Consider the following 115,343-nt stretch of genomic DNA (forward strand, 5'->3'; position numbering starts at 1 on the left):
ATAATAGCCTCCATATCTAGCTTTAAAACAAAATACCAGCTCAACTACAGCCTCTCAGCGGTATAGCATATTAACAAACGCGATTCAATTTTAAAACATAAAAAAAGAGGATGCCGTAATTTTGGACACCCTCTTTCTTTATATCTCAGAATTGTTAATTACTGAACAATAGACTTGAAAGTTGCGTCTTCGAAGAATTTAGCAAATTCCATATCTGAAGTAGCTGCAGCTTTGAATTTAGCATCAAGCTCACAAGCTTTACGTAAGCTGTCGAACATCATGTCATTTTCAGCAGTTCTTGCACCAATAATCGCTTTTAAGTAGTATTTAAATCCTACTTCCATAGTGTTAGCGTTAATAGTTGAAAGAGCAGCATCGTATTTAGTAGCTAAAATTTTAGCTAAAGCAGCGTTGCAATTTGTGCTGTTACCAAAGTAACGGATAGCTGCATCATAGTCTCCTTTGTGAATAGAAACAATACCTAAGTTATTGTCAAGCTCAGCACCAGCACCAGCAGCAGAACCGAAGAATTCTTCAGCTTTAGCTACATCACCTTCGCGAAGAGCAATAACACCTAAGTTGTTGTTTACTTCAGCAACACCAGCTTTGATTGAGTTAGCTTTTTCAAAAGCAGTTTTTGCACCAGCAATATCACCTTTAGCATAAAGAACACAACCTACGTTGTTCTGAGCTCTCCAGCACTGAGGAACATTAACAGTAGCAGCTTTGTAAATTGCTAATTGCTCGTCTAAATCTTCAGTTAAAGTAGCAGCATAAAGAATTTCTTCAATATTTAACTCGCTAGGGTTGTTAGCTGCTAGTTCTTTGATTTCCTCATCAGTCTTACCAATCACTTCAGCGTTGATAGACATTTGAGAACGACGTAATTTAGGAAGAATCTCGTCAGCAATTACGCTGAAAGTTTCAGAAATATTTCTGATTTCACGCTCACGTACTTCAGGATCGCTATACATTGAAAGAACACGTAAAATTAGTTCTTTATCCTGTACGTCAGAGTTAGCCATTAATTCTTGGAAACCTTCCCAGTCTTCAGGAGTGTTTTTCAAAGTATACATAGCATCGTCATTACCACCTTCAACTTTTGCTTTTTTCATTTCGCGAGATAAATAGTCTTTTGCTACTTTTTCACGACGAGTTGCTAATTTGCTATTCAAGTCAGCTGGCCCGTCTGGAGAAGCATAAGCAGTAATGTCAACACCTTTGAAGTTAATGTTGTCAGCATCCTGAATGTCTTTCATGAAAGCTTTAAGAGCTGCGATATCTTCTTTTTTCAATTCAGTACCACGGATGTTAGTCTGCTGAATAAGGAAGAATAAATCTGCAGTTTTAGCCTCAGCAATAATTCTTTGGAAAGCATCATCGCCAATAGTCGACTGAGCACCTTGGTCAGCAACTAATTCTGAAGTTGAGATAACACCATCAGCAATTTTGTAATCGTCAAATTCGATTGTTTTTTCACCTTTGGTTGCTTTAATACGAACAACAAGGTCAGAAACTCTCATGTTTTCATTATACGCTACAGAGTTACTGTAAGTAAATGAACCACCTGTTGCATTTGAAATTACTTTGTCGTTACCATCTACGCTCTCACCTTGTACGCGGTATGATGGGAAAGCAGTTTCTCCTCCTTCATACACTAAAACAGGTGTTGCTTCAATGCTAGTGTTTTTATCAAAGTATTTTTCAGGGAACTGAACAGTCACATCAAGATCTACTTGGCCAGCATGCGCTTCCAAAACAGGAGGATTGACTGAATAACTAACGTCTTTAGCACCTTTGTTCATTTTGTCTAAACCTGAACAGCTAGCTAACAACGCTGCTACAGCTAGAGATGCAATTAGAGAAATTCTAATTCTTTTCATAATGTTTACCCAATTATTTGTTTTTTACTTAATCTACAGTGTTTCGTGCAAAATTAAAAATGTTTTTAAAAAATTAAACAGAGTTACGTCATTAAATGACGAAAACCATCATTAAAGATAATTAAATAACACAAAAATTTCTGTTTAATCACAAAAAACCTGTTTTAATCTTCTATTTCGAGCTTTCTTATCAGTTACAATTATAACTTTTTATAAACATAACTGCCTCGATGTGTTAATTATATTTTTGTTTGTAATTGATTTATTACTTAATAAATTGGTTCAATACCCATTTGTTTAAAAGTAAAAGAATATAAATCGGTCCATTCTTCAATTGTTTTCGAAGTTGGCGTTCCTGCACCATGACCAGCATCTGTTTCTATTCGAATAAGCATTGGTTGCTGCCCCTTATATGTATTTTGCAAAGTAGCAATGTATTTAAATGAATGTGCTGGTACCACTCGATCATCATGATCGGCTGTTGTTACCATTACGGCAGGATAGTTTAAATGTTTCTTAATATTGTGTATTGGCGAGTATTTATACAGATACTGAAACATTTCAGGGCTATCTTCGCTTGTGCCATAGTCTGTAGCCCAATATCTACCGATGGTAAAGTGTTGATACCTTAACATATCCATTACACCTACTTGAGGAATGGCAACTTTGAATAGATCAGGTGTCTGGTTAATAACAGCTCCAACTAATAATCCACCGTTCGAACCTCCTTGTATGGCAAGGTATTTAGGCTTAGTATATCCATTGTCGATTAAATAGTGTCCTGCTGAAATAAAATCATCAAATACATTTTGCTTGTTGGTTAAAGTACCTGCTTTATGCCATTCTTCGCCGTACTCTCCGCCACCTCTAATGTTTGCTACGGCAAATACGCCACCATTTTCAAGCCACAATAAGCGTCGGATATCAAAACGCGGATTTAAACTTATATTAAAACCACCATAACCGTATAGCCAGGTTGGGTTTTTACCGTTAAGCTCTATACCTTTTTTGTGCACGATAAACATGGGTACCTCTGTGCCATCTTTACTTTTGTACTTAATTTGTTTGGTTTCATACTGGTCAATTGCAAAGTCAATATCCGTTTGACTGAATACAGTTGATTTATTGTCGGCTATGTTATAGCGGAAGACTACAGATGGGTATGTGTATGATGAAAATGTAAAGAATGTTTCTTTAGCGTCTGATTTGCCATAGAAGCCACTAACTGTACCTACAGATGGTAATTCAACATCGTATAAGGATTCTCCAGTCATTGAAAAGACCTTAATTGCTGAATGGGCATCCTGTTGATAGTTTGCAAAAACTTTATGGCCAACAATCGATGTGTTTACCAAAACATTACTAGCGTGCTCTGGAATAATAGTGGTCCAGTTATCTCTATCAGGACTCGCAGGATCTATGGCTAAAACCTGATATTTTGGCGCCATATCGTTGGTGTATATCCATAGTTTTCCATTCACATGATCGATAATTGAATAATCTTTATTAAAGCTTTTAATCACCTTTACTATTTCTGAATCGTCTTCCAGATTTTTAAAATAAAGTGCATTGCCCGAAGTTGATTCAGTGACACTAATAATCAAAAACTTTTCATCTTCTGTTACATTGGCACTAAAGCTCCATTCTGGATTTTGTGTGTCTTCATAAATTAAAACATCTTTATCTTGAGAGGTGCCAACTTTGTGGTAGTAGAGTTTGCTGTTAGTATTCTCGCCTTTAAGTTCATCGCCTTTAAGCGGAGTAGGGTAGCGATTGTAAAAGAATCCATCTTTGTACCAGGCAATACCCGAAAATTTGATCCACTGAAGATGATCTTTTAATAACTCTCCGCTTTTAATGTCTTTAATAAAGAATTCACGCCAGTCTGAACCGCCTCGTGAAATGCCATAACCCAAATATTTTCCGTCGTTGGAAACAGAGAAATTCGTTAGCGACACAGTGCCATCTTCAGATAGCGTATTCGGATCGAGAAATACTTGTGCTTCACTTTCTAATGACTCCTGGATGTAATATACACTTTGGTTTTGTAATCCGTCGTTCTTAGAAAAGAAATAGTTGTCTCCTGCCTTAAAGGGGGCCGACGTACGTGGATAGTTCCATATTTCAGTTAGTCGATTTTTAATTTTATCCCTGAAAGGAATACTAGCCAAGTGCGAGTTGGTAAGCTTATTTTGTTGTTTTACCCAAAGAGCAGTTTCTTCTGATCTGTCATCTTCGAGCCAGCGGTATGGATCTTCTACCTGAGTGCCAAAATAAGTGTCAACTACTTCACCTTTTTTCGTTTCGGGGTAATCGAAAGTTGATTTATTGCAATTACAGGCAGTCATAATAAGGAGTAGGATGAGAAGTACTGATAAATGAGTTTTCATAATAAAGAAATTAATAGAGTTGATTATTTTTCGCTAGTCTTTGTTCCTTAATTTTACCGCTTAAGTATCCAATTAACATTCCGCAAGTCCAACCAATACTGATGCCTCCAATGCTTGTTTCACCTCCTGTGATATAAATATAGGCAAACGCAATAAGTGTGCCTATGGCCATTCCATAAGTGGCATAAGCCGATGTAATTCTTCCTTTTACATATTGATTGTGCTCTGCTTTTAAGTGTTTTTGCGATGATTCAACCCATTGCTCAAAATGCTTGTTAACACTCATGTCCTGTTCAAAAAGGGGACGTATATTGTGGACGTAGCGACTTCCATCTTTGCTCATTTTTTGACAGTATGGACAGTTGGTGTGATTATGATCTAGTACATCCATTAAACGGGGTAGAACCGATAAACTCATTGAGCGAATTTGCGCCTTGGGAATGTCCTTTAATTGCTCGTTGAGTAAATCAAATGCTTCTTGGTACTTCATGTTAATTCTATGTGCTATGAAATTGTAAAATACGAAAAGAAAATTGGACAACAAAAAAAGGCCAGCTAAGTCGCTGGCCTTTTATATATATGATTAATTACTTAATCTTTCTTAGGTTTTTCTTTACGCTCTGGTCTTGGCAATAAAACTTTACGAGAAAGCTTTAATTTACCTGAGCGTTGGTCGATTTCAATTAACTTGACTTCAACTTCTTCTCCTTCTTTAAGAGCATCTTCAACTTTCTCAAGTCGCTTCCACTCAATTTCAGAAATATGAAGAAGACCATCTTTACCCGGAAGTACTTCAACAAAAGCTCCGAATGGTACAATCGACTTCACTTTTCCTTTGTAGATTGTACCAACCTCAGGTACTGCTACAATGGCTTTTACTTTTGCAAGGGCAGCGTCAATTGACTCTTTGTTAGAGGCCGAGATAGCTACATGTCCTACATCACCATCTTCTTCAATTGTAATTACTGTCTCTGTTGTTGCTTGAATCTCCTGAATGATTTTTCCACCAGGTCCGATTACTGAACCAATCATATCTTTAGGGATATCGATGCTCACGATACGTGGAGCATGTGGTTTGTAATCTTCACGAGGCTCAGTAATGGTCTCATCCAGTTTGTCAAGGATGTGCATTCTACCAGCTTTTGCCTGGTTTAATGCCTGCTCTAAAACTTCGTATGATAAACCATCAACCTTAATATCCATTTGAGTAGCTGTAATACCATCGCGTGTACCAGTTACTTTAAAGTCCATGTCACCCAAGTGGTCTTCGTCACCAAGGATATCTGAAAGAACGGCAAATTTACCTGATTCTGTATCAGTGATTAATCCCATAGCAATACCAGAAACTGGCTTTTTAACAGGAACACCTGCATCCATAAGTGCTAAAGTACCAGCACAAACAGTTGCCATTGATGATGAACCATTTGATTCAAGGATATCCGATACAATACGTACTGTATAAGGATACTCTTCTGGCATCATGCGTTTTAATGCACGGTAAGCCAGGTTACCATGGCCAATCTCACGACGGCTGATTCCACGTGCTGGGCGAGCGTCGCCAGTTGAGAAAGGAGGGAAGTTGTAATGTAAAAGGAAACGATCGTAACTCTTATTCATTACATCATCAACTAATTTCTCATCCATTTTGGTACCCAATGTCACAGTTGTTAATGACTGAGTTTCACCACGTGTAAATACGGCAGATCCATGAGGTCCTGGTAAATAGTCGATTTCACTCCAGATAGGTCTGATTTCATCAGTCTTACGACCATCTAAACGAACCTTTTCATCTAATACAACTTTACGAACAGCTTCTTTCTCTACGTCGTGGTAGTATTTTTTTATTAATCCTGTTGGGATTTCATCGTCTTCTCCATAGTTATCTGCAATAAACTCTTCACAGATAGCACCGAATCCATCAATGCGTTCGTGCTTGTTTGGGTTAGCAGACTTGGCTACATCGTAGGCCTTGTCATAAGTTGCTTTCCAAACTTTCTCACGTAACTCTTCATCGTTATCTTCATGACAGTATTCGCGCTTCTCAGTTTTACCAAGAGCTTCCATCATTTCGATTTGTGCCTGACACTGAGCCTTAATAGCCTCGTGCGCCACTTTCATACCTTCAAGTAAGTCAGCTTCTGATACCTCAGACATCTCACCTTCTACCATCATGATGTTATCAAGAGTAGCGGCAACAATAATGTCCATATCGGCGTCAGCCATTTCAGAAATACTTGGGTTTACTTTCATCTCTCCGTTGATGCGTGCAACACGACACTCGGAGATAGGACCGTTAAACGGAATGTCCGACACAGCTAAAGCAGCTGAAGCAGCTAAACCTGCAAGTGCATCTGGCGAAACTTCACTGTCAGCAGAAATTAAGTTAACCGTTACGAATGTATCAGCGTGGTAATCCTCTGGAAAAAGAGGACGAAGTGCGCGGTCAATTAAACGCGACACTAATATTTCATAATCTGATGGACGAGCTTCTCTCTTTTGGAAACCTCCAGGGAAACGTCCTACAGCAGCATATTTTTCTTTGTATTCAACAGTTAGCGGCATAAAATCTACATCAGGCTTTGCATCCTTTGCAGAAGTAACTGCTGCTAATAAATAGGTATCACCCATTTTTACGACTACCGAGCCGTCAGCTTGTTTAGCTAATTTACCAGTTTCAATGGTAATTGTTCTGCCATCACCGAGATCAATAACTTTTTCTAATGGTTTAATCATGACAATTTTCTTATCTTTTTTTATCCTTCTATTATCGCGCCAAAGATATGTATTAAACTTTGATTACGATAATTATAAGCCATTAGTTTTTAGATACAAAAAGCTGTTTTGCTAAAGAATTGCCTTAGCCATTGTGGGTAGAGTTCTTTTGGTTCTTGTAATTTAGTAATTATTAGTAGTTTGAAATGGGGGGTGTCGTGCAGTGAGAAAGTACCGAACGATGTGTGATTGCTTTTGGAGGAGAGTTTATCGGACAAAAAAAAAGAGCAACCATAAAAATGATTGCTCTTGAAATGTTTTTCAAATTGCTTACTTACGAATTCCTAAGTCGGCAATTAGCTCACGATATCTGATGATATCTTTTTTCTTTAAGTAGTCAAGTAAGCTACGACGCTTACCTACCAACTTAATTAATGCGTGTTGCGTGCTATAATCTTTACGATTTGACTTTAAGTGTTCAGTCAAATGAGCAATACGGTATGAAAATAATGCAATCTGGCCCTCAGTTGAACCAGTATCAGAATTCGACTTTCCGTACTTCTCGAAGATTTCTTGCTTTTTTTCTGCTGTTAAGTACATAATACTTTATTTAAATATATTTTGCGGGTGCAAAGATAAGTATTAATTTGATTGAGGCAAGCGAATGAATACTAGTTTTTTACAAAAAAGGACAGATTAAGAAGTCTTAACCTGTCCTTTCATCTTTTTTCTACTAATGCTTAGTAACCACGTTCTTCGGCCATTTTCTCCATTTCCTGATTGAAAATTTCTTCGAATTTAGCTTTGTCGTAATCAACCTGAAGCTTTTGATTGTTTGAAAGTTTGTTTTCAATGCCGTTTAAGATGTCTTCTTTACTAACTTCAACAGCTACAAAACCACGGTATTTACCATTAGCAAGTACGCTTTTTTTCTGACAGGCAACTACTACATTAGAAATGGTTTCGTCAGCTACCTCGCGTGTTAGGTTCTCAAATTTAGCTTCAAATTCCGATGCATCACCAAATTCGCGCTCATTTACATAGCGATCAGTTACTGATTTAGTATTAGAGCTAATTAAGGTTACTAATCTTTGTTTGGCATTTAATAATGCTTTTTCTTCAGCCAAACTTAGATCTGAACTAGTAGCCATGGCGCTTGCACGAAAATAGTTTTTGTCTGATCTACCTTTGTCCTCACAAGGCATATCTTCCAAAATTTGACCTACTTCATTATTAGTAGCAACTTTTTCTTTCGATTTACAGCTGTTTAAACCACCAACTAAGGCAAGAGTTAAAACAAGGGCTCCAAAAAAATTCTTTGTATTCATAACTTATAAGTATTTGGGTTTTCAATTAAAATTACGTTTGACAACTATCAAAAAGCGAACCAAAATTAACAGAGGTTAACATTTTTTGTTGAGTGATATAAGAATTAGTATACTCTAAACTGCTTGAAAGGTTATAGAAACTCTATAATAATCTTTTGTGTAATGAAGAGTATTTGTCTTTTAAACTACAGTTGTTGAGTTGCTTATTGTTTCTTGTGGACTTGTTAATATTGTTTCGAATTGTTCAATTTGAGTAGGAGAACCAAGTACAAATAATTTATCAGCAGGCGTAATTTCTATGTCGGGAGATGGATTAAATAAGTATGCTCCTTCGGCTGTTTTTATACCCACTAAATTAGCACCTGATTTTTCTCTTAGACGCAATTCTCTAATTGTTTTTTTATAGTTGCTTACTGCAAGCTTGTTACAGTCAATTTCCATTAATTGTACATCTTTCGACTGTTGTAATAGAATGTATTCGATAAATTCAACTACATCGGGTTGCGTCACAAGCTTCGCCATTCGCTGACCGCCAATCCTATCTGGCATAATTACGTTGGTAGCTCCTGCACGCCTTAGTTTTGTGTCTGATCTAAAGTCACTTGCCCTACTGATTATTTTTAACGAGGGGTTCATTTCAGCCGCTGTTAACACCACAAACATGTTGTCCGCATCATTTGGTAGAGCAGTTATAAGTGCTCTTGCATTTCTAATTTGAGCGGCATCCAGTACTTCTTCGGAGCTAGCATCGCCCTGTACGTATAGTAGTTCAGGATCTTCCAGAATCCTTGATACCACATGGTCGCGTTTTTCAACAATTACAAATTTTTCCCCATGCTCAGCTAGTTCAACACATGCCTGGTATCCATTGCGACCAAAGCCACAAACAATCACATGGTCTTCTAATTTTACAATTTTCTTTCTCAACTGGTATGCTTTATAGGATTGATGTAATACGCCTTCGAAAATAATACGTGTTACCTGCGTAATAACGTAACCGAAAATTCCTAAGCTAAAAATAATAAGAAAAACGGTAAAAATCTTACCTGGGTCAGTTAAAGGAACCACTTCGCGAAAGCCAACAGTAGCCATCGTGATAACCGTCATATAAACTGCGTCGACAAAACGATAGCCTTCAATTAGCATAAAGCCAGAAGAGCCAATGGCAATAGTTAGAACCAATAGTCCACCTGCGGTCAATAATGCCTTAATCGTATCGTGATATACTGTGTTGTTTTCTATGTTTTGCATAAAACCTTATGTCCAATTTGGCAGTTTAAGCATTTCTTGCTGTCGCAATAATTCTTTTTTAAGAAGAGTAATGCTTGCGCCTGTGCTTCATTTTCTGATTTAACACCTAATTCATTCCACTTATTAAGCGTAGCATTCTTCTCATTTACTTGCTGATAAAGATAGTCAATGATTTTTTCTTTTTGTTCTTGATTGTTGTGTTTTGCCGCATAAATAAACAGATAGGGAAGAATAGTGTTGTAAACAATGCGTTGTTGCGATGCTTTCCCGAGTTGCTTCTTGGATATTTTCTTACTTGTACTGCCAAACTTGTAGTGTGTAGTCCAGTAGTCCGATGTTTCAATGTTTAAGGATTCGAATTGCTGCATGCTTTTGTCTATTGAAAGGAGGGGCTCAAACTGACCATGTGTTTTATGAATGAGCATTGCCAATTGAGCCAGGCGTATAGTCGGAAAGTTGCCAGGTCTTAGCCTTAGAAATTTCCATAAATGTGCCTTAATAGGATTTAAGCCATACTTTAGCTTAAGGAATTTGTACTCTTTTCTAAGTGAGTAGATGTATTCATCGTTGAGTTCACTTTTACTTAAAAAGCCTGCTTGACCATATAGAATGGCTTCTATCTGAAATAAGTTATCAGCATGTTTTAATAGGGTGGTAAGTGGTGTTTGTCGCGCCATCATTTCAAATGGTTGGCCGTTAATGCCAAAGCCAAAACTACGCGATAGTAAAATGAAGAGTACCTGATCCCAGTTGTTTTGGTGGGCTTGAAGTAAGCCCTTGATTAACTCGTTTTTCTGTTCAAGCCGCTCAATTAATAGTCTGTCAATCCATTGTTGCAGAATAAATTTATCAACTTTGCTAATGTGATTGGCACAAGGAACCCATAGGGCATTATGATACAACTGTTGATATTTCGATTGCAAATCATTGGACACCTGCATTTGAAAGGTGGGTATTGTTCTGTTTTGCGAGTTAACAGTTTTCTCACCCTTTTTCTCAATCACATGAAGAATTACATTGTCGTAGGTTGAGTCGTGATGATGCTGGTGCGCATACCATTCTTTTTCATCTTGATGAATTTCAACATTGCCAGCCCAAAGCGTGTTGTCTATCTTAATTTTTGCGTTGAAGAAATCGGGGCCGCCATCGGTATTTTTGGTGCCTGGATGAATGACCTCAATGCTTTGTTTGTCGGTGGTTGATAATTGAGGTGTGTAAAGGCGATACTGCCATATGAAATGTAAAAAATCTTCATTCATAGAGGTTTGGTTTAAACACTCAAATTAAATTATTTTGAGTTGAGGTGCAAGTGTTTAAGCCAACAATAAAAAAGCCCGTAACATTTCTGTAACGGGCTTTCAAATATTTTTAATTCAGCTATTAAACTAAACCGTGTTCTTTTAATAACTTCTCCATGTCTTGCTGCACAGCAATGGCATTTTCACGTGCTTTTGTAGCAAAGTCTTCTGCATCGCTGGCGTAGATAATGCCACGACTAGAATTTACTAATAAACCACATTTGCTGTTCATACCATTTTTGGCCACTTCTTCCAAGCTTCCGCCTTGGGCACCAACTCCTGGTACTAATAAAAAGTGGTTAGGAATAATTTTACGAATGTCAGCTAACATCTCTGCTTTAGTAGCACCAACTACGTACATCAGGTTCTCTTCAGTTCCCCATGTAGCACTTGTTTTAATTACCTTTTCGTAAAGCTTCTCGTCATTCTCCTCCATAAACTGGAAGTCGAATGCACCTTTGTTTGATGTAAGAGCCAAAAGGATTACCCACTTATCAACATGTGTTAAGAAAGGCTTTACTGAATCTTCACCCATATAAGGAGCAACGGTTACTGAGTCAAACTCCATGTGATCGAAAAACGCCTTGGCATACATAGCAGAGGTGTTTCCGATATCACCGCGTTTGGCATCCGCAATAATAAAAATATCAGGATGATTGTATTTGATGTAGTTAACGGTTTTCTCCAATGAGTTCCAACCATTAACACCCAAGCTTTCGTAAAACGCTAGGTTTGGTTTATAGGCTACTGTTACATCGTGAGTTGCATCAATAATCTGCTTGTTGAAAGCAAAAATAGGATCAGTTGTATCTAATAAGTGACGAGGAATTTTGTTGATGTCGGTATCTAATCCCACACATAAAAAACTCTTCTTCTTTTTAATGTTTTCAAAAAGCTCTTGTGATGTCATATTTTCTAAGTGTCAATGTGTTAAATGTCAAGATTTAAGCTGTAGTACCGTGTCCGATCTTATTTCTTATATCTATAATCTTTTATCTAAAAATTACATTTCGTTAGCTTTCAATCGTTCAGCATTTTCCTCAACAATTAGCTTGTCAATAATTTGCTGAATATCACCATCCATAACTGCAGGTAGGTTGTAAAGTGTTAGGTTGATACGATGATCAGTAACACGACCCTGCGGATAGTTGTATGTTCTAATTTTTGCCGAACGGTCACCCGACGATACTAAAGTTTTACGTTGAGACGAAATCTCATCCAAATGTTTTTGGTATTCCAGGTTATATAGGCGTGTACGTAATTCGGTCATCGCCTTATCCAGGTTTTTCAACTGTGATTTCTGATCCTGACAAGTAACTACAATGCCTGATGGCGTGTGCGTTAATCGAATGGCTGAGTAAGTTGTGTTAACCGACTGTCCACCGGGTCCTGATGCACAGTATGTATCTTTACGAATGTCTTCGGTACGTAGTTCGATGTCAAATTCTTCCGCTTCTGGCAGTGCAGCTACTGTAGCAGCAGAGGTGTGAACACGACCTTGTGTTTCGGTTTGTGGCACACGCTGAACGCGGTGTACGCCAGATTCATATTTTAAAATACCATATACGCCATTACCTGTAACATTCATTACAATCTCTTTGAATCCACCCGAAGTACCCTCATTACTATTGGTTACTTCAACACGCCATCCTTTATCCTGGCAATATTTAGTGTACATACGTGCTAGCTCACCAGCAAAAATACTGGCTTCGTCACCACCTGTACCAGCTCTAATTTCAAGCACAGCATTTTTAGCATCTTGCGGGTCGGCAGGAATCAACAGAACCTTGATCTCCTCTTCCATTACAGGCAATTTAGCCTCTAATTCGTCCAGCTCCATCTTAGCCATTTCTTTCATCTCTGGATCAGTCTCTTCTTTGAGCATCTCCTTGGTTGAATCGATATTCTTTAAGGTGTTTTCAAAATCATCACGAACCGCAACAACTTTTTCAAGCTCAGAATATTCCTTATTCAACTTTATGTATCTTTTTGTATCTGTAATAACTTCTGGGTTGGTAATCTGTTCAGATACCTCCAGAAAGCGCAGTCGCAAACCTTCTAGTTTTTCTAGTAAATCGTGTTTTGCCATATTTTAGTTGTTGACAAGCATTAAACAATTGACAGCAGCTTTAAACTCTGTCATTTTCAAAGTCATCAACGATGACTAGTATTCAAAAGTGCCAAACTCACTTTCAATGGTCAGCTTTTTGCCGTCGTGAGTTTCCACGCGACCAACGATTTGAGCATCGATATTAAATGACTTGGCAATTTCGATTACCTTATCTGCTTTTTCAGGAGATAGGTATATTTCGTAGCGATGTCCCATGTTAAATACTTTGTACATCTCTTTCCAGTCTGTTCCTGATTCTTCATGAATTGTTTTGAAAAGAGGAGGTACATCAAACATGTTATCCTTGATGATGTGCACATTTTCTACAAAGTGTAATACTTTGGTTTGAGCACCACCAGAACAATGCACCATGCCATGGATGTCGCTTCGCATTTCGTCAAGTACTTTTTTCACCACAGGCGCATAAGTACGCGTTGGCGAAAGAACTAATTTACCTGCGTCAATTGGCGACTCCTTAACCGAATCGGTAAGTTGATAATTCCCTGAATAAACTAATTCTGCAGGAACAGAGCCATCAAAGCTTTCTGGGTATTTTTCAGCCAAATACTTTGCAAATACATCGTGGCGGGCAGATGTTAATCCGTTACTTCCCATGCCTCCGTTGTATTCTGTTTCGTAGGTTGCTTGACCCGATGATGAAAGACCAACAATTACATCACCATCCTGAATGGTGTCGTTGGAAATCACCTCGCTACGTTTCATACGACAGGTAACCGTGCTATCCACAATTATTGTTCTCACCAAATCACCCACATCGGCAGTCTCTCCGCCAGTAGGGAAAATGCTGATGCCCATTTCGCGTAATTCTGCTAAAAGTTCATCAGTACCATTGATGATCGCTGAAAGTACTTCGCCAGGAATCAGGTTCTTGTTACGCCCAATGGTTGATGAAACCAAAATATTCTCAGTAGCACCTACACATAATAAATCATCCACATTCATGATAATGGCATCTTGAGCAATACCTTTCCATACGGAAACATCACCCGTTTCTTTCCAGTACATATAAGCCAATGACGACTTTGTACCTGCACCATCGGCATGCATAATGTTACAATATTCATCATCGCCACCTAGTATGTCAGGAACGATTTTGCAAAATGCCTGCGGAAATACGCCTTTATCAATGTTTTTGATTGCGTTGTGTACGTCTTCTTTGGAGGCTGAAACGCCTCTTAGGTTGTATCTCGAATCTGAGCTCACAAGTATTAATTTATCAGTTTTTTAACCTATTTCGGAGTGCAAAAATAGTACAATCTTTCGGCATCATCAAAAAAGAAGCAAATATGTTGGTAGATATGCTCAGATGTATAAAATTTAAGGTGTCATTTTGCAAAGCTTATTTCATTATTTTTACCATCTAATAAAAATGATGATGCTCAAGAAAATTGATGGTTTTATAATTGGACTTTTGCTGATGCTTCTTGCTGCATGGCTGTTTCCGCAAGGAGGTACATACAGTGGTCATGCTAATTTGAAGCAGTTAACAGATGTAGGAATCACACTCATCTTCTTTTTTTATGGCTTAAAGTTGAGTCCTAAACAAATGAGAGAGGGCTTGAGTAATTATAAACTTCATTTGGTTATTCAGTTATCGACGTTTGTATTATTTCCTCTACTAGTAATTGCTTTTTTGCCTCTGTTAAAAACGGAAGAACAGCACCAGATTTGGTTAGCCATGTTTTTCTTAGCAGCCTTGCCTTCTACAGTATCTTCATCGGTGGTAATGGTGGTAATGGCCAAAGGCAACATGGCTGGGGCCATATTTAATGCCAGTATATCGGGTTTGATAGGCATTGTTGTTACACCTTTATGGATGGGCTTGTTTTGGCAAGCTAACGGAGAGGTGTTTGACTTTTCATCTGTCGTATCGAGTTTAATCCTGCAGATTTTATTGCCAGTTATTGCTGGATTATTTTTAAATAAATATTTGGGTTCTTGGGTTAAAAAACATTTGAAAAAACTGGCCCTTTTCGATAAAAGCGTGATACTGTTGATTGTGTATAAAAGTTTTAGTCAGTCCTTTTCAGCAGGTCTGTTCGATGCCATTAGTTTGTTCGATATTTTACTGATTAGCATTGCTACTTTAGCGCTGTTTTTTGTGGTATACCTATTAATAAGTATAGTGTCGCGTTGGCTGGGCTTTAGTCGTGAAGATAAAATTACAGCTGTTTTTTGCGGTTCTAAAAAATCATTGGTACATGGTACTGTCTTTTCAAAAGTACTGTTCGAAAACGCCGCTGGGCAAGGCTTGTTTTTAATGCCCATAATGCTTTATCATTCATTTCAACTGATTATTGTAAGTGTGATTGCGCAGCGGATGGGGCACAAGGGAAAGGCGCAGGAGCAAGGTGGAATTATCAATTTTAAATAAAAGTTTTGTTTAAAGTGCCTAATGTTACGTATGAGTTTGCTACGAAATAAGTAGGGGTTTTTATTGGTTCAAGCTCGCTAGGAGCGAGGTTAACCCGACGCAGATACGATGCAGGTACGAAGCGTATACGAAGCAGAGCCAATAAAGAACCGAAGAGAAGTATGCTATTTGTTGTTTTTATAGAGCTGTTGATTGCAATTTATTGATTAGTTTTGCAGCCTTTTTGAAATAATACCGATTACTATTCAAAATGCGCCTTCAGTTTGTTTCACTTATAAAAGCACTTTGAATATGTATCGGCATTATACCAGCGCATTTTAATATTTAATTGGTATAATATGGAGGAAATAGGGAAGTATATAGCGGTTTATTTGGCAGGGGCTACTGGTATTTATAAAGGTATTCCTGTGGGGATAGCATTGGGGGTAAAACCCTTGTTAATTGCTTCTTTGGTTTCATTGGGTGCTATCTCGTCAGCTTTATTAGTTTATTTTTCGGGCGAGCCATTTCGTAAGTGGTTAATGGATAAGTATGGCAGTAAGACCTTTGAGCAAAAAAAAGCTAAGTTCTCCTTGTGGATGGAGAAGTATGGGGTACACGGGCTTGGCTTGATGGTAACTGGCTTGCTTGGACCTTTTATCGCTTTAATTATCGGGATGACGATATTAAACGACACACGAAAATTTCTGTATTATTTATTGTTGGGTATCGTTCTTTGGTCCTTTGGAATTACTTATCTCTCAGAACCATTGGTTCTGTTGTTTAAATCTACTTTCAAGAACTAAATATCTTTTCTTCCCTTGGTGTTATTCGGGGTTTTGCTCAGCACTATTTTAAAAGTAACTACTCTTTAATACGAAACTCAATGCGCCTGTTTATGTTGTGTGCAGCCTCTTTGTTTGAATTACTCCTTATTTGTTTGATAAAACGTTGAGATAAAACATCTCCTTCATCCAGGAATTTATATTTCTTTGCTTGTCGTTTGTTAACAGTCATTGGTTCGGTATCGCCAATGCCTTTGGCCGATAAGCGTTCTGTTTTAATGCCTTTTGCCATTAAATATTCCATTACTGCCTGCGCTCTCTTCTGTGATAAAACAACAGCTTTTGCTCCTGCGCCTTCGCCAGAGGCATGCGCCACTATTTCTAACACAATTTCTTGATTCATGCCGAGGATAGCTGTCAAACGATCTAGTTCTTGTTGAGCATCAATATTTAATGTTGCATCTTCTTTGCCGAAGTTGATGTTTTTTAAGATGATAGCATCTTCCATAGGCATCATGCCTACTTCAAAGTCAAACTCTTTATTGTTGCCAAGACCTACTGTTGAAAGTTTATGCTTGTAGTTGAAGAATCCTTTGGAAGCGACCATGAACACATATTCAGTTTGGGGCGATAACTTGGCTCCAAAAGTACCATCGTTTCTAATGTTGAGTTTTACGTTTGCTCCATCCGTTCCAATCAATCGGAGGTAAGCTTCTGAAATAGGTTCTTCGTCTTTCTGACTATAAACAAGCCCTTTCATGCTAAATTCGAGCTTAGGAAGACTGAATTCATAAATGTTATCAACACCTTTGGAACTACCACGTGAGGAACTGAATAGGCCAGCTTCTTCAATGCCTTTAAAGGCAATGCCAAAATCATCGGCATCACTATTAATGGGGCGTCCAAGGTTATGTACCACCCAATCTTGTTTGTCCTCATCAAAGGCAGCTCTATAAATGTCTAAGCCACCATAGCCCACATGCGCATTGGAACTGAAATATAAAGAACCATCCATGCGTGTTGATGGGAACATTTCGTCACCTGCTGTATTAATAACACTGCCCATGTTAACGGGTTCTCCCCAGCCACTATCGCCACCTTTTTTCGATTTCCAAATATCTTTGCCTCCTTTGCCACCTGGCATATCGCTAACGAAGTAAAGTGTTTCGCCATCGAAAGAAATAGCAGGATGAGCAACCAATAAGCTATCGCCACCAATGGTTATTAAACTGGGTTCTCCCCATTTGCCACCAGAGCGGCTGGTTGAATACATTTCGGCACTTCTGGCCTGTTCGTTATCATAGCTGCAACGCGTGAAATACATGCTTTTGCCATCGGCCGACATTGTGGCGCTACCTTCGTCAAATTCCGAATTAATAATCTCATCCAGTATTTCAGGATCAGTCCATTCTCCTTTGGCATCTATTTTAGCCATGTAAATGTTCGATCCGCCCTGGCCAGTAATTCTACTCTTCTTGCGTTTCTTTTTTTCGGTGCGCATCGATGAGAAGTAGACCTGATCATAATCACTACTTGAATAGCCTGGCGAAAAATCACTGTATCGGGTGTTGCTTAATTTTTTTACTTTGTTTACGGTATATCGTGTAACAATCGAGTCGTTCTGAGCTAACTTGCACGATGCAATGCCGTTATGAGCACGTTTGTCTAAGGGTTCTTTTTGCAGATAGGCCTCGTAGGCTGCAATGGCCTCTTCGTATTTTTGCGATGCTAGCAGGCAATCACCCAGATATAAGCCAGCATCTGCTCTTTCATATTTATATCGTACGGCACGTTTGTATTGCGAATGAGCTTTTTTTGGTCGATTGGTTAATCTGTAACACTCACCCAAATAATAGGAAATTTCACCTTGCGTGTATTTATTCTTTTCTTTTCGGTATGCTTTTTTAAACTGAACAGCCGCTCTGTCATATTCACCAATCAAGTAGGCTTTGTTGGCATTGCCGAGTTTGCTGCCTCCAATGCACCCTGTGAGCATGATCGCTGATAAGAGTAGAAAAGTATAGAGTTTGAAATATCCTTTGAATATGGGCATTAGGTTCTTTTTATATTGATGAACCAAAAATAAATAATAATTAGACACATAAAAAACGATAATGGAAAGCTTTTATTGTTAAGCCTATCAAATATGCAATTATGCAACATTAAGTGGGATCAGTTGTTTTGCATATGCGCTCATTTACTTTTGTTCGTTTAGCTAATCAACTCTTAGTGGTTTTACTCAAGCAATGGTACAATTAGCTCAATGTTACAGTTTTTATGATAGGGGTGTAAGGGGTAAAGTGATTTTAATCGTTGAAACACATCAGCTAGTCAAGTTAAATTGGAGTACTAAGAAAGAAATAATATTTTTAGGGGTGTTTATAACCTAAACCAAAGCATATGAATGTATTCAATAAAATTATAGTGGGGCTACTTTGTGCCTTATTATTAGCATGCAATAGTAAGAGTGATCAATCAGTAGCGACTAAAAAGAAGCAGGAAAAACCAGCTGTACAAGTTGATATTACAGGTTCTCAATTTTCATTTGAGCGCGATTGGGACGATATAAAAGATGATGGTGTTCTAAAAGTGTTGACTACCTATAGCGGTACTAGTTATTTTTTATACAAAGGTAGGCCCATGGGTTTTGAATATGAGCTTTTAGAGAAGTTTGCCGAATCGCAAGATTTAAAAGTTGATTTACGGATTGTAGATAGTATTGATAGCATGTTCTTCTATTTAAATAGAGGAGATGTTGACTTAATAGCACATGGCTTAACTGAAACGAGTAAGAGAAAATCCTTTGTAAGTTTTACCAAACCTTTATACAGTAGCAAACAAGTTTTGGTGCAAAAGATGCCCGACAACTGGTATGAACTACATTGGAAGAAAATAGAAGAATCGTTACTGCATGATGCCATTGAATTAATGGGAGATACAGTGTCGGTTAGAGCTCACTCATCGTACCATATGCGTTTGGAAAACCTGGCAGAGGAAATAGGTGGAGAAATATTTATTGATACCCTACCAGGAGATTATACTACAGAAGAAATTATAGAAAAGGTGGCTGAGGGGCAAATCAAACAAACCGTAGCGGACTTAAATATTGCCAATTTAATGGCTTCATATTTTCCTGTTTTAAATGTGGATGTATCGTTAAGTATGACTCAAAATATGGCTTGGGTCGTTCGTCAATCATCACCACAGTTACGTGATAAAATCAACGAGTGGCTTGTGCCCTATAAAAAGAAAAGTGAATACTACGTTATTTACAACAAGTATTACAAAAGCAAAAAAGACTACCGCCGCCGCGTGAATAGCGATTTTTACAGTTTAAAGCAGAATCAAATCAGTAAGTATGATGAATTGTTTAAAAAGGAAGCGGAAAAAATAGGTTGGGACTGGCGTTTGTTGGCTTCTCAGGTGTATCAGGAATCTAAATTTAATTCATCGGCCGTATCCTGGGCAGGGGCAGTTGGTTTAATGCAAATTATGCCTGCTACCGCTAAAGACCTTGGTTTGCAATGGCGCAGTAATCCAGAACTTAGTATGGATGCAGGTGTCCGTTATTTGGGGCAGCTTTTGAAGCGTTACGAGGCTGTGGAGGATTCTGTTCAGCAGATAAAGTTTACGTTTGCCGCTTATAATTGTGGTTTTGGCCATGTTGCCGATGCACGTCGATTGGCCAAAAAGTACCAATTGGATCCTGATGTTTGGGATGATAATGTGGAGAAGATGATTTTGGCATTGCGCTACCCTAAGAATTTTAACGATTCGGCGGTTAAGTTCGGTTACCTTAGAGGCACTGAGCCTTATACCTACGTTCGTCAAATATTTGAACGGTATGAGCATTACAAAACCTTTATAAAGGAATAGGTAAATGCTCTTTACCGAAAAATATTTTTAAGAGAAGGGCGTTATCCGCCAATCATGGCTTCCACACCATAGGATTCAAATATGGAAATGATGGTTTTGAGTCTTTCTGGACTAGGCTCTGCCATTTCTCCCTTGGAATAGGCTTCGCCCAGTTTTTCATATTTCTTTTCGGCAATATTATGAAACGGAAGCAGGTTGATAAGTGGTTTTTTACCATCCAGATTCGCTATGAATTGTGCTGAGGAATGGATGTTCTCATCATCATCGTTAACACCTTTTATTAGTGGGATGCGTATGTTCATGTCAACACCTGTGGCTGCGAGGTTTTTGAGATTGCTTAATATCTTTTCATTGGGCATACCTGTCCATTCTCGGTGTTTATCCGAGTCCATCATCTTAAGGTCGTAGAGGAAATGATTGGTTCGTTTCGCTACCTCCATCAATACCTCAGGCTTGGCATAACCTGTTGTGTCAACACAGGTGTGAATTTCTTCTCTGGCACATGCATCAAGTAAGGGAATGAGAAATTCGTGGTGCAAGAGTGGCTCGCCTCCCGAAAATGTAACGCCGCCTTCAGACTGATCCATTAGGGTGACTTCTTTTTTTATCTGTGTTAACACTTCATCAACACTCATGACTTGCCCTGTCATTTCAATGGCCTTGGTTGGACAAACATCAGCACAAATACCACAGAGCGTGCAAGCTTCAATGTCGGTTACAATGCCATCCGCAGTTAACTTAAGTGCATTTTCAGGACAATGTTTAACACATTCTTCACAGGCTATACACTTGCTGTCGTTATACATTTTTTGCTGATGCGTTAATTGACTTTCTGGGTTGTGGCACCAGCGACAACGTAAAGGGCAGCCTTTTAGAAATATGGTGATGCGAATGCCTGGTCCGTCATTGATGGCATAGCGTTTTATATCGAATATTAAGCTTGGCACTTCCATGTAGCACGATTGTATTAAACACTGCCGACAAGCTTTCTAAAACTTGCCAGCAGTGTAATTTTGGTGTAGTGTAATGCTATTTAAAATGATTCGTTTTCTGTACGATCAATTACTTCTTGTTGCAGGTCGGCATTCATATCATTAAAGTAATCGCTATAACCAGCCATGCGTACCAAAAGATCTTTGTAATCGTCGGGTGATTCCTGGGCTGCCCTTAAGGTAGCTGTATCCACAATGTTAAACTGAATATGGTGACCTCCTAAGGTAAAGTAACTTCTGATGAGCTTACCTAACTTGGCAATATCTTCATTGCGCTTAAGCAAGCTTGGTAAGAAGCGTTGGTTCAATAAAGTACCACCTGAGCGCGTGTGATCCAGCTTCGTTAGTGATCGTATAACTGCAGATGGACCTTTAATATCACATCCATGCGACGGAGATGTGCCATCGGAAATAGACTTGCCAGCTAAACGACCATTGGGTGTGGCACCCATGACTTTGCCAAAGTAAACATGGCAGGTTGTCGATAACATGTTGAGGTGGTATTTTCCTCCTTTAATATTTGGCTTGCCATCAATGGTTTTCACTAAATCGTCATAGACTTTCAGAGCAATGTCATCGGCATATTGGTCATCGTTACCAAAGAATGGTGTACGGTTAACAATGGTTTGTCGCATTATTTCATCGCCCTCAAAGTTGTTGGCTACCGCTGTAAGAATACGGTCCATATCAAATGTTTTCTTTTCGAAAACATGGTGTTTTATGGTTGATAAACTATCGGTAACAGTACCAAGTCCAGTGCATTGAATGTAATTCGTATTGTAACGAGGACCACTGTTATAGTAATCTTTACCCTTGGAAATACAATCTTCGATTACTACTGAAAGGAAAGGAGCAGGAGCATATTTGGCAAACATCGTATCGATGTAATTGCTCACTTTCATTTTTTGTTCGATAATGTACTCCAGCTGAGTTTTAAATGCGGCATATAAATCTTCGTAAGAAGTAAATGTGCGTGGATCTCCTGATTCACATCCAGCTCTTTTCCCTGTTACAGGGTCGATGCCATTGTTAAGTGTTACCTCTAAAACTTTGGGCACATTCAGGTAGCCAGTTAATACATAGGCCTCTTTACCAAAAGCACCTACTTCAATACATCCGCTACATCCACCTTCGCGAGCATCCGTTAAAGATTTGCCTTGTCCCAGCATTTCAGTAATGTATGTTTCAGGACTAAATACCGACGGGTAGCCATGTCCTTGACGAATTACCTTGCAGGCCGCATTTAGAAATTTATCTGGTGTTTTATGGCTGATGTGTACCGATGAGCCTGGTTGAAGCAGGTGAAGTTCTTCAACTACCTCCAACATGATGTATGAAACTGCACTAACGCCATCGGAGCCATCTGATTTAACTCCACCAATATTGATGTTGGTAAAATCGTTGTAGGTACCACTTTCTTTGGCGGTAATTCCAACTTTAGGAGGTGCTGTTTGGTTATTTACTTTGATCCACATGCAGCTAATGATTTCCTTAGCTTCCTCACGTGTGATAGTGCCTTCTGCAATTTCTTTTTCGTAGAAAGGAGCGAGGTGCTGGTCGAAATGCCCAGGATTCATAGCGTCCCAACCATTTAATTCAGTAATGGTTCCCAAGTGAACAAACCAATACATTTGCACTGCTTCGTGAAAAGTACGAGGTGCGTTGGCTGGCACCCAACGGCATACTTCTGCTACTTTTAAAAGCTCAGCTTTACGTTGTGGATCAGTCTCTGTTTGTGCTTTCTCCTCAGCTAACGCGGCATGTCGCTCAGCAAAAACAATGGCAGCATCACATGAAATATTCATGGCTTTTAGTTGCTCGGCCTTGTTGTTGGCATCAGCATCGTGCAAGTAATCCAATGAGTTAAGGTGCGCTTCAATGTCTTTTTTGAAATCGAGCAAACCCTTTTTGTATATTTTACCATCGAGGCAAGTATGACCAGGTGCTCGTTGCTCCATAAACTCGGTAAATAAACCAGCTTCGTAGGCTCTTTTCCATTCTATGGGAACGTGGTTGAAAATACGTTCGCGCTGTGTGCGCCCTTCCCAATAAGGAATTACCTCTTGTTCGTAAATATCAATATCTTCCTGGTCAATGGTGTATTTTTGTTGGTCGCGTGTATTAAGAACATGAAAATCCTCTACGCTATGGCATGTTAACTCCGGAAACGTTGGTACCGCTTTGGGTTTAGGGCCGCGTTCACCTACAATTAGTTCATCATCACCCAAGTAAAGGGTTTTCTTTTGGCAATGATCTAAGAATGTAAGGGCTCGTAATACTGGAATGGAATGCTTGCCATACTCGGCTTTGTAATAGGCTGTTTGGTGTAGAGCACGTTCGATAGAAATGCTTGGTGCTGCTTCAAAGCTGGCTTTTCGTAGGCGTTGAATACGCTCGTTCATGCCAGGTCCTATTTTATCACCCAGAGGTTGGTAAAAGTTACCTTCGGCAGCGGCGCTGCGTTCAGCCGTTTTAACAGGGTCTTCTTTGCCAAGAATTTCTTTTATAGTTGGTAATCCTGCGCCATTAGGATCTGGCGTACCTTTTATGTTTGATGTTGCCATTTTATTTGTCTTAAGGAATAATTTAATGAGCGTAAACAATAGCAAAATCTATGCTACAAATAGAGCTCAAAATACATGATGGTTAAAAAATAAATGTGATAATAAGAATTGACTGATTCAAGGGATGAACAGTCTTAGACTATTCGCTATCGCTTGTAGAACATCAAGCATTCATACAAGCAGCGGTATCCTTTTATGTTATGAGAATTATTCACTTTTCTGATAAAGTATTGAACTTCAAAGTTGCGTAAAAATATGGATAATGCAAAATGAAGACTTTATTTTCATGTGTCAGATGGAACACTAAAGCAAATTTCATCATCTACCTGTGTGAAAAGCTACTCTCGTAGCTTGTTTCATAGCAAACAGAGCTTATGGTCTAAGGCATATGCTCAGGTTGGTATGAATTTAACTATGATTAAAAGTGTTGCTGAAGTACTTTAATCATTCAAAATAAAGCGATTCTCCGGAATGATCACCTCTATCCTTGGGGCTTTGTCGTTTTTAGGTGCCGGGCGGTTTTGTTGTTTGGCGCGTTGTTTACGCTTTTTGATGACTTCCTTTCGGTAGGCTTTGTATTTTTTGCAGAACTCATCGTACTCAATTGCTGTTTTGTGCTCAAAGGGATGGCGTATAATCCCTGATTCGTCCCCTAACTTAATAGCTTCGGATTGAAACACCAATACATCATCAGTCGACACAAGCTTGAGCATTACACCAGGAAGTCCATGAAATTTCCAAGGAGCTGCTGTAAAAGGTAAATCAGTTGTGTAATAGGCCATGTATTCGCGTCCACGAAATTCGGCAATGGCACTTTTACAAGGATAATTAACAATGGTGTCCTTTTCGCCTGTCAGGCGCCAATCAAATAAATCAAGCTTCTCCTGCATTACTAAATGTTCACGTCCCAACTTTTCTTCATAAACGAAGTATCCCTGTTGGTGGTTTTGATACAATAATGTTGAATCGGTGGTTTGTTTGTAGCTTATGTTTTTACCTGCTCCACTCTTCGTTAATCTGATAGTATAGCTCAATACCTCTTGATCATTGGCCAAAAGTTCCATCATGTAAGTATTGGGTTTGGCGTGGTTAGTATAGTTATATACAACTTTTAGTTCTTGATTTTGACTATTGGCTAAACAGGATGATAAAACGGTTAATAGAGTTAAGACGAACTTCATGCTTGTATAATTGTACTATTTGGCTGTTGTGTGATTTGCATGCATACGCACAGCAGGAAAAATGTTACAAAAAATTTGAATGTGTCTGTGTTAATTTCGCATAAGCAGTGATTGCGCTTGGTGTTTTGAAATTCGGATAGTAATAAAATTATTTAAATCACTCACTTATCTACTCTCATCGCTCTTTTGAAGGATACCTAAGCTGTTTATAGTTGTAGTTCCTGCATAAAAATAAAATATTGTAGTAAGGGGGGATTTTAGTTAAAGTAAAAAAGAACTTAATTGAGGTATGCGGATGGTTATTGTTTTAAAAGAGGCATCTTTTAGCTATCTTGCTTCACGGAAAAGAATCTATAATATCCTTATTGCCATTGATTAAAATTTTGAAATTAAAACAATTGATACTACGCAAGGTGTTTGTAATGCTTGTCGTGGTTTTGTCTCAGCAGTCTGTTTTTGGTCAGTTACTTGTGTGGGATGGTGCGCAAGATAAGGTGTCAATTGGTAATCGAGTGGAGTTGTTGGAGGATGCAACGGGTACTCTTAGTTATGAGCAGGTGGTGTCTCAGGATTTTGATTCGAAATTTTCTTTATCTCAAAGTATTAACCTTAACCTGGGTTATACCGATTCTTTTTATTGGCTTCGATTTACAATTGATAATCAAACAAGCGATGAGGTGATGCTTGAATTAGCTCAAGCGGGTCTGCCTGTAGTTGAACTTTATTATCGAACTAATAAGGGTATAGTTCATCGGCACGTGGCAGGTTATGAACTGGCCATGGAGGATAAAATTATTAAAAGTTCTTATCAGGTTTTTGCTTTGCCAGCCGGTAAGAGTGTTTGTTATCTTAAAGTCAATACCAACTCAGAACCAATACCCCTTAATTTATACCAACCAAAAGCGTTTGAGTTGGCTTCCAATAGACAAAAGCTGGCCTATGGTATTTATCTCGGACTCATGTTTTTTGTTGTTTTAAACAGTTTATTCCTATTTATATCATTGCGCAAGCGCTTATACCTGTTCTACTCACTTATTGTATTTATTTATATTTGTTATTCGGCGATAGTTATCGATGGTTTCATCGTGTACTGGATACCCAACCTGGATCTTAAGCTTTTGTATACAAGTATTCCGGCCATAGGTATTACTCTGCAAACAATTTATTGCCTGGTGTTTTTGGAGGTTAAAAAGTACTCCATAATTACCTTTAAAGTTATTCGGGGCTTTATCGTTTATTTTGGGATTTGGATGATTGCAAAGTTCTTCTTTACATTTCCAGTTGTTCAACCGATTAATACCATTCATGCGCTCATTTCTTTTGGGATTATGGGGTTTGTTGGTCTTAAAGTGAGCCAAAAAGGAAATCGTTTAGGTCGATTATTCGCGTTAGCATATTTTATCTATTTTATTTTGGTGGCTATTCAAGCTCTTTATATTAATACGGGAGATCCACATTATATTGGAGGTTTGAGCTATGTGGCCTATGCCACACTTATTGAAGTCCTATTACTTTCGTTTTTGTTGTCGCGTCGTTTTGAGTGGGAGAAGCGCGAAATTGAAAAAGAAAAACTAGAAGCTCAATATAAGGTTGTTCAAAAGACTTTAGAGAATGAACGAATTGTTGAAGAGCAAAGAAAAATGCTTGAAAAGCAAGTTGAGGCCAGGACTGAGCAGTTGCAAGAGAAGAATGATCGTTTAATTGACTTGAATAAAGAAAAAGATGGGATTGTTCATGTTATAGCTCATGACTTAAAATCGCCACTTTGCACTATTATTGGATATACTGAGTTGATCAAACACGATGCGCAACTTAGTGCCAATCAAATTGAATATTTATCCATTATGGATAAAGTGCTGAGTGAAGGAGTAAGTTTAATAGATGAGGTACTGGATGTGCATGCATACGGCGTAAGTACCTTGGTAGAGTCGCGAGAGGAGATTCATGTTGAGTCCTTTATGCTGGGGTGGTTAAAGACTTTTGAACAGGAATTAAAACGTAAAGAACAGGAGATCATCCTTAAAATAGATGTGCAGAATCCAAAAATGTTGAGTAATCGAATTCAATTAAGTAGGATTCTTAATAATCTTCTGACGAATTCAATTAAGTTTTCGGAGCGCCAAACTCAAATAATCGTATCGGTAACAGAACTGGAGAATACCCTTGATTTTTCTGTTAAAGATTTTGGTCCCGGTATTAGTGTTGAGGATCAGCGTAAGATGTTTAAACAGTTTCAAAAACTATCAGCTAAACCTACCGATGGAGAAAGTTCAAGCGGTTTAGGTTTAGCCATTACCAAAAAACTAACTGAGCAGTTGAATGGAAAGATAAAGGTTAAAAGTAAGCTTGGTATTGGCACCGAGATTATTATTAAGCTCAGCAAATAATACGTTATGTTACTAGCTTCTTATTCTAGATGTTTTCTAATAACTCCTCTTGTTCCAGTTTATTTTTAAGTAGTTGATGATTTTCCCAAAACTGCTTCTCAATACCAACTAAAATGTCCATAAATTCAGCATTGTCCTTTAGTTTATCAATCAAGGGATCCAAGGGTGTAAATAAGGGGACCCATATTTGAATGTGTTCTTCTTTGGCAAAAATTCTCAGATGTTCAATGGCACTCTCCTGATTATTCATATACGCCTCATAGCTGGCAAGCAGTAAATGACGATAGACCGAATTATCCTGATCGGCGTATGTTTTGTATTCCCTTATGAGTTCTTCCGCTTTGAGAAATTGATCCATTTTCTGATAGACATAAGCGATTTCCAGGTTCTTATGACTGTTCATTTCCAGGTTTAAATATTCTTTAATCCTTAGGTACTTTTCAAAATAGGTGTAAGCTTCTTCCCAATTACGTTGGTAGTAACAAACATTTCCTATCTCCAACATAATATCAAAACGGGTACTGTCTTTTGCTAAGGCATTAACAAGCATCTTTTTAGTCTGATCAAGATCTTTGTTTTTGGCATATAGCACATAGGCTTTTACGTACTCCGAAAATAGGTTGTTGGGGTTGTAGCTTAATGAGCTGTTGATGCTTTTAATTGCTTCATCAACAAAGCCATTTTGAATTAACGCATTGCTCAGGTGCAGGTAAATATAACTTGCTGTTAACGAATCGTACGAATTAATATCCAGTCGAATGCCTCGCAAGGCATACTCCAGATATTTTTGCGTATCGGGCAAGTGGTTGGTATATATATCTGAAAGTGTATTAATTACCATGGCCGAATTTGGGTTGTACTCCAATGCTTTTTCGAGGTAATCAATAGCTTGCTGGTGGTTGTTGATACGCAGGTAGTATAGTGCTTTTCCTGTTAATGCTTGTGGTAATTCAGGGTCGTACAGTAAGGCTTTGTCGGCAAAATAAATAAGAGAATCGTTAAACTGTTTATTGGCCATTAGTAGGTCTTGGTAATAATAGGCGATAGATAAAACACCGTAGGCCCGAGCAAATTTATCATCTTCTTGTACCGCTTGTCGTAGTAGGCTAATGCCATTGTTTAAACCTAGCTCTGTTTCTTTATTTAACTGTTCTACACCTTTTAAAAACAGATCGTATGCTTGCATATTATCTGTTGGCTTTTGCTCCAAGCGGTTTTGTTCATCTGGGCCGATGACTATTTCAACGGCACTGGCTATCTTTTGTGCTACTTCTTGCTGAATTTGAAAGATGTCGGCCAACTCGCGGTTGTATTGTTGTGCCCACAAGTGCTTGTCCTTATCGGCTTGTATCAGCTGTACACTCAGCATTATCTGATTACCTATTTTCTGTCCACTGCCCTCAACAATGTAATTAACGTTGAGCTCTTCAGCAATTTCAGGTATGCTTAGTTTCGATTTTCTAAATTTCTCAACCGAGGTGCGGCTTACCACCTTTAGGTTTTTTAATGATTGTAAATTGTTGAGGATAGATTCCATTAAACCATTTACCACATATATGTTGGTAGAGTCGTTGCTATCGTTCACAAATGGTAGTACGGCAATGGATTTTTCGAGAACAGTTGCTTTTTGTTTTTGAGAATATAAGTAGCTTAAAATGCTAATGACAATTAATAGTGCACTTACGGCAAACCACCATGTGTTGATTTTCCTAAGTGGCTTAGGTACGACTATGTGTTCTTCATGCTCTTGTTTTCCTGCCTCTCCAGGAGAATAGCCATATTGCTCTCTAAAGCATTTGATAAAATACGAGGTGCTACCAAAACCAACCAGAAAGGATATTTCTGATACGGTTTTATCCTTCTCTTTTATCAGCAGCATCGCTTCTTCTAATCGAATATTTCGAATAAACTGACTGGCCGAGCAATTTTGTTCTTTCTGAATTCGTCGTAAAAGATTAGAACGACTCATTCCGATGGTTGCAGCTAATTCCGAGACACCAAACTTTTCGTTGGACAGGTTGCGTTTAATGTGTTCTTTCAATTGCTTGATAAATGCCGTATCCATAGACTATTTTGGTGCTTGGTTTTTGAAAGTGGAAAGATACAAATTTATCCATTGTGGCGATTGTACGGAAGCTCTTATTCATAAATAATCAAGCATCTGCCAATTAAAAATAACTGCTTTTTAAAGTCCTCCTGCCAAGCTTATTTTATTGTAAAACCAGCATCAAAACTTATAGTATTAAAGAGAATGCATCATATTTTATACGCTTGCGCCATAATTATTATGCTGTGTTCAAACTTTATACTGATGGCTACTAGTGTTATAACAGGTGCGTCACGATTCGTGGCAACTTTACATCATCAAATTAAAGTATTAATCATTCCCATGTGGATCAAATAAAAAAGTTATGAAACGAGCCATGAGAAGTACTTCTCACACAGGAGTATGATTGATTTTGGCGAGTTCCATGTGGCAATAAAAAACAAAATATAAACACATGAAAACGCTTAAAAAATGTAATTGTAAAATGATGATGGTATTGGTTTCAAGTCTGCTTGTATTGGCTTCTTGTAATAGCATCGGTCAGAAAAACAATGAGACAAAAGTATCAACTAAAAGTGAGCAATTGATGGATATTCATGCCGCTGCATTTATGGGAGATGTCAATACCATTAAAAAGCACGTTGAGGCAGGAACCGATTTAAATAAAAAAGATCAGTATGGATCAACTCCATTGATTGTAGCTGCCACCTTTAACAAAGTGGAAGTTGCCAAAGCCCTGATTGAAGGTAAAGCTGATTTGAACATGAAGAGCAAAGATGGATCGACTCCACTACATGTAGCCTCATTTTTCTGTCGTGCCGAAATTGTAAAGTGTCTTTTAAAACATGGAGCCGATAAAAGTGCTATAGATGCATTTGGTGTCACAGCTTTGCAGTCTGTTTCGGGTTCATTTGCCGATGTGAAACCTATTTACCAACAATTTAACCGTGACCTTGGCGCTTTAGGATTCAAATTGGATTATGACTTTTTGGAAGAGAACAGACCGCTGATTGCTGAGCTTTTGAAGTAATCAGAACGATAAACTACTGAATGATGATAAATACAGAGCGCCGATACGATATTGACTGGCTACGAGTAATAGCCATTGCTTTACTTTTGATATATCATGCCGCCATTGTGTTTCAACCCTGGGGTGTGCTCATAGGCTTTATTCAAAGCCAGAAGTCCATAGAAAGTTTGTGGATTCCAATGTCGATACTTAATGTATGGCGAATACCGCTTTTGTTTTTTGTGTCGGGCATGGGAGTATGTTTTGCCATAAGAAAGCGATCGTGGAAACAATTACTGTTGGAACGTAGTCAGCGTATTCTGCTTCCTTTTATTTTTGGTGTTATAGCTATTGTTCCAGTACATGAGCTTTTATGGAAAGGCTACTATAATCAAGAGTTGACTTATACGATGAGTAGAGGGCATTTATGGTTTCTTGGTAATATTTTTTGCTATGTAGTATTATTGATTCCTGTTTTCTTTTACCTCAAAAGAAAAGCCAATGGCCGCTTAGGTAGTATGTTAGCGAAAGTATTAAGTCATCCATTGGGTATATTTGTGGTGGCTATTCCGTTTACGATGGAAGTCATGCTAGTAAATCCAGAAGCTTTTGAAGTGTATGCTATGACCTGGCATGGGTTCTATCTGGGCTTATTGGCTTTTCTGCTAGGTTTTTTACTGATCTATGTAGGTCAATCTGTTTGGAATAACCTATTCCAATGGCTTTGGATGTATTTATGCCTTGCAACTGTCTTATTCCTTGTTCGTTTATTGGTATTTGACTTGCAAGCACCCAATTATTTGCTGCCTTTGGAATCGATGGCTTGGATTTATGCTGTTTTTGGGTTTGCGTACAAATACTTAAATCGCCCAAGTGGCTTATTGACGTATTTAAGTGGCGCTGCCTATCCTGTTTATATTCTGCACATGATTTTCCTTTATATGGCAGCCATGTGGATTTTACCAATGGGTATTCATGTACAACTACAATTTGTTCTGGTAACCATTTTAAGCCTAATGGCAAGCATGTTGGTGTATGAGATTTTAATACGTCGCATACGATGGGTCGGTTTTCTATTTGGATATAAAATCAATTAAGTTAAACTATTGTTGATACTGCGTTCTAAATGATGTTTCAAAGGTGCAGATTGAGGTTAAAACCCTCCTGCTTGATTAATTTGGTGAACTATTTTTTATGATAAAAGTCAATTAATTGTAATTATTACTTTCTTTGTGGGTAATGCTAATATACTTGGTAGTACTAACTCTTTAAGGTTTTAGTTAGTACTGCATATTACCCAAAGAATTTGATTATGAAAAGGCATAACCTTCTGGTATTGAATAGCGATGATCACATCGATCAGGCGCTTATGCAGATGGATATTAGTTTTAAGAATGTTCAATCTGTAGATGATTTATTGGAAGAGATGCCCGATGTGATTATTGCTGATGGTGAAATGGCTCGAAGAGGAAGATTTCGTTCAACAACTAAAAGCACAAACCGATTTCGCTCATACTCAAATTCTCATCTGCGCCAACAGTATTTCTGATACTTCAAAACTTCAAACATACATTCTTAATCGAGATGTTGATTTTATTTGTAAACCACTTAATTCATCAGAGCTAAAATTACGCTTGCGTTTGGCTTATGAAAAGAGTGATGCGATTAAGCAAAAAAGAACCATTGATGGTGAGATTGCGACCCAAAAGATAGCTGATGCGAAGCCTGAAAAAAGCAAACAGCCAGTTTTTGAGGATGATGTCTTACAAACAATTTTAGGCGAGGATAAGGATAAATACCGTATGATCATTGAAAATGCTGGTGAGAGTATTCTTTTGATTCAACATGGACGTATTATTTTTTCAAATCCAGCAACAACAAAAATGTTGGGATTTTCCTTTGAGGAATTGTCGGGTGCTGAATTTGTATCTTTTTTGCATCCCGATGATAAAACGGAAGTGATTGATAATCATCATCAACGACTGAAAGGAAATACAATTCCATTGTATCAAACTCGCGTAGTGACAAATAAAGGTGAGTATGTTCATGTTGAGGTAAAAGCAGCTCGCTTTGAATACGATGGGCAGCCGGCTGCTGTTGGATTTTTAACAGATGTAAGCGATAAGCTCAAGGTTGAGTCAGCCTTAAAGGAGAATGAAGAGCGGTATCGTTTGTTTTTTGATAAATCAATCGAGCCAATTTGCATTATATCTGCTCAAACATTTCGATTTTTAGATGTTAATGAAGCTTTTACACAATTGTACGGATACAGTAAGGAAGAGTTGCTTCAAAAGAGTGTAAAAGATATTAGTGCCCAAAAAGATTTGAGCGAAAGTGCCATTAAAGAGACAGTTAAATCTGGAAGTATCATCATTCCTTCTCGTAAGCATCGGAAAAAGGACGGTACAGTTATGAATGTGCGTATCTCAGCAGGGCCATTTGTATGGAAAGGCGAAAAGGTGCTTTATGCCATTGTGAGGGATGTAACAGAGCAGCTTTTATTGGAGCAAGAGGTAAAAGATAGTAAAGAATTGTTGCAAAACATGGCAGATAGTATGTCGGCCTATGTGGGTGTTGCTGATGCAGAAACAATAAAATATAAATTCGTTAATCAGCGTTTTGTTGAGGCTTTTCAAAAGAAAAGGAGTGACATAATCGGAGCTTATTATGCCGATGTGATGGGGATAGAAAATGCCAATTTTGCCATGAAATACATTAATAAAGTAAGAGCTGGTAAGGCCGCATCTTATATTAATACATTTGGTTTAGCCAGTGGCAAACGTTGGATTAATGTCAATTTCACACCCTCATTTAATAGTGAGGGAGAAGTTAAAGATATAATAATTCTAAGTCATGATATTACCAAACAAAAGCAAGCAGAGCTGGACCTGCAGCATGCTAAGGAGCAGTTGGAAATTCAGAATGGTGAATTAAGAGAGCTTAATGCGACTAAAAACAAATTCTTCTCAATTATCGCTCATGATTTAAAATCTCCTTTCAATGCGCTTTTAGGTATCGGCAGCTTGTTAAAAGAGAATTTGAAAAATAATGATTTAGACGGTGCCGAAGCAATGGCTGATCTGATGTACGATTCGGCATCCAATAGTTTTGAATTGCTTGAGAACTTACTGAATTGGTCAAGAGTGCAGATCAGTCGGATGAAAATTAATCCAAAGCAGGTAAAGCTTCAAGGGGTTGTTGATGAGGTAATTCAGCTTTATAATGTTAAGGCCGTTCAAAAGAAAATACAACTAAAAGAATGTTCTCAGAATGATATTGAGGCTTATATTGATGAGGATATGATTAGTTCTGTGCTTCGGAATCTGGTGAGTAATGCTATAAAGTATACCAAGCAAAATGGAGTTATTAGTATTGACCTTTCTATCGAAAAAGGAAAAACTCAACTAGTAGTAAGTGATACAGGAGTAGGCATGAATCAACAACGACTGGAAAACTTGTTTAAAGCTGAGAGTTGCTATACCACAGCAGGAACAGATAATGAACAAGGGACTGGATTAGGCTTAATTCTTTGTCATGAGTTTGTGCACCTTAATAAGGGGGAGATCAGCGTTAGTAGTGAACCGGGTATTGGAACAACTTTTAAGGTTGTTTTGCCTTTGTCGAAAACTTAGTTGGTAAATTTGTATCTCTTTTTTCAATTCAAAACAATCTACTAGACGGTTATTGTTAAGGAGTTTATTCTGAAATCCAAGTTTGGCCTTACGTTTTGCTTAAAAAAATCGTAATTTGTTTGATAGGCAAAATGAATGAAGGGAAAACATGTCGGATAAAGATTACCTAAGTAAAGTTAGAGAGGTTGTGCTTAGTAACTTGGGCGATGAGGATTTTGGCGTCAATGAGTTGGCACAAACGATGGGCATAAGTCGCTCACAGTTGTTCAGAAACTTAAAGCGAATTACACATCATTCTGCTAATGTAATAATTCGTGATATTCGATTGGAAGAAGCATTAGCACTAATTAAACAAGAACAATACACTTTTTCCGAAGTAGCTTATAAAGTAGGATTCAGTAGTCCTTCGTATTTTAATAAATGCTTTCACGATAAATACGGGTGTGCGCCTAGTGAGTATCTCAAAATAGCAATAGAAACAATCGAAGATTCTGAAGATAGTTCCAAAAAAGGTTGGAGCAAAAAGTATATATATCCTATGCTTGGAATCATATTATTGGTTTCTATTTTGATTATCATTTCTAAGCATAGAAATAGTGTTGGGTTTGCCAATACCTCCGAAGAAATGGCCATAGCTGTGCTTCCTTTTTTAGATTTATCACAAGAACAGGATCGCCATTATATCGCAGCAGGTATTACGGATGCAATAATTCTCGAATTATCTAAGATTAATAATTTACGAGTGGTGTCTCGGGGATCAGCTGAATATGCTCAAGATTCAATTAAGTTATACCCTAATATTGCTAAAAAGCTAGGCGTGAACCTTATTCTTGAAGGTTCTATCGTTTATAATAATGATAGCTTAAGGGTTAATGTGCAGTTGATACAGCCATTACCACAAGAAAAACACATGTGGGCTAGCATTTATGAACAAGGAACTTTAAACATTATGCACCTGAGCAATAGCATCTCAAAGTCTGTTGCTGACGAAATTCAAATGATTATTATTCCAGAAATTCAAGTGATAACAGCTTCTGACGTTAAGCCAGAAGTTTTCGACAGTTATTTAAAGGCTAAGCACCTATGGCAGCAACAAAGTCCACAATCTCTTCAAACAGCAGTTACGCTTTTGAATCAAACTATAAAAGTGGATCCGAATTATGCCCCTGCTTATAGTTTATTAGCTGAATGTTACATTAGCCTAAACAAGTTTATAAGAAATAATGAAGAGAAGCTTCGTAATAGGCAAGAGGGACGACAAGCAATTGACAGGGCTTTGGAAAGAGCTATTGAATTAGATGGCTCACTCGCCGAAGCCTACATAACAAAAGGCAATATACTTGGTAAGTTTGATTACAATTGGGAGGGAATGAAGTCGATGGTAGAAAAAGGCTTGGAATTGAATTCGAATAATGCAGCGGGTTACATTGCACTTAGCTATTATTATGCTGTACAAGGAGAATTGGAGCAATCAATAAAAATGGCTCTTAAGGCCGAACAATTAGATCCTCTGAATCCTCGAACATGTAGTAATGTAGCAAAATGTTATACTTTGGCAGGTCAATTTAATGAGTCTTTAAAGCATTATACCTATGTGTTAGAGATGTTTCCTAGTTATGGCTTTGCGTGGGATGGTATTGGTTATGCTTATTATATGTTGGGAGAGAAGGATAAAGCTATTGAGTCGTGGACTGAGTTGCATCGATTTATTGGGAATGATGAATTGGTGTCCTATTACGAGAGTGAGTCGTTTGATAATTGTATTGCATACTGGTTGGGTAAAACAACAAGTGGTGAAAAACTCTTCTGTTCTAATCCTGTAATCATAGCAATGGTACACTTGTTTATAAATGATCAGGAAGGCGCATTGGAATATATTGAATTTGCCTATAAGTACAAAGATTTAGATCTACCCTTTACAGTTATACTTCCTAATTTTAGTAGCCTATATGATAACCCACGTTTTATTGCTATTACAGAACAAATTGGTGTGGATATAGCTAAGTACAAGTCTCGTAATCTTTAACTATTCAAAAGTATAATGCGTTGCACTGTTTTTGTAATAGATGAACCATTATTTAAATAGGATGCAACTTTATTAAAAGCCCTTGCAACACAGGATGTATGAACTTTGATTTGAATTTAAAAATCAAAGAGTCATGAAAAAAGTTAATTATTTATTTGTTGTGTTCGTTCTTTTGCTGCTATTTTCATCTTGCCAAAAAGATCGTTTTATGGATTCTGTGCCTGTCGAAACTGAGTTGAAGTCATCTAATGCCGACAAGACCAAATTGACAGGTTTTGATGATTGGGGCTTTAACTTTACAGCTCAAATATTTGAAGGCTATTTAATCAATGCCATGTTCGGCGATCCAGTTTTTAAAGATCAAGAACATTTTAAAGAGATGGTATACCATGGAGAAGGTATAAGTTTTTGGGAAGAGGTATTGGTTAATTATCCGTATTTTCAATACATGATGCCGTCTGGATTGCTCGATTGTAAGCTAAAAATGAAGTGGAATTCAGAGTTATTGTCCAGAGAGGGGATATATCCATCTACCTGGATTGATTCGAATGCATGGATTGTATTTCATTATAAGATGAATACAGATGATCAACAATGGACGCAGATAAGAACTTTGGTTGCACTAAAGAGTAGTTATGTACTTAATAATGGGCTTTGGTATAATGAAAACGGTGATGAAGTTGGGAAACAATCCTATTATTGGCCTGAGTTGATGATCACAAAAGTGATAAATAATGGAGATAACCCTTTTGTGCCGATGGCTATGCCAGCAGATTATCGCAGCCCCAATGGAGCAGGTATGGGAAAGCCATAAATGTGCGTAAAACGTATTTTTCAATTTTAGGATCAGATTTGTAATCACTTTTCCAGGGGGCTGTTCGTTTATGCCCTCTGGTTTTAATGAAAATTGATTAAGCTTTTGCGCCGAACTTTAATTAATTGCTTATTGAAATAAGTTGGGTAAGCTGTTTAAGCAATCGCATGTCGTATGTTTGATTTAAATTTTTTATATAATGAATACTGTTTTTAGCACATTGTTTAGTGATTGTACAACTATATGCAATTCAGAAGCGTTTATAATTAACACTTGTATTGCTAATACAATTATAGTATGGAAGACTTACTACGACAAATGCTCACAAATTTTTCAATGTTAACTCAAGCAGAAATTGAGCTGATTATTGAACAATCAAATATTCAAAGCTTCAGTAAAGGAGCCGTTCTTCTGAAGGAGGGACAGGTTTCAAAAGAATGTTACTCTGTTCTAAAAGGACTTGTTCGTGAGTATTACATAGTTGATGGAGAAGAAAAAACTACGGCTTTTTATACCGAAGGAATGCCAGTTAATGCCTTTAGTAGTTATACTAATGAAACGCCATCTAAGCATTTCCTTGTATGTGCTGAGAAATGTGTTTTGGTTGTTGGTAATCAAAGTTTGGAAGAAGAAATGTGCCAACAAATTCCCAAGCTCGAGTCCATCATAAGAAAAGAAGTAGAACGTTTAACAGGACAAGCCCAAGATGAGTTTGCAGCTTTTGTAAGTTCGTCGCCCGAGCAACGTTATCTAAAACTGCTAGAAACAAAGCCAGACTTATTAAATCGTGTTCCTCAACATCAGATTGCCAGCTTGCTGGGCATTGCCCCTGAATCGTTGAGCAGGATAAGGAAACGGATATTTAGCAAGAAATTGGCTAACTAAACGAATTATGTAAAAGAACAATATTTCCTTTTTTATGACCTGTATCCACGTGTTGATGGGCTTCTTTAGCCTTATCCATTGGATATATTTTTTCAATAACAGTATGGTATTTTCCTGTTTCAGACCATTTAATAAGCTTCTCTAAAAGAGGTGTTAAAACATTGACTGGCTGTAGTCCTGTGGCACAAAACTTAGCTTTCTTCCTTCCTGTAAATGATGTTATTGCCGAATGTGCAAGAAGAGAAAGGGATAGAACTGGAGATAAGTAAGTTCCTTGCGGTTTTAATATGGCTCTGCATTTAGAAAATGAACTCTTACCAATGGTGTCAAAAACAAGGTCATAGCTTTCCATACCCGCAGTAAAATCTTCCTTTGTATAATCAATCACTCTATCTGCCCCTAATGATTTAACTAGTTGAGCATTGGTTCCACTACACACTGCGGTAATTGTCCAATTCATAAGTTGTGCAATTTGTATGGCGGCAGTGCCAATGCTACCCGAAGCACCATTTATTAGTATGTTTCCAACTTGGCTTGTGTCAACCAGATTATGCAGGAAATTTATTGCTGTCACGGCTCCGTCACATAATGTTGCAGCCTCCGTGAACTCCATTAAGTGGGGTTTATGCTTAATTAATCCATTTTCTGCAATTGATATATATTCAGCATTGGTGCCAAAGCCTAAGGTTGTTTCTCCAAATACATTATCACCAATCGAAAATTTGTTAACCTCGTCGCCTACCTCTTCTACAATACCTGCAAAGCCGGTGCCTGTTATTTTGGCTTTAGGTTTTTTGAAACCTAAAAAAAGACGAGCAAACTTGGGTGTACCCTGTCTCATCATGCTTTCAGCCCTTGTTATGCTCGATGCAATTACTTTAACGAGTATTTTGTTGTTTTCAATTTTGGGCTTCGTTACTTCTTGTATTGATAGTACCTCCGGACCTCCATATTGTGTACATATTACCGCTTTCATAATTATATTTTTAAAACTTTAACATGTGTGTAAAGATAAGGCAGGAGTGTAGTTATAATCATTGACTTAAGTTAAGAAATGTGGTGGTAATTATTAGTATAGCTCTTTCAAAGGGCCTGGCTTGCGCTTTTTCAGATGTATTGTTTAAGAATAAAATTATCTTTGAGATTGAATGCATTGCTGAATGCATCACAAAGTTGATTACCCAATGTCTGTGAAGCTTTTTTTAATATATTTTAGTCGACGATTTATAGAACTTTACTTATGAGGCTAATATTTTTGATAGTATCAATTGCTCTTTGCTCACAAGCACTCACGGCAAGTTCTGTGTCAAAACTTCTAAAAAGAGCAGCTCAAATTCAAGAATCAAACCCAGATAGTTGTATTTATATATCGCAAAAGGTATTGACCTTAATTGCCAATGATCAGATAGTGGAGAAAGGGACCAGTTATTGGAACTTGGCTCAGGCCTACTTATATAAACATCAATATCACACCTCACTTTTTTATGCACTTAAGGGAACCGAGCTCTATGCAGCAAAGGATACGGCGTTTATGCATCAACGAATATTGGAAACCATTGGTTGGTTGTATTATGATATTGGTAATTATCAGCAAGCAGCACCTTACCATGGTAAGGCATTGGAAATTGCGCAGTTACGAAATGATTTACCAAGTGAAATAGTTTACACCAATGCTTTGGGGCTTGATGCTTTAAGTGCCAAGCAAAACCAAAAGGCCTTGGGCTACTTTCAAAAAGCTCTTTTTTTGTTGGATACAAGCGATAAGCCACATAAATCTCTGAAATCAACCGTGCAAAACAATATGGGTATTGTGTATACTCGTTATGAAGATTGGACAAAGGCCGAAAGCTTTCTTTTGCAATCCATTGATAACAATAGGGGACATACAGCCGGCCTCTTAGAAACATATTCCTTGTTGGCAAAGGTGTATTTACGTACCTCTCAATACGAAAAGTGCCATTATTATCTATTGGAGGCTGAAGAGCTAAGTTACCTAACAACTTATAGTTTTAGCTTGATGGAGTATTACGAAATACGTTCGGAATACGAAAAAACCATTGGTAATTTTCGTTTGGCTTTTCGCTACCAGAATAAATACCTGCAGTTGTATAACAAGGTTAATAATAAAGGTATTCAGGATGTGATGAACTACCTGTTGGGTACTCAAGAAGAAAAGATTAAACAAGATGAATTATTGATACAGCAGGCCGAGAAGTTGGAAAATAGTCGTTTACTTATTATCGGTATTCTAATTGTTTTTTCAACAGTGGTTCTTCTAATTTCTTACATTGTTTTTAAATCAAAAGTCGAAAAGGCAAGACTGAGACAGCAGTTGTTGCGACAGGAACTGCAAAAGAAAGAAGAGCAGGAAGCTGAGCTTAGTAATAAACTCGCTTTTAAAAATGAGGCCATAGAAACTTTGGCATTGACAATATCTAAGCGTAATGAATTGGTTAAGACGGTCGCTGAAAGTGTTAATAAATCAAATTCGGCAGAGGTTAAGGAAGCGTGGCGCGTTTTTGAACAGGCGCTTAGCCAGGATAGCACCAATCAACTATCAGACGAATTTGTTGAGGATTTTAGGTTTAGACTTAAAAGCAAATATGCTAGCTTAACCGATAAAGAACTGCAATTGATTATTGATATCAGAAATAACCTTACCTCAAAAGAGCTGGCAGATAAATACCACGTGGAAGTGAAATCAATTGAAATGAGTCGTTACCGTTTGCGAAAGAAATTGCACCTCGATAAGGGCATCCAATTGAAAGAATTCATCATGAAACTGTAATTATACGTAGAGGTTAACCTCTACAAATAGTAAATATCCACTTCTACATGTGTTTTTATTTCTACTTTCTAAATATCAGTATTTCAATATTTTGTAAACTTATTTTTCGCCACTCTTCAAATGTATAGATGCCGTATGGGTAAATAATTTTTTCTTTTGACGATTACTATGCTAATTCGTATCATCAAATTGTTTAATCAGTTAGTTGATCCAAGATGTTTAGAAAAATTATTATCAGCTCATTTCTAGTGTTACTTATAGTAGCGTGTCAGACAAAACAAGAGTCCAACCCAATTAATAGGTATAGTTATCCTGATATATTGGATATGAAAGGCTCTATTTCTTTACCTCAACAAGAGGGACCTGCTTCATTTTCTGATTTAGGTACCTGGCATTCTTTTAGTTTAGGCAGAAATAATGACAATCAAACAATTGGTGGATTTGTTGGACCTTACTTGATGCGTCAGCAAAAAAGTTACTGGTTAAGTCCGTCTATTATTGGTTTGCAAATTAAAGATGTGAAGAGTAATAGTTGGTTGGATTTGTCGCTAGCTAAAAATGTGTCAAATATTTTTTACCCTGGCCTTTTAACTCAGACATTTGAGTTAAATGATTTAAAAGTTCAACTTAACTTGTTTAGTATCAATGAGCGTTCTACCATGATTACGGCCGATATAACTAACCTTGGTGCTGAGCGACAATTACAATTTGCGTGGGCAGGCAAGGTCTTTGAGAATGATAAGCAAACAATTGCCAAAATTGATAAGGGTATAATTCTAAACATTACCGATGCAGAAGAGGCTCAGTTGCTTTTTAGTGGAGATGATATTACCGTTAAGGACAGCACTTATACTTATGCAGAAGAACCAATGTTATTGAAAGAGGAGGCTAAAACAAGCTTGTCAGCTACTTTTGCCTATACTTTTAATAAGGATGAATCTGAACAATTTACAGCCATAAATAGAGAGCAATTAAGCAATAGCGTTAAGGCTTTTGCTGATAACGAAGCGCGTTGGAATGGATACATTGCTAAGCTTTCGAAGGGGAGTTCGAAAGCATTGCTCGATGTTAAAAAGTACGATAAGTTGGCCGTTAAATCATTGATCACTTTAATTCATAACTGGCGAAGTGCAGCAGGAGATATTTTTCATCAAGGTATTGTGCCATCTTATTCAGCTACTTATTTTCAAGGTTTGTGGGCTTGGGATTCGTGGAAGCATGCAGTAGCCATTGCTCCATTTGAAGGAGACTTGGCCAAGGATCAAATTCGTGCCATGTACGACTACCAAAATGAAGAGGGCATGATTGCCGATTGTTTTTTTAGGGATTTGAGCATTGAAGGTGTAAACTGGCGAAATACAAAAGCACCATTGTCAGGCTGGTGTATTTACGAAGTTTATCAACAAACGCAAGACCTGGAATTCTTAAAAGAGATGTATCCTAAATTGACCAAATACCATGATTGGTGGTATCTGAATCGCGACCATGATCAGAATGGTTTATGCGAATATGGATCAACTGATGGAACGCGCATTGCAGCAGCTTGGGAGAGTGGTATGGATAATGCTGTTCGTTTTGATCATGCCAAAATTATTGAGAACAATAAAGGGGCCTACTCTTTAGATCAGGAGTCGGTAGACTTGAATGCCTATTTATATAGTGAGAAGCTTTACATCCAAAAGATTGCGAACGTATTAGGAGATGCTGATATGAGTGATAAGATTGGAGAAGAAGAACAGCGACTTAAAAAGCAAATTCAGGATGTAATGTATTGTTCTGAAGATGGCTTCTATTATGATGTTGAAATGACAACGTATAAGAAATTGCGTATTCAAGGGCCTGAAGGATGGGCGCCATTATATAACGAAGTAGCATCTGCAGAGCAAGCTATTGAGATTGTGAAAGTAATTAGCGATCAAAACAAGTTTGATACGCCAATGCCATTTCCAACTCTAAGCGCTGCCCACGAAAAGTTTAATCCTCAAAAAGGCTATTGGCGCGGACCAGTATGGCTCGATCAGGCATATTTCGCAGTCAAAGGTATGCAAAACTACGGCTTTGATACTGAGGCAAAACGCATGGCTCAAAAGTTGGTCGAAAGTGCCGAAGGTCTGGCTTATACACAAGAGCCAATCCGCGAAAACTATCATCCAATGACCAAAGAGGGTTTGAATGCCAAGCATTTTAGCTGGAGCGCAGCACACATATTAATGATGTTTTAATTCTGGCGATAAGCCGTTTAGAAAGAAAAATGAATGTCCGTTTTAGGCATAACTAAAGTAAACACAGAGGCACAAAGTCGCAGAGTTTTTGAGTTTTACTAAAAGGATCTGCAAGTCAGGGTTTAAGTGTTTTGTTAATGTTTTATGCATGATTGGGGATGTTCAAAAAAATAAGATGATGAAACGACCATGTAAATTTGACTATCCAAATTTTCACAACGGGGATGATAAAATTTACTTGCGAGTTCCATCCCGATAAATCGGGACAAGTAGTGGCAACAAAAAACAAAATATAAACACATGAAACGAGCCATGAGAATTGCTTCTCACACAGGAGCATGATTAATTCAGGCGAGTTCCATCTGACAAATGAAAACAAATTAAACAGATGAAATATTTATCAATTATAGTTTTGCTTGGTGTTTTGCAGCTTAGCTGGGGACAGAAGATGGAAGATTGGGAAGACCCAAATGTTTTTGATATTAATATGTTGGCTCCACACGCTATTTTTAACGTGTATGGCAATAAAGAGGCTGCTTTGGATAAAACATGGGAGCAGTCAGATCGTTACCAAGCATTAAATGGGATATGGAAATTCAACTGGTCAGTGGCTCCTACCAAACGACCTAAGAACTTCTTTCAAACAGATTATAATGTCAGCAACTGGGATGAGATAAAAGTGCCAGCTAATATTGAGCTACAAGGATATTCGGCACCTATCTATACCGATGTACCGTATCCCTTTGATCCAAATCCACCATTTGTACCTGTTGATCACAATCCTGTTGGGTCTTACAAGAGAAAATTCACTGTGCCTGCCGATTGGAATGGCCAACAAGTAATCATCCATTTTGGCGCCGTTAATTCAGCCATGTATTTATGGGTTAATGGTAAAAAAGTAGGTTATGGTGAAGGCTCAAAAACGCCTATGGAATTTGATATTACCAACTACTTACAAGCTGGTGAAAATGATTTGGCAGTGGAGTTATATCGTTTCTGTAGCGGTTCCTATCTCGAAGATCAGGACATGTGGAAGATGAGTGGTATAGAGCGTGATGTGTACCTGGTGGCACGCACACCAAATCACATTCGTGACTTTTTTGTTCATGCCTCATTAATAAATAATTATACTGATGGAACTTTAAACGTGGATGTTGAACTACAACGTGCAACTAAGGAGAAGTTATCTGTTGAAATAGAATTGCTTTCTCATAAACAATCCATAGCAAGTGCTACGAAAACGATTAAGGGATCGCAAAAAGACCTCAATATTGCTTTGAATAATGCCATTAGTAAGGTTGATAAATGGACAGCTGAAACGCCTCATTTGTACGACTTACGCATTACCCTTTTCGATGCAAAAAAGAATGTGTTGGAATCAACGGTTCGTAGTATTGGGTTCCGTACTTCAGAAATCAAGAATCGTCAGTTGTTGGTAAATGGTGTACCTGTAACCTTGCGTGGAGTTAACCGTCATGAACATTCAACCATCAATGGTAACATTCTAACTGAAGAGGAAATGATTGAGGACATCCGATTGATGCAAGAGCATAACATCAATGCTGTTCGTGCATCGCACTATCCAAACATGGCGCGTTGGTACGAGTTATGCGATGAGTATGGGATGTATGTGGTGGATGAAGCTAATATTGAATCACACGGTATGGGTTATGGCGATGAGTCATTGGCCAAGGACACTGCTTGGATGGCCACACACATCAACCGTACGCAGCGAATGCTTGAAAGAACAAAAAACCATGCGAGTATCATTGTTTGGTCTTTAGGTAACGAGGCAGGCGACGGTATTAATTTTCAGGAAACCTATGCCTGGATCAAGTCAAGGGATACTTCTCGTCCAGTGCAGTATGAGCAAGCTCGATCGCGCGATCATACCGATATTACAGCACCCATGTATGCTACCATCGATTGGATGCGCGAATACATTGAAGGCGATTACACTAAACCATATATCCTGTGCGAATATGCGCATGCCATGGGTAATTCGGTTGGTAACCTGCAAGGGTATTGGGATTTAATTTATAGCGAGCCAAGTCTGCAAGGTGGATTTATCTGGGATTGGGCCGATCAAACATTCATACAGGAAGACCACGATGGCCAGGCCTATTATGCTTATGGAGGCGATATGGGTTATGTTGGTATCAGCAACGATTCTTCATTTTGTGCCAATGGTCTGGTAACGAGTGATCGTCAGCCTAATCCGCATATTTACGAGGTGAAGAAAGTTTATCAACCTTTCAAGATATTGGAAAAGGATGCCGCTAAAGGTAAATTTAGTTTGTGGAACCGATTCAATTTTATTGGAACTGAGAATTATGAATTGAGCTATAGCATTTCCTATTATGGCGATGAGGTTTATACCGAAACATTGGAAATGCCTGCAGTTAATGCTCACGATACAATTCCTTTTAAAGTGAATTATCCCAAGCTAGCAGCACAAACAGGGGGAGAGTACATTGTTACCTTTACGATTAAGCAGAAAAAGGCTTCGGCACTTGTGAATGCAGGTCATGAAATAGCGTGGGATCAATATGTGATAAAGGCATTTGCTAAAGAGGTTGCAACAACAATTAGAACGAGTTTAAAAGTTAAGGAAACAGCCAAGGAAATCAGCATCTCCAATAAAAATGGGAAAGTGATTTTTAGTCAGGAGAGCGGCGAATTGCTTGCCTGGGAAGTAAACGGAAAACAATTAATTGAAACAGCTTTACAGCCTAATTTTTGGCGAGCGCCAACCGAGAATGATTTGGCTTGGGGAATGAACATCAAGTGTGCATCATGGAAAACAGTTTCGTGGAAAGCAAGTGAGATTGATGTTGAAAAATTAGACGATCGGGTAATTGTTAAAGTCACACAGACTCTAAGTCAAAAAGAATCACGAGTTATTAGTACATATCAGTTATTTGAAAATGCTGATATACAAGTGAAAACTGATTTTGAATTGGCTGAGGATTTACCAGAATTACCTCGCGTGGGAATGGCTTTTAAATTATCTGCTGAATTTGATAACTTGCAATGGTATGGACGTGGCCCATTGGAGAGCTATGCCGATAGAAAATCAGGAATGAAACAAGGGCTATATAGCGGCAAGGTTTGGGATCAGTATTATCCTTATGTACGTCCGCAAGAAACAGGTTTAAAGGAAGATGTGAGTTGGTTGAGCTTAACGAACCAATCGGGTGATGGACTGTTAATTGTGGCGGATGAGCCCTTAGCATTTAATGCACAGCAATTCGATTTTGACTTGCTTGAGCACAAGGGACAAAAGCAAATGGCGCACGGCAGTGATATTAAACCAGGCGATAAAATAAGCGTTTGTCTTGATCACAAACAAATGGGTGTTGGAGGCGACACAACCTGGGGCTGGCGTGCACAAGCACATTCCCAATTCAGGGTTCCTGCAGGAACTTATTCATTCAGTTTTCGATTGAGTCCTGTTTCGTCCGGAGAAGTAATGAATAAGATTAAATACACATATAATCAATAAATTAAAAGCGATAAATGGAAACTTTACTGTTTTTAGGAGGAGGTATATTATTGGGGTTTCTTTTACGGAAGAAAAATAATATGCGTGCAGCTGTTGACAAAAGTATTACAGTAATGATATGGGTTTTGCTGTTGTTCTTAGGCATTTCAATAGGTGCCAACCAGCAAGTGATTGATAACATACATGTTATTGGTGGCAAGGCCTTGGTACTTACCATTGGTGGTATTGCCGGGAGTATTGTTTGTTCATATTTTGTTTATCGTAAATATTTTAAGGCATGAAAGGAACACTAATCACCTTATTGTTTTTTGTGAGCGGATGTTTATTATCCGTTTATGGGTATACACCACAGTTTCTAGTGGAAAATGATTTAAGTACCTATGCTTTATATGCTTTAATGACCCTTGTAGGTGTTAGTTTGGGTATGGATGAATCATCCATTAACATTCTTAAAAAAGCCAACCTGGGTTTAGTATTGGTTCCTATTTCAATTGGGGTAGGGAGCATTGTAGGATCGGGTATAGCTTACTGGATGATTGCAGAATCTTTTACCGAAGGAATGGCAGTTGGTGCTGGGTTTGGTTATTATAGTTTGTCCAGTATCATTATATCCAGTACCTACGATTCCATATTGGGAGTAATTGCTTTGCTTTCCAATATTTCACGTGAATTATTTTCATTATTAATGGCACCTATATTGGTTAAACTATTTGGTAAAATGGCACCCATTGCTAGCTCGGGAGCCACATCAATGGACACAACACTGCCGGTTATTACTCGGTTTTCGGGTAAAGAATATGCTTTAATAGCATTGTTTAGTGGTATTGTGTTAACCATTTTAGTGCCCTTATTAATACCCCTAATTTTATAATTATTAAATAGTTATTAGCTCATTAGATTAGAGATTTTACCAAGTCTGCCCTACTAATCTAAATTATCAATTGAAAAAAGTAATTGGCTGCATGCAAGCTATCCCAAATTGCTAGTGCAAGTCATCGTTCTAATTAAGAGGTGAATAGGTGTTTTATTTTGAAAACATCTTCATCACCTTAATGGGAGGATACTGCACAGTTGGAAGAGTTTTGCGTGGCACATTTTGCTAAATCCATTGTTACACAATTTAATTATTCGGAATGAAAAAGTTTTTGAAGAGGATGACGGGAAGAAGCTTGAAACGCCCCTTGTTAATGACACTTATTATGTGCATAGCAACGTTGGCATACGCTCAGGATACAAGGACCGTAACAGGTGCTGTAATTGACGAAACCGGGTTTGGAACGCCGGGAGTGAACGTAGTGATTAAAGGAACCAGTAATGGTACTGTTACCGATTTTGATGGCAAATTTGCGATCGCAGTAAGCGAAGGTGATGTATTGGAATTTCGTTTTATTGGTTACATCGCTCAGGAGGTGTTAATCGATAATGCAACAAATGTTTATAATATTAATTTACAGCCAAATAACGAGCAGCTAAACGAAGTGGTAGTTGTTGGTTATGGTGTTCAGAAGAAAAGTGACCTGTCAAGTGCTGTGTCAACAATAAAGGCCGAAGAGGCTAATAAAATTGCTGCTGCTTCACCTGGTCAAATGATGCAAGGTCGTTCTGCTGGTGTAACAGTTGTGAATGGCGGAGCACCAGGCGCTGCACCCTATGTGAAAATTCGTGGTATGTCATCGTTTGGAGATGTACAGCCGCTATACGTAATTGATGGAATCCCAGGTGGCGACTTAACAATGATCAACCCTGATGATATCACATCGTTTGAAATATTAAAAGATGGAGCTGCTGCTGCTATTTACGGTTCGTTAGCTGCCAATGGTGTTATTTTGGTAACTACTAAATCGGGTAAAAAGAACCAGCCAGCACAAATCGATTTCAGCATGTATACAGGTGTGCAAAGCGCTACCAATACCTTGCCTATGGCCAATGCCTCGGAATGGTATGCAACCATGGATCAGGCTTATAGCAACTCGGTTAAGGATGGCTCTTTAACAGAGGCTGATAAACCTGCTTATCTACAGCCTGGATCGGGTTTTGATTTGAATAATTATGCCGATACCGATTGGCAGGATGAGACCTTACAAACGGGTATTATTCAAAACTATTCATTGGGTATTAGTGGTGGAGGAGAGTCTTCCAACTACAATTTCTCAACCAACTACTTTAACCAAGAGGGTGTAGTGGTCAATACAGGTACTGAACGCTATAATTTCCGCTTTAAGTCGGCTTTTGAAAAGGGCAACTTAAAAGTGATGCCGAATATTATGTATACGCACACGGTAACCGATAATAATACGATGAGCATGTCCAACATGCAGAAAACATCGCCATTAGTGTCGGTGTATGATGATAGTAAAGAATCGGGATATGGATATATCAATGAATATGGTATTCGTAGTAGTGCTAACCCAATGGGCCAGTCGGAGTTAATCGACTCACAAACAACAAAAGATCAATTACAGGCTAACTTAGGTTTAAACTACCAGTTTACCTCTAATTTCTTTGCCATGGGTAATGTTGGTGTTACTAAAACTTTTTATAAAGATCGAAGACATTCTCCAGCCTACGTATTGGCATCAGATACCCAGCGAGAAGATCCTTACTTGCGCGAGTACCGAGCTGATTGGATGGACTTGAACTATGACTTCACATTAAATTATATGAAAACCTTTGACAAGCATAGTGTAACCGCTATGGCTGGTATCGTGGGTTATAAATACCAATATCAGAATGTGAGCATGGAAGCTACCGGTGGAGCGATGTTCCCCGATTTTGGTGGACTAGAGCCTTCATTTGATGGTATGGCATCGGGCGATTTTATTGGTACAGGTGGCTTTACCACGGTAACACGCTTTAGCTACATGGGACGTTTAAATTATAGCTACGACGATAAATACCTTGTTCAGGCAACTGTGCGTACCGATGGTTCTTCTAAGTTCGGACCAGATAACCGTTGGGGTACTTTTCCATCTGTTTCGGCAGCATGGAAAATCCATAACGAACCTTTCTTCTCGGATTTAACACATATTTTTCCTGAGTTAAAGTTCCGAGCTTCCTATGGTATTTTAGGTCGCGAAACTTCACTGGGAGCCTACTCACGTCAGGCCTTGGTTGATGGAGGATACTGGTATGTATGGAACAACCGACCTGTAGGTGGTAATGGATCATTTGAGATGGCAAACAATCAACTGGCCTGGGAAGAGTCTAAAACAACGAACATTGGTATTGACTTTGGTATGTTCAAGCACAAGTTGTATGGTACCATCAACTACTACCAGAATAACTCAGAGTCACTACTCTTAGAAGAACCGAATACACCTCCATCAAGTGGTGTGTCTGCTCCAATTGTTAACCTTGGAACAATTTCCAACAAGGGACTTGAATTTGAATTAGGCTACCGTGGTGCTATTGGCGAACTAAAATATGATTTGAAAGGTAACTTAACAACCATTACAAATGAAGTTGTTTCATTGGGCGATAGCGAAGGAATGTTGCCTGGCGATGACATTGCCTGGTCTGGATCTTATACTTATTCAGCAGTAGGAGCAGCAGCATCTCAGTTTTATATGTACCAGACTAAGGGCTTGTTTCAAACGCAGGAGCAGGTTGATAATTATGTTGATGCTAATGGTAACAAAATACAGCCTAATGCACAGCCTGGTGATGTTATTTACACCGATGTTAATGGCGATGGCATTATTGACTCTAACGATATTACAAATGTAGGTTCCCCACTTCCTACCTTAGAATATGGTATTAATATTGGCTTAACTTATAAAGCCTTTGATATGTCTATGTTCTTCCAGGGTGTTACTGGTAACGACATCTTAAATGTTAACCGTTACGAGATGGAAGCTGCTAACTCAGGTTATAACGTTTCTAGTCGATTAATGAATGCATGGACACCTGAACACACCAATACCGATGTGCCTCGTAATGTTATTGTTGATAACAATAATAACTACCTGATGTCTGACAGACACCTAGAAGATGGCTCGTATTTCCGTATGAAAAATATACAGATTGGTTATACACTGCCAAAAACTTTGTTGCAAAAGATAAAGGTTGAAAATTTACGCGTGTATGTGAATGCCGATAACGTATTTACTTTGACTAATTACACGGGATACGATCCTGAGATTGTACCAGTAAATGCTTTAACACAGGGTGTTGATCATGGTAATTATCCAATGTATAGAACGTTTACAGCAGGTTTACAGTTAACATTCTAATAACTCATAAATAAATTGTAATGAAACGAACATGTAAATTTAACATCCAAATATGCACACAAAAGGATGATTAAATTTACTTGGGAGTTCCATCTGACAATTGAAAAAAATATAAACAGATGAAAAATATATCAATATATATTCTGACAGTTATTTCAACACTGTTGTTTGCCTCATGCGATGATTACTTAACGCAGGAGTCGCCAGATAAACCAACGACTGATCAAATTTGGGTAAGTTACGATGCGGCTGAAAGTTACCTTGTAACTGCTTATTCATATGTTGCTTCAACAGGTTGGAGATACCATGAGTACATGTATTTACCACAAAACTTTAGAGGTGATGACATGTTTCCTGAAAGTGGAACTACACAATATGGTTATTTAGGACGAATTGTTGGTTTTACCAATACGGCCAATGACGTAAGTAGTGTCATGTGGAAAAACTGGTACCGTGGTGTTAAGCTGGCCAACGATGTGATTGCTAATGTACCAGATATGGACATGATTACACAGGAAGAGCGCGACCAACTGGTGGCAGAAGCTAAATTCTTACGTGGTTTTTATTTCTTAAACCTGCAGATGAATTACCACTCCATCATTATGCCTTTAGCTGTGGCATCATCCCCAGCTGATTTGCAAGTGCCAACATCAACCAAAGAAGAGGTATATGAGCAGATAGAGGAAGATTTAACATTTGCAAGTGCACACCTGCCTGCAAGTTGGTCGGATGATAACTGGGGGCGTGCAACAAGTAACGCTGCCAATGCCTTTTTAGGAAAATCACATTTGTTTAATGAGCAGTATCAGGATGCTTTAGATGCTTTTTCAAAAGTTACTGGGCATAGCTTGGTAAGTGGAGCAGAATACCGCAGTATGTTCGATGGTAGCAATGAGGTAAATGATGAGGTGCTGTTTTCGCGTGGCTACACTGCCGATCAAATGGATATTCTATACTTATACCACCAGTTAGGTGTTGCTTTAGCACCAGGCGATCTAAAAGGTGGATGGGAGATGGCCAGTATCTCTGACTATTATTTGAGTCAGCTAGAGGCTGGTGACATCAGAAAGGAAGCATCGGTATTGTTAGATGGCGAAACATTTGATGGAGAAGTCATCAATTTCGACGATCCAACTTATAAAATGAGCATCAAGTATGTTGAATCATTAAATGCAATAAATAGTAACCGTAGTGTTGTTGATCTTATCTTGATGCGTTATGCCGATGTTCTATTGATGCAGGCCGAAGCCATGTATGAACTAGGTAGTACGGGCGATGCTTTGGATAAGGTTAATGAGATACGAGACAGAGCAGGACTGGATGATGTAAACCTATCGGGCACTAGCTTACGCGACGAGATACGTAAGCAACGAATGATTGAGTTGGTGGGCGAAAACTCACGTTTTTACGACATGGTGCGTTGGGATATTGCCAAAGAGCAATTGACTTTAGCTATGCAGCCATATGCTCAGAATTTTGAAGAGAAACACAAGTATTTCCCAATTCCATTGGAGGAAGTACAGCGTAACAGTAAAATTGAGCCTACTCCTGGGTTCTAATTTTGATTTTCGTTTTTATAAGTCAAAGGGTGTCTGTTTACAGGCGCCCTTTCTTATACCATTTAAATATTAAAATGCCCTGATATAATGCCGATACATATTTAAGAGTGAAGCGGACGAAAGGCGCATTTTGAATAGATCGGTCTTATTCTCCACTAATGGGTAGTTTAATGATAAACTCAACACCACCATCATGGTTTTTATAGGCTAAAGTTCCCTTGTGATCTTTTACCAGATTAAAGGCTGTTGATAAGCCTAAACCAGTGCCCGAATTAATGCTTTTGGTTGTGAAGAAAGGATCTAATATGCGCTTTCCAATTTTATCTTCAATGCCAGCTCCTTTATTAAAAATCGAGATGCAAGCATACTTTATACCAGCTTGAGTTAAAGGGTAACAATGTACTTTTATCAGTTTATCCTTGGCCTCTAATGAGGCACAAATGGCATTGTCAATAATGTTAAGTACCACTTGATGTATTTTCTCAGCAAAAACATATATTGGTTCCTTAAGTTCATATTGTTGCTCCACGTTTAAATCAACAGGAATTTTGCATTTCAGAAATAACAGGGTTGATTTAACGATGGACCGAACGTCGTACAACGCTTTTTTACTTTTGCCATCGTAGGAAAATGTCATGAGTGATGTAACAATAAAAGCTGCTTGTTCAACTCCTTTATCTAATATTTCATTGGCTTGTATAAGATTTGATTCCAGGTCTTGGGGTGTCACACCATCTTGTAAATCATCTATTCTATTTTTAATCAACAATGAACTAGTGGATATAAAATTAAGAGGCGTATTTATTTCGTGCGCCACACCAGCTGTCAGAATACCTAGGGTGGCCATTTTCTCAGAATGAACTAACTGCTCTTGTGTAACCCTCAAGTGTTCGTTTGTGGCTTTCAGTTCTTCCAAATGCTGATCCAGACGTTGATTATTTTTGATGAGCTTTTTCTCGTAATTGTTGTTCAGCCATTTTAAATAAAAAACCGAACTGTTGATAAACAGAAAGATGGCAATGTTAGTAATCTCGGCATATATCTGAAAGCTACTGTATATCGCTTTTGAAGCTAGAGTGTTTGGCCCATAATGTAGAATCAGATCGTCGTTAATGATTAGTAAAAATAAGTAATAAGCCATCGATAATGTATACAAGTATTTATTGGCCGATGGTTTGATGAGTAGTTGTGGAATAAGCGACAAGGCAATGATGATGGCGCTATAGCTGAAAAAACTATCGTTTTCAACAAAACCCATAAAGGTTGGTATGACAATGAATATCAAGGGTGCGGATAGGATTAGAATGGCCTTAGCCCACTTTGGGTGTTTATAATATGACAGTAATATGTGAAGAATATTAATACCCATCATCCACATGAGACGATAGCTGGCAAGTGTAATGACGGAATTGTTAAGCATCCTGATGTACCACATGCTAAGTGAGAGTATTACCATTAGCAAAAATAAGGTGGCATTAAGCTGGTTGCTTAAGATGATGGTTCTTTTACGAATGCTACTTTGGTCATCGAGCCCCAAGAAAGAAATGCATTTCCAGGCTTTGCTTATCCAAGTCATATTTATGGTGTAGGTTTATTATCAGCAAATTAAGAAAATAATCCTAAAACACGACAGAATGAACAAATAATGCATTTTTTAAAAGCGATATTTATAAAAAAACAATAGGCTCAATATCAATCCTATGGCAATCTTTATTTGCCAATACGGAATAGCTATCCCAATGATGGCAATAACAATCACTGCTTTAAGTAGTTTGTTAGATCGTTTATCTGCTTTTGATTTAAACTGTATTAATTTTAATTCGCGGTTTTCCATGTCTAATAAAAATACACCATCATTTTCAACCACATAATCATATTCTAGTAGCTGTCGGCGAGTATTTCTATTGCGAGCACTAATGGCCGAGCTGCCACTTTTTACCTCAACAATGTATTTCTTACCATTTTTTTTAACAATATAATCAGGCTGTATATCCGCTACCTGAACCTCACCATCTTCTAGGTAGCGATGCTCGTATGTGCTTTGGTAGTCAACAATGGTATAACCCTCACTTTTTAGAAAACGTTTGGCGGCAAGTTCTAAATTATTTCCACGCTCAAATCGTTTTTTTACTTTTCGCTCCTTTAAGTATTGGCTTATTTTATATTTAAGAATTATAAAACTCAGGCTTAAAATAATTAAAGCAAGTAACAAGTAAATAATATGGTTGTGGTTGGAGTAGTAGAAGTCAAACATGGAATGGTATTTATATTCGAAACAAAAGTAATAGCATTTGCTCAATTCAATGCGTTTTGCATGCAACAACAGTATAATTCCATTTTTTAATAAGTCCGAAATCTTCAATTTAATACTCATCAACTATCACTCGAAACAAGTTTTCTAAACATTGAAAGCTAGTGATATTTAGGCTAGAGGCCTGGTTTGATAAAACGTAGCGAGACGCTACGCTTAACGGGGAGAGTTGCTGAGGTCAGGAAGCTAACAACTAAAAACAGGCGAATTTTACCCACTTGCAACAGCGTTTCAAGCAAATGCCAATAATCCTGAAAGGATAATACACGAATAGCCTTGTACAAAGTGCAAGGTGTTGTATGTGGTTGATGGTCTGCAAGCACAAAGTGCTTGAACTCAAAATGCGATTACCTTAGAATGGTAAATGTTTTTTGTGCTCAAGCCGCACGGGCTTCTACTTTTGATTCATGAGTGTTTTTTTTTATGTATTCACGATTTATGCTACGCTCCAATTACCTACAGTCGTAAAAGTAGACAAAAGGTCCGCTGACGACAGCACTCGATGACCTTTCTAATTTTATTCACTGAATTAAAAGAACTCCCCCGAAAAAAAATCGGGCTCAAACAGCTTTTAATCCTACGCTCATTGCAATTGAAAGGTGCCATCTGCGTTACTGAGGTCAGTAAGCTAACAGCCCAAAACAGACGTGTTTTACCCACTTGCAACAGCGTTTCAAGCAAATGCCAATAATCCTGAAAGGATAATACACGAATAGCCTTGTACAAAGTGCAAGGTGTTGAATGTAGTTGGTGGTCTGCAAGCACAAAGTGCTTGAACTGAAAATGTGATTACAATGGCTTAGAATGGTATATATTTTTAGTGCTCAAGCCGCAAGCTTCTACTTTTGATTCATGAGAGTCTTTTTTTTATGTATTCACGATTTATGCTACGCTCCAATTACCTACAGTCGTAAAAGTAGACAAAAGGTCCGCTGACGACAGCACTCGATGACCTTTCTAATTTTATTCACTGAATTAAAAGAACTCGTTCGGCGTAGCGTCTCGCTGCGTCGCTTTTAAAAAGGCCTCTGGCCTGAATTAGCATTATCGATTAGAATGTTTATAATATCGTATATTCGGTATATGAGTACAGGCTATAAAATAGATAATCAAGAAGGTGCCTATTTCATCACTTTACAAATAGTAAACTGGGCCGATTTGTTTTCACGTCAGGTTTATCGCGATATTGTAATCAACAACTTACAATATTGCATAGCTAATAAAGGATTGATTGTTTATGCTTATGTCATTATGAGCAATCATATTCATTTATTGGTGCAAAGTAGTAATGGTCAATTAAGTAATACTATTCGGGATTTTAAGAGCTATACGAGTAAAAAGTTCATTCAACATATTGAGCAAAATAATGAAAGTCGTTCTGAGTGGTTATTGGGTAGGCAATTTCAGAAGTACTACTTAAAAATAAAACTATATGAGGTTAATCTTAACAGATTAGCCTCTTTGTTTTTCATAATAATTTATTAACTAATAAGTAAGTTCATTCATGGTAAGATTGGACATACCAATCCCATCAAAAGAAGGTGTTTTCGGTAAAAGGTTTATGCAGCCAGGGATGCTTGATTCCACATTCGCCTGCCTATTTCAAGAGCATTACCAACATGGATGCCCATAAATATCCAAAGAATTTCAGTGTCCTTTGTCCTGGCTTTAATTCTGTTCAAATAATAATGTTGTTTGTCCTTTCCAAAACTACCTTCAAGTTTGGTTGCCCGTTCTTTTTTAATCTGTGCAGCCAACTGTTTACGTTGATGTTCATGTTTACCAGCCCGTCCTTTTCTGACAAAGTCAGTTCGAATATTATTAGAGGAGGCAAACTTTCTGTTAGCATTAGTAGCATAAATAGCATCTGCACCAGCAATCTTTACCTTTGTGTGGGTCAATGATTGAGCTAAGTACACCGATGCTTTAAAATGAGCACCTTCATTAAAAGCATCAAAACTAAGTTGTTGAATAAAGCTGATTCCATTAATTTGTATTTTATTGACCTTGGCTCCGAACTCTACAGCTTTAGTTTCTTTTCCCCTGACAATGGGCCGGATATAGCTTTTGGAAAGGCTGACTATTCGGTTCTCTGGTGATTTGCCCGTTGTTAACTTATAGTTTTGTTGCTCCAATACTTTTTCAATAATTACGTATTGCGTATAATATTTCCCAGGCATTTTAACATTCTGCTGCTTAAGTATGACTGCAAGTTCATCATGGAGTTTTTTTAGTAATTTCAATACCCCTCTAGTAATAGCAATTCGTTCTTTCTTGGGCTTCCGGCGTTTACGACTATAGTTCCAATAGCGCTGCTTCCATTTATTATACTTGCAGCGAGGCATGGCTTGTTTGCCATATGAGCAAAGTAGTTTCAACTGGTTTTGACACCAATCAGTTGCCTCCCATAGCAACTTCACATCCGTTGGGAAACGCAAGCTGCTTTCGTAGCAAGTAGCATCAGTAACTACTTGATCCAACTCTTCCATATAAGGCAGCCAATGCCTAGCTAAACATTTTTGTGCTTTGTCAATATCCAACTTTGCTGCCAGCTCGCATCGTATCTGGCTAATGATTTTAAAATTGTTGATTTCTTCTCCAATACCCAGCAACAAACGACAAAATAACTGGTAGTGAATATTGGAATTAAACTGCTCCATCAGACGTTTATCTGAACAGCAAGCATAGTTCTTTAGGAACATTAACGCCAGTTTTCCTTGTGGACTAAATGTACAATCTGGACCCATCTTACTTTCTGATAGACCAAAAGTGTCAGCCAACTCATCCCATGGGATGGCTTGGTAGATTTTGCCAAGTGAGCTGGCAAGGAATTGATTATATACAACCTGAAAATTATCTTCAATAGAAAAAAGAGGAAGATGAGCCTGAAATTCCGGAATACTTTGTAATTTTATCACTACTAGAAAAAAAAGTAAACCCCGATTTATGGCAAAAGTGCCTGTTTTCGGGGGTTTGTTATATCTTTAAGATAGTGATAATTACCTAATTATCAAAACTATATCATCACTTATGGATGCGCCTGGGTATATTTAAACAAGCTGCTTCAAAGCATAAGCGCAATAGTCATTATCAGGTTTGGACACACGAAAACCATGCTATAAATGTTTATTCAGATAAGTTTGTAACACAAAAAATCCATTATATACATATGAATCCAGTAAGAGCAGGATTGGTTCGTCAACCTGAAGATTATATTTATTCAAGTGCTTGTAATTATGCTAGCGTAAGTGCAGTATTGCCCGAAGTAGAAATGTTGACTTTAAGTGTAATAACGGTAAAGTGATATTTAGGCCAGAGACCTGGTTTGATAAAACGTAGCGAGACGCTACGCTTAACGGAGAACACAGAGTTTGTGCTCAAACCATCACAGCTTTAGCGAAAAAACAAATAGGATAAGATTACTCGTATACCAAGCGTTTCGCAACCTCCTACTTGGGAACACGTAATATTTTTTCCATTTTACGTCCTTTGGCCAATTCATCCACCAGCTTATCTAAATACCTGACTTGTTGCGTTAAGGTGTTTTCAATTTCTTCTACCCGATAGCCACAAATAACGCCTGTTATTAGTTGAGCATTGGGGTTTATGGTCGCCTGTTTAAAGAATGTTTCAAAGGTCACTTCCGCTGTAATAAGTTCTTGTAGTTTATCCTTATCAAAACCTGTTAACCATTCTATAACCTGGTTTAATTCATCTTGCGTGCGTTGCTTTTTTTCAACTTTAGTGATGTAATGCGGGTAAACTGATGCAAAGGTCATATTGGCAATGCGCTCATCCGCTTTGTTTGATTTGTCCATGATATATTTTGTTTTTGCCCGAAAAAGATAGACTAATCATTATTAAAATCATAGAAATGCGTCTCTGCTTTTTGTGTTTTTTAATTAGCTATGTTTGTGCCTATGAGCAAGCGCGAGTTAAAACTATACTTACACGAATTGGATAAGGAGCAGTTGCAAGAGCAAATAATGGATTTGTATGCACGCTTTAAAGACGTTAAAGAATTCTACGATTTTGCATTCAATCCCAAAGAAAACAAATTGATGGAAGAGTGTAAGCTGAAGATATCCAAGGAGTACTTTCCTGTGAGCAAGCGTAAAGCTAAAATGCGACGATCGGTGGCTCAGAAATTAATCAAACATTTTATTCGTTTAGGTGTCGAATCTACTTTAGTAGCCGATATCATGTTCTACCATATTGAAATTGCTCAAACCTACTCATCAGAGAATTTTATTAAGCAAGAGGCCTTTTATAAAGCCATGCTAAAATCATTTGCCGAGGCCTTGCAATATGTCGATGAGCATGGTATTCGCCGTGATTTCAACAGTCGAATTCATCAGATTGCCGACACAGCCAGCGAGCAAAACTGGATGAACAGCCAAGGCTTTGAGCGAGTGTTGGGAGCATAGTACGTGGAGGGTATTAGGCAAGGTTTACTTAAAGTCTATGCAATAATCGATGCTAGCTGGCCGCAATCGTACGCTTATAAATAGAAAAACAAAAACACATAATATTTACCCAGCTGTTCACGCAAGCTTTTTAATGCTCTGCTTTTGTGTGTTTTAACTGTGTTAACTGATATGTTGAGATCTTCAGCAATTTCTTTCTCTTTCCAACCATTGATGACGCTAAGCTCAAATATTTTTCGTCCTTGCTCAGGTAATTGTGCAATAGCTTTGTAAAGCCTGTGATGCACATTTTCTTCCAATACTGTTTCTTCGAAAGCTGCGTCTGATGTTTCTTTTAGAATAATTTGGTGGTGTTCTTCTTTTCTTTTGATATTTCTGATATGATTAAAAACAGCATTTCGAACCGAAGTGTATAAGAAAGATTCAAATGAACCTATTTCAGAGATAAACGCTCTTTTCTCCCAAACTTTTCTAAAAACGTCTGTCACAATGTCTTCAGCAACCATTAAGTCGCTAAAGTATTTCATAGCTATGCCAACGAGTTTAGGGTAAAAGTCATCAAAGACTTCCTTAAACACCTTTTCATTGCCTTTAGAGATTTGGATAATATGCTCCTGTGTGATGTTTTGCATAATTGTTTCAAATGTAGATAAAATATTAAAACACCACCAAATCGTTCGCCCGTGAGTACTCAATCCATCTTTTTAATTGACCATAAAAGATCTAAATTGATGAAGTGTTTATTTTTATTCTAAAAAGTGTAATTTTTTGTCACCTATAAATAAAGATCGGGTGTGTACCTAATACAAACTGGCATATAATGGAAGATTTAAAGTATATATATACCCTCATCTATAAACAATTAGTTCATTCAATTACAGATGATGAACAAAGTGTTGTAGATAATTGGCGAAAGCAAAATTCTCGTAATGAATTATTATACCAAAGGGTAGTTGATCAAAAAAGTATTAATAATTCCTTTAATGTTTACAAATCCATTGATACGGATAATGCATTTAATAAAGTGATAGCTCCAGCTGCTATTAAAAGAAGATTATTACCAACATTTTTCAAATATGCCGCCGCTGTAGTTATTCCATTACTATTGGGTTTAAGCATTTGGTTAATATCAGAGCAACAGCAGCCGAATGCTACTATTAGTGAGCTTATAGTACCCGGTAGCAATAAAGCCATGGTTGTACTTAGTGACGGTAGTACCGTTGAGTTAGCGAATGAAAGCTCGGCGATTGTGTTAGAAGAGGATGGTAAGGTTGTAGGAAAAGATTCTTTACATACCTTGTCGTACCAACACGTAACAGCCGATAAATTAATTTATAACACCCTTAAAATACCATATGGCGGTGAATATCAAATGGTGTTAAGCGATGGAACCAAAGTCTGGTTAAATTCGGGCTCTATATTAAAGTTTCCCGTTAATTTTATTAGTGATACACGAGAAGTGACTTTGCAGGGAGAAGCTTTTTTTGAAGTGGCACACAATGCCGACAAACCTTTTATGGTGCATACCAAGCATTCTACAACAAAGGTATATGGTACATCTTTTAATGTAATGAGTTACAATAATGATAAGGTGGAGCAAGTTACCTTAATTGAAGGAAAGGTTGGCTTTAGTATTAAGGGACAGCAAACTCTGCTACTACCCGGACAACAAGCTGAATTAGCATTAAATAACTCCAATGTGGTACTTAAAGAAGTGGATGCCAGTTTATATACTTCGTGGAAAGATGGAGTCCTGAAGTTTAAAAATATGCCAATAAAAGATTTATCGAAGAAACTGGCCCGTTGGTACGATGTTGATTTTTACTTTGCTAATGCTGCGGTTGGCGAAATTGGCTTTACAGGAAGAGTTGAAAAAACAACCGACTTTAAGCACTTTATGAGTCTTATCGAAAAAACAACCAATGTTAAAATATCGATAAATGGACGTACTGTATTGGTAGAAGAGATTAACTAAAAAAACCAAAGAATGCTGATACATTCTTTGGTCAATCAATTTAAATAATTGGGTTAGAGCCTTGAGAAACTTTACCCAATAGTATTAAACATTATCTACAAAATTATGGAAAAAAAACAGAAGTGGCACATGCTTTTGCATAAGCTGAGCATGCCGCGAAAACTATTGTTAGTTATGAAGGTTAGTTTTATTCTAATGTTTGCAATCATGATGCAGGTTTCAGCAGCTAGTCTGGCACAAAAAGTCGTGATAAAAAAGAATACACTCACTTATGAGCAATTATTTGAAGAGATTGAAATACAAACAGGTATTGCAACCTTGTTAAGTAATAGAGAGCTTGATTTAAATGCTCAGCTCGTACTCGAAGGAGAAGATTTTGAGTTAGGAGAATTATTAAATGAGGTTACCAAGGATACCGACTTAACCTTTGAAATAATAGACGAATACATTGTTATTCGACCGCTTAAACTTGAAGAAAGAGTACGCGTTGATAATCAAAATCAACAGCCTGATAACAAAATAGTCATCCGTGGTACTGTAAAAGATGAAAAAGGCGAGCCGCTTCCCTTTGCTGCTATTCGCATTAAAGGCACAACCATTGGAACCGTTTCTGATGCAGAAGGTAATTACAACCTGCAATTTGAAGAGCAAGAGAATGTCATATTAGAAGTATCAAGCCTTGGATTTGAAACTGCCGAAATTATATATGATGGACAAAGTACCATAAATATAACTTTAATAGAGTCCATTGCTGGCATAGATGAGGTGGTAGTTACCGGTTATCAAACCATTTCAAAAGAAAGAGCAACTGGTTCTTTTTCAATGCTCGATAGTGATAATGTGGCTAATAGCCCCAATGAAACCATCGGTGGAAATTTGGAGTCATTAGTAGCAGGGGTGCAAACAACCATTGATGAAAATGGGAACCCTCAATTTACAATTCGAGGAACGGGTTCTTTAACCGGAGCGCAGGAGCCGCTTATTGTTGTGGATGGGTTTGCGATTGATGGTGGATTTGAATCGATAAATCGAAATGATGTTGAGAAGATTACTGTATTGAAAGATGCAGCTGCAGCGTCCATATGGGGTGCTCGTGCAGCAAATGGAGTTATTGTAATTGTCACAAAAAAAGGCAATAAAACAAGAGATATCAAAATAAGCGTAGAGGCATATGCAAAGTTCAGTGATGAGGTAGATCTAGATTATGCCAACCCAATTGCTTCGTCAGCGTCGCAATTACAATATGAGCAATGGTTATGGAACAATGGTTTTGGTAGTCCGTCATACGATATTTCAAATATCAATTCAACCATGACTAAAGGTAGCGAATTGTTTCAAAAGCAATTGGAAGAACACATCGCTGGCGGTGGTACAGGACATCCGGAATATACACTAAATACACCTGAGATTCAGGCACTGATGAAACAGTCCTATAAGGAGCAGGTGAAAGAGCATATGTTGCGCAAGGCTTTTTCACAGAACTATAATGTTTCGCTACGTGGACAAAGTGAAAGAAATCAATACTCCTTATCTGTCATGTTTAATGATAATAAGCAGGTGATGGTTGAAGATAGCGACAACAACGTGTTGATTAATTTCAGAAACAATATGAAGATTCGTGACTGGCTTGACTTTGACTTTGCCATCATGGAGCAAATTCAAAACAATAAAAGCGGTGGTGTAGGCCTACGTGATATACAAGGCATATCACCTTACGAAACACTTTTAGACGATAATGGCGCCTATAACCACATCAATACAAGTAGAGGGCTTAATAAAACAATTGTTGATGATTTGCATGAATATGTAGATGGTTGGTCGTACGATGATATGACTAATAATCCGCTTCAAAACATGCGTTCTCAGGACTATCGAATTAAAACGATTAGTACACGAATTAATACTGGTTTAAACTTTAGAATTGCCGAAGGTATTAAATACACCTTTGGTTTTCAGTATCAAAACAGAAGTTCAGAGGTGAAAAATAGGCATCAGGAAGAATCGTACTATACGCGCGATCTGGTTAATATGTATAATATTACGGACTATGATGCCATTGCAGCCGGCAATCCATACACGATTACAGATCGTCAGGTTCAAAACGGAGAGGTTGTTTATCAATACAGCAATCAATACGCGAATTATGTATTTCGTAATCAGTTCAGTCTTAATAAAACCTATGGAGAGCATAGTTTCAACTTTATTGCGGGAACTGAGGTCAATTGGTCAGAAAGTGAATCGAAAGACGATTGGTTATATGGTTATGATCATGACAAGTATACTAATGCTATACCGTCAAATGGCTATGTTAATTTACAACGAGCTTACTATCCTGCCGCATCAACAGCTAACTTGAATAGAGGAGGTATTGTGACTTATGGCACTAATCGCTACTTCTCCTTATACTCAAACATAGCTTATACCTATAAAGATAAATACTCTTTAAGTGGTAGTGTAAGAACTGATGCCTCTAACTTAACTGTTGAAGACCCCGCATTCAGATACGCCCCTTTCTGGTCGGTTGGAGCCAGCTGGCAGTTAGCTAAAGAGTCTTTTGTCTCTGACATTGAATACATCAACCGCTTAACATTACGTGCTACCTACGGAGCCAATGGTAATGTACCGCAACAAAGTGCCCAGGTACCCATTATTTCGTTTATACCAGGTACAACGCCTTATAGTGGAGCTGGTGCCGATTATGCAATCATCAATGACTTGGGGAATCCAACATTGGGATGGGAAAAGGTAAAGCAGTTTAACACAGCTATTGATTTTGCTCTGTTTAAAAACAAGCTATTTGGTAGTGTTGAGTATTACAATAAGAATAGTGAGGACCTAGTAACACGTGTTTCTTTACCATCAACGGACGGGACCTCTTCACAGAATTTCAACGTGGCCAAAATGGAAAATAATGGCATTGAGTTGAACCTGAATGCCAAGCTAAGAATCACCAAGGGATTTGACTGGCGACCAATATTCAATTTTGCCCACAATAAAAACGAGGTGAAAGAAGTAAAAGTTATTCAGATACCATTGAGAGACATGATAGGTACTCAATATGTGGAGAACTACGCTATGCATCCATTATGGGCTTATAAGTATAATGGTTTAAATGATGATGGAGTAGCAACGGTACTAGGCAAGGATGGAATTGTATACGATGCCAATAATAACATTTCAAATACAGGAGTTCATGGGCCTGATGTAACCTGGTACCAGGGAACAAAACTTGCTCCAACAGTTACTTCTTTAACCAATGAGTTTACCTATAAGGGAATTAGCCTCTTATTTACCATTACCGGAAAGTTTGGCCATCATATGTATGTGCCAGGTTTTAGTTATGGGTGGCGTATGGATAAAATGAATTACCACCAGGATTTAGATTACATTATTGCAGGCGAAGCTGAAGCGAATGGTGAATTTCCGATACCAACAGAAACAATTGGTAATTATACCAATTATGGACAGAATGCCCGTTATTTGGAAGCCAGAATTGAAGATGCTTCATATGTGCGATTTAAAGAGTTAATGTTGTCATATCGCCTGCCTCAAAGTGTTATTTCCAAAATTGGATTTGATGGAATTAGGGTTTATACACATATCAACAACATTGGACTATTATGGACGGCGAACGATAAAGGTATCGATCCGGATTACCCAATGGGAGCCTCATTTTTTAGGCCAGAAACAACATATACGCTTGGTGTAAACATGACATTCTAATACTACAGGAAGATGAAGAAATTAATATATATACTATCGGCAACTTTATTTTTATTTGCGTCTTGTGACGATTTTCTTGATCACAAACCAAGTAAAACGAATGAGCAGGAAATAGAAACAACTGACGACATCAATTTACTATTGAATGCCACTTCAAGGTCATCTATTATTACTGATGTAAGAACGGCTAACCTTACTGACGACTGGACTTATCATGAAAATGTCTATCGCATTTTTGCAGCATGGTTGCCATATCCAGCTGTACAGGATTATTGTTGGAATGATCAGCTAAATGAAACAAATAATGATGATTGGACCATGGCTTACGAAAGCATATGGCAAGCTAACTTTATTATTAATAACATATATGATCTGGCAGGAGACCAAACAGATAAGGATAACCTTAAGGCTGAAGCACACTTATTAAAAGCCTATAAGTATTTAGCATTGGCAACTAAATATTGTTTGTATCCTGGAGATGTTAATGGTCAGGAGATGGGCTTGCCATTAAAAAACTCTACAGAGTTTGGATTAACAACGGTTAGAGCATCTCTGGAAGAGACCTTTGCTGAAATAGAGGCTAATATACAAGAGGGATTAAAAATTGATGTGGAGCGAATTGACAGTTGGCGCGAAAGTACAGCATCAGCTGCAGCCTTAGCTGCACGTTATTATTTGTATGTTCACGATTTCGAAAATGCTAAAAAGTATGCAACACAAGCCTTGTCTCTGCATTCTCGTATGATAAATATGGAAACAGAGGTGACAGAGCGTAAGGGTTATGGGGGTGAATACGATATACCATCAACAGCCGATTTAGGAAGTTACGCACCTGCTTACTATACGGGTTGGGAAAGTCAGTATAAAATTTATCACATCAGCGAGTTCTTGTTTATTCCAAGTAATGAGTTTCTTGCAGCCTTTCAGCCAGAAGATTTACGTTTGAGAAAGTTTATCACACAAGGTTATTTATCGTTTTATTTTGGATTAACCGAGAATAATAACTTGTACACCAAGTTTAGCTCAACCGTAATGACAGGTACAGATGCTGCTGAAATGTATTTGATTTTGGCCGAATGCGAAGCCAGGGAAAATAATTATGCTGCTTGTATGCAAAATGTAGAAATGGTGAGAGTAAATCGTTTCAATGCCGACGAATATTCTGCATTACCGCTTCCGACAACACAAAAGGAAGCCGTTCAGGTGGTAGTAGATGAGCGTCGTCGAGAGATGCCATACACTGCTTTGCGTTGGGCCGACATCAAAAGACTAAATAATGAAGGACTAATTGATCCAATAATTGTTACACGCGATTTCTATGAGTTAGGTGAAGCAGCTGTCGACTTCGATGCCCCTAAGACATATACCTTAGAAGCAAATAGTCGTAAATATGCCCGTCCTCTTCCGCAAGAAATTATTGATTTAACCGAAGGCACGGTTAAGCAAAATACTTACTAAGGCACACCCCACCCCTCAGGATCTTTATTCTGGGGTGGGGTTGATTTTTGCACTTTTTAAAATTTAATATTCATCTGGACTAAGCTTCAATTATTATATGAGGCTTAATACATTATATCCGATAAAATGAAGCAATTAATATTTCTTGTTATTGCTTTGGTAGCTATATCATGCCAAAACAATAAAGGTGTTTTTACAATTACCGGTTCAGGCTTGGACCAATTTAATGGCGACAGCATAAAAATATATTTGCCCGATACTACAGAGGCCAGAGGTCATTTCACTGAGAAAGCGCTTATTAGCAATGGTGAATTTAAGCTAAGTGGCAATCTGGCAAATCCAAGATTGGTGTACCTTTCTATTTACGATAGCGAGGGCATCTATAAAGGGTGGAAATTTGAAACAATAATCGAAGATTGCTCAATAAACATCACATTTGGTGATAAAAAGGAAGATGCGATTTTGCAAGGGGGAAGCTATCATGCAACGATAATTGATGCCGTAAAGAACAATTCTGAGTTGGATGCAGCCAAAAAGGAATTAATGAACTATATGCACTTGCTTCAATCAAAAGGTGATGAACAACCAACAGATGAAGAAATGCAAAAGTATAAAGAACTGGCCAATGTCTATAGCCGATTAGAGAAAGCAGCTTATGAGGATGTTTTTTCAAATCATACCGACCCCATCGCTCGTCTGTTTGCCTATAAAAAAATGCGTTCATATGATAATTGGGAAGGTGAACTTGGGAAACTAGAAAAAGAAATTGGTGCAATAGATGAGTTGGTTCTTCTGAGACATGGGATCATAGCTGCAGAGAATGCAAAGGCTAATAAGATTGAAATAAAAATTGGCGACCAGGTTAAAGATTTTGTAGCCGCCGATTTGAACGAGAATGAAATTCATTTAAAAGACGTGTTGGCACAAAACAAGTTAGTATTGGTTGAGTTTTGGGCTTCATGGTGCGCACCTTGTCGCGCTGAAATACCTCATATGAAAGAGGCTTATGAACACTATCATAATAAAGGATTTGAAATTGTGTCATTTACATTGGATCATAATATGAAATCGTGGGAAAAAGCCAGTTCGGAAGAGCATATCCCTTGGATTAATGTAAGCGACCTAAAGGTTTATAAAAGTCCTGTTGTGCAAATGTATGGAGTTAAAGGCGTGCCTGCGAACTACCTGGTTGATGCGAATGGACAAATAATAGCCATGCATTTACGCGGCGAGGCATTGGATAACAAACTAAAAGAACTACTTGACTAATACGATGAATATGAATAAAGCACTAATTATTTTTATACTATGTCTGGGTTATATAAATAGTATAGCTCAAAATAACACTATACAACTCAAAGGAGAATTAAAAAACTTTGGTTCAGAAGTAGTATTGTCAAAGGAGACACCGGAGGCACAATTGCTAAAAGAAACCATTAAATTAAATTTAGACGAACATAACCGTTTTGAAGTAAGTTTTGAATTGCTTGAACCAGCTTATTTCAGCTTGGGTAGAAACACATTATACTTATCGCCTGGTGACCATATGAAAATAATAGTGGATAATGATAATCCAAACAATTCAACATTTATCGGTACAGGAAGCGAAGTTTGTACTTATTTAAAAGCACGTCCCTATCCCAAAGCTGGCTCGTATCTGTACGGAACAGATGTATTGAAAGGTGACCCGACAACAAATGAATTGGCCAAGAATGTAGCTAAGGAGGTTAGAAAACGAGAGGCAAAGTTGGACGCATTGAAAGAGGCAGATGATTTTTTTAAAAAAGTAGAGCACGGTCGTATTTTATTTGATGCTGCCAATACTTTAATGTCTTATGGTTTCAGGGATGCATATGCTAAAAAGATTGCTCAGGAGCAAATGAAGGCCTATGCAGATAGTATCACAAACTTGTATGTTAATGATATAAGGGAGTACCTTTTAAACGGAAGTGATAAGGATTATTTAAATACCAGTGCCTATTTAAGTGTAGTGGACAAATGCATTGAAGAGCTAGGTGCAGACAAGATGGATGCCGAGGTTTTAGATTTTTTAAAAGTTCATGAGCTCGTTTATTTGCTCAATCGAAAAGGTCCTGTTGCTGAAGTACTGGGGCGGAAAAACGAGGTGGAAGCTGACTTAAGCACACAGAAGTACAAGTCCATATTAAACAAAGGTTTTGAGAAATATCAAAAGTTATTACCAGGGAATATGGCTCCCGCTCTTGAGTTGACATCCATGGACGGACAAGCAATAACATTGGCTGATTTTAAAGGCAAAGTAATTGTTATTGATGTATGGGCAACCTGGTGTGGGCCTTGTAAGGCTGAAGCACCGTACTTTGAAGCCCTGGCTAAGAAGTATCAAAGTGATAAGGTTGAGTTTATTTCTATCAGTATCGATTCATCAGAGAAACCATGGCGCAAGTATTTAGAAGGACATGAGAAAACATCAACTCAATACATAACACCACGTCCCCGTTTTAAAGAGTTCCAACTGATAACAGTGCCGCGATTTATGATCATTGATAAAGATGGTAGACTAATTGATGCTTTTGCACCTGTACCTTCAAATGAAGAATTTGAGAAGTTAATTATTAAAGCTGTTAAATAACTATTACTGTTTTAATAGTAATATATATCCAAAATATTGTATAAATAGTATCATGTGTGACTACTAAAACTACTATTTATTAAGCCCTTACTCCGGTGGGGGCTTTTTTTCACTATTAGTTATGGCAACATATTATCTGGAATATAAAGGAAAAAGTCGGGAGCGTTTGATTCATCACGCCGATTGTAATGAGATTAGAAATAAAATGGACTATCTGTTATTAGGTGACTTTAGTAGTAAAGAGCATTTGCTTTCTTATGCACAATGGCATTTCCCCGATTGGAACATTGCGTTATGCAGTTGTTGTTAATGTCATGTACCAATGGCATAAAAGTTCACTTAAGCAAATTGAATTTTATATAGTCTGTAAAGATGTTTCAATTGGGGGAGTTTTATACAAGCCTCATTCGTCAGAATGGGGCTTTTTTGAAAAATTATATGAGCAGTAGAATATACTAGCCTCACCAAACGCATAAGCACAGAAACTCAAAACACTTATTTAGACATACTCAGTCCTGCCAATATACTAACCATCTTCACCATCACCTCTTCGTCAATGTCAAAATCAGTTTGATGGTGAGTACCAGACTTGTTGGATGCGCCAATGCCCATAAATGCCGCTTTACCACCTGAATTCTGAACATGGTTCATCAGGGTACAGAAATCTTCACTATAGGTATTGTGTAGTTCTCTTTCTGTGCAACGCGTAAATAAGCCAGTATCCGTCACCAGGCCTTGAATGCTTTTGGCCAAATCGTTAGAGCTGGAAGCACTTTCAGCTTCACCAACCAAATTGATGTTGCAGCTACAAGCATGTTTCTTGGTGATTTCTTCAATTAATTGGATGGAAGCATTGAAAAGTTTATCCCGTGTGATGGTGTCGCCAGCTCTTGTTTCAATCTTTAAAAGTGCATCAGGGCAGATGATATTACGGGCTGTACCTGCTTGCATCTGGCCAATGTTTAATCGAATATGCGAAGGGAAATCAGCTTTTAGTTTTTCTAAGCTTAAAATAATTTCTGCAGCAGGCAGCATGGCATTGATTCCTTTTTCAGGCGCTAAAGCAGCATGAGAAGCCTTGCCTTTTATCTCCACATCGAACTTCTTACTGGCAAGCTGACCATGTGTGCCGCAAATAAATTCATTGGGCTCTTTATTAGCCCACACATGAAAGCCATATGCCTCATCTACTTTTTCGAAAATCGGATGTTTAACCACAGCTGCCATTCCACCCAAGCCTTCCTCTGCAGGTTGAAACAAGATGATTATTTTTCCTTGTAAACTGCCTTTGTGTTGCGAAAGATATTTGGCCAATCCCAAACCAATGGCGGTGTGAGCATCGTGTCCACAGGCATGCATAAAGCCATCGTGAGCAGATGCAAATTTCTTCTTAAAGGGTAGGTGCTCGTTGTCTTGACTTTCATTAATGGCAAGTGCATCCATATCAACCCGAAAGACTTTTACTGGCCCCTCGCCATTGTCAAGAACACCTGCAACAGCAGTGTAGCCTCCCTTTGTTTGTTCCAACAACTCCTTGTTCAAATCATGTCTTTCCAGGGCCTGAGCATAGAATTTATCCAAGGTCGCCTGTGTAGGTAGGTTCATGCGTTTATCACAAATCAAATCCTGACCCATATAAATAGTAAAGCCCCACTTTTTTAATGATTGCGCGACAAATGTAGCCGTTCCAAATTCACACCAGGCTGGCTCAGGGTGCTTGTGGAATAAGCGACGCCATTGAATCATTTCTTCTTGCAGATCTTTAAAGTTATTGGGAATACCACTCATAGTATGTTATTGTTTTGCGCAAAGATAAAACATCTGGTGCTCATTTAGTCTAATGACTTTTCGGATGCCATCTTTAATCGCAAGGCGCCTATAAAGATGGAATCCGTTTTGAAATAGCTATTATGAAGGCGCAAGGAGAAATAGTTAGGATGGTGTTGATTTTAAATCAGTTGAGTTCTAAATGATTTAAGTTGTTTATATGTGGTTCTTCTATGTTTGGGTTCTTTTAGGCGTCTTGCATTGTGGCCTCTCTTTTAAATTGCTTTAGTTTTTTAGAAAGCTTTAGTAAGACCGGGAAGCTGAGAACTTGTTCGAAGATCCCCCGGCCGCACTTAAGCTTGAGATAAATAAGAAAGTTATTTAAAAAGTAGCCTTGATCTTTTTTCCTTAGTTTTTGTGATCAAGGACATCGGAACGATTAAGAATTGAGTATTCTTAATTGTTTCAGCATAAAGATCAATTTGGGCGGATAGCCCAATTGAAAAAACAATTATCACAACATTGATTATAAAAAAAATGAGTGAATCCGTTTTTGGATTCACTCATTTTCGTTTACACAGTTTATGTAATAAAGATCCATAACCAATATTGGAACTACACACCGAGAACATTACTCAGTCAGCAATTCTATTACTACCACTAATTTATCACCAGATACTGATGAGGCAAAATACATTCGCCAGGCCTAATACAAGTTCAAATACAATGCCTTGGCTTATTTGTTTACTGGGTTTACCATCAGCTTTTAAACTGATTAAGCGACCAATAGCAAAACCTATAAAAATAAGCATGGCCACAAAGTGTGACGTAAAGCTTAGTTTCGTTATAAAGATGCCCAGTAAAGTACTAAGACCTGCAAAAAGCATCACTGCACTAACGCCTCTCATTTCATTTAATAAGCTGGCATCGTTTTCTAGTTTTATTCCCGAATTTTTCAAATACGTTTCTATTGGCTTACTTAACCTCATTATACCTACAAAGATCAGCAGAAGGCTTGATAACGATAAGATTACAATCTTCAGATATTCCATTTTTAATTGTTTTTGGATGAATACTAATGCAAATGTAATTGAGCGGTGTGACAGAGGTATGTCAAGGGTTGTTTTGATCTTTTACATATTTTTCAAAATACTCTTTTATCGTCATGTTGTGCGGACTAAATGTATCACTCTTGGTAACGAGTTTTTTAATGAAATCTATTCGAAAGTGTCTAAAATCATTACGTAAGCGACAAAAGGCAACAAGTAAAAAATTACCATGAATGCTATAGATAGCAAAGGGCTCAATGTTGCGTGTGCTTGACTTATCTTCTGAAGAGTGGTAGTCTATTGCTAATACTTTATTATGAGTAATGGCCGATTGTATTTCCATGAGGTTATTACTCGTTCTCTCCTTGTTGTTATTTCCGCCAAAGTAAATTCTGTCCGCTAACAAGTCGGCATTTCCTTTTTGAGAGTAGCGCAAAATGGCTTTTATTTTTTCTAGTGCGCTAGAGATGTTTTCAACCAGGGACTGGTCTTTATTTTTTATGGCTAATTGCTCTAATGTAATTAAGGCATTTGCTTCTTCTTCCGAAAAAAGTACAGGTGGTAAATGGTAGCCTTCCATAATAGAATAACCTATACCTTCTTCAGTTACAATAGGGATACCTGATTTTTCGAGTGTGCGAATATCTCTGTAAATTGTTCTTACACTTACATCGTGCCGCTCAGCAAGTTGTTTGGCAGTGATAACTCTTTTGGACTGAAGTTGGGTGAGAATAGCTGTTAATCGCGCTAGCCTTGGTTTTTCTTTTTCTTCCATACAGGAATGGTTCTATTGCTTATAAGGTACATGCTTGATAAATGTTAAACACAAGACCTTACGCAATGTTTTGCCCACTTCTTATCTCTTTATAAAACACGGTGTGCCAAAACTATACTTTTAACAGCCCTAAAATTGTTGTCTACTTGCATGGGTGAATAGCCTTATTGCTTATGGTGTGATACTTCTTGTTAAACCATCAAATAGCACAGAACCATATTGCAATGTCTAATCGGACTTTAAACCAAAGTTACTTTCAACCACTCGATGGTCTTCTCCGTAAAAAGTTAAATCTATTTTAATTTCCCAATTAGTATCAGATATCTTTCGGCCACTGATCATACCTGTTGGCTCAACATTTTTTGATTCATCCTCAGGAAAGATGTGGTAATTACAAGATGGTTGCGTTGGTGCTTACTAATTACAGCTTGTTCTTGCACTTGCTGGAGCATACTTGATAGTTTTAAGCGTGGCGAGATTCTACTTTGAACGGGAGGGAATAGCAGTCTGACTTTACGGATGCCATCTTTATTAACAAGATGCCTATAAAGATGGCATCCGTATGGAAAAAAAGCTGATATCACAACATTGATTATAAAAAAAATGAGGGAATCCGTTTTGGGATACCCTCATTTTTATTTACACAAATCTGTGTAATAGTAACTTTTTTCTTACCACCAGCGACTACCAGAAGAGGTGTTGTATAAAACTCCACCAGCTTCTTCAACTTCGCCCTCCAGAGCTGGTACTTTTGTTTTAAACAAGGCATCTAAAGTAGCTTCTTGTTCCTGATAGGCTTGAAGCGCCATAGCATACTGCTCTTTTTGAGCACCTGTTACATCAACATGTGCGTAGGAAGTTGTGTACATGGCGAAACGAATTCTGCTGTTAACGGAGTTTTTGGCACCAAAACCACCTATGATCACCTTGGTTATAGCATCAATTTCCTTTTGTAGCTCATCCACTTTGTTGACCAAAACATTGGCTTCAACAGGCGTTTTTGCCAAAATGGTTTTAAGGTTTTTCAGGCGTGTATTCATTTCCTTAATCTTGGCTCGCGCTGCACTTACCTGGGCATTTAAATCACTTACCTCTTTTAAGAACTCAAAATTAGCATTGTAATTGGCCGTGCCCAAGGCATTAGGAATAGAAACAACGTTAAATGCTTGTTTGTCGACTAACCTTGTAAATGTTCCGGCCATGTTTTTGTCAATAGCCACTTTGTATGCTCCTGGCGGTACTTTAGGCCCCCGCTTTGTTAAGTAGGCTAAATCCCATGATAGTGTGTTGTAACCTTTCTTCAGCTCAGAGCTTAATTTTCGCATGATGTTGTCATTGGCATCATAGATAGTGAAAATCAGCTGTGGTTTTACTTCCTGTTCCTCGGCCAACAACTCTTCGTCAGTGGCATATTTAAAGGTGCCACCCGACTTTTTGGCTTCTTTTTGAGCTTCCTTGCGTTTGTCCTTTAAGCTTTTGTAGCCTGTTTTAATGTAATATTCAAACTTGGTTTCAGGCTCAGGATTGGGTGTTCTGAAATGTACTTCACCCTGGTATCTTAGGTTGCTCGATGGAAAATAGAGTAGGGCATCGTTGACTTCAAACAGATGTGCTTCCTTCTCGCTGATTTCCTCGCTTAAGGTACGCAAGGCCGAATAATTATCTAAAACATAAAAGCCACGGCCAAAAGTAGCTACCACCAAATCGTTTTCTCGTTGCTGAATGGTTAATTCTTTAACCTGTATGGTAGGCAAGCCGTTTTTGATTTGCACCCATTTTTCACCGCCATCAATACTGGTCCAAACACCCCACTCAGTACCAATAAACAATAAATCAGGGTTGACATGATCTTCCTGAATGCAATACACGGTTCCTGATGGTAGGTTAGAGGCGATGGACGTCCAGGTTTTACCTTTGTCGGTACTTTTGATGAGGTAAGGTGTGAAATCACTGCTGTTCTTACGCCCGTCGAAACAAGCATACACCACATTTTCGTTGTGCATCGATGGTGTAATGTAATTCACAAAGGTCATGTCTGGCACTCCCGTAAAAGTATCATACTTCGTCCAGTTGGCACCATCATCTTCTGTAATCCATATTAAACCATCATCGGTTCCGGCATACAGCATGCCTTGTTTTAAGGGTGACTCAGTCAGGGCAAAAATATTTCCAAACTTCGATGTCGACATGTTTTTAGCCACTGCTTCGGGAGGCCATATCTTACCCATCATAGGCAAGCTGTTCTGGTCAATCTGCCTGGTTAAATCAGCCGATATCTTTTCCCAGGTGCCACCCATATCCGTGCTTTTTAGCACATAGTTACCACCAATATACAGGGTCTTATTATCGAAATGACTCAAGAGGTAGGGCGTGTTCCAGTTCCAGCGGTACTCCTCATCAATGGTTGGTTGCGGTTGAATGGAAATGCTGTTACCCGTTGTTCTATCGTATCGTCTGATGCCGCAATACTGCGATTCACAGTAATGGATATCAGGATTTTTAGGATCGGGTATCGACAGGTAGCCATCGCCACCAATGGCATAGGTCCAATCGGCATTAACAATGTTTTGGCGATGCGTTTGCGATGGTCCAAACCACGAACCGTTATCCTGGGCACCACCATAGACATTGTAGAATGGATATTCGTTATCAGTTCTAACGTGGTAGTATTGTGTGATGGGTAGATTACTGGCGAATTGCCAGGTTTTAGCAGCATCGTAGGTCTCATAGATGCCTCCATCGCAACCCATGATGTAATGATTCGGATCCTCAGGATTCATCCATATGGCATGGTTATCAACGTGCTTATTTTTACCTTCGATGTTTTCCCATGTTCGGCCACCATCAAGCGATCGGGCAGCACGCGTATCCATTAAAATAATCATGTCAGGATCGTAGGGAGCAGCATATAATTCGTTGTAATATTGCGGACTGCCCGAAACCTTATCGCTTCTCTTTTCCCAGCTTTCGCCCATATCGTTGGAGCGATAAACACCGCCTTTATTACCCGGTAGCTCAATAACAGCATAGATAATATCAGGATTGGCAGGGGATAGGGCAAGGCCAATGCGACCGACATCACCTCCTGGTAGGCCTTTCTTCAGTTTGGTCCAGCATGCTCCGGCATCCACCGATTTGTAAATGGCCGACTCAGGACCACCATTAATCTTCGACCAAACACGTCGTTCGCGCTGATGAGAGGCCGCATAAAGGATATCCGGATTTCGTGGATCCATCTCCAAATCCGATATACCCGTGTATTCGCCTATTTCAAGCATGCGTTCCCACGATTGACCACCATCCGTGGTTTTGTATAATCCGCGCTCGCCACCGGGTCCCCAGGCCTGACCCTGCGATGCCACATAAACCACATTGCTGTTGCGTGGATCAATCATTATTTTACCAATTTGAGAACTGGTTTTTAATCCCATGTTGGTAAAGGACTTACCCCCGTCGGTTGTTTTGTATACGCCATCACCATAGGCCAAATTACGTTGTGTATTGTTTTCACCCGTGCCTACCCAAACAACATTGGCGTTGTTGGGGTCCATGGCTAAACAACCAATGGAAAAAACCGGCTGATCGTCAAAGATGGGCTCAAAGGTAGTACCATGGTTAGTGGTTTTCCATAAACCACCTGAGGCAACCGCTACATAATACTCTGAGGTATTGGCGGGGTTAACGGCAAAGTCGGAGATACGCCCCGAATAAGCGGCAGGACCAATGTTCCTGAACTTGTACATGTTAAGCATCTCACTCGTAAGAGCAAAGGCTTCAGAATCGGAAGAAGATTTCTTTTTGTTTTTTTGAGCAAAGGATTGTAAGCTGAAAGCCATCAGGGCGATGCTTAGTATACTTACAACAATCCATGCTTTGCTTTTGGTTTTTGGCATGTGTTTGTATTTAGATTATAATCTATTGAGATACTACTAAGTAAGAGCAAAAAAAGGACAATATGAAACGAGCCATGATAATAGCACGGCAATCCACCGCTCGGCGAAGTTTGCAACTTCGTCGAACTATTCCAGTAGTCTGCGACTACTATACTGTAATAAGTGGTAAAATTAATGGTTCAATATATAACATTGCCAACAAGCCGGCATAATTCCTTGCACTAGAATATAGATAAACTTCAGGTGCCTGTACTATTTTTGAACGTACCGGATCATAGGATTTTTCTGTGGATTAATAATAATTTGTAACGAAAGGAAGCAATGAAATACCCTGTTTTGGAGATGGTTTTCCTTTCTTTTGCATCGCTCAAAAGAAACAAAACGCTAGTCCCATTGTACAGTCAAACTATGGTTTATTCAGTACCTGATATTGATATGTTTGGTTTTTTTTATCATCTCAATTGAAAATTATATAGTTTTGTACAGAGCCTAATAAACAACGAGGGTATCTTGGAACAAAAGATGATCTTTTCAGAAGCAACGTTTAAGTATTTATTTGATAAGTACTACGTGCCCCTGCGTTCATATGCGAGCCGCTTTATTTATGACGACGCTGAAAATAAAGATGTAGTTCAGGATGTATTTACTGCCTTTTGGAAGGGGAGTAAGGATTTTGCCAATGAAAAGGCTGTTAAGACCTATCTGTTTTACTCTGTTCGTAATGCCTGCCTAAATAAATTGCGCAAGGAAAAACCCACCAGCATAGATTATGAATCAATCGATCTTCCTTCTGTTGAAGAGGGTATTATTGAAGAAGATGTACTAAAGCGGATTCGACTCGCCTTAAGTAATCTTACCAATCAAGAAAGAGAAGTGATGTTACGTTCGATGAATGGTATATCCAACCTGGAAATAGCTGAAGATATTGAGGTGTCTGTTAATACCATTAAAACAGTTAAAAAGCGTGCCTACCAAAAGTTACGCGAACAATTGAAAGGTATAGAATGGGTATTGGTATTGTTTAGTTGATAGTGGATAATCCATAGTTCGCAGTCCTTGCTTCGGACTAAAAACCCCTACTTTCTATTTTTTTTCTTCTTTTCTGTCACCCACATTTACGTATCTTGTGTTTAAACCGACAAAACACAAGCAAAATGAGTATTGGTACGGATAAAATAACGCAAATAATAGGGGATTACATCGAAGGAACAATTTCTAGTGAGGATAAAAAGTTACTGGATTCTTGGTTGACTGATTCCGCTAACCAGCGTTTTTTTGAGCGACTAACATCCAAGCACTACCTACTATCAAAAGATAAGCAGCATCAGGTTTTTAATTCAGATAAAGATGCAGCATGGCAAGCAACCCAGCAAAGTATTAAGTCAAGCAAGAAAGTAAAGTTATGGATGCAATATGCAGCAGCCGTACTGGTGCCATTGGTATTATTTTTTGCAGTATACCAATTGAGTGAAGTAGGGCAGCAACGATCAGATGTAGCAAGCTATACAATAGAGCCAGGTGAACAACGAGCTATTTTAATTTTAAGTGATGGTAGTCAAATAGAAGTGTCAGCAGCTGATACGCTGATTACTCAAAGCCAATCAGGAGTTGTGATTGATTTGGATTCTGCGGCTGTTAATTACAATGACTTAAATAACAAAGAGAGTGATGGGATACATTACAATACCTTAAACACCACAAGGGGGATGGAGTATAGCATAACTTTGGAAGATGGGACTAAGGTGTGGTTAAATGCCTCGTCCAGTTTAAAATATCCAGAGCGATTTGTGGGAACTAACAGAGAAGTTTATGCCGATGGAGAAGTTTACTTTGAAGTAGCTAAGGATAGGAATCGACCCTTTTTTGTGCATTTCAACAACAAGAAAATACGTGTGCTAGGTACACAATTTAACGTGCGTTCATACAAAGAAGAGAACAATGACTATGTAACTTTAGCTGAAGGAAGTATTCAATTAGAAAGTAAGCAGGCAAACGTTATTATGGAGCCCAATAAACAAGCTGTTGTTAACAAAAAATCTGGTCAACTCGAGTTGCAAACGGTGAATGCAATGGTTTATGGTGCTTGGCGTAAGGGTAATTTTGTGTATGATAAGGCCCGTTTAGAAACCATTATTAACGATGTGGCACGCTGGTATCAGCTAAATGTGTTTTATCAAAATCATTCGGTAAAGGAAAAGCGACTATCCTTATACACCCCACGCCAAGGCTCTATTAAGGACTTGCTTGAAATATTGGAAGCAACCGATGATATAAGCTTTGAGATAAATGATGATAATTTAATAGTTAGATCAAAATAGAAAACAAAAAAGCAGAGAATATTGGAAGTATCCTCTGCTTAAACTAAAGCTGATTCGTTGTCAGCAATAATCTATAAATCGTTACAAAATTATGAAGAAAAATCGAGAACCTATCTTTCTCCATGCGAGGGGGATTAAAAAGATGTACAGAGTTATGAAATTATCTGCCGTACTATTACTGTTTTGTTTGATTCAGGTTTCAGCAACAGTGTATTCGCAAAGCGGTACAATAACTGTTAAGGAAACTTCTATCTCCTTGTCTGATTTATTATGGAAGATTCAGAGCAAGACGGATTTTATTTTTGCTTTTAGTGCCGATAAAGTAGAGCCCTATTCTGAATTATCTGTTGATGAAGAGGGTAGTGTGGAAGAGGTACTAGACGCTATTTTAAAAGATACTAAGCTCGATTATGAGATTAAAAATGGCGTGTATGTTATTACTTATAAGAAGATTGAAGCAGTAGAACAACAACCCGAAAAAAAGATTCTTATCAAGGGTACTGTGCTTGATGAAATAGGTGAGCCGCTGCCCTTTGCTGCCGTCTGCTTTAAAGGCACTACTACTGGTTGTGTGTCTGCTGTTGACGGCACTTATGAGTTGGAAGCACCTGACGAAGAAGGATTAGTACTAGAAGTATCAAGCCTTGGTTTTGTTACACAAGAAATACCGGTTAATGGAAGAACAAGCATCGATATTATAATGGTATCGGATATGATGGGGCTTGATGAAGTGGTTGTTACCGGTTATCAAACCATTTCAAAAGAAAGAGCAACAGGTTCGTTTGAAAAAGTTGACTCAGAAGCATTAGAAATTCGTGCTACACAAAACATCATGGATAAACTGGAAGGTCAAACCGCTGGTGTATTGTTTGATGCTGATGGAAACATCACTATAAGGGGAGCTTCATCGATGAATGCGTCAACAGATCCTTTAATCGTTGTTGATGGTTTTCCGTTAGAAGGAAGTTTAGAAAGCATCAACCCTAATGATGTAGCTAATATGACCATATTAAAAGATGCGGCAGCTGCTTCAATATGGGGCGCACGTGCATCTAATGGTGTTATTGTAATCGAAACTAAAAGAGGACAAAATACGGGTAAAATCAATGTTGATTTCTCTTCGACATTATCAATCACTCAAGAGCCTGATCTATATAGTTTAAACCGTGCTTCTACAGCATCCTTTATTGAGATGGAAGAGCACTTTGCAAATAACAAATGGAAAGAACTTGCATCTCCTTGGGCCATTAGTAAACCTGCATACAACGAAGGACTTGAAACTTTTCTAAAGTATAATGATGGTCAGATGACAGAAGCTGAAAAGGATGCAGTCATTAATCGCTTAAGAGGAATTGATGCTCGTAATGAATATGCTGATCTATTCTTAAGAAATGCTGTTCGTCAGCAATATCATTTGGGTATTAATGGAGCTACAGAAAAAAGTAACTTCTACGCCTCATTAAGCTACGATGATGATCAATCGTACATGAAAGGCGGTAATAACGATCGTATAGTTTCTAACCTCAGAATTCAAACTAAATTATCTGATCGCATCAGCTTTAATGCAGCCATGTATGCTACCATTCGTAACAGCGAAAGTAATGGTGCTGGTGGAATCGGAGACTTAGCAACATATCAGCAGATTTTAGATGAAGATGGTAACTATATTCCACAACCATGGACTTATTCTCAGGAAGGTAAAGACGCTCATGCTGCAGTTAATAATGTGCCTTACGACTGGACCTATAATATGTATCAGGAGTTTGAGAATAAGAATAACGCAACGAAAAATATAGATTTACGCCTGCAAGCCGGCTTAAATATCAATATCCTTAAAGGATTAGATTTTGAAGGTCGTTACCAATATGAATGGGGCAATGCCAAAGGACAGAATATCTACAATGAAGATACTTACCGTGTTCGTAACCAGGTTAATATGTACGCTTATCCGGAAGTTGATCCATGGACAGGGAAAACAACGATGATGTATCCTGTGCCAACAGGGGAAGTGAGGGCTGATATCAATGCCTATTCTAAATCGTTTACCACCAGAGGACAATTGAACTTCAACAGGGATTTTAATGACGGAAAGCACCGATTATATGCCATTGCTGGTATTGAATTACGCCAAACAGAGTATGAAAGCAATAACATGGAGAAATGGGGTTACGATCCGGTTAGTCTGCAGTACAAGCGCATGAACTATGATATCGAATATAATCGTGCTTTCAGTTATTGGCCTTCTAAATTATCGGATGCAACTTCATTTGCATTTGAAAAGGACAGGTATGCTTCCTACTATGCTAACGGTGGTTACACCCTTGATGAAAAATACACCGTAACGGGTAGTATTCGTTTAGATGACTCTAACTTATTTGGAAGTAGCAAAGAGTACCGAAGTGTGCCATTATGGTCGATTGGTGCCAATTGGCAATTGCACAAAGAATCGTTTATGAACCTTGATTTTCTTAATCGCTTAACATTTAGAGCGACCTATGGTACAGGTGGTAACATTGACAGAACAACAAGCCCTCACTTAATAGCCAAAATATGGACAGACTGGCAAACTCAGCATCAGTTTGCATACATCGAAAATCCTAAAAATCCTGACCTACGTTGGGAGAAAACGGCAACTACCAATATTGGTTTAGATTATGCTATGTTTAAAAATCGTGTGTCTGGTTCTATCGAGTATTATAATCGACAAAGTGTTGATTTATTGGGTAATGTATCTATAAACTCTATTTATGGCTTTGATAGTGCTAAAATGAATTTTGCCGAGATGTCGAATAAAGGGGTGGACATGACCTTAAACGTGGGCATTTTAAGAAATACCGTTCAATGGAATGCCATTACCAACTTCTCATATAATAAAAACAATGTGGAAAAAGTAGAACTGGCCGATGAAAGTGTCAGTGGAGCCATTAACTACTGGGGCGTTAGCTCAGCAAGAGAAGGTAAACCACTTCATCATATCTACTCGTATCAATGGGCCGGATTATCTGAAGAAGGTTTACCACAGGTATATAACCAAAATGGTGATATTATCGACCATAATACACCGGTTGAAGAGGTTGAAGGATTAAATTATGAAGGAACAACTGTACCAAGGTATTATGGTAGTTTCCAAAATGTTGTACGATATAAGGGTTTGCAGTTAAGTATGCTTATTACCTATAAGTTTGGTCATAAGTTTAGAGTGCCAACGGTAAGCTATAGCGATTTGAAATATGATTTCACATTAAATGCTGTACACAGTGATTTAGAAGAACGTTGGAGACAAACCGGAGATGAAAACTCAACCGATGTGCCTGTTTTACCGGAAGACCCAAATGTTGTAGCCGGGAATTGGCGTGCTTACACTCTATATGGCAGCCATAATGTGGCGAATGCAGGTCACATCCGTTTTAACGATGTTGTATTGTCGTATGACTTACCCCGATCGTGGTTTAATTCAATGGCAATACGGTCTCTTACTCTTGGTGCTCAGGTAAGAAACCTGGGAGTTATCACTTTCAATGATGAAGATATTGATCCGGAGAATGTAATTGGTGTTTCAGGTAACGGAAAGATAATGCCAGAATACACATTCAGCTTGAAAGCCAGATTTTAATAGTTAATGATCAGGATATGGTGTTTAACATTATTCCTTTAAAAATTAGAAAGATGAAGCAAATTATATATTTATTCGTTCTGGCCATAATTGCCACTTCGTGCGACGATTGGATGGACATTCAGCCAAAAGGAAAAGTTATTCCTTCAAAAGCTGAAGACTATCGACTTTTATTGGATGCAACCCAAGATATTGGAGAATCTGCCATTACGGTAACAGGTGATTTAGACTTGTGGGTAACAGATGATATTGATTTAAGAGATGATTTTATTGGTGCGAGCTACAGTGAATACCAATCAAAAGCATTTATGTATGAAGATCATTTTTATCTGGAATCAGAAGAAGATGAAGGCATGCAAAAAATGTATGCGGTGAATTACATTTGTAATGCCGTTATTAGTGAAGTGCTGGAAGCTGATGGAGATGAGGCAGAGAAGCAGAAATTATATGCCGAAGCGAAAGTGCACAGAGCTTTTACTTTCCTTAAACTGGTTAACATGTATGCGAAGCAATATGAACCGGCTACGGCAGCAACAGATTTAGGAGTACCAATGCACCTTGAACCACTATTAGAAGGCAGTTTAAAAAGAGGCACTGTTAATGATGTTTATGATTTAATTATTAATGATGTCACTGAGGTGTATGACTATTTACCAGAGACACCAGAACAACTGTGGCAACCATCTCAGTCATCGGCAAGTGCATTGTTGGCAAGAACATACTTAATAATGGGCGACTTTAACAATGCGCTTAAGTATGCTGATATGTCACTTGATAAGAAATCTTATTTGACCGATTACAATACATTACCAGGACATAGCTGGTATCCTACGCTACTCGATTTTGGACCAAGGTACCTGAATGAAGAGCAGTTATTAAGAAAGAAACCAACTAGTGATTACAGAATGATTTATCCAAGCCAGGAATTTATGGATTTGTTTGACCAAACGAATGATTTGCGTTTCACTGGCAAAATAACTTTTGAATGGTCGCTACCTGGCACAGGACTGGTTTATTACTACGGTTATAACTCAGGTAGTCCTTATGGATTAACAGTTCCGGAAATGTTGTTGACACGTGCTGAGTGTTATGCCCGCACAGGAGAACATGCTTTGGCAATGGACGATATTAACTTATTGCGTCAGAACAGAATTGCAACTGCTGCTTATGTGCCATTAACAGCTGCCAGTGCTGATGAAGCGTTATCAATTGTTAAGGATGAGCGTCGAAGAGAATTAGCTTTTATGGGACACCGTTATACCGATATTCGTCGTTATAATGCTTATGACAATGCCAATATCTCAATTGTGCATACGGTTAATGGTGATACTTATGCACTAGCGCCTGGTGATAACAAGTGGGCTTTACCATTTGCACGTAAGTACATAGGTAAAAACCCTGAAATAGAGCAGAATCCTCGCTAGACTCTAAAATTAATTTAAAAATATTTCTAAAAGGTTCTTATATAAAGAATAAGCACCAGGTGCATCATTCTTCCCTTTATTCTTGAGGATAAGGGGAAGTACCGCACCAAAGGTGTGGGGATGGGGATTAGAACCATTAACCAATAATCTTTATAAAAGCTTTTCAGACATACTATTGCCTAACCTTTGGTCCAGGTTTGGACATTTTTACTCTACTTACAAATTACTAAAACTACCGCTATGAATTACTTAAAAGGTATAGCACTTATGGTGCTGGCCGTGTTGAGCGCTTGCACTCCAACTCCCGATAAATGCATTATAAAAGGGCATGTTGAAGCCAAAGAAGGCAAAGTATTGGTTTATCCTTATCAGGAAGTTCAATCTCAAGAAGAAGCTGAGAAACTGATGTATAAGGCTGATATAATTGATGGTCAGTTTACCATTGAATTAGATTCTGTTATTGCTTGTCGAACATTGTATGTACAAGCCGAAAACCGTGTACAACCTTGTGAGTTTATTTCTGAACCTGGTTATATTAAGCTAATTGAAAAAGAAGGAGAATGGACGGTTCAAGAAACACCATTGAACCAAGAATTTAAAGAGTTGCAAACTGCTCTTAACCAAAAGGCATATGATGCACTACGTTATAAAAAAGAACTAAGCAACGAGGAGAAAAGCATTAAAAAGCAATACAACACTATTTTGTGGGAACTACTTGCCAAAAATCCAAGAAGTATACCATTAAGCTATTTATTTCAGCAACAATACTGGGGTGCCGACCTGGCAATGCTTAACAAAATTATTGATGGCTTTTCTGACGAAATCCACGATACCTACTACCTCAACTACCTGATTAATCGCCGCGATAATGAAGCACGTTCGGCCATTGGTAATCGGGCTCCGCAGTTCAGCATCCAATCTTTGCATAACAAGGAAGTGTCGTTAGCTACATTAAAAGGAAAATATGTGCTTATCGATTTTTGGGCATCATGGTGCGGGCCTTGTCGTAAAGAAATTCCCAATCTAAAAAATATTTATAAGGCCTTTCATAATCAGGAGTTGCAGATAATCAGCATTTCAACTGATGGCGATAAAGAGGCGTGGTTAAAGGCTGTAGAAGAGGAAAATATGCCATGGGTACAAGTGCACGATACCAAGAAGATATCAGGTAGCTATAATGTTACTGGAATACCTCATATTGTATTAATATCTCCCGAAGGCATTATACTGGATAAAAATATGCATGGCGATGGTATTTGGGAAGCATTAGAAAAAGAGGGGTTTATTAAAGAGTAGTGATTCCCCTGATTGTAAACCAACATGATTTCAGTCTCCCTAAATTATTACTAAGGAAGGTGATACAGCCAGCAGCTAGATTAAAATATTCTAATCACTTAATAATAACATATAATGAAAAAAGCAGTATTAATAGTATTAGCAGTGTTTGCCGTTGGACAGCTATTCGCTCAAGGCATTGAGTTCGAACATGGAACTTTTAACGAGGCGTTGGCAAAAGCAAAAAAAGAGAACAAGTTGATTTTTATGGATTGCTATACGACCTGGTGTGGTCCATGTAAGCATTTGGCAAAGAATATTTTTACACAAAAAGAAGTAGGTGATTTTTACAATCAAAATTTTGTGAACGTAAAAATGGATTGTGAAAAAGGTGAAGGGCCAGCTTTAGCCAAAAAGTACGGAGTTAGTTCTTATCCAACCTTATTGTTTATTGATGGAGAAGGTAATGCAGTACATAAATTAGTTGGCGGCATGCCAGCAGAAGAGTTAATAGCCGGAGGAAAAGCTGCCTTAGACCCTTCAATGCGTATCGGTACGCTTCGTGCCAAGTATGAAGAAGGAAATCGTGAGCTTGACTTTTTAATGACCTACTTAAAGGCTGTTAAAGCACAATATGATCGCGAGTCAATGCAAGAGGTTTCAAGAGAAATTATTAAGCAAACCTCTTTAGAAAAATACATGAACCAAGAATCGTTTTTTGTGATTTCATCGGCCAATTTCGCCTATGAGTCAACAGAATTCAAGTATCTATTAGATAGCAAGGAAAAAGTTAAAGAAATTGCAGATGACTATAGTTACTCGATGTTGTTTGTTGGAACTTACATGGCACACTTAAAGCAATTTGCAATGACTTGTAAAAGCCAGGAAGAACTAAATGATGAAATTGACAGGTGTTACGTAGAATTCCCTAATGAATACCTTCAAAGCACAAAAGGAAGTTTGAAGTATGATTTTTATATTGCCAATAATCAGGTTGATAGTTGGTATAGTGAAAAGATAAACGAGGTGGAGGCCTTAAAAGGTGATGAACAATACGTTTATCAGGTCCATTCTATGTGCGACCAAATTTTAAATACACCTAAGTTGGTTGGGTCGAAAAAAATTCTGAAAGACCTAACAGAGCGTGTTGAAGTTATTACGGCCGATAAGGAGACGGGTTTGATTATGGGTAACCTCATGCTGGCCAAAATACACCTTTACAACAAAGAGAAGGAAAAAGCACAAGAGTGCTTTGATATTTTCTTTGCCGAAAATGGCAAAGCAGGCGGTAATAACACACACCCATCTGTTGGGAATTTGAGGACTGCTATTGCGGCGTTATAATTCAATTGCTTTCATTATAAGATTTTTTAAGACTAGCCTCATTCATCTGAATGGGGCTTTTCTATTTACCCAATTATCCCCTCATCTACCCCTAGGGAAGCCTATATCTGCCCTCTTGAATCTGATTTTTACCCTCTTGGCCACTATATCATACCGATGGACAGTAATAGTTACCTTCTTGAATTCAATTTTTACACGATTGGACGCTTTCTTAGGCCGATTGACTGCATTATGCAGCCTGTTGATTTCATTTTTTCACCCGATTGACGGGTTTTGAGGCCAATTGGATAACTTATTTGGCTTGTTGAGTTACATATTTAATCGATTGACGCGGTTTATTGCTACAGGGGATATAAAAATGCCCCGATGGACTGCTCTTACAGGCCTCGGGGCTAATAAAATCAAGGGTTTGGCGTCTAATTCAATATGAATCGATATTAACCCTTATAGTTGCTGTAATACTTCTTGCGGCGGTCTTCGTTCTTCCAGAAGATGTAACGCCCATATTCACGAATAAGGCTTACTTTTTCTGAAAGTAGGGTGAAAGCTTTGTCGCGACGCACTTTTATAGCACTGCTTTCATCCGATGAGCCATTGGCCTCGGCCAGCAAATCTTTTAAACCATGCGATAGGGTTCTGGCATTACTCAGGCGTGTCATATCAAAGCTGATGCCAGTTAGTGGGTCAGGGTTTTTCTCGCCAACAACGGCTAGTTCAACCAAATCCTGAATCATATCCAAACGATCGCTGCCTTCACTAATGCGCTTCACTTTGGCTAATACATCTGCCTGCTTGCGATAAGCAAATTTAAAGTGATGCAACAATTCATCACGCTCCTCAAAGGCCGCTGGTGATTGCTCCAACCATTCTTTTTGTGCTTCCTGTCGGGCACGGTACTCACTCATCCACTCGGCCTGGCAAAAACGCATGGCACCTGCCAAAGGATTTAATTCATCAATAATTTCTACATTCATGCCTGCTGTAGCTAAGTCTTCTCTGTCTTTAGCCGCTTCAATAGCCAGGGTTTCGGCACTGGCAGCAAATTCATCAACAGGTTGATTGGGTAGTTTTTTGTCCTTTGTGGGCACTGCCTCAATCCGTTCCTTCCATGTGTTAAAATCTTCTGAGTAACTCATGTTTTAAACTATTTTTAATCCTATATTGCAAAGCTCCGCCGGCCTCTTCTTCCAAGCCTCGACGCCAATCAAGTTCGGTTGATGACCAGCCGGCGGTTTACTCTTTAATACTTACCATAAAATTAGCTCCACTAAGTACGTTTGTAAAATGACAAGAGTCATACATGGTCAAATGCTTTGTTCAACACCTCTTTTTAAATGATTAAAATGCTGTATTAATTGATGAATGACATTTACATGGAAGCTGTGAATGTGCAGCTTATTCATTTTACTTTTCGAAATGTTATTTTTTATTGATAATAATTTAGCGATTAGCTTATGATTTAAACAGCCTGGACAAGGAAGCAAAAGTTGCTTCGTTCAAAGGGTTTTAGAAGTAGGAATAAACACTGGTTTTGCAGCGAATAATTAGCAGCGATGAGCTTCATAATCAACTACAAATTTTCAAGGGATGGCTTGGTGCTTTAAATTTCTTTCTATTTTTAGCGCGTCTAAAGAATGGTAAGTGCATGGATAATATCAATGACAAAATAATTATTAAGGAATTACAGAAGGGAAACAAAGATGTTTTTCAGTCTGTATTTCATCAATATTATCCTTTGCTTGCTAAGTTTGCTCACCGTTATATTTACGAGGCCGATGTTTGCGAAGATCTTATTCAGGATGTGTTTGCCACTTTATGGGAGAAACGCGAGGAAGCATCCATCCAGTCTCTTAAATCCTACCTTTTTACTGCCGTTAAAAACAAGTGCTTAGGGTATTTACGTCATCTTAATGTAAGGGATAAGCACGAAGTGTTTATTGTTGAGGCCTACTTTGAGAGTAGTGGTGAGATGCTTGTTGATAGCGAATTGACCGATAGGATTAAAAAGATACTGGCCGAATTACCAGATAATATGCGTCACATCTTCGAACAGAAATACCTTAGTGGACTCACTGCTTCTGAAATTGCCGAAGACCTCGATGTTTCGCCCAATACAGTCAATACACAGCTTAAAAGAGCCAAGAAAAAAATAAGACTTGAGCTCCTTAAATCAGGTATTAAAGTCTTGTTTCTCTTGGGTGTTTAGACATCTATAAACACTTGTTTCATACTAATCGTGTCCAAAATTGATTTTTTGACGTGAATGGAACTAATTAATATTGAGTTGTTATGTGTAGCTTTTCTAAGCTTGGGTTCTTTTAAGCGTCGTGCCTTGTGGCCTTTTTTTTTCCTTAGTTTTTGTCATTAAGAACATCGGAACGATTAAGAATTGAGTATTCTTGGATCATAGGATATTTCTGTGGATTAATAATAATTTGTAACGAAAGGAAGCAACGAAATACCCTGTTTTGTGAGATGGTTTTCCTTTCTTTTGCATCGCCCAAAAGAAACAAAACGCTAGTCCCATTGATGCTACCACCCGCTCTAATGATTAATCAATTTCACAATCAAAGTAGGTCAAGCCCCTTTGATGTTCAATTAAATTAATCATTATTCACGCCTTCGCATGCCCGCCAATGGAACAGGCCACCACACTGTCGAAATTGCATTTCGAGTGGGGAAAGGAGGATAGCCAAAAGTGAAGGGTAACAAACTAATTAATCGATTAAATAATGAGGTTGCAGAGCTTATACCAAATGTATTACAAAATGAGCCTTTTGCTAATTACATTGGTAAATGCCGTTGAATCAATGAAAAGCTTTATTGAAACGCAGTTGAAAATAAAGCTCATTCTATTGACCAAACGGTATTATTCATTATGCTGATCTACCCGGCCCATTCGAAACAAGCTTTCGAACGATTGAAAGCCAGTGATAAGAGTGGATATTGCGCAATTGGAACGAAGTTGGGACATCGTTGCTTTAGCGAAGAAATTATTAGGACAACATTTATTTCATACTAATAGCGTCCTAAACGTTTTAGTATAATGATCCGGACGTCTTGTTTAGTCTCGACCTCAGCCAGTGAACCAAAAAACAGGATTGAAATGACGGTTAAGAATTGTTTTCTGTTTGAGTTCTTTGAGGTACGAAAAAGGGCGAGTTTAAAACAATTTAAGTCATGAAACCTAGTTTTTTGAGTGAAGTGGGTGTAGTCGACGGTCTTTTTGCTTCCTTTTTTGACTGTAGAAAAAAGGAAGAGCCTTCACGGCTTGAGTGAAAAATTATTTAGGACAATATTTATTTCATACTACTTTCAAAAAAAAAATAGGGCTTCTGTCACCAATACTACTTTCTTAGGCGTCGTAAATATAGAAAGCGCTTAAACATGGTTAAAAAGAAGATAGATATAGAGTACATTGTTATTTGGCGAAACCTGAATAATGTCGCCAGTGCTGAGGAGCAAAGCGAACTACGCATTTGGTTAGATGCTAATGACAAACATCGCTTACTATACGAGCACATAAAAGTTAGAAACGAACACGATGTGGTCATTACCGAAGATCAGATTGAACAACGATGGTTAAAGTTACAGCATACCTTGGATAAAAAACCGAGTATTGGTATTAAACGATGGTTGCAATATGCAGCGGCTATTATACTACCAATTGCGGTAGCAGCGGGTGTGTTTTACCTTTCTGATAAGTCAGAAACGAAGCTTGAAATGGCTCATCAAATAACACCCGGTTCGGCAAAGGCAGTGTTGCACTTGAGCAATGGAGAATTACTTGAGCTGGATGATGAGAATAAACTCTTTATTGAAGATGAGCATGGTAATGTTATAGGTGTTGATTCAACAAATACCCTAAGGTACAACGCTAACGCAAGTATGCAAGCTAGCTATAACACGATCAATATTCCACGCGGAGCCGAATACCAATTGGTATTATCGGATGGTACCAAAGTGTGGCTTAATTCAGAGTCATCATTGACCTACCCAGTAAATTTTGTTGGGGAAAGTCGTGAAGTGCTTCTTACGGGTGAAGCTTTTTTTGATGTAACGACTAATCGTGAGAAACCCTTTATTGTAAAAACAAATAAGTCATCGGTTAAGGTGTTTGGTACTCAGTTTAACGTAATGAGTTATGCCGATGAAGCCATTGAGCAAACCACCCTTGTTGAAGGAAGCATAGCAGTGCTTTATAACAACCAAGAGGTGATGGTTAAACCCGGCCAACAAGCTAACATACAATCGTCGGGAGCCGAAATGTCTATTGTAGAAGTAGATACTCAGCTGTATACGGATTGGAAAGATGGTGTATTCCGCTTTGAAGAGATGACACTTAAAGAGGTTGCAAGCAAACTATCGCGATGGTATAATGTCGATTTCTACTTTGCCAATGAAGACATGAAAGGACGGATGATCACAGGAGCCATGAAGCGCTCAACAGACTTTGAATTATTAATGAGCCTGGTAGAAAAATCGGCCGAAGTAGAAATTGTTATCAACGAAAATACCGTGCTAGTAAAAGGAAAGTAATAAGTAAAATCTATAAAAAAGCGAAGGATGTAGCAGCACCCTTCGCCATTAGTTCAAACAATACCGGTTACGTATAGCAGTACAAGCCGGTAAGTATTAACTTGTAAATACAAATCTATGAAAATTACACGAATGTGGCGCTGTAGTCTGTGGAGAAAACTATCGCGTAGAACCTTACTAATTATGAGATTCAGTGTTGTATTATTATTTGGTATCTTCATACAGGTTTCGGCAAATAGCCTGGCTCAAAAGGTGGTGTTACAAAAGAACCAGATGACTTATAAAGAGGTTTTCAAAGAAATAGAAAACCAAACAGGTTTAATTACTATCTATAGTGCTAATCAAGTCAATAAGAGCGAAAAGGTAAATATCAGTGCCGAAGAAGCTGAATTGTCTGAATTATATGAGTCATTACTGCAAGACAAAGGTTTGACTTTTGAATTTGTTGATGATTACATTGTTATAAGGCCATTCAACCAAACAGAGAAGGCAGCTATTAACAAAAGAGCTCAGCAGCCTGAAGAAAAAAAGCTTATTATCAGCGGAAGCATTAAAGATGAAAAAGGTGAACCACTGCCATTTGCTGCTATTCGCATTAAAGGCACTACCATTGGAACCGTTTCTGATGCAGATGGTAATTACAACCTGCAATTTGACGAGCAAGAGAGTGTAGTATTTGAAATATCAAGTCTTGGTTTTGAAACTGCTGAAGTTATTTATGATGGACAAAGCACCATTAATATAACTTTAATCGAATCTATAGCAGGCTTAGATGAAGTGGTTGTTACTGGTTATCAAACCATTTCAAGAGAAAGGGCAACCGGTTCTTTTTCAATGCTTAATAGTGATAACGTGGCCAATAGCCCAAACGAAACAATTGGTGGAAATCTGGAATCGTTGGTGGCAGGAGTGCAATCAACGGTTGATGCGAATGGTGATGTTCAGTTTACAATTCGTGGTGTGTCTTCATTAAATGGTAATACACAGCCATTAATTGTAGTCGATGGTTTTGCTATTGATGGTGGTTTTGAGTCAGTAAACCGTAATGATGTTGCAAAAATTACCGTATTGAAAGATGCTGCTGCGTCTTCTATTTGGGGAGCCAGAGCTGCCAATGGGGTAATTGTGATTACAACTAAACAAGGGCAAGCTAAAAAAGGAATCCAGGTAGAAGTTGAAGCTTTTACAAAGTTTAGTGATGCCGTGGATTTAGATTATGCCAATCCTATTGCCAGCTCACAATCGCAACTGGAGTATGAAATGTTTTTGTGGCAAAATGGCTATGTCAACCCGTCTCTTGGTATTACCAACATCAACCAAACCAAAACCTATGGTCATGAGCAGTTTGAGGCACAGCAAATGGATCATCTTAATTCAGGAGGAACAGGGCTTGCCAACTTCACTTTAGATACGCCTGTTTTGCAAGATCTACTGAGTAGTTCGTATAAAGATCAGGTAAAAGATGAGATGCTACGTAAGGCTACATCACAAAATTATACTGTTTCTTTAAGAGGTCAGGGTGAGAAAAATTCGTATTCATTATCAGTCATGTATAACAAGAACAATGACGTAATGGTAGAAGATAATGATGATAATATTCTGATCAATTTTAGGAATAACATGAAAGTAAGCAAATGGCTTGATTTTGATGTTGGAATAATGAGCCAGATGCAGAATAGGAATAGCAGAGGAGTGGGCCTTACTGATATAAAGCAAATGTCGGCCTATGAAACCTTATTGGATGAGAATGGTAATTATAAGCACATTAATTCAGGTCCACTTACTTTAACTCAACCAGGTACATACAATATGCCTGTCTTAAATGAGATATTAGACCGTGGTGATGGTTGGACCTATGACAATTTCAACAACAATCCATTGCAAAATATGCGATCTCAGGATTTTAATACCAAAACCTTTAGTACCCGAATCAATGGAGGATTAAAGTTTAAGATTGCCGATGGTATTAGTTTTGATTCAAAGTTTCAGCACGAACGGAGTACCATTAAAACCAGAAATGTATTTGGAGAAGAGTCGTATTATACCCGTAAAACAGTCAACTCATTTGCAGTGACCGACTATAATGCCATAGCTACACCAGGTGCACCATATACCATCACCGATCAACAGGTGCCCGCTGGAGAAATGGTCTATGTAAATAATGGGCAAAGAGAGTCAACCCTTTTTAGAAATCAACTAAGTTTCAACAAAACGTATGGCGATCATAGCATTAATTTTATTGGGGGAACAGAACTGATCTGGAACGAGTACGAGACACAGGATGACTGGTTGTATGGGTTTAACGATCGAAATTATCAGAACATTGTGCCAGACGCCTACAATGGTTTAACGCAGGTTTTTTCACCTCCATATGTAACTACATCCTTACCAAGAGGAGGAGAAACCAGAATGCTAACAAACAGGTTCTTCTCATTATACTCAAACCTAGCTTATACATATAAGGACAAATACACGTTTAGTGGAAGTGTGAGAACAGATGCTTCAAATAGTATTGTTGATGATAATAGTAAACGGTATTCACCATTTTGGTCTGTTGGTGGTAGCTGGCAGTTGTCAAAAGAAGAGTTTATTAAGGATATTACCTGGTTAAATCGACTTAGCTTAAGAACCACCTATGGTGTAAATGGTAATGCTCCTTCCACATCAGCAAGCGTGCCTGTTCTTCAATTTGTGCCAGGTAGTCAACCTTGGAGTGGTGCCGGCGTTGATAATGCTTATTTAGTTGAGTTAGGTAACCCAACTCTGGGTTGGGAAAAAGTAAAACAGTTTAATGTAGCGGTAGACTTTGCTGTATTAAAAAACAAGTTATACGGTAGTTTAGAATACTATAATAAAAACTCGGAGGATCAACTGGCATTAATTTCTCTACCATCAACAGATGGAACGACATCTCAATATTTCAATGCCGCAGCAATGAAAAATACGGGATTTGAAATGAGCCTGAACGGAAATATTAATTTAGGCCCGGTCAAGTGGCATCCTATTCTAAATTTCGCCTATAACGATAATTTGGTAACCGATGTAAAGGAGGTTGAAATACTACTTGGCGCTATAGGAGGTAAACGATTTGTTGAAGACTATCCGTACCTACCGGCATGGCATTACAAATACAATGGTTTAAATGCAGATGGCATACCAACTGTTCTTGGTAAAAATGGTGAAGTTTATGATGCCAACATGTCTATTGAGGGCACCGGCGTTGCTGCAACAGATTTATTATGGAACACAGGGAGCTACATAGCACCAGTAGTTTCTTCATTTACCAATGAGTTTAGCTACAAAAATTTTAGCTTATTGGCTACCATCACTGGTAAGTTTGGTCATTACATGCCGGTTAGCGGTTTTGGATATGGCGTGTCAACTTTTACACAAAATTATCATGAAAATCTGGATGAGATGATAAGCGGAAACCATGAAGCAGTTGGTGAGTTTCCTCTACCAGATGGTTTTATTCCTGGTTATAATAACTATAATCCAAATGCCCGTTACCTGGAATCAAGAGTTGAGGACGCATCATTTATTAAGTTAAAGGATATTATGCTTTCGTATCAGCTTCCTCAATCAATAATTTCAAAAATTGGTTGTTCCGGAGTTCGATTGTATGCGCAGATGAGTAATGTAGGGTTGTTGTGGACAGCCAATGACCTTGGAATTGATCCTGAATATCCCCAGGGAGGGTCATTCTTTAGACCTGAAAGAACGTATACGCTAGGCTTAAATCTTAAATTTTAATTAAGGAGAATTACAATGAAAAATATACTATATATACTATTAGCCGTATTCACGTTAACATCCTGTGAAGATTATTTGGATGTTAAACCAGACAAAAATCGGCAGGAAATAGAATTTGTTTCGGATATTGATTTAATATTCGAGCGTACCTTTGTAGGATATCAAACCGCTGTAGACTTTCCAAGTATTACGGGTGATGTGACTTATTACAAGGATGCTTACAATATGTTGAGTTCGCAGATACCATTAACAGCAGTACAGGAAAGTGTTTGGAAAGATGAGTTGTCAACTGTTACAGATCAAACATGGAGTCAGGCATATGAGGCCATATGGTTTGCCAATTACGTTATCGGTTCAATCGATGGATTGGAAGGAGATGCAACCGATAAGAGCAATCTAAAAGCAGAAGCCTATTTGATAAAGGCATTGAAACAATTCAACCTGGCATTAAAGTACAGTTTATACCCTTCGGCGGAGAATAAGGACGAATTAGGAATCGTTATAAAAAATGAAACGGCATTTGGACAAACAACTGTAAGAGCCTCACTTGAGGAAACATTTGCTCAAATTGAATCAGATCTTATTGAAGGTCTTACTATTAATAAGGCAAGAGCTAATAGTTGGAGAGAAAGTGACGCTTCGGCGGCCGCTTTAGCAGCCAGGTATTATCTGTATGTTCATGATTTTGTAAATGCTAAAAAATATGCCGAAATGGCACTGTCTCTTCATTCGGAGATGGTCAACCTGGAAAATGATATCTTTTTAGTGCCTTCTTTTGGAGGAAATTTAACAGGGCACACTGCTTTTATTGGAGCATATGCACCAGAGTTTTATACATGCTGGGATAGTCAGTATAAAATTTACTACGATCTGAATAACCCTTACAAGATGGCCAGTAACGAATTGCTAGCCATGTATCAGCCCGAGGATTTAAGACTACAATATTTTTATTCAGATGCCTTGTTAAGTACATTTTTTGGGCTAACAGAGGACAATGTTTTATACAATAGAACACTTCAAATGATGACCGGAACAGATGTTTCGGAGATGTATATGATACTTGCAGAGTGTGCCGCCAGAAACAATGACATGGCAACCTGCATGCAACATGTAGAAATGGTAAGGGAGAATCGCTTTGCCGCAGCAGACTATACTGCTCTACCAATTCCAGGCACTGCAAAAGAAGCGATTGAACTGATTGTTGATGAAAGGTGGAGAGAATTTGCATTTACCTCATTACGCTGGTACGATGTGAAGCGCTTAAATGCCGAAGGTTTAATCGATCCAATAATCTTGTCGAAAGACTATTACGAAGTAGGAGAGACGGCTGTCGATTTTGATACCCCAAAAGTCTATACCCTTGAGGCAAATTCAAGAAAATATGCACGCCCTATTCCTCAAGAGGTCATCATATTAACTAAAGGGTCCGTTAAGCAAAATACTTACTAAGTAATTGATGAATCATAATTATGAAATAGGAGGCTATTTTGCCTCCTATTTTCAACTATTAGTACATTTTACTTTACAAAATAAAGCTGCACAGGTTTAAGCGAAGGTCTTAGACTCTGGTATACAAATTCCATAAAACGAATACATAGTTATTCTTGGCAGTCATTGCTATTATCCCATCCGCAATTGCCCATCTGCAACACAAGCAATTGGACATTAATCAAACATCTCAGAAATAGCCCTGAGTAGGAACTACTTAAAATGCTTATAAATGGACAAAAAGTAAGTCCGGTTTGAGCGGATAGCCCAATTGATAAAATAAGACAACATTGAAGATAAAATATAAAAGACATGAATACTCGAAGCAATATAAAGTGGCTATTGGTAGCTATTGTTCTGCCATTGATTTTTGCCTGTAATACAGATAAAACAAGCTATGAACTTATTATTAGTGGTGGCGAAAACTTACCCGAAGGAGCTGAAGCTACTATTACCAGAAGACGTGTAGATAGTATTAGATTAAAAGAAGTGCTGGTAGATGATACTTTCAAAAACGGTATTATCTCTAGTAAAGGCCACGTGGAAAGTGTTCATATAATAAGCCTTAACGTGCGATCGGCTGATGGCAAACCTGTGTCACCTATTATTTTAATGGCTCTTGAGCCAGGGAAGACTGAGATTAACTTTTCATCGGGTACAGATTTTACGATAAATGGGGGTAAATATAGTGAGATGCTTGTTAATGCGGTAAGTAGTGACCAGGCATGTCAAAAAGCACAAAAGGCTGTAATCGATTATATGATTAAAGGTTTTTCATATGAGAATGAGAAAGCCTTTAAGGAGTACTACAGGCTTGTAGCAGTTTCAACAAAAGCCCGAAGTAAAATTCTACGCCAAGTGTATCAAGAGCAGAATGACCCCTTGGCTAAGTTTTTGTTACACAGGGCAGGCTACGGTTCTGGGGATTATAAAGCCGATATGAAAACTAAAGAAGAACTGGCTAAGCAGTTGGGCGATAACCGAGAGGCTGTTATAGCAAAGACTGAGATTGAACTTACAAAAGAGGCACGAATTATTCAAGCTACTTTAGATGTGGGAAAAACCATGAAAGATTTTAAGGCCGGTAATATTGAAGGCCAAGAGATTCAATTATCTGAAGTATTAAAAAAGAACAAATATGTGTTGGTAGAGCTATGGGCATCGTGGTGTGGGCCTTGCCGTGCAGAGATTCCACACATGAAAAGAGCTTACGAGGAATATAATGATAAAGGCTTTGAGATTATCTCATTTTCATTGGATGAGAAACGTGAAGATTGGGAAAAGGCATCGAAAAAAGATGGAATTCCTTGGATAAACACAAGTGATTTGCTTGGCTATAATAGTCCTATAACTGCTATGTTTGGAAAGCCTGGTGTGCCAGCCAATTGGTTAGTGGATGCGAGCACTGGTAAAATTATTGCCAAGCATGTTAGAGGTAAGGCCTTGGATCATCAATTGGAAGAGCTTTTGAATGAATAGTATTATTGCAGTACAACCAGGGAAATCGCTTTTAAAAGATAGATATACCACCCCGCCTGTTGGCACCCCTCCTAAAATTTAGGAGGGGACGGGTTTGCGTCATTCTCCTCCTTTTGAAGGAGGAGTACCACGAAGTGGGGAGGTGGTTAAAATGATAAAAAGAATTCCCTGGTGGTACACTATCGAAAAAATTAAATGAAACGAATAATAAGGTAAAATAATGAAAACACTAAAACTATTTCTATTGGCAGCAATTACAGTTTGTAATTTTGCCTGCGCACAACAAAAACCAGTCGATTACTGCTTAATTTCTGGGAAACTTGAGAATTATAATAACACTGAGTTAGCCTTATTCTGGCTTGATCGCTCAGAGCAAATTATTAACGTTTCAGAAGACGGTACTTTTGCTGATACCATCAAAAGAGAGGGTGAATTGTACTTGTACCTGGGAAAAGCATTAACCAGAATTTATGCTGTAAATGGTGCAGACTTATACATTTCAGCAGATGCTAATGATTTTTCAACATCGGTAACAGTTAGTGGTGAGAAATCGGGTATGAGTAAGTATATAATAAGCAAAGAAAAATCTCAAACAGTTGTAAGGAGTAATAGAAAGGCTATATTTTCGCTTGAAGAAAAGGCGTTTTTAGATAATGTCAATAAAAATTTAGCCCAATTGGAGGCTGAGCTTGAAAAGGTGGATGATATAACAGAAGAGTTAAGAAGTCTGGAAGAACGTCGATTGAAAACAGCGCATTTAATCTCATTGATAGAATATCCTAATACTCACAGAATTTACACTAAAAATCAAGCATACGAAGCTTCGAAAGAATTACAACAAGCGATATCAAAAATTGATTTTAACGATGGTGAATTATACGATTACTCGGTTCAGTATCGATATCTATTAAAGAGTGCCTGCAGTAATAAAGCTGGAAAATTAGTGGAATCAGGAGAAGCACCTACGCAAGCCATTGCAAATTTAATGGTAGCCGAAACAGTGGAAAACGAAACCATACGCGAAGACTTATTATATGCTGCAGTTACCAACAGATTTTCTTCTTTCGAAAATATAGATACGATATATGAAAAATACATGGCCTTGGCCAGAGATGAAGACAAGAGGACGGCAGTAACAGAGGAATACAAGCAGGTAAGCAAGCTCGGTAAAGGAAAACCATCTCCACAATTTCACAATTACGAAAACTATGCGGGTGGAACATCATCGCTCGACGATTTTAAAGGCAAATATGTATACATCGATTTATGGGCAACTTGGTGCGGACCATGTAAACAAGAAATTCCTCATCTTGAAAAGATTGAAGAAATGTACCATGGTAAGAATATTGTGTTTCTAAGTATTTCAACGGATAAAAAAGAAAAGGGTAAACAAGCCTGGAGAAAGATGGTGGCCGACAAGGAAATGGGAGGTGTGCAGTTGATCGCTTCCGACGAGCAGTTTACGAAGGAGTATTCCGTTTCGGGTATTCCGCGTTTTATCTTGATTGACCCAGAAGGGAATATTGTGGAGAATAGCGCCCCACGCCCATCAGATCCTAAACTGATTACCCTCTTGACAGAGTTGGGGCTGTAGATAATATGAACGAAATGAGATTTTATTCTCACTAGAGGGAATCTGTTTATGGTCTCCCTCTTTTTTGATTATTAGTTATGGCAACATATTATCTGGAATATAAAGGGAAAGATCGGGAGCGTTTGATTCATCATGCCGATTGTAAGGAATATAGAAATAAGATGGACTATCTGTTATTAGGTGACTTTAGCAGTAAAGAGCATTTGCTCACGTATGCTCATCGGCATTTTCCCGATTGGCACATTGTGTTATGCAGTTGTTGTTAATGCCATGTATCAATGGCACAAAAGTTCACTTAAGCAAATTGAATTTTATATAGTCTGTAAAGATGTTTCAATTGGGGGAGTTTTATACAAGCCCCTTGCTGGCGCTGGTTTGTAATCAGTGCTCCTACTCCGCGAAGTTCCCAACTTCGTCGAGCTACCTCAGTAGTCTGCGACTACTTTACTGTAATAAGTGGTAAAATTAATGGTTCAATATATAACATTGCCAACAAGCCGGCATAATTCCTTGCACTAGAATATAGATAATCCTCAGGCGTCTTTGCTGCCGCTCGAGTCCTCTGGTGTGGATTCTTATTTTAAATGTCACGCGAAAGTGGGATGAACAGGCCACCGCACTGTCGAAATTGCATTTCATGTGGGGCAAGAAGGATAGCCAAACATGAAGGGTGAAAAACTAATTAATCGAACAATATGCAGCCGATAACAGATCTCGTTTTTATTATTGTAACGTGAGTTCGATGTAAGTAATACAATTATCAACAAAGCAAAATCTTGTATTTATCTCCATTTCAAATCAGAAATTGCTATAAATACCGCCACAAATGCCCTGAAAGGGCAATGCATAGTAGTACAGGCCAAAGGCCTGTGGAAAAATCCAAACATCTTAATGAGGGCTGTAAGCCCGACGCGTACATATAAAGCATATTTATCATGTGTCGACCTTTCAGGGCCTAAAAGAACTGTATATTTAAAAATAGACCTACGGCCTATCCTGATACGTGACGGCCTTTCGGGCCTAGTTTATGGAATTACAAGAAGAGTTATACCAATTGCATTACAAAGTTTCACTTAAAGCTCACTTTGAAATTGCAATCGTTAATGCCGATAATAAACGAAAGAGGTTTTGGGAGTAAGAGAAGCAAAGGCGCATTTCGATATTAAATCGGTATTAGTATGTCCCTTGCATTGAACTCACGTTATTGTAGTTGCAAACTACCTGTTATAAACGACGAAGTTTCAAACTTCGCCGAGCTGAGGGATTGGTGAGAAAAAAACGCCAACGCCATTTATCGTAGCCTGCGATAAGTTTATATCCATCGAAATCTTAAAAACCAGAGCCAAGGAGAAGGAGGACGAAGATGATAAGGGAGTTGAAAAAGAAGCATTTGATAAGATTACCCAAAAGGTAATTAGACTGATAGCCACTACCATCAACGACCTGTCTGATGACGACGGTTGGGCATTTTTAGGCGATGTCGGAAGCTTATTGCAAAAGAAACGCCCAAACTTTGACCCACGTAACTATGGGTTTCAGAAATTGACCCCCTTTGATTAACTCCATCAATCGATTTGAAATAGAGCAAAGGGATAGCCCCAATAGCCGACATAGGTTGATTTATGTGAAGAATAAAGTGAAATTCGCATCAAAAAAATAAACTATCGGGCATTTATACTCCATTTAGAGAAGTATAGATGCATCCCGGAAGATACCATCTCGGATGATTTCGCTAGTCCCCATTTTGATTACCTGCCAAAAAATTACCTTTGTTGGGACTCTTTACCATGGTAAGAAAATCCCATACCTCATTTAAAATTTGACGCTCTTCTCTCTTCGGAGGTTTAATGCCATCGAGGTAATGCACTTCAGCAACACTTTTGAAAAATTTATCAAAATCAGTATAATAGCCTTCAGTGCGTTTAAAACGGATAAAGACACTGGGAAAGCTTAGTTTAATCACAAACTCATATTCAGGAAAGAATAGCTTGTTTGTTCCCATATAGTAATTTTTAAACTTTTCTGGAATCATATTTTCTTAATCTTTTGATTATGGTCTGTAACATGTTAGTAATGGTATAAAGAGCCCCTTGCAAAATTACCTGTTACCATTACTTATGGCAAGGTAAAGTAAATTTGAATTCGCTGCCTTGTCCCAAATTACTTTCCACCCAAATTTTACCTCCTTCAATTTCAATAAATTCTTTGCAGAGTAGCAAACCAAAACCTGTTCCAGGCTCTTGTTCGGTACCATAGGTTGAGTGAAGAGCTTCCTGCTTAAAAAGCTTACGCAAAGCATCTTCATGCAAACCTATTCCATTATCCTTCACTACAATTTCAATAAAATCATTCTTTGCAAGAGCTGTAACTTCAATCGTGCCATTGTTGTCGGTGAATTTTATGGCATTATTAATCAAGTTCCTGAAAACTGAGGCAATCATATGCTTATCTATATAGGCAACAATATCCTTGTTGATAAAGTTATGAATGGTTATCTTTTTCTTTTGAGCATTTAATTGCGCTGAATTGATAGCTTCGGTTAGAATGGGAGAGATGTTGATGCGCGACGGTTTAAATGGCATCTTATCATTTTTAACATTTAACCATTCTGATAAGCTAATAAGTAATTCGTATGTTATTTTAGATGTCCGGTATAACATTTTCAGGAAGCTTTCAATTTCCTCCATTGTATAACTCCGAAAATCATTAATAAGTAACTCTACCAAGCCCAAAATTCCATTAAAAGGGTTTCTTAACTCATGTGCAATTATAAGATAGAATTTATCACGTGCTTTTATTACCTCCTCAAGATCGTTTATCCTACCATTAACAATTTTATCAATTTCTTGCTGTTGTTCTTTGATAATTAGCTTTAGATCAGTATTCTGTTTTTCTAATTTTTGAATATAATCATCGGAGGAAAGTCTTTTCATCGAATTTAGTTTTATCTCTGTTTCATTATACTGAATAAAACACCTCATTAAAACCGAGAGCTTGAAAGTAGTGTAACAAAAACATTTAAAAAGTTGCTGACTCTACCTACAAGTTAGCGAAATATAATGGAAGTTGTTTAAAGTTGTCGTAGAAAGAACAATGCTAGATGCTTTCAAGGCAAAAATCTGCAAACCCTTCTCTTTTATGCAATGAGATAGACTCTCTATGATAATGTCTTTATAAATTGCTCTGGTAGAAACATCTACCCAATCAACCACCTGAAGCGTAAGCTAGTGTAAAACACCCTGTTCTTTTATTTGATAGCCATGCTTATAAATTGGTATTAAATCGAACAATATACAGCCGATAACAGATCTCGTTATTGTTATTGTAGTTGCAAACTACCTGTTATAAACGACGAAGTTTCAAACTTCGCCGAGCTGAGGGCTTAAATTTCAATGATACTTTTGTGCTTACTAGAGTGTGTATTTTGCCTGTTGAAAGAGTGAAATCACCAATAGTACGCACCAAACTGCCAATTGTTGACTTCAGATTAGCATTTGTTGGGCATTAGGTGCCATTTTTTAGCTTCACATAAGCAATTATCAAGCACATTTTACCATTTTTCTGCATCAGCTTACCAATTGTATACAAAAATCCCCCAGTGGAGGGCTTAAGCTACCGGGGGACTAGTAAAATTAGGCTATTCAGAATTAGCTTACCAAGTATTTTACTCTTCTTTCGTCATTTTTCCAGAATACATACCTGCCGCATTCTCTAATTTCAATCATACGATTATACAATAGTGTAAATGCTTTATCACGCATGACTTTGTTAGTGCTGCTTTCATCTTTTGAGCCATTGGAGTCGGCCAAAAGCTCAGACATGTGATGTGAAGTGCTTCGGGCTGTTTGTAGGGTAGCCACATCAAAACTAATTTTAGTTAAAGGCTCCGGATTTTTCTCACCCAAAGAGGCTAATTCAACTAAATCTTGTATCATATCCGAATGGCCACCACCTTCGCGAATGCGCATTACCTTTTTCTTTAAATCAGATTCATCACGATAAGCAAAACTAAAATGGTGCAATAGCTCATCTCTCAGTTCGTATGCTTTGGGTGACTGTTCCAACCATTCTTTTTGAGCTGCTTGGCGGGCACGGTACTCACTCATCCATTCGGCCTGGCAGTAACGCAATGCACCAGCTAATGGTATCAAGTCATCAATAAACGTGACATCAAGGCCTGCTTCTGCCAGAGCATCTCTGTCTTTATTCGCTTCAGTTGCTAATGTTTCTGCACTAGCAGTGCACTCATCAATGGGCTGGTTAGGCAGTTTAACATCTTTTTTTGGTAACGTTTCAATTTCTTCTTTCCATGTGTTAAAATCTTCTGTGTAACTCATGTTTACTTTTATTAAAATCCTATATTGCAAAGCTCCGCCGGCCTCTTCTTCCAAGCCTCGACGCCAATCAAGTTCGGTTGATGACCAGCCGGCGGTTTACTCTTTAATACTTACCATAAAATTAGCTCCACTAAGTAGGTATGTAAAATGACAAGAGTCATACATGGCCAAATGCTTTGTTCAACACCTCTTTTTTAGTGATTAACAGCGTAAAAGTGTTGACGAGGGGGTCTACATTCTAATTAGCGATATATTTGAAAGTGTTGATGTATGATGTCGCTATATTGTGCACTTCATTATAAAATAATCAATTTAATAGATTACTCCATTGTAATGATCACTATCACGCTTGTTTGATAAACTCATTCTTCTGTTTTTTTATCTTAAACTAGCCATGGGATTTGCTTAACAGACACAGGAGGATGATTATATTTGTTGAGAATCCTAAACAAAAAATGAAAATAAATTTAAACAAATGAAAAGCTTCACATTCCTGTTTATCATACTCATGATCACATCTTGCCAGTTTAAATCTACTCAAAGTGCTGAATCGCCATTGGGCGATACCATACAAACGGCCACTGGCTTAAAATACCTCTACCTAAAACATGGTGACGGGCCTAAGGTGGTGGCTGGGGCTAAAGTGGGTACTTATTTAAGTTTGATGGTGGATGACTCGGTGGTGTGGGATAGCAATGAATTGCCCGATTCATTATTTACGTTTACAGCCGATTCAACACGTTTGATAAAAGGATTTACCGAGGTAATGAGGCTGTTGAGACAGGGTGATGAGATAATTGCTGTTTTACCCGATTCATTGGCTTATGGGGCAAAAGGAGCTGGTGATGTAATTCCTCCAAATGCAACGCTTGTATATGATCAGTTTAAGGTGGTAAGCGTTGATGTGCCTGTGTCAGTGGATGAATAAGCAAGAGTTAGTATGTTGGCATTTTGGTTCATAAGCTAGTGCTTGCCATAGTGCCTCTGGACGTCGCTACATTTCTATCGTATATTCGGTATTCATCAAAAAACGATGCTATGAAGATGTTAGTGAATGTAGTATTTCCTATTGAGCCTTTTAATACACTGATGAGGGATGGGAAAGCAGGCGAGTTGATCGGGCGTATTGTAGATGATATTAAACCCGAGAGTATTCATTTTACCGATCACGAGGGGAATAGGGGAGCAGTAATGCTTGTTGATGTTAAGGATGAATCGATGGTGCCTTTAATTGCCGAGCCATGGTACCTTACCTTTGAGGCTTTTTGTGAGTTTAAGGTAGCAATGGCAACTGCAGACCTTATGAAAGCTGACTTGGGGAAGTTGGCTGAAAAGTGGAAATAATACCGTTTACTAATCTAAATGCCCTTCGCTGCCGCACGAGTCCTCTCGTGTGGATTCTTATTTCAAATGTCACGCGAAAGGATTGACTTCGTCGAACCTTGTTTCGCGCGATAGCGGGGCATTATGAAATATAAATGGTATAATAGAAAGAATCGCCACCACTGGTTACAAGCCCGGTGGTGGCGATCTGCTTTCATATTTCCATTATTTATACTAGAAGCTTTATTTCTTATTCAACTCTTTGTAAAACTTCTGCAAGGTGAAAAAGGCTTTCTTTCTGTTTCCCGTTTCAGAGATAAGGCCTTTTCTGTTATAGCCATTCTGATAAGGAATAAGCATGCGGCGCGGTGACCTGAAGTCGGCCAAAATCCAGGGTGTAATACCACTTAATTGCGGTATCTTGGCCAAGGTTGGCAATGTTTCACGATACAATAGATCCTGAAAATCTTCGGTCCACCTTGCCAGGCTATCTCCATGAAAGCCTTGCAAGGCCCCGGCACCAAATTCCGAAATGATCATCGGTTTATCTATGTCTATCTCCCAACGTATGTTTTTTATGTTATCGACCTGTCCGCCATACCAACCGTAGTATTGGTTAAAGCTTAAAATATCTACCACATCGGCAAATGCATCTTCAACTACCATAATATTTGAATTGTCCGCTTTTCCATGGTCTTCCAGAGCTGCTGTTATCAAGCGTGTATCATCCAGCTCTCGTGTTGTTTGAGCCAGCTTGCTTAAAAAATGCAGTCGCTCATCTGATTGGGGCGTTTCGTTTGCCATTGACCATATAATAACCGAAGCTCTGTTTTTATCTCTGCTTATCACTTCTTTTAGTTGTTGTTCGGCTTTTTGATAGGTCTCATTATTTTGCCAGTCAATGGTCCAGTAAACCGGAATTTCTTCCCATAACAATATGCCCATTTCATCGGCCAGTCGAGCCATGTTTTCATTGTGTGGATAATGGGCCAGTCGTACAAAATTACAGCCTAGTTCCTTCGCCCATCCCAAGAGTACTTTAGCATCTTCCATTGAATAAGCTCTGCCACCCCTCATCACATTTTCCTCATGAATACAGATGCCTTTTAAAAACACCTTCTCTCCATTCAGCAATATGTCTGCACCTTGAGTTGTAATTTGACGAAAACCAATTTTATCCTTAATCAAATCGGTGCCTGAAGAAATAGTAAGGTCATATAGTTTAGGGTTTCTATCGCTCCATTTGTCTACCTTTTTTACTGGTATCTCAAAGCTGATAAAGCCTTCGGTATTGCATGTCAGCTCCTTATTTATTTTCAGTTCGGGTATGCTCACAATTACTTTGGCATTGGCCTTTGTGGCACCGTTCAAACGAATATAACCTTTAAGTAAACGATCATTTTCTTGATCCATTTGAAGACTGTAGTCTTCAATGAAAGTAGGGCTTAACTCATAAATGCTTACATCTCGTGTAATGCCGCCATAATTCCACCAGTCAGTATTCAAGGTAGGAACTTCATCAGCCGCACGTTTGTTGTCAACTCTTACAATAACAAAGTTATCCTTGGCTTTTACAAACTTGGTCATTTCGTAGTTAAAGGGTGTAAAACCTCCTTTATGAGTGCCCAGTTTTTCGCCATTCACATATACATCAGCACGGTAGTTGACTGCTCCAAAGTGTAAATAATAGCGCTTGGAAGCCACGTAATGAGGAATGTCGAATGATTTTTTGTACCACAGACTGCCTTCGTAGAAGAATAATTTTTCCTCTTGTGAATTCCAATCGCCAGGAACTAAAAGGGTGGGGGCTGCGTCAAAGTCATACTCAACCAAATCCATTTTGTTTTTGGGCTTGGCATTGGTAAAGAAAGCTCCTGCTCCAGGGTTTTCAGAACCATCGTGTGGTTGCCAACGATAGTTGTAATACCCTGTTTCGTATACATCTACAATGTAGTTCCAATGTCCGTTTAAGCTTATCTCCTGGCGGTGATAGTTATTTTGCAACACATTTGTTTGTGCTGATAACGTGATAGCTGATACAAGCAATACCAGTAAGTTGATGATTTTGTTCATGTGTCTATAATTTGTATTCATTTGCCATATGGGACTCTCAAGTTAATATTATTATCAGGGAAATTGCTTTTAAAACTAATTATACCACCCCGCCTGTCGGCACCCCTCCTAAAATTCAGGAGGGGACGGTTTTTCATCCCTTTCCTCCTTCTTGCCAAGGAGGAGTACCACGAAGTGGGGAGGTGGTTAAAATGCTTAAAAGCGAATTCCCTGATATTATTATCCTTTTGTGTGAAAATTTAAATAATCAAATTTATAGGCTCTGTATGATTTGTAGTGGGTAAATCGTATTTCTAGTCACCTTTGGCTCACAGGCTGAGACCCTTCCCCAACATGATATCCTGAGCTCTGATTAGAAATGTTATTACATGCTCGTTTCATGTTTTTATTTGAACTGAGTATTAATGCATAAACTCAATTTATAAGGCGAATCGTATTTTTTATTGAACTTTATTTTTTTGATTAAAATACTTCAATGAATCTGCTATTGCCTTATCAATAGACGTAAATTCCATGTTTAAGTCGTTTTTCGCTTTCTTATTACTGTAGTAGTTGCAGATGGTTAATGCTTTGGTGTTCGCTGATGATGCATCGGTTTTTATTCTTAAGGAGCGGCAACAATCACCCAGTAAACCAATGATTCGTAACAGTATATCGGGCATGTAGATTAAGCTTGTTTTTTGCTTATTAAGCGAGAGTACTTTCTTATAAAATGCTTTGTAACTCAGGTTCTCATTGGCAAGAATAAATTTCTGTCCCGATGCTTTAATGTCAAACGCTTTTATAATTGCTTTTGCAACGTCGCAAACATGAACAAAGTTTTTGCCTCCTGATGGATAAAATACAAAGCGTTTGTTCAGTGCCATGAGGATGATTCTTCCTGAGCTGGGTTTTGTATCATAGGAGCCCAGCATAAATGTGGGACTAATACTGGTGATGTTCAACTGTGAAGAAGCTTTATCCACCATGTCTTGAGCCTGCTTTTTGCTCATAGCATACAGTGACTTTGTAAATGGGTGTTTCATTGGATTTGATTCAGATCCAGGCTCATCTAAACTACCATAACCATAGGTGTTTGCCGTGCCTACATAAATCAGTTTCTTAATGTTGTTGTGAATACAGGCCTGAATTACGTTTTCGGTTCCTTGAATATTGGCCTCGTAATAGTCGTCTAATTTTAATAAGTTTTGCGAGGTGTTAGCGGCTATATGAACAAGGTATCTGCATGATTGGGTTACATTTTTCAGCTTTTCGCCATCGAGTAACTCACCTTCAACAAGGGTTAGCTTGTCAAGATTCGGTTTTATAAAACTACTTTTTCGACGCACCAGTGCTATAACAGAGTAACCTTGTTGTAGCAATAATAAAGTTAAATTGGTGCCTAACAAACCATTTGCCCCTGTAACAAAAACTTTGTCCATAACAGTTGTGTGTATTTCAGTTTATAACCCGCACCTAAGATATGGATTTACTTTATTCATCATCATAGTTCGCCTTGTATTGAGCGTAATCTAATTTGATACGCTTACACAACAAAGGCTGTTTATCAATGACGAACAGCCTTTGTTAAGTTTCTATATAGTCTGTTATCGTTAGCAATGGAGGTGGATTCTAGCACCAATCATTTATTGTTAGTGTTGTTTCCTAAAAAGTATATTTTAGCCATGTATTAATTCGAATACACATAAAATACAAGTGTATCATACTATACCTTAGCCTCCTCTTTAAGGTTGGTGTAATCTTTCGTTACCTGATAATCATAATCAGGATAATCATAAATCGGGATACGTTGTTCTGTTTCACCAATTGAGTATCCCCAAATACTTTCATAATCTTTAAAGTCTTCTCCCAGGTCTTCCATTTGACGTTGGTATTCACTTATCGATTTTGATTCAATAATAATCACCTTATCCATTTGTTTCATCGCAGGACTATGGTTGCGGGTATGATCCAATTCAAATTCCAGTATGCGTCGGCCATAGCGTGTAATTCCAATTGTACGAAATGTAAGACTTTTACCGACGCCTGGTAGGTTAAGAACATTTCTGTCTGTGCCTAAAAATGGCAAGCCACTCTCTTTCATTAGCTTCGCCATCTCTTGTTCAATTGCATCGGCATTGTTCGGAAATTCTTTGATTGTTGAATAATACTTCATTGGTATTTTTCCAATCACTTTCTCTTCCATCTGCTCCTGCACGGCCCGTTCGTTGGTGGCAAAGTTGAAGCTATTCTCCATATAACCTTTTACGCTAAAGGTGTAGTAATTGATGATGCCAATTTCGTTGAGCACCTTACGTAGCTTGGCTGCATGTCCTCTTCGTGAAGCAGCCGTAGTATATACATGTTGATTAGTAACCGTCCATCCTGCTGAATTTAATAATTTAATCGCATTGCGAGCTTCGGGCGTTACCTCCATGGGCGATTCAAAATGCGTTTGCATAAAAAACTGCTTAATGCCTATTTTTGAAGCTTTCTTTTTGAAGTCACCCAAAATTGTCACTAGCTCAGAAGTTACCCGTTGAGGTAAATAAACTGGCAATCGACTACCAAGCCTTATACGGACCAATTGCGCATACTTATCACCATTAGATCTGTTTTTGTTGGCTTCTACTTTATTGGCCGCCATCAGGTAAACTTTGTCCAATATTTTTTCCATCGATTTATTGGAGCTCATCAAAGCATCTCCGCCGGTAATTAATATATCGCGCAACTGGGAGTCTTTTTCAAAATATTCCAGCAAAGAATCCAGTTTTTCATCCCAGGTTTGCTTTGGTTTTAACTTATCCAGATTAAAGTTAAGATTACCCCTTTGGAAATCATACATCCGCTGACATGAGGCACACAGTCCACCACAAGCACGGCCCATGGTGTCAGGTATTAAAATAGCCACTTCGGGGTAACGCCTGTGTATATTATGCTCATTTGGTAAATACCAGCCTGCCGCATTAGGCTCGCCCGGCCTCACTGTATCTTCTTTTTCCCAAGCAACAATATGGCCGTATTCATCAATTAGTTTCTGACTGTAAATAACGTAATGACGGATAGCTAAGTCAGCTCCTACGGCAAAGTAAGGCACCCGCACGTGCAATAATGAAAGATAATAAGGGTTCACAAAAAAAGGAATTCCTTTAGCCTCCGCATCATACAATACTTTCATTGTATCTGGGTCAAGCGAATTATCAAGCATTTCATTTAATAGGTCGGGTGAGCGGACAGCAAATCGCAAATGAAACAAGTGATTATCCCACCAATCCAAGGCTTGCAGATATTTTTGTTCTTTAGATAAGCCCTCGGAAAAAAAGAATCGGCTATCACTGACTTCACCTGAATCAATTATTCGGATGATTATTTTTAAAATACGTTCTTTGTTTTCTTCTCTCAGTTTTACAATTCGAGGATCGAGACCTGAACTCCATCTGTCCATCCATTTTTCAACTTGTTCTTTAGTAGGAATAGTTCGTTCATATTCCCCTCGAAATTGCTTAAATAACATCAGCATATCTTTAAAAAAGAAAGGCTTGGCCCCACCAGTTCCATTGGCTACAGCAAGCCATATCAGATGAATTGGATTACTTATGGCCAACTCTCCCCGGAGGTTAAGATCTTCAAATTCTCGCCCCGCATTATCGATGTAATCTAATATCCGGATAGCTGCAAAATCTTTCCAGTTTAGTTTTTCAAAGGCTTCACGGCCATGTTTTTCTCTTTTATAAAAATGATAGGCATCAGGATTCTTCTTTATCTCAATTAATATCCAATTTCTAACACCTACCAAAACCTCTGTCTCATTTCGAGCGTTTCGCATTATTTCTTCGAGTATCGGATTTTCCCTCAATAATTGCCTGAGTAGCATATGTGATTTAACAGAGATGGCAATGTGATCGAGTTGATGGCTGGATGCTGACATAAGACTTGGGTTCTAAAGGGTTAATTAATAGATGTCTTATGAATATAGATAATCGTATTAACAATTTCCAATTATCGAGTGTAATAATCATTTAAAAGAGAGGCCATAAGACATGATGCTTAAAAGAACCCCTCGTTTAAAAAATACTAATATCGAACTTAATTTCAATCAGTTCGATTCATATCAACAAATCATTTAGGACGCGATTGATTACAGACCAAGCTATTTTAGTTTAACGCTTTGTATTAAGCAGACATAAGTAAGGTAAATATGAAGAAGTATATATGAGTTGCTGGCCAGTGAGATTTGCATAAAATGTGAGTTTCCATCTCTCAAGCAATAGTACTCACATCTTTTACGCTGGCTTTCGAAATACCACTAACCTGTCTGTTAATACATCCACCTCTAGCTTATTTTGCCTGGCTATATATTCGATGGTTTCTCGTCTATAGATAAAAACGTGGGTGGGGTCATTGCGGTAGTACCAGGTACTAAAATCAATCTGATCATTGTACACATCTGTCATAATCAGTAGCATGCCATTCGTATTTAAAATGGATACCAGTTGATCTATTTCCGTTTTAGGATTGTAGAAGTGCTCAAATACCTCACAACTAACAATGTAATCGTAGTGATTATTCAACAAGCTCTTATCGGGGGCAAAAAAGGGATCGTACTGAACGATGCTATAGCCTTGCTTACCCAGCATGCTTGATATGACAGGGCCGGTACCACTTCCAAAATCCAAGCCTTTATGGTGGGGCAAGAAATGCTCCAATACATGATTGGTTATGGGCATTGTAAAATTCTGGTAGCGTACATCATCCACATCGTTATTGTGGGTTTCGTAACGTGCTCTTTCTTCTTCGGGACTTAAGAAAAAGGCTTCATCTTTAACTATTGCTTTGCAAGTAACACAATCGTAGTATTGCTCTTCCAATTTATTAATCAGTGGCGAACCACAAAGTGTACACTTCATATTGGCAATGGTGTTTATTTTTTTGTCAATGTAGACTATTCTTTCCAATATATGGTGCCATTGAGGTGTTTAAAACAAATTTATTCCATTTGTAATATCGCACAGCGGATTAGCTAAATAACTTCATAATACAGGTACACTAAAAGCCGGTGATAAATCCAATTCGCTTGTATTTACCATGTTTTAAATCGGGTACCTTGGTCTGCACCATGTAATTGATGGCGATAATGCTTAAGTAGAAAGCTAACAAGTGTATGGCCGAAATCCACCATTGAAACGATTCTGCATCCTGGACGAGGGGGAAGAAGACATATTTGATTATAATGATGTGTACAAAATAGATGAATAAGGATTTATTACCAATGGCTGATAACAGGCTAACCTTATTGTAGGGAGTACCAATTATAGGAATGAGTACGCAGCAAAGGCCCAATAGCAATACGTAAAAATTGCCTTTTACAGGATAAAATAGTTCGGTATAGCCAATTCTAAAGTCTGCAGGGATAGCTCCGGGCTGCATGTATAAAACCACACTGAGGCCAATGAAAATAAGTCCTGCCAGATACCAATATACCTTATAGCGAACTAATGCTTGGCGGTGTTTGGCAAGTAAATAACCTAGCATGCAAACTCCTGACCATGGAAGCATAGGAAACCAACCACTTAACAGTGCCTGTTTTATAGCGGTAGTGAGTGAAAATTGCTTTATGCCGAATAATGATAAACTACTTAACTCAAATTGATAGTGTTCGAGCAGTATAATGCTTGCAAGAAAAATTGTACTTGTTATGATAAGCTGATAGTGTAAGGCTAATTTTCGAATGATTAGAACAAGCGATAGGGAAAAGGCAATTAAATACAGAACGTCAAATGTGTAGAAAGGAAAAATTCTCCATACGAAGGCATCAATGATAAAAGCAACTAATAAAATCTGGATAATTCTTTTAACCTGCGATTTGATTGGCTTACCTGCTTCTTCGGCCAAACATAGGGATACGCCGCTAAGAAAAATAAATATGGGGGCTGCAATCGAAAAAAGTAACCTTAAACCAAGTGGGCAATAATTAATGGGCACAAGGTAAGGCCAAGAATTGGCCGCTATCATTATTAATATAGCAAAGCCTCGAGCACTGTCAATTAAAGTATTCCGACTTTTTAATAAGGCTTGCTTTTTTCTACTCATCATCCTTGAATTATAATTCTTTAACGTGAATTGCTGCGTTGAAAAGTCTGTTCTATTACTTATACCGCACCAACTCCCTTTTACCCTACTCATATTGTGAAAAAAAAATACCTGCGCTGATTTATTCGGATGATAAGTCAATGATGACTGAAACTAACTTTTGAGCGTTTTTGAGCATAACATGAACTTTTTGGATTGAAAATCAAGCTCTGTACACTGCATCTTTGTAATGTAATAATTAACAAACAGTATTTATAAAAATTGAGAGTCATGAAACGACCATATAAATTTGATTAACCAAATTTTTACACGCGAGGATGATAAATTTTACTTGAGAGTTCCATGTGACAATAAAAAACAAAATACAAACACATGAAAAATTTAAAAGCAATTTTCGCAGTAGGATTATTGGTAATGGGATTAGGTTTTACCGCTTGTAGCAGCGATGATAAGTATGTACAACCTGAAGATCCCGTACATTTACCTGAAGATGCCAGTCCTCAAAATCCGATTGTACGACCCGATATTGAGCCAATGTCGTAGTATTAGGATAAAAATGTATTATTAATAGCTCTTAAACAACAAAGGCTGTTTGTCATAACGATAAACAGCCTTTGTTGTGTTTATGAGATAGCTGTGGATAAGCTTTACATGCTGTCGTTATTTAAGTACCTTGTATCTTCTTTCAATCAAATGGTTTTGTGAGAGCTTGTTAACTGATAACTTCCAATTAAAATTGTGATGTATGCCTATTTATATGGACCGACACGATCTACCTGGTGTAACTGCCAAAGATGTTGCCAAGGCACATAAGCAAGATTTAAAAGTTCAGGATCAGTTTGATTGTAAGGCCATAACCTATTGGTTTGACGAGGCACGACAAACAGCCTTTTGTTTAATTGAAGCACCCAGTAAAGAGGCAGTAGAAAAGATGCACGATTGCGCCCACGGTCTAATACCGAACGAAATAATAGAAGTTAATACCAAAGTAGTAGAGTCCTTTTTGGGCCGCATTGAAGATCCCGTGGTGGCTAACAAAGAAGAACCTTTGATACTTAACGAACCTGCTTTTCGGGTTATTATGGCATTGAACTTATGGTATGCCGACAGTATTTATTCCGAAGTGGAGATAGATAGAGTGCGCAAAAGTCAACGTATTCATAACGATATAATAGGGCAAACGCTATTGAAATTTGAAGGGAGAGAGGCAGAGCACAATCATGATGTATTACTTTGTTCTTTTACTTCTGTTCCACAAGCTGTGATGTGTGCTTTGGATATTCAGAGAAAATCAATTGCGTATAATTCCAGTGCCGGAACTAATGTTCATATTCAAATAGGTTTAAGTGCGGGTAGTCCGGTGATAGAGAGTAATGAGTTTTTTGGACAGACCATACAAATGGCCAGACACTTGTGTTATCTCTCTACCGATGATTGTATCATGGTATCTAACAGTGTGGCCGAGTATTGTCGAAAAGATAGCATTAACCTCTTGTATAATGTTGATTATGCCAGAATATTCGGTCGTTTGGATGAGCAGTTTATCAACCATCTTCTGCAGATACTTGATATTTATTGGAAAACGGAAGATTTCTCCTTGCGTGTATTGGCCAAAAAAATGGGGGTCAGTAAATCCATGTTATATCGAAAAGTAATAGCTCTAACGGGGCTTTCACCCAACGATTTTGTTAGGGAATTTAAACTATACAAAACCTTAAAGCTCATAGAAAAGCAGGCTAGTAACATATCTGAAATTGCTTATGGTGCAGGTTTTAGTAGTCCTTCGTATTTCTCTAAATGCTTTAAAAACTATTATGGCATAGTTCCTTCTTTTTACTCCAATTACGTGCATCAGGCACTATGAAAAAACTTCGTAGACTGTTTTGTTTGATCCATTTTTACCATTGTTTGGCTTAAATGTCGTAGTACGACCATTTGTTTCCCCCATATCTTCGCCAAAACAGAAGCTTTACGAATTAGTATGTTGACAAGTTGGTAGAAATACAAAACGATAGTCACATGAAACGAGCCAAGTAAATTTTAATTAAGAAGTTGCACACGGGTGCATGATTAAAATTTACTTGAGAGTTCCATCTGATCAATGAAAATAAATTTAAAGAGATGAAATCTTCAAAAACAATAAACACAGCAGCACTTGAGGCATTTAAAAGTGAACTAAGGGGCAAATTGATTCTTCCGGATAGTGCCAATTATAACGAATTGCGCAAAGTGTATAATGCCATGATTAATAAGTATCCAGGTATGATTGCTATGTGTGTGGATGTAACAGATGTGGTAACGGCAGTTAATTTTGCACGCAATAATGACTTGCTATTGGCAGTGCGAGGTGGCGGTCACAATGGTGGCGGATTGGGTATTTGCGACGACGGTTTGGTTATTGATCTTTCCGGACTTAAGAATGTGCGTGTTGATACCAAAAATAATACTGTGCGAGTTGCCGGTGGTAATGTTTGGGGCGAAGTAGACCATGCTACCCAATCGTATGGCTTGGTGGTGCCGGCAGGTATAATCTCAACAACGGGCGTTGGTGGGCTAACGCTTGGTGGCGGAGTAGGGTATTTGACCCGTAAGTTTGGACTTACAATTGATAATTTGCTGGAGGTGGATATGGTACTTGCCGATGGTAGTATCGTTACTGCTAATAAAGATGAAAATGCTGATTTATTCTGGGCTGTGCATGGTGGAGGTGGTAACTTTGGAATTGTCACGTCTTTTAATTTTCAGGCCCACCCACTCACAACGGTTATTGGAGGTCCAACGTTATGGCCTATTGATAAAACAGAGGAAATAATGGAGTGGTACCATGGTTTTATCCATAATGCGCCTGAGGATTTAAACGGTTTTATTGCCACCA

The 115,343-nt window shown here is 38.2% G+C and carries 81 protein-coding genes (1 of these 81 running past the window's edge); 46 read left to right on the forward strand and 35 right to left on the reverse strand.

Going from position 1 to position 115,343, the window contains the following annotated elements:
* Nucleotides 1–158: 158 nt before the first annotated feature.
* From FNN09_RS06320 to FNN09_RS06370, 11 genes are all read right to left on the reverse strand, one after another.
* Nucleotides 159–1,883 carry a hypothetical protein gene (locus tag FNN09_RS06320; protein ID WP_143300655.1) on the reverse strand — a complete coding sequence of 575 codons (1,725 nt, stop codon included), beginning with the start codon at nucleotides 1,881–1,883 and terminating at the stop codon, nucleotides 159–161.
* A 269-nt stretch (nucleotides 1,884–2,152) separates the two neighbouring features.
* Entirely contained in the window at nucleotides 2,153–4,273 is a 2,121-nt protein-coding gene (locus FNN09_RS06325; protein WP_143300656.1) for a prolyl oligopeptidase family protein, read from the reverse strand.
* Nucleotides 4,274–4,283: 10 nt separating this feature from the next.
* On the reverse strand, nucleotides 4,284–4,763 hold the full coding sequence (locus FNN09_RS06330; RefSeq protein ID WP_143300657.1) for a hypothetical protein: 480 nt from the start codon (nucleotides 4,761–4,763) through the stop codon (nucleotides 4,284–4,286).
* Nucleotides 4,764–4,864: 101 nt separating this feature from the next.
* Nucleotides 4,865–7,006, reverse strand: a complete 2,142-nt coding sequence (gene pnp, locus FNN09_RS06335) for a polyribonucleotide nucleotidyltransferase (protein WP_143300658.1) — start codon at nucleotides 7,004–7,006, stop codon at nucleotides 4,865–4,867.
* A 309-nt stretch (nucleotides 7,007–7,315) separates the two neighbouring features.
* Complete coding sequence (gene rpsO, locus FNN09_RS06340) at nucleotides 7,316–7,585, reverse strand: 30S ribosomal protein S15 (protein ID WP_143300659.1); 270 nt, start codon at nucleotides 7,583–7,585, stop codon at nucleotides 7,316–7,318.
* 140 nt (nucleotides 7,586–7,725) lie between these two features.
* The gene (locus FNN09_RS06345; protein WP_143300660.1) at nucleotides 7,726–8,313 is read right to left on the reverse strand and encodes a hypothetical protein; all 588 of its coding nucleotides are present in this window, start codon (nucleotides 8,311–8,313) and stop codon (nucleotides 7,726–7,728) included.
* 180 nt (nucleotides 8,314–8,493) lie between these two features.
* Nucleotides 8,494–9,564 carry a TrkA family potassium uptake protein gene (locus FNN09_RS06350; RefSeq protein ID WP_143300661.1) on the reverse strand — a complete coding sequence of 357 codons (1,071 nt, stop codon included), beginning with the start codon at nucleotides 9,562–9,564 and terminating at the stop codon, nucleotides 8,494–8,496.
* Nucleotides 9,552–10,823: a DUF2851 family protein gene (locus FNN09_RS06355; RefSeq protein ID WP_143300662.1), complete on the reverse strand. Its 1,272-nt coding sequence runs from the start codon at nucleotides 10,821–10,823 to the stop codon at nucleotides 9,552–9,554. The genes FNN09_RS06350 and FNN09_RS06355 overlap by 13 nt, the downstream gene beginning before the upstream one ends.
* 121 nt (nucleotides 10,824–10,944) lie before the next feature.
* The gene (gene pyrF, locus FNN09_RS06360; RefSeq protein ID WP_143300663.1) at nucleotides 10,945–11,772 is read right to left on the reverse strand and encodes an orotidine-5'-phosphate decarboxylase; all 828 of its coding nucleotides are present in this window, start codon (nucleotides 11,770–11,772) and stop codon (nucleotides 10,945–10,947) included.
* A 93-nt stretch (nucleotides 11,773–11,865) separates the two neighbouring features.
* Nucleotides 11,866–12,951 carry a peptide chain release factor 1 gene (gene prfA / locus FNN09_RS06365; RefSeq protein WP_143300664.1) on the reverse strand — a complete coding sequence of 362 codons (1,086 nt, stop codon included), beginning with the start codon at nucleotides 12,949–12,951 and terminating at the stop codon, nucleotides 11,866–11,868.
* A gap of 75 nt (nucleotides 12,952–13,026) precedes the next feature.
* Nucleotides 13,027–14,196 (reverse strand): AIR synthase related protein, encoded by a 1,170-nt coding sequence (locus FNN09_RS06370; protein WP_143300665.1) that lies wholly within the window; start codon nucleotides 14,194–14,196, stop codon nucleotides 13,027–13,029.
* Nucleotides 14,197–14,368: 172 nt separating this feature from the next.
* Here FNN09_RS06370 and FNN09_RS06375 point away from each other — a divergent pair, with 172 nt between their 5' ends.
* Both FNN09_RS06375 and FNN09_RS06380 read left to right on the forward strand, forming a co-directional pair.
* The gene (locus FNN09_RS06375; RefSeq protein WP_143300666.1) at nucleotides 14,369–15,367 is read left to right on the forward strand and encodes a bile acid:sodium symporter family protein; all 999 of its coding nucleotides are present in this window, start codon (nucleotides 14,369–14,371) and stop codon (nucleotides 15,365–15,367) included.
* A gap of 338 nt (nucleotides 15,368–15,705) precedes the next feature.
* Nucleotides 15,706–16,152 carry a small multi-drug export protein gene (locus FNN09_RS06380; protein WP_143300667.1) on the forward strand — a complete coding sequence of 149 codons (447 nt, stop codon included), beginning with the start codon at nucleotides 15,706–15,708 and terminating at the stop codon, nucleotides 16,150–16,152.
* Between the two features lie 58 nt (nucleotides 16,153–16,210).
* Here the strand turns inward: FNN09_RS06380 and FNN09_RS06385 are convergent, their stop codons facing one another.
* A complete protein-coding gene (locus FNN09_RS06385) occupies nucleotides 16,211–18,184 on the reverse strand; it encodes an OmpA family protein (protein ID WP_143300668.1) in 1,974 nt (657 codons plus the stop codon).
* 347 nt (nucleotides 18,185–18,531) lie between these two features.
* On the opposite strand from FNN09_RS06385, the gene FNN09_RS06390 reads away from it, so the two are divergent.
* Nucleotides 18,532–20,007 carry a transporter substrate-binding domain-containing protein gene (locus FNN09_RS06390; RefSeq protein WP_143300669.1) on the forward strand — a complete coding sequence of 492 codons (1,476 nt, stop codon included), beginning with the start codon at nucleotides 18,532–18,534 and terminating at the stop codon, nucleotides 20,005–20,007.
* Nucleotides 20,008–20,048: 41 nt separating this feature from the next.
* On the opposite strand, the gene FNN09_RS06395 is transcribed toward FNN09_RS06390, so the two are convergent.
* From FNN09_RS06395 to FNN09_RS06405, 3 genes are all read right to left on the reverse strand, one after another.
* A complete protein-coding gene (locus FNN09_RS06395) occupies nucleotides 20,049–20,960 on the reverse strand; it encodes a glycyl-radical enzyme activating protein (protein ID WP_143300670.1) in 912 nt (303 codons plus the stop codon).
* 80 nt (nucleotides 20,961–21,040) lie between these two features.
* Nucleotides 21,041–23,563: a trans-4-hydroxy-L-proline dehydratase gene (gene hypD / locus FNN09_RS06400; RefSeq protein ID WP_255434056.1), complete on the reverse strand. Its 2,523-nt coding sequence runs from the start codon at nucleotides 23,561–23,563 to the stop codon at nucleotides 21,041–21,043.
* 440 nt (nucleotides 23,564–24,003) lie between these two features.
* Nucleotides 24,004–24,744, reverse strand: coding sequence for a GLPGLI family protein (locus tag FNN09_RS06405; protein ID WP_143300671.1), 741 nt, complete (start codon nucleotides 24,742–24,744; stop codon nucleotides 24,004–24,006).
* Between the two features lie 383 nt (nucleotides 24,745–25,127).
* On the opposite strand from FNN09_RS06405, the gene FNN09_RS06410 reads away from it, so the two are divergent.
* On the forward strand, nucleotides 25,128–27,131 hold the full coding sequence (locus FNN09_RS06410; protein ID WP_143300672.1) for a sensor histidine kinase: 2,004 nt from the start codon (nucleotides 25,128–25,130) through the stop codon (nucleotides 27,129–27,131).
* Nucleotides 27,132–27,156: 25 nt separating this feature from the next.
* Here the strand turns inward: FNN09_RS06410 and FNN09_RS06415 are convergent, their stop codons facing one another.
* Nucleotides 27,157–29,196 carry a helix-turn-helix domain-containing protein gene (locus tag FNN09_RS06415; protein WP_143300673.1) on the reverse strand — a complete coding sequence of 680 codons (2,040 nt, stop codon included), beginning with the start codon at nucleotides 29,194–29,196 and terminating at the stop codon, nucleotides 27,157–27,159.
* 436 nt (nucleotides 29,197–29,632) lie between these two features.
* On the opposite strand from FNN09_RS06415, the gene FNN09_RS06420 reads away from it, so the two are divergent.
* The 7 genes from FNN09_RS06420 (at nucleotide 29,633) to FNN09_RS06450 (ending at nucleotide 37,544) form a co-directional block, all read left to right on the forward strand.
* The gene (locus FNN09_RS06420) at nucleotides 29,633–30,208 is read left to right on the forward strand and encodes an ankyrin repeat domain-containing protein (protein WP_221932432.1); all 576 of its coding nucleotides are present in this window, start codon (nucleotides 29,633–29,635) and stop codon (nucleotides 30,206–30,208) included.
* Between the two features lie 23 nt (nucleotides 30,209–30,231).
* Nucleotides 30,232–31,284 carry an acyltransferase family protein gene (locus FNN09_RS06425; RefSeq protein WP_185968901.1) on the forward strand — a complete coding sequence of 351 codons (1,053 nt, stop codon included), beginning with the start codon at nucleotides 30,232–30,234 and terminating at the stop codon, nucleotides 31,282–31,284.
* A gap of 215 nt (nucleotides 31,285–31,499) precedes the next feature.
* On the forward strand, nucleotides 31,500–31,736 hold the full coding sequence (locus FNN09_RS06430) for a hypothetical protein (protein WP_143300674.1): 237 nt from the start codon (nucleotides 31,500–31,502) through the stop codon (nucleotides 31,734–31,736).
* Nucleotides 31,636–33,819 carry a PAS domain-containing sensor histidine kinase gene (locus tag FNN09_RS06435; RefSeq protein ID WP_143300675.1) on the forward strand — a complete coding sequence of 728 codons (2,184 nt, stop codon included), beginning with the start codon at nucleotides 31,636–31,638 and terminating at the stop codon, nucleotides 33,817–33,819. The genes FNN09_RS06430 and FNN09_RS06435 overlap by 101 nt, the downstream gene beginning before the upstream one ends.
* 148 nt (nucleotides 33,820–33,967) lie before the next feature.
* Nucleotides 33,968–35,845, forward strand: coding sequence for a helix-turn-helix domain-containing protein (locus tag FNN09_RS06440; RefSeq protein WP_143300676.1), 1,878 nt, complete (start codon nucleotides 33,968–33,970; stop codon nucleotides 35,843–35,845).
* A gap of 133 nt (nucleotides 35,846–35,978) precedes the next feature.
* Nucleotides 35,979–36,659 carry a hypothetical protein gene (locus FNN09_RS06445; protein ID WP_143300677.1) on the forward strand — a complete coding sequence of 227 codons (681 nt, stop codon included), beginning with the start codon at nucleotides 35,979–35,981 and terminating at the stop codon, nucleotides 36,657–36,659.
* Between the two features lie 297 nt (nucleotides 36,660–36,956).
* Nucleotides 36,957–37,544, forward strand: coding sequence for a Crp/Fnr family transcriptional regulator (locus FNN09_RS06450; RefSeq protein WP_143300678.1), 588 nt, complete (start codon nucleotides 36,957–36,959; stop codon nucleotides 37,542–37,544).
* Here FNN09_RS06450 and FNN09_RS06455 read toward each other — a convergent pair.
* Nucleotides 37,537–38,520: an NAD(P)-dependent alcohol dehydrogenase gene (locus tag FNN09_RS06455; protein WP_143300679.1), complete on the reverse strand. Its 984-nt coding sequence runs from the start codon at nucleotides 38,518–38,520 to the stop codon at nucleotides 37,537–37,539. The two genes, FNN09_RS06450 and FNN09_RS06455, sit on opposite strands and share 8 nt — an antisense overlap.
* Before the next feature lie 264 nt (nucleotides 38,521–38,784).
* Here FNN09_RS06455 and FNN09_RS06460 point away from each other — a divergent pair, with 264 nt between their 5' ends.
* The 7 genes from FNN09_RS06460 (at nucleotide 38,785) to FNN09_RS06490 (ending at nucleotide 51,850) form a co-directional block, all read left to right on the forward strand.
* Nucleotides 38,785–40,332, forward strand: coding sequence for a tetratricopeptide repeat protein (locus tag FNN09_RS06460; protein WP_143300680.1), 1,548 nt, complete (start codon nucleotides 38,785–38,787; stop codon nucleotides 40,330–40,332).
* A gap of 215 nt (nucleotides 40,333–40,547) precedes the next feature.
* Nucleotides 40,548–42,554: a trehalase family glycosidase gene (locus FNN09_RS06465; RefSeq protein WP_143300681.1), complete on the forward strand. Its 2,007-nt coding sequence runs from the start codon at nucleotides 40,548–40,550 to the stop codon at nucleotides 42,552–42,554.
* Between the two features lie 388 nt (nucleotides 42,555–42,942).
* Nucleotides 42,943–46,059 carry a glycoside hydrolase family 2 TIM barrel-domain containing protein gene (locus tag FNN09_RS06470; RefSeq protein ID WP_143300682.1) on the forward strand — a complete coding sequence of 1,039 codons (3,117 nt, stop codon included), beginning with the start codon at nucleotides 42,943–42,945 and terminating at the stop codon, nucleotides 46,057–46,059.
* A 14-nt stretch (nucleotides 46,060–46,073) separates the two neighbouring features.
* Entirely contained in the window at nucleotides 46,074–46,340 is a 267-nt protein-coding gene (locus tag FNN09_RS06475; RefSeq protein WP_143300683.1) for a LysO family transporter, read from the forward strand.
* Entirely contained in the window at nucleotides 46,337–46,930 is a 594-nt protein-coding gene (locus tag FNN09_RS06480; RefSeq protein WP_143300684.1) for a lysine exporter LysO family protein, read from the forward strand. The genes FNN09_RS06475 and FNN09_RS06480 overlap by 4 nt, the downstream gene beginning before the upstream one ends.
* Nucleotides 46,931–47,192: 262 nt before the next feature.
* On the forward strand, nucleotides 47,193–50,291 hold the full coding sequence (locus FNN09_RS06485) for a TonB-dependent receptor (protein WP_143300685.1): 3,099 nt from the start codon (nucleotides 47,193–47,195) through the stop codon (nucleotides 50,289–50,291).
* Between the two features lie 119 nt (nucleotides 50,292–50,410).
* Nucleotides 50,411–51,850 (forward strand): RagB/SusD family nutrient uptake outer membrane protein, encoded by a 1,440-nt coding sequence (locus FNN09_RS06490; RefSeq protein ID WP_143300686.1) that lies wholly within the window; start codon nucleotides 50,411–50,413, stop codon nucleotides 51,848–51,850.
* 145 nt (nucleotides 51,851–51,995) lie between these two features.
* On the opposite strand, the gene FNN09_RS06495 is transcribed toward FNN09_RS06490, so the two are convergent.
* A complete protein-coding gene (locus FNN09_RS06495; RefSeq protein ID WP_143300687.1) occupies nucleotides 51,996–53,426 on the reverse strand; it encodes a sensor histidine kinase in 1,431 nt (476 codons plus the stop codon).
* A 78-nt stretch (nucleotides 53,427–53,504) separates the two neighbouring features.
* A complete protein-coding gene (locus tag FNN09_RS06500; RefSeq protein ID WP_221932433.1) occupies nucleotides 53,505–54,104 on the reverse strand; it encodes a hypothetical protein in 600 nt (199 codons plus the stop codon).
* A gap of 1,140 nt (nucleotides 54,105–55,244) precedes the next feature.
* Here FNN09_RS06500 and FNN09_RS06505 point away from each other — a divergent pair.
* On the forward strand, nucleotides 55,245–55,646 hold the full coding sequence (locus tag FNN09_RS06505) for a transposase (RefSeq protein ID WP_185968903.1): 402 nt from the start codon (nucleotides 55,245–55,247) through the stop codon (nucleotides 55,644–55,646).
* A gap of 74 nt (nucleotides 55,647–55,720) precedes the next feature.
* Here FNN09_RS06505 and FNN09_RS06510 read toward each other — a convergent pair whose 3' ends face one another.
* Nucleotides 55,721–57,079, reverse strand: coding sequence for a transposase (locus tag FNN09_RS06510; protein ID WP_221932434.1), 1,359 nt, complete (start codon nucleotides 57,077–57,079; stop codon nucleotides 55,721–55,723).
* Nucleotides 57,080–57,330: 251 nt separating this feature from the next.
* Between FNN09_RS06510 and FNN09_RS21450 the strand changes: the two genes are divergently transcribed.
* Nucleotides 57,331–57,465: a hypothetical protein gene (locus FNN09_RS21450; protein WP_255434057.1), complete on the forward strand. Its 135-nt coding sequence runs from the start codon at nucleotides 57,331–57,333 to the stop codon at nucleotides 57,463–57,465.
* A gap of 145 nt (nucleotides 57,466–57,610) precedes the next feature.
* Here FNN09_RS21450 and FNN09_RS06515 read toward each other — a convergent pair whose 3' ends face one another.
* A complete protein-coding gene (locus FNN09_RS06515) occupies nucleotides 57,611–57,979 on the reverse strand; it encodes a DUF2200 domain-containing protein (protein ID WP_143300690.1) in 369 nt (122 codons plus the stop codon).
* A 102-nt stretch (nucleotides 57,980–58,081) separates the two neighbouring features.
* Between FNN09_RS06515 and FNN09_RS06520 the strand changes: the two genes are divergently transcribed.
* A complete protein-coding gene (locus tag FNN09_RS06520) occupies nucleotides 58,082–58,588 on the forward strand; it encodes a DUF6155 family protein (RefSeq protein ID WP_143300691.1) in 507 nt (168 codons plus the stop codon).
* Nucleotides 58,589–58,662: 74 nt separating this feature from the next.
* On the opposite strand, the gene FNN09_RS06525 is transcribed toward FNN09_RS06520, so the two are convergent.
* A complete protein-coding gene (locus FNN09_RS06525; RefSeq protein WP_143300693.1) occupies nucleotides 58,663–59,220 on the reverse strand; it encodes an RNA polymerase sigma factor in 558 nt (185 codons plus the stop codon).
* Nucleotides 59,221–59,408: 188 nt separating this feature from the next.
* Between FNN09_RS06525 and FNN09_RS06530 the strand changes: the two genes are divergently transcribed.
* From FNN09_RS06530 to FNN09_RS06555, 6 genes are all read left to right on the forward strand, one after another.
* Nucleotides 59,409–60,563 (forward strand): FecR family protein, encoded by a 1,155-nt coding sequence (locus tag FNN09_RS06530; RefSeq protein WP_143300695.1) that lies wholly within the window; start codon nucleotides 59,409–59,411, stop codon nucleotides 60,561–60,563.
* Nucleotides 60,564–60,668: 105 nt separating this feature from the next.
* Nucleotides 60,669–64,286 (forward strand): SusC/RagA family TonB-linked outer membrane protein, encoded by a 3,618-nt coding sequence (locus tag FNN09_RS06535; RefSeq protein ID WP_143300697.1) that lies wholly within the window; start codon nucleotides 60,669–60,671, stop codon nucleotides 64,284–64,286.
* 12 nt (nucleotides 64,287–64,298) lie between these two features.
* Nucleotides 64,299–65,744: a RagB/SusD family nutrient uptake outer membrane protein gene (locus FNN09_RS06540; RefSeq protein WP_143300699.1), complete on the forward strand. Its 1,446-nt coding sequence runs from the start codon at nucleotides 64,299–64,301 to the stop codon at nucleotides 65,742–65,744.
* 126 nt (nucleotides 65,745–65,870) lie between these two features.
* Nucleotides 65,871–67,013: a TlpA disulfide reductase family protein gene (locus FNN09_RS06545; protein WP_143300700.1), complete on the forward strand. Its 1,143-nt coding sequence runs from the start codon at nucleotides 65,871–65,873 to the stop codon at nucleotides 67,011–67,013.
* Between the two features lie 10 nt (nucleotides 67,014–67,023).
* Nucleotides 67,024–68,355 (forward strand): TlpA disulfide reductase family protein, encoded by a 1,332-nt coding sequence (locus FNN09_RS06550; RefSeq protein WP_185968904.1) that lies wholly within the window; start codon nucleotides 67,024–67,026, stop codon nucleotides 68,353–68,355.
* 121 nt (nucleotides 68,356–68,476) lie between these two features.
* Entirely contained in the window at nucleotides 68,477–68,665 is a 189-nt protein-coding gene (locus FNN09_RS06555; protein ID WP_143300704.1) for a hypothetical protein, read from the forward strand.
* Nucleotides 68,666–68,850: 185 nt separating this feature from the next.
* On the opposite strand, the gene FNN09_RS06560 is transcribed toward FNN09_RS06555, so the two are convergent.
* From FNN09_RS06560 to FNN09_RS06575, 4 genes are all read right to left on the reverse strand, one after another.
* Nucleotides 68,851–70,143 carry an amidohydrolase gene (locus FNN09_RS06560; RefSeq protein WP_143300706.1) on the reverse strand — a complete coding sequence of 431 codons (1,293 nt, stop codon included), beginning with the start codon at nucleotides 70,141–70,143 and terminating at the stop codon, nucleotides 68,851–68,853.
* Nucleotides 70,144–70,790: 647 nt separating this feature from the next.
* Nucleotides 70,791–71,174, reverse strand: coding sequence for a DUF4345 domain-containing protein (locus FNN09_RS06565; protein ID WP_143300707.1), 384 nt, complete (start codon nucleotides 71,172–71,174; stop codon nucleotides 70,791–70,793).
* A 61-nt stretch (nucleotides 71,175–71,235) separates the two neighbouring features.
* On the reverse strand, nucleotides 71,236–71,946 hold the full coding sequence (locus FNN09_RS06570; RefSeq protein ID WP_143300709.1) for a YafY family protein: 711 nt from the start codon (nucleotides 71,944–71,946) through the stop codon (nucleotides 71,236–71,238).
* Between the two features lie 671 nt (nucleotides 71,947–72,617).
* A complete protein-coding gene (locus FNN09_RS06575; RefSeq protein WP_143300711.1) occupies nucleotides 72,618–75,839 on the reverse strand; it encodes a glycosyl hydrolase in 3,222 nt (1,073 codons plus the stop codon).
* 510 nt (nucleotides 75,840–76,349) lie between these two features.
* On the opposite strand from FNN09_RS06575, the gene FNN09_RS06580 reads away from it, so the two are divergent.
* From FNN09_RS06580 to FNN09_RS06605, 6 genes are all read left to right on the forward strand, one after another.
* Nucleotides 76,350–76,868, forward strand: a complete 519-nt coding sequence (locus tag FNN09_RS06580; RefSeq protein ID WP_143300712.1) for an RNA polymerase sigma factor — start codon at nucleotides 76,350–76,352, stop codon at nucleotides 76,866–76,868.
* A 125-nt stretch (nucleotides 76,869–76,993) separates the two neighbouring features.
* On the forward strand, nucleotides 76,994–78,157 hold the full coding sequence (locus FNN09_RS06585; RefSeq protein ID WP_143300714.1) for a FecR family protein: 1,164 nt from the start codon (nucleotides 76,994–76,996) through the stop codon (nucleotides 78,155–78,157).
* A 91-nt stretch (nucleotides 78,158–78,248) separates the two neighbouring features.
* Entirely contained in the window at nucleotides 78,249–81,770 is a 3,522-nt protein-coding gene (locus FNN09_RS06590) for a SusC/RagA family TonB-linked outer membrane protein (protein ID WP_143300716.1), read from the forward strand.
* A 53-nt stretch (nucleotides 81,771–81,823) separates the two neighbouring features.
* Nucleotides 81,824–83,194: a RagB/SusD family nutrient uptake outer membrane protein gene (locus FNN09_RS06595; protein WP_185968905.1), complete on the forward strand. Its 1,371-nt coding sequence runs from the start codon at nucleotides 81,824–81,826 to the stop codon at nucleotides 83,192–83,194.
* Between the two features lie 240 nt (nucleotides 83,195–83,434).
* Complete coding sequence (locus FNN09_RS06600; RefSeq protein ID WP_143300720.1) at nucleotides 83,435–84,490, forward strand: TlpA disulfide reductase family protein; 1,056 nt, start codon at nucleotides 83,435–83,437, stop codon at nucleotides 84,488–84,490.
* Between the two features lie 114 nt (nucleotides 84,491–84,604).
* Nucleotides 84,605–85,813, forward strand: coding sequence for a thioredoxin domain-containing protein (locus FNN09_RS06605; RefSeq protein WP_143300722.1), 1,209 nt, complete (start codon nucleotides 84,605–84,607; stop codon nucleotides 85,811–85,813).
* Between the two features lie 437 nt (nucleotides 85,814–86,250).
* Here the strand turns inward: FNN09_RS06605 and FNN09_RS06610 are convergent, their stop codons facing one another.
* Entirely contained in the window at nucleotides 86,251–86,949 is a 699-nt protein-coding gene (locus FNN09_RS06610; protein ID WP_143300724.1) for a hypothetical protein, read from the reverse strand.
* Between the two features lie 395 nt (nucleotides 86,950–87,344).
* Here FNN09_RS06610 and FNN09_RS06615 point away from each other — a divergent pair, with 395 nt between their 5' ends.
* The 8 genes from FNN09_RS06615 (at nucleotide 87,345) to FNN09_RS21455 (ending at nucleotide 100,226) form a co-directional block, all read left to right on the forward strand.
* Nucleotides 87,345–88,019 (forward strand): RNA polymerase sigma-70 factor, encoded by a 675-nt coding sequence (locus FNN09_RS06615; protein ID WP_143300726.1) that lies wholly within the window; start codon nucleotides 87,345–87,347, stop codon nucleotides 88,017–88,019.
* A 1,181-nt stretch (nucleotides 88,020–89,200) separates the two neighbouring features.
* Complete coding sequence (locus tag FNN09_RS06620; RefSeq protein WP_143300727.1) at nucleotides 89,201–90,352, forward strand: FecR family protein; 1,152 nt, start codon at nucleotides 89,201–89,203, stop codon at nucleotides 90,350–90,352.
* A gap of 117 nt (nucleotides 90,353–90,469) precedes the next feature.
* Complete coding sequence (locus tag FNN09_RS06625) at nucleotides 90,470–94,105, forward strand: SusC/RagA family TonB-linked outer membrane protein (RefSeq protein WP_143300730.1); 3,636 nt, start codon at nucleotides 90,470–90,472, stop codon at nucleotides 94,103–94,105.
* Between the two features lie 15 nt (nucleotides 94,106–94,120).
* Nucleotides 94,121–95,554, forward strand: coding sequence for a RagB/SusD family nutrient uptake outer membrane protein (locus tag FNN09_RS06630; protein ID WP_143300731.1), 1,434 nt, complete (start codon nucleotides 94,121–94,123; stop codon nucleotides 95,552–95,554).
* A gap of 351 nt (nucleotides 95,555–95,905) precedes the next feature.
* Complete coding sequence (locus FNN09_RS06635) at nucleotides 95,906–97,072, forward strand: TlpA disulfide reductase family protein (RefSeq protein ID WP_143300733.1); 1,167 nt, start codon at nucleotides 95,906–95,908, stop codon at nucleotides 97,070–97,072.
* Between the two features lie 220 nt (nucleotides 97,073–97,292).
* Complete coding sequence (locus FNN09_RS06640) at nucleotides 97,293–98,666, forward strand: TlpA disulfide reductase family protein (protein ID WP_143300735.1); 1,374 nt, start codon at nucleotides 97,293–97,295, stop codon at nucleotides 98,664–98,666.
* Nucleotides 98,667–98,743: 77 nt separating this feature from the next.
* The gene (locus tag FNN09_RS06645) at nucleotides 98,744–98,932 is read left to right on the forward strand and encodes a hypothetical protein (RefSeq protein WP_143300737.1); all 189 of its coding nucleotides are present in this window, start codon (nucleotides 98,744–98,746) and stop codon (nucleotides 98,930–98,932) included.
* Between the two features lie 1,177 nt (nucleotides 98,933–100,109).
* Nucleotides 100,110–100,226 (forward strand): OST-HTH/LOTUS domain-containing protein, encoded by a 117-nt coding sequence (locus FNN09_RS21455; RefSeq protein WP_255434059.1) that lies wholly within the window; start codon nucleotides 100,110–100,112, stop codon nucleotides 100,224–100,226.
* Between the two features lie 172 nt (nucleotides 100,227–100,398).
* On the opposite strand, the gene FNN09_RS06655 is transcribed toward FNN09_RS21455, so the two are convergent.
* The 3 genes from FNN09_RS06655 to FNN09_RS06665 all read right to left on the reverse strand — a co-directional run bounded on the left by FNN09_RS06655 (nucleotide 100,399) and on the right by FNN09_RS06665 (nucleotide 103,003).
* On the reverse strand, nucleotides 100,399–100,668 hold the full coding sequence (locus FNN09_RS06655; protein ID WP_143300738.1) for a hypothetical protein: 270 nt from the start codon (nucleotides 100,666–100,668) through the stop codon (nucleotides 100,399–100,401).
* Nucleotides 100,669–100,777: 109 nt separating this feature from the next.
* Nucleotides 100,778–101,599, reverse strand: coding sequence for a sensor histidine kinase KdpD (locus FNN09_RS06660; protein WP_185968906.1), 822 nt, complete (start codon nucleotides 101,597–101,599; stop codon nucleotides 100,778–100,780).
* A 714-nt stretch (nucleotides 101,600–102,313) separates the two neighbouring features.
* Nucleotides 102,314–103,003 (reverse strand): hypothetical protein, encoded by a 690-nt coding sequence (locus tag FNN09_RS06665; protein WP_143300742.1) that lies wholly within the window; start codon nucleotides 103,001–103,003, stop codon nucleotides 102,314–102,316.
* A 475-nt stretch (nucleotides 103,004–103,478) separates the two neighbouring features.
* Between FNN09_RS06665 and FNN09_RS06670 the strand changes: the two genes are divergently transcribed.
* Both FNN09_RS06670 and FNN09_RS06675 read left to right on the forward strand, forming a co-directional pair.
* A complete protein-coding gene (locus tag FNN09_RS06670; protein WP_143300744.1) occupies nucleotides 103,479–103,931 on the forward strand; it encodes an FKBP-type peptidyl-prolyl cis-trans isomerase in 453 nt (150 codons plus the stop codon).
* A gap of 110 nt (nucleotides 103,932–104,041) precedes the next feature.
* Nucleotides 104,042–104,347 (forward strand): panthothenate synthetase, encoded by a 306-nt coding sequence (locus FNN09_RS06675; RefSeq protein ID WP_143300745.1) that lies wholly within the window; start codon nucleotides 104,042–104,044, stop codon nucleotides 104,345–104,347.
* 222 nt (nucleotides 104,348–104,569) lie between these two features.
* On the opposite strand, the gene FNN09_RS06680 is transcribed toward FNN09_RS06675, so the two are convergent.
* From FNN09_RS06680 to FNN09_RS06700, 5 genes are all read right to left on the reverse strand, one after another.
* Nucleotides 104,570–106,399 (reverse strand): glycoside hydrolase family 2 protein, encoded by a 1,830-nt coding sequence (locus FNN09_RS06680; RefSeq protein ID WP_143300747.1) that lies wholly within the window; start codon nucleotides 106,397–106,399, stop codon nucleotides 104,570–104,572.
* 440 nt (nucleotides 106,400–106,839) lie between these two features.
* Nucleotides 106,840–107,820, reverse strand: coding sequence for an NAD-dependent epimerase/dehydratase family protein (locus FNN09_RS06685; protein ID WP_143300749.1), 981 nt, complete (start codon nucleotides 107,818–107,820; stop codon nucleotides 106,840–106,842).
* A gap of 284 nt (nucleotides 107,821–108,104) precedes the next feature.
* Nucleotides 108,105–110,306 carry a KamA family radical SAM protein gene (locus FNN09_RS06690; RefSeq protein ID WP_221932435.1) on the reverse strand — a complete coding sequence of 734 codons (2,202 nt, stop codon included), beginning with the start codon at nucleotides 110,304–110,306 and terminating at the stop codon, nucleotides 108,105–108,107.
* Between the two features lie 355 nt (nucleotides 110,307–110,661).
* On the reverse strand, nucleotides 110,662–111,285 hold the full coding sequence (locus FNN09_RS06695) for a class I SAM-dependent methyltransferase (protein WP_143300751.1): 624 nt from the start codon (nucleotides 111,283–111,285) through the stop codon (nucleotides 110,662–110,664).
* 139 nt (nucleotides 111,286–111,424) lie between these two features.
* Nucleotides 111,425–112,468 carry a heparan-alpha-glucosaminide N-acetyltransferase domain-containing protein gene (locus FNN09_RS06700; RefSeq protein ID WP_185968907.1) on the reverse strand — a complete coding sequence of 348 codons (1,044 nt, stop codon included), beginning with the start codon at nucleotides 112,466–112,468 and terminating at the stop codon, nucleotides 111,425–111,427.
* 372 nt (nucleotides 112,469–112,840) lie between these two features.
* Here FNN09_RS06700 and FNN09_RS21105 point away from each other — a divergent pair, with 372 nt between their 5' ends.
* From FNN09_RS21105 to FNN09_RS06710, 3 genes are all read left to right on the forward strand, one after another.
* A complete protein-coding gene (locus FNN09_RS21105) occupies nucleotides 112,841–113,011 on the forward strand; it encodes a hypothetical protein (protein WP_185968908.1) in 171 nt (56 codons plus the stop codon).
* A gap of 202 nt (nucleotides 113,012–113,213) precedes the next feature.
* A complete protein-coding gene (locus FNN09_RS06705; protein WP_143300754.1) occupies nucleotides 113,214–114,332 on the forward strand; it encodes a nickel-binding protein in 1,119 nt (372 codons plus the stop codon).
* A gap of 257 nt (nucleotides 114,333–114,589) precedes the next feature.
* Nucleotides 114,590–115,343, forward strand: partial view of an FAD-binding oxidoreductase gene (locus tag FNN09_RS06710; RefSeq protein WP_143300756.1) — the 5' portion only. 632 nt of this gene lie beyond the right edge of the window; 754 of the gene's 1,386 nt are visible here — the first part of the coding sequence; it begins with the start codon at nucleotides 114,590–114,592; its stop codon lies off the right edge, out of view.

It is taken from the genome of Carboxylicivirga sp. M1479 (assembly GCF_007097485.1).
Taxonomy (GTDB): domain Bacteria; phylum Bacteroidota; class Bacteroidia; order Bacteroidales; family Marinilabiliaceae; genus Carboxylicivirga.

Excerpts from the sequence above, each read along its gene's own strand:
- FNN09_RS06320 (WP_143300655.1), bottom strand. The coding sequence starts at position 1,883 with ATGAAAAGAATTAGAATTTCTCTAATTGCATCTCTAGCTGTAGCAGCG.
- FNN09_RS06325 (WP_143300656.1), bottom strand. The coding sequence starts at position 4,273 with ATGAAAACTCATTTATCAGTACTTCTCATCCTACTCCTTATTATGACT.
- FNN09_RS06330 (WP_143300657.1), bottom strand. The coding sequence starts at position 4,763 with ATGAAGTACCAAGAAGCATTTGATTTACTCAACGAGCAATTAAAGGAC.
- pnp (WP_143300658.1), bottom strand. The coding sequence starts at position 7,006 with ATGATTAAACCATTAGAAAAAGTTATTGATCTCGGTGATGGCAGAACA.
- rpsO (WP_143300659.1), bottom strand. The coding sequence starts at position 7,585 with ATGTACTTAACAGCAGAAAAAAAGCAAGAAATCTTCGAGAAGTACGGA.
- FNN09_RS06345 (WP_143300660.1), bottom strand. The coding sequence starts at position 8,313 with ATGAATACAAAGAATTTTTTTGGAGCCCTTGTTTTAACTCTTGCCTTA.
- FNN09_RS06350 (WP_143300661.1), bottom strand. The coding sequence starts at position 9,564 with ATGCAAAACATAGAAAACAACACAGTATATCACGATACGATTAAGGCA.
- FNN09_RS06355 (WP_143300662.1), bottom strand. The coding sequence starts at position 10,823 with ATGAATGAAGATTTTTTACATTTCATATGGCAGTATCGCCTTTACACA.
- pyrF (WP_143300663.1), bottom strand. The coding sequence starts at position 11,772 with ATGACATCACAAGAGCTTTTTGAAAACATTAAAAAGAAGAAGAGTTTT.
- prfA (WP_143300664.1), bottom strand. The coding sequence starts at position 12,951 with ATGGCAAAACACGATTTACTAGAAAAACTAGAAGGTTTGCGACTGCGC.
- FNN09_RS06375 (WP_143300666.1), top strand. The coding sequence starts at position 14,369 with ATGCTCAAGAAAATTGATGGTTTTATAATTGGACTTTTGCTGATGCTT.
- FNN09_RS06380 (WP_143300667.1), top strand. The coding sequence starts at position 15,706 with ATGGAGGAAATAGGGAAGTATATAGCGGTTTATTTGGCAGGGGCTACT.
- FNN09_RS06385 (WP_143300668.1), bottom strand. The coding sequence starts at position 18,184 with ATGCCCATATTCAAAGGATATTTCAAACTCTATACTTTTCTACTCTTA.
- FNN09_RS06390 (WP_143300669.1), top strand. The coding sequence starts at position 18,532 with ATGAATGTATTCAATAAAATTATAGTGGGGCTACTTTGTGCCTTATTA.
- FNN09_RS06395 (WP_143300670.1), bottom strand. The coding sequence starts at position 20,960 with ATGGAAGTGCCAAGCTTAATATTCGATATAAAACGCTATGCCATCAAT.
- hypD (WP_255434056.1), bottom strand. The coding sequence starts at position 23,563 with ATGGCAACATCAAACATAAAAGGTACGCCAGATCCTAATGGCGCAGGA.
- FNN09_RS06405 (WP_143300671.1), bottom strand. The coding sequence starts at position 24,744 with ATGAAGTTCGTCTTAACTCTATTAACCGTTTTATCATCCTGTTTAGCC.
- FNN09_RS06415 (WP_143300673.1), bottom strand. The coding sequence starts at position 29,196 with ATGGATACGGCATTTATCAAGCAATTGAAAGAACACATTAAACGCAAC.
- FNN09_RS06420 (WP_221932432.1), top strand. The coding sequence starts at position 29,633 with ATGAAAACGCTTAAAAAATGTAATTGTAAAATGATGATGGTATTGGTT.
- FNN09_RS06425 (WP_185968901.1), top strand. The coding sequence starts at position 30,232 with ATGATAAATACAGAGCGCCGATACGATATTGACTGGCTACGAGTAATA.
- FNN09_RS06430 (WP_143300674.1), top strand. The coding sequence starts at position 31,500 with ATGAAAAGGCATAACCTTCTGGTATTGAATAGCGATGATCACATCGAT.
- FNN09_RS06435 (WP_143300675.1), top strand. The coding sequence starts at position 31,636 with ATGGTGAAATGGCTCGAAGAGGAAGATTTCGTTCAACAACTAAAAGCA.
- FNN09_RS06440 (WP_143300676.1), top strand. The coding sequence starts at position 33,968 with ATGTCGGATAAAGATTACCTAAGTAAAGTTAGAGAGGTTGTGCTTAGT.
- FNN09_RS06445 (WP_143300677.1), top strand. The coding sequence starts at position 35,979 with ATGAAAAAAGTTAATTATTTATTTGTTGTGTTCGTTCTTTTGCTGCTA.
- FNN09_RS06450 (WP_143300678.1), top strand. The coding sequence starts at position 36,957 with ATGGAAGACTTACTACGACAAATGCTCACAAATTTTTCAATGTTAACT.
- FNN09_RS06455 (WP_143300679.1), bottom strand. The coding sequence starts at position 38,520 with ATGAAAGCGGTAATATGTACACAATATGGAGGTCCGGAGGTACTATCA.
- FNN09_RS06460 (WP_143300680.1), top strand. The coding sequence starts at position 38,785 with ATGAGGCTAATATTTTTGATAGTATCAATTGCTCTTTGCTCACAAGCA.
- FNN09_RS06465 (WP_143300681.1), top strand. The coding sequence starts at position 40,548 with ATGTTTAGAAAAATTATTATCAGCTCATTTCTAGTGTTACTTATAGTA.
- FNN09_RS06470 (WP_143300682.1), top strand. The coding sequence starts at position 42,943 with ATGAAATATTTATCAATTATAGTTTTGCTTGGTGTTTTGCAGCTTAGC.
- FNN09_RS06475 (WP_143300683.1), top strand. The coding sequence starts at position 46,074 with ATGGAAACTTTACTGTTTTTAGGAGGAGGTATATTATTGGGGTTTCTT.
- FNN09_RS06480 (WP_143300684.1), top strand. The coding sequence starts at position 46,337 with ATGAAAGGAACACTAATCACCTTATTGTTTTTTGTGAGCGGATGTTTA.
- FNN09_RS06485 (WP_143300685.1), top strand. The coding sequence starts at position 47,193 with ATGAAAAAGTTTTTGAAGAGGATGACGGGAAGAAGCTTGAAACGCCCC.
- FNN09_RS06490 (WP_143300686.1), top strand. The coding sequence starts at position 50,411 with ATGAAAAATATATCAATATATATTCTGACAGTTATTTCAACACTGTTG.
- FNN09_RS06495 (WP_143300687.1), bottom strand. The coding sequence starts at position 53,426 with ATGACTTGGATAAGCAAAGCCTGGAAATGCATTTCTTTCTTGGGGCTC.
- FNN09_RS06500 (WP_221932433.1), bottom strand. The coding sequence starts at position 54,104 with ATGTTTGACTTCTACTACTCCAACCACAACCATATTATTTACTTGTTA.
- FNN09_RS06505 (WP_185968903.1), top strand. The coding sequence starts at position 55,245 with ATGAGTACAGGCTATAAAATAGATAATCAAGAAGGTGCCTATTTCATC.
- FNN09_RS21450 (WP_255434057.1), top strand. The coding sequence starts at position 57,331 with ATGAATCCAGTAAGAGCAGGATTGGTTCGTCAACCTGAAGATTATATT.
- FNN09_RS06515 (WP_143300690.1), bottom strand. The coding sequence starts at position 57,979 with ATGGACAAATCAAACAAAGCGGATGAGCGCATTGCCAATATGACCTTT.
- FNN09_RS06520 (WP_143300691.1), top strand. The coding sequence starts at position 58,082 with ATGAGCAAGCGCGAGTTAAAACTATACTTACACGAATTGGATAAGGAG.
- FNN09_RS06525 (WP_143300693.1), bottom strand. The coding sequence starts at position 59,220 with ATGCAAAACATCACACAGGAGCATATTATCCAAATCTCTAAAGGCAAT.
- FNN09_RS06530 (WP_143300695.1), top strand. The coding sequence starts at position 59,409 with ATGGAAGATTTAAAGTATATATATACCCTCATCTATAAACAATTAGTT.
- FNN09_RS06535 (WP_143300697.1), top strand. The coding sequence starts at position 60,669 with ATGGAAAAAAAACAGAAGTGGCACATGCTTTTGCATAAGCTGAGCATG.
- FNN09_RS06540 (WP_143300699.1), top strand. The coding sequence starts at position 64,299 with ATGAAGAAATTAATATATATACTATCGGCAACTTTATTTTTATTTGCG.
- FNN09_RS06545 (WP_143300700.1), top strand. The coding sequence starts at position 65,871 with ATGAAGCAATTAATATTTCTTGTTATTGCTTTGGTAGCTATATCATGC.
- FNN09_RS06550 (WP_185968904.1), top strand. The coding sequence starts at position 67,024 with ATGAATAAAGCACTAATTATTTTTATACTATGTCTGGGTTATATAAAT.
- FNN09_RS06555 (WP_143300704.1), top strand. The coding sequence starts at position 68,477 with ATGGCAACATATTATCTGGAATATAAAGGAAAAAGTCGGGAGCGTTTG.
- FNN09_RS06560 (WP_143300706.1), bottom strand. The coding sequence starts at position 70,143 with ATGAGTGGTATTCCCAATAACTTTAAAGATCTGCAAGAAGAAATGATT.
- FNN09_RS06565 (WP_143300707.1), bottom strand. The coding sequence starts at position 71,174 with ATGGAATATCTGAAGATTGTAATCTTATCGTTATCAAGCCTTCTGCTG.
- FNN09_RS06570 (WP_143300709.1), bottom strand. The coding sequence starts at position 71,946 with ATGGAAGAAAAAGAAAAACCAAGGCTAGCGCGATTAACAGCTATTCTC.
- FNN09_RS06575 (WP_143300711.1), bottom strand. The coding sequence starts at position 75,839 with ATGCCAAAAACCAAAAGCAAAGCATGGATTGTTGTAAGTATACTAAGC.
- FNN09_RS06585 (WP_143300714.1), top strand. The coding sequence starts at position 76,994 with ATGAGTATTGGTACGGATAAAATAACGCAAATAATAGGGGATTACATC.
- FNN09_RS06590 (WP_143300716.1), top strand. The coding sequence starts at position 78,249 with ATGAAGAAAAATCGAGAACCTATCTTTCTCCATGCGAGGGGGATTAAA.
- FNN09_RS06595 (WP_185968905.1), top strand. The coding sequence starts at position 81,824 with ATGAAGCAAATTATATATTTATTCGTTCTGGCCATAATTGCCACTTCG.
- FNN09_RS06600 (WP_143300720.1), top strand. The coding sequence starts at position 83,435 with ATGAATTACTTAAAAGGTATAGCACTTATGGTGCTGGCCGTGTTGAGC.
- FNN09_RS06605 (WP_143300722.1), top strand. The coding sequence starts at position 84,605 with ATGAAAAAAGCAGTATTAATAGTATTAGCAGTGTTTGCCGTTGGACAG.
- FNN09_RS06610 (WP_143300724.1), bottom strand. The coding sequence starts at position 86,949 with ATGAGTTACTCAGAAGATTTTAACACATGGAAGGAACGGATTGAGGCA.
- FNN09_RS06620 (WP_143300727.1), top strand. The coding sequence starts at position 89,201 with ATGGTTAAAAAGAAGATAGATATAGAGTACATTGTTATTTGGCGAAAC.
- FNN09_RS06625 (WP_143300730.1), top strand. The coding sequence starts at position 90,470 with ATGAAAATTACACGAATGTGGCGCTGTAGTCTGTGGAGAAAACTATCG.
- FNN09_RS06630 (WP_143300731.1), top strand. The coding sequence starts at position 94,121 with ATGAAAAATATACTATATATACTATTAGCCGTATTCACGTTAACATCC.
- FNN09_RS06635 (WP_143300733.1), top strand. The coding sequence starts at position 95,906 with ATGAATACTCGAAGCAATATAAAGTGGCTATTGGTAGCTATTGTTCTG.
- FNN09_RS06640 (WP_143300735.1), top strand. The coding sequence starts at position 97,293 with ATGAAAACACTAAAACTATTTCTATTGGCAGCAATTACAGTTTGTAAT.
- FNN09_RS06645 (WP_143300737.1), top strand. The coding sequence starts at position 98,744 with ATGGCAACATATTATCTGGAATATAAAGGGAAAGATCGGGAGCGTTTG.
- FNN09_RS06655 (WP_143300738.1), bottom strand. The coding sequence starts at position 100,668 with ATGGGAACAAACAAGCTATTCTTTCCTGAATATGAGTTTGTGATTAAA.
- FNN09_RS06660 (WP_185968906.1), bottom strand. The coding sequence starts at position 101,599 with ATGAAAAGACTTTCCTCCGATGATTATATTCAAAAATTAGAAAAACAG.
- FNN09_RS06665 (WP_143300742.1), bottom strand. The coding sequence starts at position 103,003 with ATGAGTTACACAGAAGATTTTAACACATGGAAAGAAGAAATTGAAACG.
- FNN09_RS06670 (WP_143300744.1), top strand. The coding sequence starts at position 103,479 with ATGAAAAGCTTCACATTCCTGTTTATCATACTCATGATCACATCTTGC.
- FNN09_RS06675 (WP_143300745.1), top strand. The coding sequence starts at position 104,042 with ATGAAGATGTTAGTGAATGTAGTATTTCCTATTGAGCCTTTTAATACA.
- FNN09_RS06680 (WP_143300747.1), bottom strand. The coding sequence starts at position 106,399 with ATGAACAAAATCATCAACTTACTGGTATTGCTTGTATCAGCTATCACG.
- FNN09_RS06685 (WP_143300749.1), bottom strand. The coding sequence starts at position 107,820 with ATGGACAAAGTTTTTGTTACAGGGGCAAATGGTTTGTTAGGCACCAAT.
- FNN09_RS06690 (WP_221932435.1), bottom strand. The coding sequence starts at position 110,306 with ATGTCAGCATCCAGCCATCAACTCGATCACATTGCCATCTCTGTTAAA.
- FNN09_RS06695 (WP_143300751.1), bottom strand. The coding sequence starts at position 111,285 with ATGAAGTGTACACTTTGTGGTTCGCCACTGATTAATAAATTGGAAGAG.
- FNN09_RS06700 (WP_185968907.1), bottom strand. The coding sequence starts at position 112,468 with ATGAGTAGAAAAAAGCAAGCCTTATTAAAAAGTCGGAATACTTTAATT.
- FNN09_RS21105 (WP_185968908.1), top strand. The coding sequence starts at position 112,841 with ATGAAAAATTTAAAAGCAATTTTCGCAGTAGGATTATTGGTAATGGGA.
- FNN09_RS06705 (WP_143300754.1), top strand. The coding sequence starts at position 113,214 with ATGCCTATTTATATGGACCGACACGATCTACCTGGTGTAACTGCCAAA.